The organism is Neobacillus sp. PS2-9, from assembly GCF_030915525.1.
Classification (GTDB): Bacteria; Bacillota; Bacilli; order Bacillales; family Cytobacillaceae; genus Neobacillus.
The window spans coordinates 2,839,388-2,954,730 of the sequence record NZ_CP133269.1 but is presented as its reverse complement, the minus strand read 5'-3'; the positions used below and the strand labels follow the sequence as shown (position 1 = coordinate 2,954,730).

Below are 115,343 nucleotides of genomic sequence, written 5' to 3'. Positions count from 1 at the left end.
TTTTAAGTTTCCACTTTCCGACATAAAAACACTAAAATTGTCTTTTCGTGCGCTTTCCCGAGGAATATTTCCGAACGCTATGTTTACAACTACTGCAGGAAATTGTTATATAATGGATGGGAATGTGTGGGGGAATTCGCGGATTTTAAAGTATATAAAGAATTTAAAGGAAAATTGTCGTAAATTTAGATAGGGGGAAATATTTAAATGAGCAAGCAAGTAATCGTCTATACAACAAACGATTGTATTGAATGTACAATGGTGAAGCAGGTACTAACACAAGAAGGAATTGCATTTGAAGCAAGAAACATTTCTACTCATGCCGAATATCAAAAGGAAGTAGAGAAGTACGGCTATCTGGGCGTTCCAATAACGGTTGTTGAAGGCCGGGCAGTCAAAGGATTTACAAACGAACTAAAAGAACTTATTGATTTAGTGAAAAATAAAGAGGCATAAATCCTTTACTATTTTAAAAAATAGGATTATGATTTATGTAATTTCATAAGTGAATCTACTAGGGGTGCCCAGATTGCGGGCTGAGAGAAAACGGCAACGTTTTTAACCCTTCGGACCTGATCTGGGTAATACCAGCGTAGGAAAGTAGTCGAGTGAATGTTGTATTATTACTCTATCTAACTAACCAGGTCCAAATTATGGATCTGGTTTTTTTATTTTTAAAAAAGGGGAGATTGTTGTGGAAACAAACAGATGGTTTGAGACATTGGAAAAAGTAAGAGAGGGTAGACCGTTAGTACATAACATAACTAACGTCGTTGTCACGAACTTTACAGCAAATGGTTTACTTGCACTAGGAGCATCACCTGTCATGGCATATGCAGCAGAAGAAGTAGCCGATATGGCGAAGATTGCTAGTTCCGTAGTTTTGAATATTGGAACACTAAACGCGCAGACAGTGGAGTCGATGATTATTGCAGGAAAAGCAGCCAATGAAAATAGTGTTCCGGTTATATTTGACCCAGTAGGTGCAGGGGCCACTCCTTACCGTACGGAGACTGCACAAAAAATTATGAAACAGGTGAATGTTTCGGTAATCAGAGGCAATGCAGCCGAAATAGCTAATGTTGTCGGGGAGAACTGGGAAATTAAAGGTGTAGATGCCGGTGACGCAAATGGGAACATTGTTGATCTTGCTATATCAGCTGCACAGAAACTTCATACCGTTGTGGTCATAACCGGAAAAGAAGATATCGTGACAGATGGAGAAACAACCTTTGTGATTGCAAATGGACATCCAATATTGACCAAGGTGACAGGCACTGGCTGTCTATTAACCTCTGTAATTGGTGCGTTTGCTGGTGTGGAAGAAGACTTATTGAAGGCTTCCGTAGCAGCTTTGTCTTTCTATGGAATAGCGGCAGAGAAAGCGGCTGAAAAAACAGTTGAACAAGGACCGGGAAGCTTTCAAATCGAATTTTTAAACCAATTATCACTCACAACATCAAAAGATATGAAGCAGCTCGCGTCCATTAAAAAAATGAATGAGTAAGTGGGGGTTATTTTTATGAAAAAAGCGCTAACGATTGCAGGATCTGATAGCGGTGGCGGAGCTGGAATTCAGGCAGATTTAAAGACGTTTCAGGAATTAGAGGTATTTGGAATGTCTGCATTAACAGCAGTGACTGCTCAGAACACATTGGGTGTTCACGGTGTTTATCCAATGTCAGCGGAGGCTGTTGTCAAACAGATTCAAGCGATTGGGGAGGATATCGGAGCAGATGCCCTAAAAACAGGGATGCTGTTTAACGCAGAAATAATTGAAGCTGTGTCGGAACAAATGAAGATTTTTCAATGGGGAAATGTCGTGGTTGACCCGGTAATGATCGCTAAGGGCGGAGCATCTTTATTGTTAAACGAAGCGATTTCAGCGATGAAAACCTATTTACTGCCTCTAGCAAAGGTCATCACACCGAACATCCCAGAAGCGGAAGTTTTAACGGGAATGACGATTCAAACGGTTGGGGAAAAAAAGGAAGCTGCGAGAAGATTACATGCACTTGGAGTGAAAAATATCGTCATCAAGGGTGGACATGACGAGAATGAAACGGATGCAGTAGATGTATTATTCGATGGCAAGGAATTTTACACGTTCACGAGCCAGCGAATCAATACTAAAAACACGCATGGAACAGGATGCACCTTCTCTGCTGCACTAACTGCAGAGCTGGCAAAAGGAGCTAGTGTGTATGAAGCCGTTTTAACAGCAAAGGATTTTATTCAGGCAGCTATTGAAGAAGATTTAAAGATCGGCCAAGGACATGGCCCCACTAACCATTGGGCATATCGAAAAAGAAAGATCGGAAAAGAGGGTACCCCTTTATGACAAATTTACGAGAAGCATTGAGTGTTTATTTTATCATGGGTAGCAATAACTGCTTGAAGGACCCTGTTGAGGTATTGAAGGAAGCCATTGCTGGGGGCATAACCTTTTTTCAGTTTCGTGAAAAGGGAGAAGGGGCTTTAACCGGCGTTGAAAAATATTCACTCGCTAAAAAACTCCAAACCATCTGTAAAGAGAATCACATCCCTTTCATTGTAAATGATGATCTTGATCTTGCGATTGAATTAAATGCAGACGGTGTCCATATTGGGCAAGAGGATGAATCTGTTAAAACGGTAAGGGGAAAAATTGGCGACAAAATCTTGGGTGTTTCTGTTCATACAAAAGAGGAAGCCATGGCAGCCTTACGGGATGGAGCAGATTATTTTGGTATCGGACCTGTTTTTCCAACCACCACGAAGGCAGACGCCAAACCATCACGGGGAACGACACTTATTGAAGCATTACGAAGTGAAGGATTCACTATCCCCATTGTTGGAATTGGTGGAATCACGAGTGAAAATGCTAGTTCTGTAATGAAAGCTGGGGCAGATGGCGTTTCCGTAATTACTGCGATCAGTCATGCGGAATCACCGCAAGAAGCAGCAAAAGCTTTAAAAAAGAATCTAGGTGCCTTAGCGGGTCAGGAGTGATGAGAGAATGAAGAAAACACACAAGCTTACTTTAACCGCCATGATGATTGCAATTGGAGCCATGTCCAGTAATCTCTTTTATATTCCCATTGGAATTACCAAGGTTTTTCCTATTCAACATTTCTTGAATGTGCTGTCAGCGGTTCTTTTAGGGCCTTATTATGCTGTTGCACAAGCCTTTTGTGTTTCATTATTAAGAAATATTATGGGAACAGGATCCCCGTTTGCCTTCCCAGGTAGTATGGTCGGAGCATTACTCGCATCTCTTTTATTCCTGAAAACTAGAAAAATCTATCTAGCGTTTTTCGGTGAAGTAATCGGGACAGGCATCATTGGTGCTATGCTGTGTTATCCAATTGCCACACTATTGCTTGGACAAAAAGTGACTTTATTTGGATTTATCCCATTGTTTATTTTTAGCTCATTTGCCGGTGCATTGATTGGATTTGTAATCTTAACAGTATTTTTACAGAAAAAAGTGGTGAAGATTGAGGGAACTCAAACCAAAATGTAAGGTGGTAGGCACTATGAGGAATGAATTAGCGGAGAAAATTGAAGTGGAGGTAGAAGCGAGAAAAGGTGAACTTCTTGAATTGCTATCCCAACTGGTTGCTTACCCGACAGTAAGTCCTCCAGCCCGCAATACCAATGACGTCCAGGAATTTATTAAAGGATATATAGAAGATTTGGGATTTCAAACGGATAAATGGGATGTGTATCCTGGAGATCCGAATGTAGTGGGCATTTTGGCGGGTGAGGCTTCTAATCAATATAATAGCTTGATCATAAATGGTCATGTGGACGTTGCTGAGGTGGGAGATGACAAGGAGTGGGACTCTTCTCCATTTAGCGCTAGAATAAATGATTCGTTTATTTATGGTCGTGGTGTCGCTGATATGAAAGGTGGAATGGCGGCTTCACTTATTGCAATTAAACTTTTAAAAGAAATGGGCGTTACTTTGGGGGGAGATCTCCAATTTCAATCCGTCATCGGGGAAGAAGTAGGAGAGGCTGGAACCCAGGCATGTGTAGAAAGGGGGTATACCGCTGATTATGCAGTAGTAGTAGATACGAGTGATTTACATATTCAAGGACAGGGCGGCGTTATTACTGGTTGGATTACGGTTCAAAGCAAAGAAACCTATCATGATGGATTGCGGAGAAAAATGATTCATGCAGGAGGTGGCCTAAAAGGAGCCAGTGCCATTGAGAAAATGATGAAGATTATTGGGGGACTCCAGGAACTGGAGAGACATTGGGCTGTGACGAAAAGCTATGAAGGCTTTCCACCTGGCACCAATACGATTAATCCGGCAGTCATTGAAGGAGGTAGGCATGCAGCTTTCGTGGCTGACCACTGTGCATTATGGGTAACGGTTCATTTTTATCCGAATGAAGACTATGAAGACGTGATCAAGGAAATTGAACAACATATCGGTGCCGTTGCTGCTGCCGATCCTTGGCTTAGAGAGAATCCGCCAATGTTCGTTTGGGGTGGAAAGTCTATGATTGAGGACCGTGGCGAGATTTTTCCTTCATTAGAGTTGGATGCCAACGAATTGGGAACCAAGACTTTAACAACAGTCTTTGAAAAAATGATGAACAGCACGCCAACGATTGGGATGTCTACAACCGTTACAGATGCTGGATGGCTCGGACGGGCAGGTATTCCAACATCCATTTTTGGACCGGGTAAATTGGAAGATGCGCACGCTGTCAATGAGAAGGTAGAAATTCGACAATTGTTAGACTTTACAAAAGTTTTAGCAATGTTTATCGCAGAATGGTGTAACACGAGGAAAGAGGGTCAGCATGAAATTCTCTGAGAGACTTTTTCAAAAAGTACATGAAATTTGGGAGAAAACTCACGAGCATCCATTTGTTGTCGGGATGGGAAAAGGGGACCTTCCAACTGAATCGTTTATTCGTTACATGAAACAGGATTACGTGTTCTTAATTGATTATTCCAAGCTGTTTGCTTTAGCTGCTGTGAAATCAAGAGATATTGAAACGATGGCTGCATTTGCCAAGCTGTTGCATGAGACCTTACATGGGGAAATGGATTTGCACCGGGAATATGCGGCACGATTCGGGATTACGAATCAACAGTTAGAAGAAACGGTGCCAAGTCCGATTAATCTAGCTTACACACGATACATGCTACATGTAGCACAAAATGGTTCACTTGAAGAATTAATTTCGGCTTTATTACCTTGTATGTGGAGCTATTGGGAGGTTTGTAAGATGCTAGCGGAAGAATATCAAGGTGCTAGCGAACACTATCTATATGGTGACTGGGTGAAAATGTATTCATCAAAGGAATTTGGTGAGTTAGCTGAGTGGCTTATTAACTTACTAGATTCATTAGCAGCGGGAAAACCAGAAAGGGAATTAGCCATCTTGGAGCAGCATTTTCTTACAACCTCCCGCTTTGAATATATGTTCTGGGATATGGTTTACCAGGGAGGCGAGTGGCCTGTCTAATCTGTCAATGTTATCGATTAACAAGCTCTCCTACTCATTCGGTGGGGAACGAGCGATATTCGATCAGATTTCACTAGATGTTAACTCGGGAGAATTTGTTTCCGTCATTGGTGCAAGTGGTTCTGGAAAAAGCACACTTTTTAAGTTGATTACTGGTTTACTAGCACCGGAACAGGGCGAGATCCTAATCAAAGGTAAGCAATCTGGGAAAAGAGCAGGAAGTGTAGGGTACATGCCACAAAAGGATTTGCTTTTACCATGGAGAACGGTAGTAGATAATGTCTTGCTTCCAATAGAGATTGCTAATGAAAATAAACAAAGAAAACTACCGGAGGTCCGGGAGTGGCTCGACCGTTTTGGGTTAGCTGCATACGAAAATGCCTACCCAGTTGAATTGTCTGGGGGAATGAGGCAGCGAGTGGCTTTTCTTCGAACGCTTATGACTGGAAAGGATCTTCTATTATTAGATGAACCGTTTGGTGCACTTGATTCACTGACCAGAAGAAAAATGCATAGCTGGTTATTAGGGCTGTGGGGGGAGTTACAAAAAACGGTGTTGTTCATCACTCATGATTTGGAGGAAGCCATTTTATTAAGTGAGAGGATTTATGTTTTGAAAGGTGATAGAAGAGTTCAAGAGGTTAAGGTGAAGCTACCTAGACCAAGAAACGCAGAACTGATTTACGAATCAGAGTTTATACGGATGAGAAAAGAATTGGAGTGGCTGATTCAAGATGAGAGCTAGAGTGAAAAAGTGGTCTGGTGATTACGGGTTGTTTTTACTGGTGGTGATTCTTCTTGTCAGTATTTGGGAGTGGGTAGTGAGACAGGGATTCATACCAGCCTTTATTTTGCCATCTCCATCAGCCATTTGGGCATCGTTGGTCGAAAACCGGGAGCTTTTGTTGGGGGAACATTTGCCGGCAACCTTGAAGGAAGTTTTAATCGGTTTTGGGATATCGGTTGTTGGAGGTGTGCTATTAGGGGTTGGGATGCATTTTTCACGTCCATTAGAGAAAATTCTCTATCCTTTTCTAGTAATCTCGCAAACAGTGCCGTTAATTGCGATATCTCCAATCTTCATTATGTGGTTTGGCTATTCAATTTGGAGCAAGATTGCGGTAACGATCCTAACAGCCTTTTTTCCAATCGTCGTTAGTACGTATGATGGATTGAAATCAGGTGGAAGTGAGTACCGTGAGTTACTTTCAACGATGGGGGCAAACCGCTGGGCCATTTTTCAAAAAGTACAGGTACCGATGGCTTTGCCAGCATTTTTATCAGGGTTGAAATTGTCAATTGTTTACTGTGTCGTTGGAGCAACGATTGGTGAGTGGTTGGGTGCCAGTGCAGGGCTTGGGTACTTTAGCAGACGGATGTCTGGAAACCTTAAGTCAGATGCTGTGTTTGCCGCCATATTCCTTTTATCCTTACTAGGGATTGTCCTGTTTTTATTGATTAGTTTAGTAGAAAGACAAGTATTGAAAAATAATTTTCGCAACTAAGAGAGGTATATATAATGAAGAAAAGTTTTTTGATTGTGCTCAGTTTATTGTTGATGATGTTAAGTGCTTGTGGAAAAAGCAACGAGAAGACTTCTGATTCGAAGGGAGCAAGCGGGAATAAAAAACTCGAGAAAGTTAGCTTAATGCTGGATTGGTATCCAAACGCCGTACACTCGTTTCTATATGCTGCAGAGGAAAAGGGGTATTTTAAAGAGCAAGGCCTGGATATAGATATTCAGATGCCTGCAGATACGAATGATCCGCTTAAATTGGTTGCAGCAAATCAAATCGATATGGCAATTAGCTATCAGCCACAGGTTCTAGTGGCACGTGGGGAGGATATCCCTGTTCAATCGTTCGGTGCTATTGTTCGTCATCCCCTTAATCAATTAATGGTTCCTGCAGATGGTCCTGTTCAATCACCGAAGGATTTAGCCGGAAAAACAATCGCTTATCCATCGATTCCACTTGATGAAGCGATTGTACAATCGATGGTTAAGTCTGATGGCGGCGATGAGAAAAAGGTGAAAATGGTCGATGTAGGCTGGGATTTAATTCCGGCTATTGCGACGAAGAAAACAGATGCTCTTATTGGCGGTTATATCAATCACGAAAAATTATTGCTAGAAAAAGAAGGACATCCAATGCGCACTCTAAATCCAGCTGATTTTGGTGTACCGGATTATTATGAATTAGTATTGGTGGCCAGTGAAAAGGGATTAAAAGCAAAACCAGAAGTGTTTAAGAAGTTTATGACAGCAATAGGCAAAGGGCAAAAGTTTGTAACGGAACATCCAGAAGAGGGATTGGCTATTTTATTAGAGCATGAAGACAAGTCATCCCCACTTGAAAAGGATATTGAAACTAAGAGCTTGGAGATGCTCTTACCGCTAATGGACGCAAAAGACCAACCATTCGGCTATCAAGATCCAGAAACATGGAACAAGGTCGCGGAATGGTTAAAGGATAATAAAGTGATCAAAAAAGATGTAAAAGCAGAGGAATCATTTAAAAATTTATAGGGTGTTAGACACAAAACATAAAGAGGGGAAAATGCTGTGGGATTCGATATCCCCGGCATTTTTTCCTCTTTATTTATCTAGTTATTTGACACGCATAAGTTTTATTTTTATGTAGTATAGTTAGTCAATTGTATTTTAGGTAACTGGTAGTATTTTTAAAAATAAAGTTGAATACTAATGATATGTCATAATCCGGAGGGGAAATCATGAGCAAAGTAGAGAAATTGAAACAGGAATTGCAGGTCTTGACCAGTCGACGTGATCGGATGCAGAAAAACCTTTATGAAGTGGAAAAACGCATTAACGAGATTGTTAGTGAATTGAAACAACAATAATAAAAAGGATATTTATGAGCATAAAAAACTTTCAGTGCTAGTGATGCCACGCTATTTCATCATAGACACTAACGGATCCCTCATATCGGGGGCATTCCTTAAATTGTTGGCTGCTCTATACGGCAGCCTTTTCTTATTGAACTTAGGGGAGCTAAAGGAGGGATGACTCTTGCGGTGATTTAAAATTTGAAATTTCAAACATTTCATAATGACAAGAGCGAACGTTTGAACATTGTACGGTCTTAAATTGTTAAAAGTCATTATCTCAGTTTATTTTGGTAAGTCATTAACTTCATATGCGACTCTTATTCCAGATTCAATAGCTCCTTGAATCCAACCATGGGTTAGGGATGTATGTTCACCAGCAAAATGCACTCTTCCCTCAGATTTTGAAATATAAGGATAAAGCTCCAAATCCTGTCCAGGTTCAAAAGAAGTAAAAGCTCCACAAGAATAAGGATTCTTACTCCAGCTAAAAGAAGTCCCTGAAACAAACTCTGAATAAACCTGAGGTCCATAAATTTCTGATAAATTCATTAAAGCATATTGGATCTGCTCCTTTTCCGGCAGGCTTTCTAATGTTAATGCCTCATCTGCCCATATGTAGCTAGCTATAATTACTGCGGGACCAGGTGTACCAATGCCGTGACTCGGGTAATACGTAAAGCGAATGGGCAGGTCCGTTATCGATTTCCCACCCTTTTGACCTTTTTTTTCCCAAAATCTACTTTTAAACTCGATTCCTATTTTTGTTGATGCCATATAATTAAGTTCGCGGATCGCGGCCCTTTTATAATAAGAAATAGAATCGTATGGCTCAAATTTTACAAATCGTAAGGTCGAAAAAGGTATGGTCACGATTGCAAGATCACCAATTATCCTTGAATTTTCGGCAGTTAGTTGATGTTTACTATGAATGGTAACACTATTTTGATATTGAGATATTTTCATCATCTTTTGGTTGAATACAATATTTTCTTTTAATTGCGGTAAAAAGGCTAGAGGCAAACGGTCCATGCCACCTGTTATTTCATAGAAATCCTTAGCAGAGGTTAGGATGATGAACTCTCGTAATACTTCAACAAAGGTCATCCCCATAAATGCTTCCAAATCAAGAAGTACACCAATCATGTCAATAGCACCGATTGAAAAATATGAACCTAAGAAAGCACCGAACGAAAGACTTCTATATTGTTTTTCTATTAGCGGCCAATTCTTTTCCGGATCTTGATTAATAAAATGAATAATTGGTTTTATGACCGAAAGTAAAAGCTCTTCAGACGATTTTCCTCTTTCACGGGGAGCAACTGGGAATTTTAATACGCTTGGATTACTTTCAAAAACATTCAAACGAGTTTTGATGCCGTTTGCGTAAAGAAGGTCATTTGGAGTCCGGTTAATAAATAGATTGGTAGGTAAATTAAATTTTTTAATATACTCAAAGGTTAAATAATGCATATCAGGAATACGCATCGCTCCGGCATTAAAAAATAAGTTTTCACTATAGGGAGCACGCAAAGTATAAACACGCCCCCCAATTCGATTATTCGCTTCTAGAATGGTGACATTATGTCCGGTTTTCTTTAATAAAGATGCAGCCACGAGCCCAGCCATGCCCGCACCGATAATAATAATATTTTTAGGATATTTTGATGTTGTAAGACCATTTCTAATGATCGTAAGCATTTGTGTATTCGTTAATTGAGAATTCATGTTATAAGGCATCCTCCCTTACTTTCCCATAAAAATGCTTATTGCATTATATACAGTTAAAAGGATGCATATGAGATAATTTTCTGTTTGATAACTCCTCTTAAAATGGTTAGAATACCTTTCCAATTTATGTGGTAATATAACAGGAAGATAAAACCTGTTGCTCTTACTGACAAGGGTGAAAATATTCATTTAAAAACACAAATAATGTTCAAGAGAATCTATTAGAGGTGCTTAATTTGTTTCGATTAATTTATCAAATCATCCTGGTAGGATTATGTTCCATGCTTTTTGGGTTTGCTTATAACACGTTTCTTATCCCGCATAAATTGGCATCCGGGGGCGTTACCGGGATAGCTTTCTTTATTCATCATTATTTACACGTCAATACAGGTTTGATTGTATTGATAATTAATATTCCGCTTTTGATTTTAGGTATTAAATATCTGGGAAAAAGATTTATCCTGTATACCATATATTCAGTTGTTGTTTTGTCAATCAGTTTGAAAGTAATTCCAATTCACGCAATATCTAATGATATTTTACTCTCATCAATAATCGGCGGTGCTCTATATGGAATTGCCGTCGGACTTGTCATCAAGACTGGCGGTTCAACAGGCGGAACGGATATCGTCAGCCTTATTCTTTCTCAAAAAAGAAACATGCAGGTTGGTTTTTTAAGTGCATGTATGAACCTTCTAGTTGTTGGCACTTCAGGCTTTATATTTGGATGGGATATCACTTTATATACAGTGATCGCCATCTATGTAGCAGGTCGAGCAGTCGATATGGTTTACACAAACCAAAACAAATTAACCTTAAGGATTGTCACTGAGAAAGGGGATGAACTAATAGACGCCCTTATCCATTTACACTCTAGGGGGATTACGGTACATAACGCAGAAGGCGCCTACGCCCATAAACCCAAAAAAGTCCTAACAACTGTGATAACAAGATTTGAATTGAATGAAACAAAACATACCATCAAAATCACCGATCCAAATGCGTTTGTAAACATCTCACAAACCCTGGAAGTAATGGGACGGTTCAGAAAAAATTAGGAAAACAATCTAACCGTCCCAACAACTGTCTATGACGGAGGAAATGATTACAGATGATGCCTGACACCATCTTAGCGAAATGATTGATAATAGAGTCGAGTGATAAGTGTCATTAAGTATGCGGAATGTTGGGGATTCGGTTTTCTTTTCTTGTTTAAGAAGTTGATGATGGTGCTTGCATTTCTGATTCCGATTCCATGCCCTTGGTATAGGTCGTCTCCAAAGTAGATGACGTTTTCTGCACGCCAATGGGGTTCTTTTGGGTTAAAATCTGGATTGTTGAAATGGAGTATGTCACCGGGTAAATAGTCGTCCCCAACCTTTTGATACATTTTCATATCCTCATCAAATTGCCAATCCATTAAATAAAGATTGCTAAATAGAATGTCAAACCTTGAGCTACCTATAGAGTAAAGTGTGGCAATGTATAAAACAATAGCAACTGCCGTGGAACATTCGAAGGCATAGAGAGGCCCATTTTTTATGATATCTAAAATAGCTACTGAGGGCCTGATGTTGGGTTTTATGAGAAAGCCTCCATTATTTAGACGATTCCAATACTGTTTATTGCAAAAGGCATACTGAAAAGTAGTAAACTTGGCACCGCTTTTATCTTGTTGACGAGCAGCAGTCATTGTATTCGTTCGGAACATCAATTCAAATTTTAGTTGATCTAGTGTGGCATACTCATAATTCCCACTATATTTCTCCATATATTCAATAATTGTTCTTTGTTCTTTATTTGTAATATGAGGAAATAAATCCTTTGGCCTGACACGATGATGATTAATAAGTATCATCATATTTACCTCCTGTTCTTGTTTCCCGCCAAACTACTTCCTTTTAAAAATATGAATCTTTGTCACTACAAATGACAGCATTAATTGACACAACAAAAAAGGGTTGGATTTTATCCACCCCATATCCTTTAACTAGCTTTTTAGTAGTGCATGCTTTTGGTTTTTCATGAATTTGATGTACATAAGTAAAAATACGAATGCACTGATTAGTCGAAGCATAGTGCTGATTTCCATTGATTTCTGCATGCCGGTTGTTTCTAATAGCCAAATGCCAATTTGAGGGGCGATAAAGGCAACGAATGACAGGAGAACATTATAGGTGGTAATACAGTAGGTTCTTTTTTCCTTTGGCGACTGTTCTAACAAAAGATTGAACAATAAGAGCATCGTGCCTGAAACAAAAAATCCAGATGTCATGGCAACAAAGGTTAAGTAGTAAAGGTTCGTTGACAGTACATTTAAGATAGGTGCGGTTGCCATACCCACTGCTACCCAAACAAGCATAAGTGTATTGGATTTTTGTTCGGCCCATTTTTTCCATAATGGAAACGAAAAGATTTGCACCAATTGGTTCGCAACGGAAAAGATACTGATCCAAAGAATCGTAGCATGAGCGTATTTTACATTATAGATATTGAATAATCCCCAAACCAACTGCCATGTAAAATTAAAGCACAGAGCAGATATTAGAAACCATTTATACCCGTTATCCTTAAAAATCGACCAATCCATAAACGAATTTTGTTCTTTCTTCTTCTTCGGCTCGGCCTTTTCTTTATGCTTTAATAAGAAGAACACTTCAAACAGCCCAAAAACAAAAGCAATGAAGAATAAACATTGATAGGCGAGTGCATTGTCTGTTTGTTTTTTCATGACGATACCGATAATCAGGGTGGTAACCATCCCAACAATGGTTAATAGCCGATTTCTGTCACTAAAAAATGAACCTCTTCGTTCTTCGCTAATCATCCCACTTATTAGGGTTTGCCAACCAATGTTAGAAATTGTTCCTGGAACATTCATTAAAGCAACAATAATTAAAAATGCCCAGGCTTGATAGTTAGAAGCAACGAAAGTCACTCCAATCAACAATAAAAACATGATTCTCGCCCAAAAAACGGACATCGCTACCGTTCTTTTTTGCTGCTCTAGTCGATTTAATACAATCGCAGCAGGAATGGTGGTTAATAGGGCAACCAGTGGGGGAAGTGAACTAATCAACCCAACCTGATAATTAGTAGCACCAAGAATAGAAATTGCAAAAATAGGAAAAAAATTACCCGCAAGATTCACAGCAATGGTTGACACCATTCCATGATAAATACTAATTTTTTCATTATATGTGCGCATGTGTCTTCACCGTTTCATATTTAATTATCTTTGTTATTATACAATCGTTCATGGATATTTTGATGAAAAATAATTTTATATTTTAAAATAATTTTATTTCAAGACGCTGGAAACCTCAAAAGAAATTATTTGTTAGTTTTTTTATCTAATCTCAAAGCACTATAGTAGAAAAAAAGTTGATATTCGTTTGCTTTATCCATTTATTTCTGCTATAGTAAAGAAGAATTATTTTTGTGGATCGGCAAGAGCGTTAAGTGAAATAACTTTCTGTCTTGAAGATTTGAGCAAGGATAGTACTAAAATGTGTGCACAGCACACAGCAGGAGGATACACAAATGGAACAAGGTAAAGTAAAATGGTTTAATGCAGAAAAAGGTTTTGGATTCATCGAGCGCGAAGGTGGAGACGACGTATTCGTACACTTCTCAGCTATCCAAGGCGAAGGCTTCAAATCTCTTGACGAAGGCCAAACAGTAACTTTTGACGTTGAGCAAGGTCAACGTGGACCACAAGCTTCTAACGTTCGTAAAGCTTAATAAAAGCTTTATATAAATGAAAAAACGAAAAAGACTCTCTTGTAGAGTCTTTTTTTTGTATGGCTATGTTAAAGAACATTTTTGATTTTTATACCCTGTTGATTGGAGCGGAAGACGCGAAGACTCCTGTGGGAGTACGGGTCAGGGGAGCCCCCGAAGGCCCGTTTCGCCGAAACGCCCACGAACCACTCGCGTCTGGAGCAATTTTAACAGAGACATTAGTATACATATGAAAGAAGTAGAAATAAATGAAGACAAACAAAAACCCCCGTTCTCATCGAAAGAACAGAGGTCATGAATCAATAAAGAAAATGGTAAAATCAGTATAACATAGAAAATAGAAAAGACCTACTTTTTCTGTGGAAAAATAAATAAAATTCGTTTAAGTCATTTTAAATTATGCCCATATTTGGCATCGCGATTAATGTTTTTCAGATGAAATGATATAATCTACACATATACATAATGGAAGGAAGTGTGGAGTGGTGATCGAGCGGCCGCAAATAGAACAATTTGAACTAACACAATATATTCCGCCAAAGGGTGAATTCGATACTTTTCGGGATGAGGAACATTATAAGGAAAAGCTTAAGGAATGGGGGCTTTCCTCAGCTAAGGAAGCAAAAAGGGAATTTTGGTACAAAGACAGGAACTACCAGCGTCTTGTATCCATTAAAGGCTATGAAACCTATGGGAGTGCGGCTGAATTTAATACGATTGTCATTGAGTTTAACGAAGGGCAGTTGAGCTGTATCCACCCAGCCTATTTGAAGGAAATGCAGCAATCAAGCTTTGGAAAAGAAAGCTTGTTGAATCTTGAGGATAAGGACATACCGACAGTAGAGAGTGGAGACAAAGTAGAAAGCAACAAGGTAGAGGATACATCGCCTGCTGCTGCCAAAGAACTTCCGAAAAAAGAGGACGAGCCAAAGCTGAAGCAAGTAAAAGTGAAAGAAACAAAGCCGAAGAAAGAGAAGGCTCCAAAGCTCGAGTTGCCGGCTGATAAAGTACACTTTGCTGCAACGGTTAAACAGTTTGCCTTGACTTACAATCCGTTCAATGAAGAAAACGATGAAGTAGTTGTCTTAGAGAATGTACAAATCATTCAAGACAATCCACTGGAAATTGGTTTTGCGTGGTGCAGTCACAGTAAAACCCTTAAAAAGTTTGAACTGGCTGTTGGAGATCAACTGGAATTCGACGGAAAAGTAGCGGCTAAGAAGTTAGCAAAGGGAAAAGATGTAGAGGAAGAATTTCTTGTCGATGTGCCAGTACTATACAAAGTGAATAATCCTTCAAAAATTGTAAAGAACTAGGTGGGACCCAAAAGTTCCTTCAGTAAACATAAAGAATGAGACGTGCGAATGGGTGCACGTCTATTTTTTTAATGGTATTTTATCGCTATTGTAGATTTTGGCTCTATGTTGATAGGAGCGGAAGGTGCGAGATCCTTGAAAATACTATCGCATTTTCTTCATGCGGTACTTATGCTTTTAGCCCTATAGGAAAAGTGAAGTATCAATTTCTACGTGCCCGAAGTGGTCGCAGGAAATGGAATTGGGTAACGTAGAACCCGTCTACGCGACCTAAACCTTTCTACACAAGTTAGTTCGGTCGCGTAGAACTCGTCTACACGACCTAAACCCTTCTCCATCAGGTAGTTCGGTCGCGTAGAACCCGTCTACACGACCTAAACTCTTCTCCATCAGGTAGTTCGGGCGCGTAGAACCCGTCTACGCGACCAAACCCTTCTCCATCAGGTAGTTCGGTCGCGTAGAACCCGTCTACGCGACCTTAAACCCTTCTCCATCAGGTAGTTCGGGCGCGTAGAACCCGTCTACGCGACCTTAAACCCTTCTCCATTAGGCAATTCTGGCGCGTAGAACCCGTCTACGCGACCTAAACCTTTCTCCCCAAGTTAGTTCGGGCGCGTAGAACCTGTTTACACGGCCTTAAACCCTTCTCCATCAGCCGCTTCAGGCTCGTACGTGCCCGAAGCGGCTGAAGGGAAGAGGAAAGGGTAACGTAGAAACCGTCAACGTTACCAAAATGTTTCTTGAATGGAGCCCCACGATCCTCATGCGGAAAGCGAAGCTTCTTGAGCGGAAGGAATACCGTTATCTGGGACGAAAACTTCCCGATTATGTACTGGATACGACTTTTTTAATGTATATCGAACCTTAGTCAATTGAACTCAAGGAAAATAAATCTCCAAGCGATCCTCACCATTCCGCAAAATAAAGAAATTCGGAAACTGTGTATTAATGACAGCGGTTTTGTAATCATTTATGGGAACCGATATTGTGCTGTCATTCCCTTTTAAAAATAGCAGCTGCTCAGTTCCAATTTGGATCAATTCAAAGTGAAAGCCATCTCTTTTCCATAAAAAATCTCCATCCTGATAGTAGTTAAGAATCACCTGTCGATTGCGGTAGCTCTCGAAAATAGACAAATCGGACAATTGTTTTTCCATACGCAGAACCCATCTCCCTCTAACTATATTTTAAAAAAAGCAAGAAGAAGAAGGGGTGATGGGTATCACAGGCGGAAACTTATTTAGAGGAAAATAATTCGAAATAGAGTATAATAAAGATTCGGATTTTTATTCTCAAGGAGCACACAGTTATGAATCAGACCTTTACAATCAGGGAAAAAACAAAACAAATAATTGTCTTATTAATTCCCATTTTAATTACACAGCTTGGCATGTTTTCGATGGTATTTTTCAATACGATCATGTCAGGGAAATATCATTCTTCCGATTTAGCAGGAGTGGCGATTGGCTCCTCGGTTTGGAGCCCTATTTTTATGGGGATCAGCGGTATTTTGCTAGCGGTTTCACCCATTGCGGCACAACGATTCGGTGAAAAACGGAATAATGAAGTATCCACTGTTGTGAAACACGGCATGTATCTTTCCTTTTTAATTGCCATCGTGGTCATTATTCTGGGATCCTTTTTAGTAGATCCCATCTTAGACAAAATGAAACTGCCGGAGGACGTTCAAGAAACGGCATTTGATTATTTAGTTGGTCTAAGTTTTGGAATTGTCCCTCTTTTTATTTTTAACGTCCTAAGGTCGTTTATTTACGCTCTAGGGAAAACACGTGTGATTATGGTGATTATGTTAGCATCATTACCTCTTAATTTCTTCTTGAACTATGCGTTTATCTTTGGGCATTTTGGTTTTCCAGAGTTAGGGGGCGCTGGGGCAGGGTATGCGACATCGATCACTTATTGGGCCATCATGGGGATGACCATTTTTATTGTAAAAACACAAGACCCATTCTCATCCTATCCGGTTTTCAGTAACAAGAAGGAATTCTCGTGGGAAGAATGTAAGGAAATTTTAAAGATTGGTGTGCCGATGGGGCTTTCCACCTTTTTCGAGACAAGTATGTTTGCAGTGGTCACGATTTTATTAAGTAAATTTAACGTCACAACGATTGCGGCTTATCAATCGGCTTTAAATATCGTGTCATTCTTGTATATGATTCCCATTAGTATCTCCACGGCGCTGACCGTTCTTGTCGGCTTTGAAGTCGGGTCACGGCGTTATAAAGACGCTAAACAGTACAGCTGGCTTGGTGTATATCTGGCTATTTTCATTGCACTCTTTACGGGATTGTTAGTGGTTGTGTTCCGTTATCAAGTGGCTGGCTTATATTCGAACGAAACGGCTGTTATCAACTTAACAGCGAACTTTTTAATCTTTGCGCTGTTTTTTCAAATATCTGATGCTATCCAGGCGACAGCACAGGCAGCATTAAGAGGATATAAGGATGTCAATCTCGCTTTTATCATGACCTTAATTGCCTATTGGCTTATCTGTCTTCCAGTCGGCTTCGTATTGGCCCATTACACAAGCTTAGAAGCAAGAGGCTATTGGATCGGACTCACTGTAGGATTACTAGCAGCAGGGATTGCCTTATCTCTCAGACTGATCTACATCCAGAAAAAGAAATTCGTGACTGTAGAGGGGTAGAAGGATCCTATTTGGGTGTCAGGCACCATCCGTGGACATTTGTCTTCTTGAGGTGGACATTTTGCCTGTTCTTAATACGATCAAAGATTGGACTGACTTGAGGTTGGTCCATTTTTTGTTTTTGCAAAAGAAATGGTTTACTTAAAATTCCAGTGGTAAAATAAAGGATAATGGGTGATCGAAATCCGCATGTGGGGTGATCTTAGTGGGGAGAAAAGTAAATTTCACCAAGGATGAATTTGTGCTTAGGTTAAATGGTGTACTGAGTGTATTTGCACTCAAATGGCAATTGAGAATTCCTTACAAGGCAATTAAACGTGTCTATATCGATGAATTTGATCCACCGATGTGGATGCTTAAAATGCCTGGCACCGCGATTGCGCCACTGAACATTTTTGAAGGTAGTTTTAAGTTTGGAAATGAGTGGTATTTTATATCATGTGAACACAATGTTCCCCTTGTTCATCTGGAAGTAGACGGTTTTGGAAAATACAAATATATTATTTTTGAAATGGAAAACCCAAGAGCCGTAATGATTGAATTACGGAACAAACTAAGAGAGATAGATGATTAAACGACTTTACGAAAAAGGGGAAGGATCTTGTTAAATATATAAAAAAGTAATGGCCGGAATCCATTACTTTTTTTCAGCTTTCTTTTTCAGTTTGCGGTTTTTTGCCATTCTTCTAATCAAATAGACTCCAGCAATTAAAGCTAATACATTCAATGAATCTCCAAAGTTAATCGTTAAACTGAAGTTGTTATTTACTTTCACGTCATTTTTATTGTTGTTACTTGTTGAACGTGATGGTGTTACTTTATCCTCAATTTCCCTTGCCATACCACACGCACCTCCGTTGGATAATTATACCATATGTTAATAATTCCTTTGCTAGTAATCAACTAAAATAGCAAATAAATGACGCCATTCTAAATAGAATGGCGTCTAGTCATTAAAATAAGTTTTTCATGCCTAACCATTTGGAAAATAGACTTTGTTGTTTATCAGTGATTTTTAATTCGTCCATTATTATTTTTTCACGATTAGTAGAAATCCAGTTCTTCAATTCTTGTTTGTCTTTACAACGCGTATAATATGTTTCCCCACCTTTTCCAAGTGCGTTGACAACATACCTACATGTGTTCCCCATAGTGGCCACCTTTAAATGTAATAATGTATTCTATTTGGATTATATCAGGCTTATAAAAATAGTCCACTATTATTTTTCTGCAAAAATCTCCAATTTTCCGCACGTGAACAAAATGAACAAAATGGTTTATAAGTTTTTAATGCTGTTTAAATACATAACCTTTTCAAGGGCAAAAGATTTTGTAAAATTAAGAAAACGTTTACAAAGGGGGAAACAAAATGTTTTCTATTAAAAGAATTTCAGCAGTCATGTGTGCAGGTGCATTGGCATTAAGCCTTGGTGCTTGCAGCAGTAAAGAAACAGCTAGCTCTGGTAAAAAGGAAGAAGGTACAGGCTATCCTACGAAGGCCATTACCGTTGTAGCTCCATCGGGTGCAGGTGGTGGTTGGGATCTAACCGCACGTTCCTTTACAAAAGTACTTAGCGAGACAAAACTAGTAACGCAGCCATTGACAGTAGAGAATAAGCCAGGTGGCGGTGGAGCTGTATTTATGGCGGAATACGCAACCCAACATGCGGCAAACAACGATATGCTCTTTGTTAGTTCACCGCCGATCATTATTAACAACCTGAAAAAGGAAGGAAACAGCCCTTACGGCTACAAAAACACCACTCCATTAGCGCAGTTGACGAAGGATTTTGGTGCCATTGTCGTAAAAGCCGATTCAAAATATAAGGATCTGAAATCCGTCTTAGAAGACGTGAAAAAGGACCCTACTAAACTAACATTTGCAGGTGGTTCCGCACCAGGTTCGATGGACCACTTGATCTCCATACTTCCAGCGTATAAATACGGTGTGGATCCTACGAAAATTAAATATGTCTCCTATGATGGCGGCGGGGAAGCGATTACTGCACTTCTTGGAGGAAATGCAGATGTGATTGGAACGGATGCTTCTAGTGTAAAGGAATTTTTAAAGGCAGGTAAGATTCGAGTATTGGCTGTCACTTCAACTGATCGATTAACAGGAGATTTTAAAGATGTACCGACCTCAAAGGAACAAGGAGTTGACGCCGAATTTACCATTTGGCGCGGAGTATTCGGTCCTGAAAAGATGTCTAAGGAAGCAAAAACATATTGGGAAAATACGATTGATAAGCTAGTCAAGACACCTGATTGGAAGAAGGAAGTAGAAACTCAAGGCTGGGAGTTACAGTACAAAAACAGTGGCGAATTCAAAAAGTTTTTAGAAGAACAAGATAAACAAGTCCAGCAATTATTAGAAGCATTGGGGATGCAAAAGTAATAGTGTGGGAAGGAGTGGTCTCTCTCCTTCCCCTATTAGTTAAGGAGGGGGTATGAAGATGGATATCAAATTCGATCGTGTCGCATCAGTCATGTTTCTTGCGGTTGGTGTGTTATTTATAGTTGGTAGTAAGCAGCTATCAAGCTCGTCATACGGTAGTGTAGTAGGTCCTGATATTTTTCCATTTATTCTTGGTATTATCCTTGTATTATTAAGTATTCGCTTGTTTTATGAAACCATCATCTCAAAGGGAGAGCATAGACCAAAGGGAAAATTAGAATATAAGCCGTTTTTAATCATTTTCGTTGCTACATTGGCTTATATCTTAACCTTGGAAACAATAGGGTATGTGATTACTACTTTTGTCTTTTTATTTATTTGCTTTCAAACAATGGAACGTTCGAAGTGGGTGTCATCCCTTATCATATCTGCTGCTTTTTCAGGAATCGTATACTTTTTATTTGTTGAAGTGTTAAAGGGAACACTTCCAGGTTGGCCTGTTTGGTTTTAACCACAGTAATAGAAGAAAGGAGGAAAGATCATGAGTACATTAGATTATTTAATTCAAGGTTTTGGAACGGCCCTTATTTGGTATAATATCATTTTTGCTTTTGTTGGGGTTTTAATAGGGACCGCTGTTGGCGTATTGCCAGGTATTGGTCCAATGAGTGGTGTAGCTCTTCTTATTCCGGTAACGGCATCCATTACAGGCGGACTGCCGCCAGAACAGGCTGCAACAAGCGCAATCATTTTATTAGAAGGAGTTTACTATGGAGCAATGTATGGGGGGTCTACCACTTCTATTCTATTAAATACACCAGGAGAATCGTCCTCTGTCGTCACAACATTGGACGGATATCAAATGGCAAAAAAAGGAAGGGCCGGCAGCGCACTATCCATCGCAGCCATTGGATCGTTTGTAGCTGGAATCGTGACACTGATAGCCTTGATTGCCCTAGCAAAGCCGTTATCCGACGTAGCCCTAAAATTTGGTCCGGCAGAATATTTTTCCTTAATGCTATTAGGACTGGGTGCCGTTAGCGGTTTAGCTGGAAAGTCAGTAACAAAAGCCTTAATCATGACTGTTTGTGGGTTGTTACTCGGAACAATTGGAATTGACAGTGTTTCCGGGATTGCTAGATTTACATTCGATGTGCCATGGCTTTTCCAAGGAATTGAGTTTCTAACTTTAGCGGTAGGATTGTTTGCGCTCGGTGAAGTATTCAAGACCATTCTAGAAAAAGAAGAAGAAGAGGTGGATATTGCAAAAATTAATAACTTGCTGCCATCCAAAGAGGAATTAAAAGAATCGGCTGGACCGATTGCCCGCGGAAGTATCCTTGGCTTCTTTGTTGGAATCTTACCGGGAGCTGGGGCAACACTTGCATCCTTCTTCTCTTATATTCTTGAAAAAAAGATTTCCAAAACTCCTTCGAAATTTGGAACAGGAACGATCGCAGGGGTGGCGGCACCAGAATCAGCGAATAATGCGGCATCCGGCGGTGCTATGATTCCATTATTAACATTAGGGATACCAGGTTCTGGCACCACAGCTATCCTAATGGGTGCTCTGATGATGTACAATGTGCAACCAGGTCCATTGTTATTTGAAGATCATCCACAGGTTGCATGGGGATTAATCGCCAGCATGTTCATAGGTAACATCATGCTTTTAGTCTTGAATCTTCCATTAGTGAAGGTATTTGCAAAAATCATTCAAACACCGAAGAAATACTTAATACCGATCATTATTGCCATTTCCATTTTTGGCGTCTATGCTGTTCAAGTATCGACCAACGATCTTCTACTATTATTGGGCTGTGGAGTCCTGGGGTATTTTTTTAATAAAAATGATTACCCCATTGCCCCGATCGTTCTTGGTCTAGTCCTCGGACCGATGATCGAAAATAACTTAAGAAGAGCCCTAACCATATCGAATGGTGATTACAGTGTATTTTTTACACGGCCGATTTCTTTAGCATTCCTTCTTATCACTGTCCTATGGCTGGTAGTTCCATTCATGATGAAACGAAGAGGGAAAGAAGTAATCATCAATGTAGAAGGGTAAGATTCTGAAGATTGAGAAAAAACTCCTTTTTAAAAGGAGTTTTTTTTAATATGATAGAGTTAGAGGTGTTTGAATGCGTCTACATACCAAGCTAATGCTAGGAATTTCCATACTTATTATTGTCCTTGGAACGATTATAGAATTTACCTTTAAAAATATTATGGAATCAAATTTGAAGCATGAAATCGGGTCCAAAGCGTTATCAGTTGCTCAATCAATCGCCAATATGCCGGAGATTCAGGCAGCCTTTCGGACCAATAATCCTTCAACGATTATCCAGCCCATTGCTGAAAATATTAGAAAACAGGTAGGGGCAGAATTTATCGTCATAGGGAACAGAAACGAAATCCGTTACTCGCATCCCAACCCGAATCGTTTGGGTCAAAAAATGGTAGGGGGAGACAATGGTCAAGTATTTAAAGGAGAGTCTGTTATTTCCGAATCGACGGGGACGTTAGGTCCTTCCTTGAGGGGAAAAGCCCCCATTTTTAGTAACGGCGAAGTCATTGGCGTCGTTTCGGTTGGATATCTGCAAACGGATATTGAAAAAGAGATTTCGAAGTTACAGAAGAAAATTTTTGTTGCCACATTAATTATATTAATAGGAGGGTTATTGGCAGCTCTATTAATCTCGTTAAATATAAAAAGAGCTATTTTTGGACTAGAACCAAAAGAAATCGCATGGATGTACCAAGAAAAGCACGCGATCTTGGAATCTATTCATGAAGGAATCATCGCCATCGATACCGATGGGAGAATTACCGTAGTGAATGAAACTGCTCATACGATCTTGAAGGTGCCCAATCATATCTTGCTAAGAGGAAAAAGAATTGAAGAAGTGCTGGTTAATACCCATCTACTTGAAGTGGTGCGGACGGGACAAGCCGAGTATGACCAGGAAATTATCATTATGGACGAGGTCTATTTAGCCAATCGTATTCCTATTTTTAATAATAAAAGGGAAGTGGTTGGCGCTGTTGCCAGTTTTCGAAATAAATCGGAGCTCACCCAGCTACTACAGGAATTATCCCATGTTAAAGCCTATGCAGAGGGATTGCGCGCACAAACCCATGAATATTCAAATCGTCTCTATACATTACTTGGCCTGATTCAACTGGGGTCCTACCAGGAAGCCATTGATTTTATTTCAAAAGAAGTGGATGTTGCCCAGGGGTTCATTCAATTCTTAATGAAAGAAGTACCAGATCCTATTATTGCAGGGTTTATCTTAGGAAAGGTTAGTTTAGCAAGCGAGTTAAAAATACATTTTACAATCGATAGAGAAAGCAGTTTCAATGATATTCTACCTGAGTTAAGCAGAGAGGCATTAGTAACGGTGATAGGAAACCTCATCAATAATGCCTTTGAAGCCGTAAAAGAAAATGAAAAGCAAGAAAAGAATGTTTCCTTATTTCTGACCGATTTGGGTAAAGAACTGATTATTGAAGTAGAAGACAACGGCATTGGGATGAATCCAGACACGAGTGAACAGATTTTTCAGGCAGGTTTTACCACAAAGAATACAGGCAGCAATGCTGGAATCGGACTTAGTTTAGTACAAAAAGCGCTAAATGAATTAGAAGGAACGATTACATTTTCTTCGAATGCGGGAGAAGGCTCCATTTTCACAGTAGCAATACCAAAAAGCAGGGGGAATATGTATGAACAGCGGTCAAACAATCACCGTGTTAATTGTGGAGGATGACTTACGAGTAGCGGAAATCCAAAAGCGGTTTCTTGAACAAATAGAGGGGTTTGAGACAGTTGGGATTGCCGCCAGTTATATTGAGGCAAAAACGTTAATCGAGATCCTCCAGCCAGACTTACTTATATTAGATGTGTATTTTCCAGATATGAATGGATTAGACTTACTAAAGGAAACGAAACAGCAGACCAAACAAATGGATGTCATCATGATAACGGCAACAAAAGAGATTCACAAAGTTCAGGAAGCCATTAGTATTGGTGTATTTGATTATATTATTAAACCCGTCGTGTTTGAACGGTTCAAACAATCATTGTTACGATATAAAGAGTATCATACCAAACTGATCCAGTTAGGCAAAGAAAGTCTTCATGTCACACAGCAGCAGGTGGATAAGCTGTTGCGTAAAGAGAATGAAAATGGAGGGAACGAAAGGGTCTATCTACCTAAAGGAATCGATCCACTGACACTCGAAAAGGTATTGGAGGTCCTTGGCAGGGAAGGTAGGGGGCTAACGGCCGAGCTGGTGGCTAAGGAAATTGGTGTTAGCCGAACGACTGCAAGACGATACTTAGAACATTTGGTGTCAGAAGAAAAAATTGAGGCTGATCTCTCATATGGGACAGTTGGCCGCCCTGAGCGGGTCTACCTAGTACATTAATAAAGGATGGACATGGTTAATTCCAATACGAGCCACATATAGTATCACTAACAAAAAAAATTTTGACCCCGTATCTTTTCACCCTCCTTGAATCGTTTATAGGGTAGAGAGTGCAAAGGAGTGAAATCAATGTCACACAAACTTAGACAGGACAGCGTAGAAAATTCAGAGGACGAAAATAGGTTTGAGGATGCCTTTTGGATGGAGTATTATCCGAAACTTCAGCGATATTGTCACTTTTTAACCCAAAATAAATGGGATGGAGAGGATGTCGCCCAAGACACGTATCTTAAGGCATTAAGATATTCGAATCAACCGCAAAAGATGACTTCGGCTTTGTTAAATAAAATGGCTTACAATCACTGGATTGATTTGCTTCGTAAAAGAAAGAAGGAAACAATGGAATCAGATTTTGATTGTGCAAGTCATGCTATTACTCATCAACTGGATGGTCTAAATGATTCAGTGGAATTGCTTTTGAAAAAATTCACTCCAAAGCAAGCGGTTATCTTTCTTTTAAAAGAGGCTTTTCAATACCAACTGAAGGAAATAGCCGATATCCTTGATGTAACAGAAATAGCGGTGAAGTCCAATCTCCACCGAGCTAAAAAGCGACTGGAAAAAGCAATCGAAGAGGAACAGTCCTTTGATTTAGAATCCTTTTGGGATGTAGAAGAGCAGGAGCAGCTCTCGGAACTTTTTTATGAGGCATTGAAAAATCAAGACCCAACCATCTTAATTGATGTGATTCCTTCGTTAAGAAGTATTCGAACTGAACCTACGCTTATTTCTAGAAGCTTCAAAAAGGTCCGTCCTAACATCTCTCCTTCAAGCACTCTCTGTATGGCTGCATAGCCAATCATCGCTTCAAGGAGGAATAAAGAATGAGTACAATTCCATATGTAATAGAGCAGTCAAATCGAGGAGAACGTTCCTATGATATTTATTCACGATTATTAAAGGATAGAATTATTATCATTGGAGATGAAATAAACGACCATACGGCGAATAGTGTGGTAGCCCAATTATTATTTTTAGCAGCCGATGCACCGGATAAGGAAATCTCTCTTTATATTAATAGCCCCGGTGGTTCTACTTCTGCAGGTTTTGCCATTTTTGATACGATGCAATACATTAAACCTGACATTCGAACCATTTGCACGGGCATGGCGGCCTCATTTGGAGCTATGTTGCTCCTGGCAGGGACCAAGGGAAAACGGTACGCTCTGCCAAACAGTGAAATCATGATCCATCAGCCTCTAGGTGGAGCGAGAGGGCAGGCTACGGAAATAGAAATATCCGCACGGAGAATTTTAAAGCTCAGAGAGCATATCAATGAAATCATTTCAGAACGTACCGGCCAACCGATTGAAAAAGTGGCGAAGGATACAGACCGAGATTATTTTATGAGTGCAGAGGAAGCAAAAGAGTATGGGATTATTGATGAAATACTTTATCCAAAATGAAAATGTGTGTAAAAGAGCAATGTGAGTCCAATCGCATTGTTCTTTTTTTTGCTCAATTGGTGAATTCAATGCGGCTCAAACTCGATCGGATGGAACTACGGACAGAGTTGGTGGAAAAGATGGAAGATTATCCGAATAAGAGATGGATTCGGATAGAGGGCAGTAGAAAAGAAGAAGGATTGTCCGAATAAGAGATGGATTTAGACAAAGGGCCATGAAAAGAAGGAAGGATTGTCCGAATAAGAGATGGATTCGGACAGAGGGAAGAGGAAAAGAAGAAAGATTGTCCGAATAAGAGATGGATTTGGACAAAGGGAAGAGGAAAAGAAGAAAGATTGTCAGAATAAGAGATGAATTTAGACAAAGGGCCATGAAAAGAAGGAAGGATTATCAGAAAATGAGTCAGATTCGGACAAATGGAAGTGAAAAAACAGAAACATTGTCAGAAAGCTGTGCAACTTCGGAAAGCTTTGGCTCAATCTAACGCAATCTAGTCAGTACCAGTAGGACCAAGATAAAAATGATAACAAGACTAGTAATGCATATTTCGAACAATCTTTTAAATTTTCATCTTTGGAATCTTTGTTTTTTTTAGATAATTACCTAGTATTTGACATGCGTCTATATCATATACATAATCTAAAAGAGATAAGTTTATGGTCATCATTGTATCTAGAAGTATCGCCATTAACTGTACAATGCACCTGCTGCAGAGATCCAAAGAAAAACTTGAGAAACAGGAGGGGCTGAGTATGAAATTCACGATACAGTATATACCACTGAACAAAATCAAACCTGATTTATCGCTTAAAATTACGGAGCATATTAAGAAACTCCAAAGATTAATGTGGGATTGCATGTTTGTTTTAGTTGTCAAAAAAAATCGGAAGGATGGCAGCTACATTATTGTAAGTGGGCAGGATCGATTCGAATCCCTTAAAAAACATACAAAAAATATTTATGCCCCATGTATAGTCGATAAAAGTAGTTCAACCGGAATGATATCGTGGTTTCATCGTTTACGGAATAAACAACCCCTTGATGACTTTCCTTTAATGCCACCCAGCTGGTCAATCGTTCGTTCCTTTTTGAAACAAGAACCTCGTTTTAAAAAATTATCCCGATCCGAACAAATTAGAGTGTTGCTTATAGCCGCACGTTACAAGAAAACTGTTATTTATTCCATGAGAACAACCGTGAACGAGCTATTAAGTGGTCAAAATAATTCTTAGAAATATGATAAAGCATAGAAAAATGGCCTGGGGAATCCCAAGCCATTTTTCTATTAGATTGCTTCATGAATGAAGGCGTAGTCTCTTAAATAAACCGGAAGCTGTACAAGGGATTCGAGTTCGGCGAATGTCCCACTTGGTTCAATTTCTAAATCAATGATATTATAACTCCATTCAAAATCGGACGGTATATGAATCGCATTGATGCCTAACTCGATAGCTGGTTTTACATCCGTTTTTAGTGAATTTCCAACCATCCACGTTGATTTTTTTTCACACTCTATTCTATTTAGTACTTTTTTCAACGTAGTAGAATTTTTATGTTCATGGATAAACACGCGGTCTTCAAAGTAGCGATCTAATCCTAACTGATTAATTTTCCTGCTTTGATTTTTCTTATCCCCGCCTGTAAAGAGGTACAATCGATGACCATCCTCTTGCAGACTATCCAAGACATCATATACGTAAGGAAAGGGCTGTACTTCTAGTTCAAACACTTCTTGCCCCATTCTACGTACAAGCTCGATTTCATTTTTCTTTAAGGCTCTACCATATTTGACGCTAAAATATTTGTAGGTTAATACGAATGATTCTGGGTAAAGGGAAGAATGTAAACCGTGTTTATCCACATTTTTAACGTCAATTTCTAATTGTTTTTGTAGGATTTCATCCTTTGAAAGGAAATCGAACCAGTCTTGCATCTGTTCAGCAAATTGGTTTTTTGATCTGATAAAATACTTGCTGCAGTGGATGAGGGTATCATCTAAATCCAATATTAAAGTTTGTTGATTCATATAATCAATTCCCCCTTTAATATGGTGTAAAATAATTATATGGGTAAATACTGTTACAATGCTAAAAAAACAATGTCCATAGGTAAATTACGCCTTAGGTAGTAATCCACTATACTTGTTTCCATGAATAATCGTGCCGTTACACCTAGCAAAAAATAAAAGGCATACAAATGGGGAACTAAATAGTTAATGTACATAATAAAAAGCTCAAGATGGGCTCGACTTTTATTTAGGAAGAAGGAATATCATGAAAAATGCAGGAGCAAAGATAAATGCCATATTAATAGCGGATCAACCAGAATCATTTTTGACAAGAAGGATTGCTAATACCACACTTGAGTTTGGAGGGATAAGAGGGGACCGTCATTTTGGTATGATTGTACCATCCGATTCACGGCAGCCGATGTATCCAAAAGGGACGGAAATTTTTAATCGTCGTCAAATTACAATTGTTTCAGAAGAAGAACTTGTAGAGATAGCGGAAGGCCTCGGAGTAGAATATGTTCTACCGGAATGGTTAGGTGCGAACCTCTTATTGAACGGATATCCTGAACTAACGAAGCTTACGATGGGCTCACGAATTCTCTTCCCAAGTGGAGCAGGGTTGATTTGTATGGGAGAGAATCAACCCTGTATATTTCCTGGTGAGATGATCCAAAAACATTACGAAAACCAACCAAAACTGGCATCGAAATTTGTCAAAGCAGCATACAAGCGCCGTGGAATCGTCTGCGCTGTCGAACGCCCGGGAGAAATGAATGAAGGCGATGAAGTCCAAATCCTCATTAACAACTTCAGCAATCCCATGCAATAAAAATAAAAGTGGTGTCAGGCACCATAAAAAGACAGTGTCCATCTCTGGAGGACACTGTTGTTTTTATGAAAAATATTATTTAGACTAAATAGTCTTTTTTAAGTAGGCCATCTATGTTTTAATTAAAATTAAGAAACTTGTAAATGTTTTCGTTTAATTTTTTTAGAACGGAGGTAAATAAATGCCGCCAATTGTTTCAGACTCACATAAAGAGAAGAAAAAAAAGGAGATTTTGGCCAGTGCTCTAGTTTGTTTTGCAAAGAAGGGTTTCCAAGTGGCTACAATCGATGATATTGTGGGGCATTCAGGTATAAGCAAAGGAGCAATTTATAACTATTTTAAAAGTAAAGATGAGATATACCTAGAATTAATGAATACAGACACAAAAGAAACGTATGAAAGTTTAGTGAAGGATCTTGGAACTTACGATAGTGCTATTGAAAAAATTGATTTTTTATTTAACTTATATTTATTGGTTGACTTTTCTAATAAAGACATTAAGGGGAAATTTATCGTTCATGATGAATTTAAGCTCCATGCCTCAAGACACCCCGAATTAGCAGAAAAATTAACGGACCGTAGAAAACAGTATTTTGTCGACCTGCTTGCTGGGATTATTAAAGAGGGCCAAGAATCAGGTGAAATCAAAAAAGACCTTCATCCAGAAGTGATGGCAGACTTATTTTGGTCAATGATTAATGGAGTCACGGTACAGTCCGTTTATACCGATTACCCTTTTAAACAAGTGTTAACCGAAATGAAACAAATGTTTTTAGAAAAAATAAAAGCATAAAATTAGAAAAGACAAGAAACCTATCTTGTCTTTTCTTCGTCTAAAGCAATGGAATCCCATCATGGGGTTCTAAAATTCAGTCAAATGAATAGTAAAAATATTTTTCAATTGTAGTCTATTAAATTGACAATTATACAAGAAGGTAAATATAATAAAAATAAACTGACTGGTCGTTTTAAAATTGCGACTAAAGACTGAAAAATAAATGGGTCTAAGATTGTAGGGAACTTTCGGCTTGCGTATGATTAAGTTTTTCCAAAGTTTTTCTATACTAAGGACATTAAATAAAAGAATACAATTTTAGAGTAGAGGAGTGGTAGAAATGACCATCAATATTTTATTCCTTTCGATAACCATAAAAAAACGGACGCTCAGTCTACAAGAAGCTTGTCATCAAGAAGAAGTTGAAAAGCTATATGACAAAAATAGAGACCAACAAATTTCCATGCATCGTTTTTTTAGATAAATTGTTACAAAAAGGTCTGGTTTAAATGACCAAATTAAGGTCGAGGTGAGAATACATGAAAAAAAGACAAGAGATCTCTTCCGATAAGAAAAAATCTGTCAGCCTCAACCTTGAGTGTTGGATGTGGGAATTAGTTGAGGAGCTAGAGACCAATAGATCTAAGTTTTTTAGAGATTTACTCCTAGAAAAGATAAAGGTCGAATTGATTAACGAGAAATTAATGTCTGAAACAGATACCGTTTCTGAACTGTTAGGTGAGGTATACCTAAACATCATCCAATACAAGCGAAAATTAATGACAGCTACCACAGACCGAAAACCAATAAGAAGGTTAGGTATGAAGAATGTTCCGGAAGATTTAAGAAAAAAAGCAATCAGTATTCATATGGAGAATTGGTTATGGGACATAGCGGCTAAAATAGCTCCCAATCGTTCGGTCTTTTTTAAAGACATACTTTTACAAAAAATGAAAAAGGACTTACTCATCGCGGGAATGGTAAATGAAAATGTGATTATTGGTCAAGAACATGCTGAACAAATTGTTAAACTCACGGCAGCAAGGAAGATTAATAAGAAGGTTAGTTAATATAAATGTATAGTTCGAAAGGATTAACCAACACTACCTTTTAAAGGATGGTGTTAATATGAATAAGGATGAAAAAATGTTACCACAAGAACTCCATAATAAGGTGAAGGAAAGCACGGCTAGTAAAACGGCCAACAATGTAGAAGCAAACCTGGAAGATAATGATATTCAGACGGAAAGTTCGATTATTGTCGGGAAAGGCGACCCAAATCTTTCGCCAGATGCAGGGAAACCATTGCTTTAATCACCTAGGTCCATTCTCCCGTAAATCACAAAGTGAAAAACTAGTCATTAAGACATTCATAATAAGCGTCCAAAACTGTGTAAGATCGGATTTGGACGCTTATTTTTTTAGTTTTTGACTTCAATTACAAGGGGTAAAAAGGTGCAAAAATAAATATACAAAAAATTAAATTTTTTCATTTACATAAAACCTATAGGTATGGTAGGATTAATTTCAATAAATTATAAAATTATTAAATCAACAGGCAAGTTTAACAGAGCCAATTAATAAAATCTTCCTGGATTGATAAAGGGGGGCGAACCAACTGAAAGAAAACGAAAAGGAAGAACTCTTCGCTCAGCTTGAGAAAATGCTCGAAACCTTACAATTTGGTTCAATTACACTGGTTGTCCAGGATGGCAAGATTGTGCAACTTGAAAAAATTGAAAAGGTTCGTATCCAATCGAATAAAAATCGCTGACTAGACAAACTAGAGGCGGTCTCCACTTTTTCTTAAAAGGAGACCGCCTTTTTCTATTGAAAAAGGCGGAGCAAAAAAGGATCAACTTATTTTTATAAATGAAAAGGAGGCCTGTAGCAATGACGACTACAGTAACTTATCAAAATTGGCGTGAACGATCAGATACATTTTCATGTGAGGATGAAACCAAAGGAGCACGTTCCGTTTTAGAGTGGGCATACAGCAGCTATCCTGAACAAGAACTTGTGTATGCATCAAGCTTTGGGGCAGAAGCCATCGTGTTAATTGACTTAATCCAACAAATTAAGCCCGATGCCCATATTGTTTTTTTAGATACAGGTTTACACTTCCCGGAAACCTATGAAGTCATTGATAAGATAGAAGCCCGATTTCCTACTTTGAAAATTGAGAGAAAACTCCCAAACCTTACGCTTGATGAACAAGCAGACAAATATGGATCAGCCTTATGGAAACGAGATCCCGGCCAATGCTGCAATATTCGGAAGGTCATTCCGTTACGAGAAACATTAACAGCAAAGCAAGCGTGGATATCGGGGCTTCGCAGAGAGCAATCACCAACAAGAGCAAATACAGAGTTTATCAATAAGGATGACAAATTTCAAAATATTAAAATTTGCCCATTAATCCATTGGACTTGGGAGGAAGTTTGGAGCTACATCAAAGAAAAAGACTTGCCGTACAACACCCTGCATGATCATGGATATCCAAGTATCGGATGTTTTCCATGTACACAGCCGACTGGGACGGATGGAGATTCACGTGCTGGCCGCTGGGCGGGAAGCAGCAAGACTGAGTGTGGATTACACACGAAATAGGGAGGGCTTATCATTTGCTCACAATCATTGCCATTACAATCGGATTATTTTTCGCAATTAATATAGGGGCTAGCGGGGCTGCCGCTTCGATGGGAATTGCCTACGGAGCTGGAGTAGTTAAAAAGAGGCTAGCATTACTGCTTTGTGCCATTGCAGTGTTCTTTGGCGCCTGGCTTGGCGGTGGTGAAGTGGTCAAAATGATTGGTAGCGGAATTGTTCCCAATAGTACATTTACGGTTCCGATCGCCTTAATCGTTTTAGCATCAGCTGCCTTGTCATTGTTCTTGGCCAATATATTTGGCATTCCACTTTCTACGAGTGAAGTGGCCGTTGGTTCAGTGGTCGGTGCTGGGATTGTTTATCAATCAGTATTCGTAAGTCACCTTTTCTGGATTATGTTGTTTTGGCTCCTGACACCATTTGCTGCTTTTCTTATCGCCATTATTGCTTCTTACGTGTTGAAAATTAAACAGCTGAAAAAATGGCTGGAAGCATCCAAAGCAGTTCCCGTTCTGTCTGTCCTTGTATTAATCATGGGTATGTTTGAGGCTTTTTCTGCAGGGATGAACAATGTGGCGAATGCGGTTGGACCGCTTGTAGGTGCCAATATCCTTTCAACAGGGGATGGTATTCTCTGGGGTGGCATCTTTGTCGCACTGGGTGCCTTGCTATTAGGTCATCGGGTTCTTGAGACAAACGGAAAAAAAATTACCACACTCAGACTGGAGGAAGGCTGCGTTATCTCTGGTACAGGTGCAACAATTGTGACGATTGCATCCATGTTTGGAATCCCCGTGCCGCTTACGCAAATCACGACCTCTTCCATTATTGGAATTGGCTTTGCAAAACAAGGTAAAGCAGTACTTAAAAAAGATATTGTGGTTCAACTGCTTACAGTCTGGATCGTTTCACCGGTTTTATCAATGGTCCTTTCCTACACGCTGATTCAGTTAATCATTGAACATAATTTTTACCCCATTATCGCCATGGGTGGTGCGTTAATTTCTGTGTTTGGGGTCCTGTCATTAATGAAAAAGCAGAAAACTACTATTCCCGTTAGACATGAAGTTGCTAAAGACTAAGCATTTCTTATTAGAATCTTAGTTTAATAAATAAAAAAATTGTAGCCGAAAAAACGGCTAACTAAAGAAAGGATTTGATTTTGTGTCATTTTTACCAAAACCGCATGGAGGAAAATTAATCCAAGCATACAACCCAAATCTTGACCTATCCCTTATTGAAAAAGAACTAGAAATTGATGCTATTGCCTTGAGTGACCTCGAATTAATAGGTGTTGGACTATTCAGCCCGCTTACTGGGTTCCTTGGAAAAGCAGATTATGAATCAGTCGTTTCGAGCATGCGTCTAGTTGACAATACGATTTGGTCTATTCCTGTCACACTACCTGTTTCCACTGAAACGGCTGCCACATTAAAGGTAGGCGAGGAAATGAAGTTGATTTTTAACAGTGAGGTTTACGGAGTCATTAAGGTATCCGAATGGTATGAACCGGACTTAGATAAAGAAGCACTAAAGGTATATAAAACACTTGAACTGGCTCACCCAGGTGTGAGACGTCTTTATGAAAGAGGTCCCGTTTATGTAGCAGGGGAAGTAACTCTCATTAAAAAACCGGAAAAGGGCGTCTTTACAGATGTATGGTTGGAGCCGAAAGAAACACGGGCCTTGTTTGAAGAAAAAGGCTGGAAAACAGTGGTGGGCTTCCAAACAAGAAATCCGATCCACCGCGCACATGAATACATCCAAAAGGCGGCATTAGAAACAGTTGATGGACTTTTCGTTAATCCATTAGTTGGGGAAACAAAATCTGACGACATTCCTGCAGACGTTCGATTAAAAAGCTATCGTGTGTTACTAGAAAACTACTATCCTACTGAACGGGTCCAGCTAGGTGTGTATCCAGCAGCAATGCGTTACGCAGGACCACGTGAGGCCATTTTTCATGCGATTGCCCGTAAAAACTTTGGTTGCACCCACTTCATCGTCGGACGCGATCATGCAGGTGTAGGCAATTATTATGGAACCTACGATGCCCAACTGATCTTTAGTGAATTTGAAGAAGGAGAACTTGGCATCAAACCACTGTTCTTTGAACATAGCTTTTATTGCAACAAATGTGAAGGTATGGCTTCAGATAAAACATGCCCACACAACAACGAAGACCGTGTCATTCTTTCAGGAACAAAGGTGAGAGAAATGCTGCGCACAGGAACACTTCCACCATCAACATTCAGTCGGAAAGAAGTAGTAGAAGTGTTGATTGAAGGAATGAAAGAAACGACGACGGTCTAAGGAGGCAGAACAATGACGAAAGCAACAAATATTACATGGCATGCAACAACGATTACTAAGGAAGACCGCCGTTTGAAAAAGGGACATGGCAGCTGTGTTCTATGGTTTACGGGTCTCTCAGGTTCTGGGAAATCGACCATTGCTAATGCTGTATCTAGCGAATTGTTTCGTCAAGGAATAACTGAATACGTTTTGGACGGTGATAATATCCGTCATGGTTTAAATAAAGACCTGGGCTTTTCCGACCATGATCGAACAGAGAATATTAGGAGAATTGGAGAAGTGGCGAAATTGTTTGTAGACAGTGGAGCCCTGGTGACAACTGCGTTTATTTCTCCCTTCCGTTCGGACCGTGCTCAGGTTCGCGAACTGTTTCAAGATGGTGAGTTTATTGAGGTATTTATCGATTGCCCTCTTGAAGAATGTGAAAGACGTGACCCTAAACAGTTATATGTGAAGGCGCGTCGTGGTGAAATTAAAGATTTTACAGGGATCAACTCACCATATGAGGCCCCGGAACGTCCAGAAATAACGGTTAGGTCCGATCAATTAACCGTCGAAGAATCAGTAAAACAAATATTTGGATATTTGCAGGATAAGAACATTATTTAACTGGTAATATAGAAAGGATGAATAGCCATGGTTGGAAAGGTGTATTTAGTAGGTGCGGGTCCAGGTGATCCAGAATTAATTACGGTAAAAGGATTAAGGTACCTGCAGCAAGCTGATGTCATCCTTTATGACCGGCTGGTAAATCCTGAACTTTTAAAGTATTCAAAACAAGGTGCCCAACTGATATACTGTGGTAAACTTCCACATTACCATACAATGAAGCAGGAAACGATCAATCATTTTTTAGTTAAATATGCGAAAAAGGGTCTTCAGGTCGTTCGTTTAAAGGGAGGGGATCCCTTTGTGTTCGGCCGTGGGGGAGAAGAAGCCGAGGAATGCTTGAGGAATGAAGTTCCTTTTGAGGTAGTTCCAGGGATCACGGCAGGCATTGCCGCTTCTGCTTATGCCGGAATTCCTGTCACCCATCGCTTTTTGAGCAGGAGTTTTGCCTTTATTACTGGTCATCAAGCAGGGGACCTAGCCGCGGAGCACCAATGGTCACACCTGGCAAAAGGAGTTGACACCCTTTGTGTCTATATGGGAGTTTCACATCTTTCGACGATTATTAATCAACTAATACAACACGGTAAATCACCTCAGACACCTATCGCTTTGATTCAATGGGGAACATTAAGTGACCAAAGAACGGTTGTTGGAACACTTGAAACGATCGAAGAACGGGTGAAGGTAGCAGGTGTGTCAAATCCGAGCATGATTGTGATAGGAGAGGTTGTTCGCCTTCATAAGGAGCTAAATTGGTTCCATGAAGAAATAATGCCTAGTTTACCAATACGGCATGGATAATCTTAGTCACTTGGTGGCAGTCTATGAGCCCGAGTAGAGGAAAAGAAAAAGGGACCGGTCGCATAGAAGCAGTCTATGAGCCCAAACAGAGGAAAAGAAAAAGGGACCGGTCGCGTAGAAGCAGCCTATAATCCCTAACAGAGGAAAAGAAAGAGGAACGGGATGTAAATAAGCTGAAATAAAGTATTCCTATTGGGCTTGTAGTAGTTTAAAATAAATAATAGTAATCCTATTGGATTTAATGATTTGTGTAAAACGATTATTTAAAATAGTTTGAGTTATTGAGTGGTCGAAAGATTTCGATCCCTAAAAGAGAGGAATTCTATGAAAGCAATACTTTACATTGGTCATGGGACACGCTCAAAAAAAGGAGCGGAGGAAGCGAACGATTTTATCCAAAGGGTAATGAAACGAGTGGATATTTCAATTCAGGAAATTAGTTTTCTTGAATTGGCTCCTCCTTTGATTGAGGAAGGCTTTCAGCGTTGTGTGGAAAGGGGAGCGACAGAAATTACTGTTGTCCCTTTGTTCCTTTTAGCGGCAGGACATATAAAGCAGGATATTCCAGAGGCACTTTCTTCATTGAAGGTCAAATACCCACATATTGAGGTAAATGTGAAGGATCCTTTCGGTGTCCAGGGAGCGATTCTAGATGGAATAGCAGAGTTGGTTCATTCTACGGTCGGCGACATAGGACTGGAAGATCGAATATTGATTGTTGGAAGGGGTAGCAGTGATCCGGTTGTTCACGATGATTTTGCACGGATTGCTAAGGGAATCCGTGAGCGGCTGGGAATCAGGCATGTGTCTGTTTGTTATATGGCTGCAGCCGAGCCAAGGCTGAGTGAAGGGTTAGAGATGATTACAGAAGGTACGGCTGGCCGAGTGCTGGTTGTCCCGTATTTATTATTCTCTGGGCTGCTTACTGCTGAAGTGAATCAAGAGGTTCAAAAGCGGCAAAAGGAAGGCCACCAAATCCTTCATACGGGTCCTTTAAGTGGTCATCAGGTGATTGAGGATATTGTTGTAAATCAGGCGACAAGGGAATAAGCTGCAGAGGTGCGGGTTCTAGATGCCTCGTTTTTGTGAAATAAGGGGCCGGGTGGTTTTATAAGAAGGATTCATAAAGCCCGTTCAAAGGGAAAAAGCGGGTGGCCGGTCGATAAGAGGTTTATAACGCCCGGAGAGCTGAAAAAAGTGTGATGTTGGTCGATAAGAGAGGTTTATAACGCCCGGAGAGCTAGAAAAAGCTAGTGGCGGGTCGATAAGAACGATTCATAAAGCCCGTACACCTGAAAAAAAGAGGTAGACGGTCGTTATAAAAGATTCATAGTGCCCGTCCAAGGAAAAAACCGAGGTCCACGGGCATAATAAAGGGCCCATAGTGCCCGTCCAACGAAAAAACCGAGGTCCACGGGCACTAAAAAGGGCCCATAGTGCCCGTCCAACGAAAAAACTGAGGTCCACGGGCACTAAAAAGGGCCCATAGTGCCCGTCCAAGGAAAAAACCGAGGTCCACGGGCACTAAAAAGGGTCTATAATGCCCGTCCAACGAAAAAACTGAGGTCCACGGGCACTAAAAAGGGTCTATAATGCCCGTCCAACGAAAAAACCGAGGCCCACGGGCACAATAAAGTGTCTATAGTTCCCGTCCTAATGAAAAACCGAGGTCCACGAGCAATAAAAGCTCAATTCAAGTCCTACCCAATGAAAAATAACAGATTCATAGTTTAATAACACAAAAACACATAACGGTCGCCAAAAAATACGACCAAAATAACAAAAAGTTTATTCCTTAGTGAGGTGGATATCGTTGCAACTTCAGGTAATCAACAGTCCGTTTAATCAGGAGCAGGCAGAACTACTTAACCGCCTTTTGCCAACCTTAACAGATGCACAAAAAGTTTGGCTGAGCGGCTATCTTGCTGCAACCCCATTTACAGTTCTTGGAGCAGCCAACAACCAGGGGACAGTCCTTCCTGTCCAAAGCAGTAATTCAAAAGCGACAAAAGAAATAACAATCCTTTATGGTTCACAAACGGGCAATGCTCGGGGGCTAGCAAAGAAAACAGGCAAAACATTAGAGGGAAAAGGGTTCCAAGTAACTGTCTCTTCTATGAATGATTTTAAAACAAATAATATAAAAAAAATCCAAAACCTTCTTATTATAGTAAGTACCCATGGTGAAGGTGAGCCACCTGATAGTGCACTCACATTCCATGAGTTTTTACACAGCAAAAGAGCACCAAAGCTGACGGATCTTCATTTCTCCGTACTAGCACTTGGAGACAGCTCATATGAATTCTTCTGTCAAACAGGAAAAGAATTCGATTCTCGCCTCGAAGAACTAGGCGGCACACGACTATATCCACGCTTCGACTGCGATGTGGATTATGATGAGTCAGCATCTGAGTGGCTCGAAGGAATCCTCGGCAGCTTAAGTGCCGAACTAGAAGGAACTTCTGTTAAAAGCGCAAGTCCAGTAGCGGCAGCAGCTCAATCTACTGAATCCGAGTACTCAAAAAGCAATCCATTTAAAGCCGAAGTACTTGAAAATATCAATCTCAACGGACGTGGCTCCAATAAAGAAACACGTCACCTTGAACTATCACTCGAAGGTTCAGGACTGACCTTTGAACCTGGTGATAGTCTAGGAATCTATCCGGAGAACGATCCTGCACTTGTTGAACAACTCCTTGCTGAATTGCCATGGAGTAGTGAAGAAACAGTGATCGTTAATAAACAGGGAGACGTTCTATCCCTACAAAAAGCGCTCACTTCTTATTTTGAGATTACCGTTTTATCAAAACCGTTCCTTGAAAAAGTGGCGAAGCTTTCAAAAAATGAGGAGCTACAAGACCTGATTGCACCGGGTAATGAGGAAAAAATGAAAGCCTACATCCATGGGCGTGACCTGTTTGACCTGGTTCATGACTTTGGTCCTTGGGGAGAATCGGCACAAGAATTTATTTCGGTCCTTCGTAAAATCCCTGCCCGTCTTTACTCGATTGCCAGCAGTTTAGCAGCCAACCCGGATGAAGTCCATTTAACAATCGGTGCTGTACGCTATGATGCCCATGGCCGTGAAAGAAAGGGCGTTTGCTCCATTTTAACAGCTGAACGCTTGCACCTTGGAGATACACTACCTGTATTTATACAGCAAAACGAAAACTTTAAGCTGCCAACAAACCCTGAAACGCCAATTATAATGGTTGGACCTGGTACAGGAGTAGCACCATTCCGTTCGTTCATTCAGGAACGAGAAGAAACAGGTGCAGAAGGGAAATCATGGCTGTTTTTCGGAGATCAGCATTTTGTAACAGATTTCCTTTACCAAACCGAATGGCAAAAATGGTTAAAAGAAGGCGTCTTGACAAAAGTAGATGTGGCCTTTTCACGTGATACAGATGAAAAAGTATATGTTCAACACCGCATGCTTGAGCAAAGCGAAGAATTATTTGAGTGGCTACAAGAAGGAGCACACCTATATATTTGCGGAGACGAGAAACATATGGCACATGACGTCCATCACACGCTTCTTTCTATTATTGAAAAAGAAGGCAATATGAGCCGTGAACAAGCAGAAGCCTATCTTGCCGAAATGCAGCAGCAAAAACGATACCAACGGGATGTATATTGATGGGATGGAAAGGAGTTATTTCAACATGGTGAAACAAATCTTAAAAGCACCGGACGGCCCGCCAAGTGATGTTGAGGGCATAAAAGAACGAAGCAACTATTTGCGTGGTACATTAAAAGAAGTCATGGGCGACAGGATCAGCGCCGGCATTCCTGAGGATGACAACCGTCTCATGAAGCATCATGGTAGCTACCTTCAAGATGACCGTGATCTTCGCAATGAACGACAAAAACAAAAACTTGAGCCAGCGTATCAGTTCATGCTGCGTGTACGATTACCTGGTGGGGTGGCTGCTCCAGCCCAGTGGTTGGTTATGGATGAACTTGCTGATAAATACGGAAATGGCACGTTGAAACTGACAACACGTGAGACGTTCCAAATGCACGGCATTTTAAAATGGAATATGAAAAAGACAATTCAGCAAATCCATGCTTCCCTTTTAGACACTATTGCTGCTTGTGGGGATGTCAATCGTAACGTCATGTGTGCTTCAAACCCATATCAGTCAGAAATTCATGCGGAAGTGTATGAATGGTCTAAAAAATTAAGTGATGACCTGTTGCCACGTACAAGAGCCTATCATGAAGTTTGGCTGGACGAAGAAAAAGTAGCTGGCACACCGGATGTGGAGGAAGTAGAACCAATGTATGGTCCGCTTTATTTACCGCGGAAATTTAAAATTGGAATTGCAGTTCCTCCATCAAATGATATCGATGTCTTTTCACAGGATCTTGGATTTATTGCCATTGTGGAAGATGGAAAGCTAATCGGATTCAATGTAGCAATTGGCGGCGGTATGGGTATGAGTCATGGTGATACAGCAACCTACCCGCAGCTTGCGAAGGTTATCGGCTTCTGTAAGCCAGACCAGTTGTATGAAGTGGCGGAAAAAACAATTACCATTCAACGTGACTATGGAAACCGTTCTGTTCGAAAAAATGCACGTTTTAAATATACGGTTGACCGATTAGGTTTAGAGACAGTTAAGACGGAACTAGAAAACCGTCTTGGCTGGAAATTGAATGAAGCTAAATCCTATCATTTTGACCATAACGGAGATCGGTACGGCTGGGTAAAGGGTATACAAGGTAAATGGAATCTAACCTTATTTATTGAGGGTGGTCGTGTTGCAGATTTTGCGGACTATAAGCTAAAAACAGCTCTTCGCGAAATTGCAAAAATCCATACAGGTGATTTCCATTTAACACCGAATCAAAATGTAATTATCGCCAATGTATCTAGTCAGAAAAAGAAACAAATTAATGCTCTAATGGAACAATACGGTTTGACGGATGGAAGCCATTTTTCAGCTCTCCGTCGTAATTCGATGGCGTGTGTGGCACTGCCAACATGCGGATTAGCGATGGCGGAAGCGGAACGATATTTACCGAATCTAATTGATAAAATTGAAACTATTGTAGATGAGAACGGCCTTCGCAACGAAGAAATCACCATTCGTATGACAGGCTGTCCAAACGGCTGTGCCCGACATGCACTTGGAGAGATTGGCTTCATCGGTAAAGCGCCAGGTAAATACAATATGTATCTTGGTGCAGCACACGACGGCAGCCGTCTAAGCAAAATGTACCGGGAAAATATTGGTGAAAAGGAAATCTTGAAGGAACTAAACGTGGTTCTTTCCCGCTATGCAAAAGAACGCAACGAAGGGGAGCACTTTGGAGATTTCACCATTCGTGCAGGGATTGTCAAGCCAACAACTGATGGAACGAATTTTCACGAATAAAAGGTTTCCATCGCAAATATTAATAGTTAAGAGACTCGCCATAGTAATTGGCGAGTTTCTTTTATTAGGAATACAAAAACCTTATTTATATAAAACCTCATTTACTTATGATACGGTTCACCGTGATGTAACAAAATGAGGTTTTTATTTATGAAGCTTACTTGACTATCATCTCCTTTAAATATATTATCGCACCAGATTCGATCATATACTCAGTAACACACAGGAGATGGGAAATACGAAGCTATTATCTCCGACAACTTTAAAATGTCAAACGCAATTTTTGTGAGATAAATCACAATTGGCTAGCATTATTAATGTTATCATTATTATTGAGGTTAAATAATAATCACCTAGAAGTAGAGGATTTTCCTCACTAATATTCTATTATATTCTTTTCATAAAGAGAGATTGCATAAAGGAGTGTTTTAAATGTCTGAAAATAAATTGTCAGAATTAATTAGTCCTGAAGCTATCATTAATTTTGAAACCGGTGCAATTAAAGCGAGCACTTTGGATTCAATTATCAATCTTTTACCATTTGAAATGGGTTTTTGCGATGCTAACGATATTTTCCGCTGGTATTCAAATAATCCAAACCGTGTCCATGGTCGTCGTAAAGAAGCAATTGGTCGCCATGTGCTTGAGCTTCACCCAAAAGTGGCTCATCACGTTGAAAAATTGTTGAATGATTTTCGTTCAGGAGCACGCGACGAATGGGAATTTTGGTTTCCAAAACGCTCTGGGGAAGAATCTGGTCAAATTTACCAAAAATTTATGGCAGTACGTGATGAAAATGGAAAATACCTTGGTTGTATGGATGTGACCATTAATCTCGACCTTTTCAAAGGAAAAGAAGGTAAACACACCCCTGAAACTATTAACGAATTTATAACTGTTATGCCTGAATAAAATATATCTTTTTGATTTGAGAGGCTGCTGAAAAACACACTGGATCCCCCGATTCAATGTGTTTTTTTTATATTGAGTCTCCCAAACCCCAACTGCAAAATTGAAAATTCTTAATTCTACGAAAGTGATGAGACATTCCATGCTAAAATTTTTAGCGGTTTTAAAGATAGAAAGAATAATTAACAGCGAACCTATTAAGAATTGCAAAATATCACAGATTGGGTCTTATTTAAACTTCAAATTAATATAATTACTTAGTTAGCTTATCCTAGAGGTGAATATTTTGGAGATTTTTGGTTTGTCCTTTACTGTTCTTTTGGAAGTTATTTTAATCAATATTGTTTTAAGTGGGGATAACGCAGTTGTAATCGCAATGGCATCACGGAATGTTCCAAAGAGGCAACAAAAGAAAGCAATCTTTTGGGGAACATTTGGAGCTATTATTTTACGTTTACTATTTGCAATAGCAATTGTTTACCTACTAGATTTACCTTTTGTAACTTTTGTAGGTGGCCTTCTTCTAGTGTATATTGCCATCAAACTTCTACTAGGTGATGATGAGAATTATCATAGAGAAGGGGGTTCAAGTCTAATTTCCGCTGTAAAAACAATTATTATTGCTGATGCTATCATGTCCCTTGATAATGTCCTAGCTATCGCTGGTGCGGTTGAAGGTAATATAGCTGGTATCATTATTGGAGTCATAGTTAGTATTCCTCTAGTTGTTTTTGGGAGCCAATTAATATTAAAAGCAATGGAAAAGTACCCATTAATCTCTTATGCTGGTGCTGGAATATTAGCTTGGACAGCGGGTGAAATGATGGTAGCAGAACCAAAATTCGAGTATATTCTTCCATATGATTTACATTTATTGATTCCTTCTGCTATCACAGTTCTTGTCATTGGTTTGGGATATTTAACGAATAAGATAAAAACAGCTAAAGAAAGTTAAGCAAAATTGAAATGGAATGTATCTATTTCAATTTTGCTTATTTTATAACATATTAGGTTAATTCTATGAATCATGGAACAATTTCAAAAATAGTACCTTGGTTAAAATCAGTCACTTTCATCGAGCTATAAACTCCTAAATATAGTCTGGTTTGATCCAGATTCGTTCCCAAATTAACATAATAAGCGGACTCTGACCCGAAATTATAATCGGTTTCAATCACACTAAAATCATTTAGTTTATCATCTGTTCTTACCTTGGTATAAGCCAAAACCCCTCTAGCCGCAGTTTGCGATTCTTTTTTTCTAGCAAGATCGGTAAACACAACGCTACCCGTTAAATCGGGGATTCCAGTCCCCATAAAGGCTTGCACCCCTGTAAGTGCAGTTCCTCCAAACTTATCGGGCCTTTGGTCTTTATGAAAATAACTAGTTAGGGGCTGAATACGCTTCACTGAAGTTTCTATTGCTTCATCGTAATAAGCAATGGCTTTCTCATCCAAATTCGGATTTGAAGTGCAGCCTTTTATAGTCGGGGTAGGAAAAGCACCTTCCCATCCTCGCCAGCCAAAGTTAATGAATCCTTCTTGGTCAGCTTCAGTGTTGCTTAAAGAAGCTTGAACAAGCAGAGTGACCGGTATGGGTTTATATGAGAGGAAAGAATAAATCGACTCCACCAAATCCTGTCCGACCTGTCCTACATATTTAATATACTGATTATAAAACCTTTGAAATGAAATGCCTGGGATATTTCGAACCCCTTTGGCCAGTACCGTAAGTGTTTCCTGAATAGGTACGGGAAGTTCATTAAAACGTGTGACTACGGGTGGGTTATCGATAAATGTATTCTTAGCTACATCTATTTCAATGATTTTACCGGCGATTTCCAAATCGTCCTGACTTAAATTAAATGGATCATAGCCTGATCCACCGTCTCCTGTTGTTAACACAAGTTTTCCTGTTTCAGGTGAAAAGTTTAAGCTATTGACACCGTTATGATTGAAAAATGGTCTTCTTAAGTTAAGTAATGTCCGTTGTTTTTGAGGTTGACTATTCGATTGTACAATCCATTCTTCCACGGTATCAATATGATCATATTGAGTTTCTCGATTTATCCACCTTAGGTTTAACGTTTTGGGATCACACGGGTTAGGATTGAAAGGTTCAGGAAGAGCACCTAGACCTTGTGTTCCGGCCACTGAATAGTGAAGATAAAACAAGCCGTTATAATAAAATTGGGGATGAAACGCCAGCCCAAGCAATCCCCGTTCATCATATCCACCACCAGGATCACCTAGCTTGATGATTCGCGGGCGAATATCTAAAAAAGTTCGTACAGCTCCGTTTCCTATGTAAAAGATTTCTCCTATCTGGGTTGCGATAAATAATCTTTCTATGGAGTCACCGGGAAGTAAAGCTGTCTTCAAAACAGTGGGCAAATTTATCTTACTTACAATGGGCCGTAAACGAACCTTCACTTTTTTCAAGTAACTTTACACCCCTTCTAATTGTATTCTTTATAAGAATATGATTTGAACTGCTCTATTAGTCCAAATGAGGGTAGGGGAATCCGGCAGTTGATCTTTTCCACACTTAGTTTTTATTTGAACTCATTTTATTGTGATAATCTTTTAGGAGTTGGAAAAGAATAGTACCGAAGAAAGGAGGGATTGCGAATGTTTGTGAAAAAGTGGTTAACTCGATTAGTCGTTGTGCTTGCAATGATTTTGGGTGTGACAAGTACAGGCACACTCAGTGTATTTGCTAAATCCGGAGTCGCACCACAGAATTTTGAGTCAGTGAAAGCGATTGAGGTCAAGTTGTACGATGATGCCTTTAATCCGAAAGTCATCACTATTCCATCTGGAAAAACGACAACATTGAAATTAAAAAACGAAGGTAAGAAAGAGCACACCTTCACTGTGGAAAAGCTCAGTATTGACGTTGAAGTTCAACCTGGGCAAGAAAAATCCATTACCGTTAATCCGAAAAATACCGGTACATATGATCTGATCTGCCGTTACCATTTTCAAGAAGGTATGGTTGGGAAAGTAATAGTCAAATAACAAGCAGTGCCAAGGGGCCTTGCTTGTTAATTAAATCTTGCAAAGCGTACAGTTACAGTTGCGGAATGGGTAAAAAAGCAAATCAATAATAAATAAATGAGTCAATAGGACATTTTTTATTGACTCGTTTATTCACTTGAAAATATATAGACATCTATGTATAATAGAAAACATGATAAAATATAACACAGCATCAAAAGTTGGAAAGATAAGAGACGCAGTAAACAATTTGATTTTGTCAGAGCTTGGAAAACACGGTGTGAATGGAATCGCCCCTTCTCATGGGGATATTTTAGTGTGTCTTTATGAAAAAAATGGCTTATCCGTGAAGGAACTGGCTGAAAAAATCCATCGCACTCAGCCAACAGTAACTGTTTTAATTGATAAGTTACAAAAATTAGGTTTTGTCGAGAGAATAAAGAGTTGGGAGGATAGTAGGGTAACGTTAATCAAACTAACGGAAAAGGGAGTCCAGTTGGAACCAATTTTTTATGAGATTTCAGAAAAATTGAACACTGTCATTTATGGTGGTTTTACGGACACCGAAAAAGAAAAGTTGGAACATTTATTAGAAAAAATCCTAAATAGGTTTTAATTTTTTTTGGCATATTACATAGATGTCTATGTAATGGTAATTTTTATACATTAAAAATAGGGTAAGCTATTATAAAAAAAGGAGAGATAAAATGATTCGATTTGAACAAGTTTCGAAACAATTCCTTAATGGGACCTTTTCCGTTAAGTCTTTAGATTTTGAGATAAAGAAAGGTGAATTTTTTGTTTTAATCGGACCCAGTGGTTCAGGTAAGACAACCACATTAAAAATGATTAATCGCCTCATCGAATTATCAAATGGTTGGGTTTGGATTAATGGGAAGAAAATAAGCGATTATGATATCAATGAACTTCGTTGGGATATAGGGTATGTTCTCCAACAAATTGCTCTTTTTCCACATATGTCAATTGCTGAAAATATTGCGATTGTTCCTGAACTAGTAAATTGGGACAAAGAAAAGATCGCTGCTCGTGTGGATGAATTGCTAAAAATGGTAGGTCTAGATCCAAAAGAATATCGAAATCGTAAACCCAGTGAACTTTCGGGCGGCCAACAGCAACGAGTAGGTGTAATAAGAGCGTTAGCTGCAGATCCTGAAATCATCTTGATGGACGAACCGTTTAGTGCGCTTGATCCATTTAGCCGGGAAAAATTGCAGGATGAACTGCTTGAAATTCAGCGAAAACTGAAAAAAACCATTGTGTTTGTTACTCATGACATGCAAGAAGCTTTGAAGCTAGGGGATCGTATTTGTCTGATGAAAGATGGTGAAATCATTCAAATTGGCACTCCACACGAATTTTTAACCAATCCTGTGAATGATTTTGTGCGTGAATTTGTTGGTAGCCGTAAATTATCGATTAATTTGAATGAACTTATTACATCTATTCCAGTAGGAAAAGAATTTTTATCCAATACTAAAACCATTTCCTTATCGACTCCAGTAGATGAGGTATTAGATCAACTAGCATTGTTCGAACAAATTTTTATAGAAGAAAATGGAAAAGTAATCGGGAATATCAGCCGACAAAATGCAATGAAGGTAATGTCACGATATTTGAGAGAGAGAGGGCAAATTAATGAGTAATTTGATAAGTGTCTTGTCAGATCGGAAATCTCAGCTTTTGAATGCTCTTTTGCAACATCTAGAAATATCGTTAATTGCTCTTTTTTTCTCATTAATTATTGCGATTCCGTTAGGAATTTATTTAACACGAAAACAAAGAATAGCAGAATATATCATTGGCATTACTGGAGTGCTGCAAACCATTCCTTCTTTAGCTTTGTTAGGTCTTTTGATTCCACTTTTTGGAATAGGAACCGTCCCTGCTGTGATAGCGCTAATCGCTTATGCTCTCCTTCCTCTATTACGGAACACCTATACGGGAATTAAAGAGGTAGAACCTTCATTATTGGAAGCCGCTAGTGCCATGGGAATGAACAGAAGAAAAAGACTATTAAAAGTCGAGCTTCCTTTAGCCATGCCTGTAATCATGGCGGGTATCCGGACGGCTACCATTTTTATTATAGGAACGGCCACGATTGCTTCCTTAATCGGAGCAGGTGGATTAGGGGATATTATTCTACTTGGAATATCCCGAAATGATTATTCACTTATTGTCCTGGGAGCTGTGCCATCCGCACTATTAGCGATTATTTTTGACCTTTTTCTCCGAAGGCTGGAGAGAGTTTCCTTTAAAAAGATCATGGTCGCCTCTGGTGCGCTTGCACTGGTTACCGTTCTAATCATTGGTTCTATGGTTGGTCCGACCGTTCTTCAAAATGAGCAAAAGCCGATTGTGATTTCTGGAAAATTTGGTCCAGAGCCGGAAATTTTAGACAATATGTATAAATTACTAATCGTAGAAAATACAGATTTGAAAGTGAAGCTAAGAACCGGATTAGGCGATACGACCTTTGTTTTTAATGCATTAAAATCGAAGGATGTTGATGTTTATCCGGAATTTTCGGGAACTGCCATTGCCAACTTACTAAAAGAGAACCCAGTAAGTACAAACAGTAAGGAAGTGTTTACACAAGCAAAAGAAGGAATGGCTAAAAAATATAATATGGCATTGTTATCTCCAATGCAATTTAATGACACCTATGCGATAGCGGTCCCAGAAGATTTTGCAAAAAAGTATAATCTGAAAAAGATTTCCGACCTCGTAAAGGTCGAGCAGTATGTTACAGCCGGTTTTGATCCTGAGTTTGCCGACATAAAAGATGGATATCCAGGTTTGGCTCAGAAATATGGTTTGAATTTTAAAATTGTTACCATGGACCCGTCTGTAAGGTATCATGCCATTCAAACAGGCAAAGTAAATCTGATGAATGCCTATTCAACGGATGGTGAACTGCAAAAATACCATCTGGTTGTTCTTGAAGATGATAAACATTTCTTCCCGCCATATCAAGGATCACCTTTATTGCGACAAGAAACCATAGAAGAATACCCAGAGATTGTACCAGCATTGAACAAACTTGCCGGAAAGATTACCGATAGCCAAATGCAAAAAATGAACTATGAAGTTGGGGTTAAAGGAAAGAAAGCCGAAGATGTGGCAAGAGACTTCTTAACCAAGGAAGGTCTCCTGATAAAAAAGTAAGGTATAAGGAGGAGTTAAAATGAAGGCAGTTGTTTTGGAAAAACCCTGTAAAGCAGATGAATTAGTTGTACAAGAAGTACCCACCCCTAAAGTGAAGCCGGGGTGGGTACTTGTAAAAATTAAGGCGTTTGGTATCAACCGGTCGGAGATTTTTACTAGACAAGGAGATTCTCCGTCTGTCAAACTCCCTCGAATTATTGGAATTGAATGCGCAGGAGCGATTGAAGATCCTTCAGATAGTTCTTTTCAAAAAGGTCAAAAGGTTGTATCCCTGATGGGAGGGCTTGGGCGTGAGTTTGATGGGAGTTATGCGGAATATGCGCTAATTCCATCCTCACAGGTTTATCCGATTGACAATGATTTGGACTGGGTGGAATTAGCAGCCATCCCTGAAATGTATTACACAGCATATGCCTCCCTTTTTGATACGCTCCGACTTACGAAAGGGGAAACTCTTCTGATCCGCGGCGGCACAAGCTCTGTTGGTCTAGCTGCATTACAACTTGCTAAAAGTGTGGGTGCTACTGTCGTTTCAACTACCCGCACAAAGAAAAGTTGGAATTATTAATGCAAAATGGTGCGGATTTTGTTTTGCTTGATGATGCAAGTTTATCAGAACACCTTTTCTCCATTTTTCCAAATGGTGTTAATAAAGTCTTAGAACTGGTTGGTACAGTCACGTTGAAAAGTTCGTTGAAATTACTCTCAGATCACGGAATTTTATGTATGACAGGTATATTAGGCGGTGAATGGGTGTTGGAGAATTTTGAGCCTATGATGGATATTCCTTCTGGTGCCTATTTTACTCAGTTTGATAGCGGGGTGGATTTTAAAGAGAAATTGCTAGTTGAACTATTTGACCATATTGGACAACATAAAATTAATGTTCCAATTGCAAAAGTTTTCCCACTTGATGAAATCGATAAGGCGCACCGCCTGATGGAAAGCAATACTGCCAATGGGAAAATTGTTGTTGTAATTCTTAATAGAACTAGTGAAGGAGATTACAAGGATCTGATAGGAAATAGGAAAATTAGTGAGACGAAAAACAAATAGTTGTACTTATTAAAATTGAGAGTGGCAAAAATGATTGTGTTTATGTTTTCTTGCAAATCCTTTTATAAAATGTTAAACTAAAAAAGAATTATTTTTGTTCGGTGTAAAGGATAGTATAAGATTAACTTTTCGTCTTGATGATCACTGAGTGCAAGGATAGTAACACATTGTGTGCAAAGCACACAGCAGGAGGAAACAAAATGGAACAAGGTAAAGTAAAATGGTTTAACGCAGAAAAAGGTTTCGGATTCATCGAGCGTGAAGGCGGAGAAGACGTATTCGTTCATTTCTCAGCGATCCAAGGCGAAGGTTTCAAATCTTTAGACGAAGGTCAAACAGTTACTTTCGACGTTGAGCAAGGTCAACGTGGAGCTCAAGCAGCTAACGTGCGTAAAGCTTAATAATAGTAACAAAATAAAGCAGGCTCTTCATAGAGTCTGTTTTTTTTCTTGGCTGTGTTAAAGAACAGTATTGATTTTTACGCCCTGTTGATTGGAGCGGAAGGCACGAAGACTCCTGTGGGAGTATGGTTCAGGGGAGACCCGCAGGCGCATGCGCCGAGGAGGCTCGCCGAAACACCCACGGAAAGCGAAGTGCCAGGAGCGGAAATCAATAGGCAAGTTTAACAAAGCCTTTCTTTTAAAACAAGGAGCCCTACTCACGAATGAATAGGGCACAAGTAAACAAGTAAATCAAATGGTACACAAAGTGTATCACAAGATCAAAATTTCTCCTAATTATCTTTGAATAATAATTTTAAAGTGCTTTTGTAGAGATTGGCTAAAATTGTTACTCTTTTTTGGTGGATGCTGCTTATCCCCAATAAAAATAAGCATCCGATTATTCGGATGCATACTTAATTATTCCATGTAAATAAACTGAGTATTCTCTCTGTACGTATTCTCTTAATTTAATTTTTCCTTCTGTTTCTAAAACTCTAACCAATTCTTGAATCTTATTTTCATCTTCTTTTGTAGTAGGAATCTCTAATGAAAACATATTCCCTCGACTAGCATTTAATAATCTTTTTAATAACTCCACTTTATTCATTGGGTCATCCCCTTTAGCTAATATATTCGACATAAAGTGGACTTTTTCCTTGGAAAATCTTATATTTATTTTAAAATTTTTACCGGGTTTCCACTAAAAGCATTTGATTTCAGGTACCCTGACAGAAACGGGTAGCTTTTTTTATTTGATTTTTTTATATCCACTTTCTACCAATCTAATCATATCTCGCCCTGAGGTCTTTTCTGTTTCATGATAACCTTCCTCATCACGCAAACTCAAATACCAGTTACTATCGCCATCTTCATTTAGCCTATATAACTTATTGGTAATAACATTAGTATAAAAATCTCCATTTCTAAGCCTCATAATATCCCACCTTTAATGTAGATAAACATTATTATGCCCAAGATAATGAACTGGAGTCATTAGACTTATTTAAGGTTAAACTGATTTTGTTTTTCCACGATCGCCAATCTTAAAAAACAATCTAAGCAACGGTGGCACCGCGAAATAAATAAAAAACAACCGAAATAGCTGATACCCCGTTACCATTGATAAATCAGCATGTACCTCATGTGCAAGTATACCCATTTGATCCATACCACCGGGTGCCAAGCTCAAGAAACTAGTGGAAGGCGCAATATGGTAAAACGACACGAGAAGCATGCTTAAACCAATCGACCCCAAAATCATAATCATCCCACTAACAAGGGCTAGTGAAATGATTTTCGCCTTATGTTGTAATTTTTCAGGCTTCAACAACAGTCCAATGTAACCGCCAATCAAAAATTGTGATACATCCAAAACCGCAGGTGATAATGACGGACCGTGGAAACCAGAAATCGTAGCAATAGCTGTTCCAAGAATAGGACCTAACAAAAATGGGGTAGGAAACTTAAGCCTTTTTGCTAAAAAAGCACACACAATACAGAGTACAGCAAACATGATCACTGTTGGAAAAATAGGTCCAGTGAATGTCATCCCTTTTTCAACAAAATCAACCCCTGTATGAGCCGGTGAATGTTTAAAATATGACCCCAGGATAAGAAAGGGAACAAAGAAAATAATCATTAACAATCGTGCTACTTGCAGAAAGGTAACAGTAGTTATATCAATTCCCTTGACCTCTTCGGCGAAAATAATCATCTGTGAAAGGCCTCCGGGAATACTCCCAGTCAACACAGTGGGATAATCCACGCCTGAAAGCTTAGACACCACAAAGGCAATCCCAGCACAAAAAGTAACAAGTAAAACCGTCATTAGTAACATAGAAGGTAATTTAGCTACAATTTGTAAAAGGGCGTCCTTCGTAAACGAAAGACCAATCGAGTAACCAACGATTATTAACCCTGTATCACGAATATAACTCGGCCAAAAGAAGGCTATCTTCCCAAATCTAGCTCCAATTAATACTGCTGTCATCGGTCCAAGCAGCCACGGTATCGGAGTATGAAGAACCGTAAAAAGGAGGCCACCGATGAATGCCACCGCCAAGGTTACGGAAAATCGAAGCATTTTGTTGTCTTTATTCAATAGAAACCCTTCTGTCTAAAAAATTTATTTCCGCCCTTCCATTAAGGAAACACGGTATTTATGTAATTCACAATTCATGACACCTTCAACAACAGCAGGATCATTCTCCATGATCTTCTGCGCAGCATCCCATGATTCTGAACGTAAAATACAAATTCCCATGGCGCCATCCAGGCATGGACCTGCAAGGATTAGTTTTTCCTGTGCTAAAAGATCCTTTAAATAATCAAAATGCTTCCCCATAATAGCATTTTCCTCATCAGTCATTGTCTCAATAAAATGTTCCCGCTTCGGTCTTATTACATAAACAAACTCTTCCATATAATCCCCCTGTTAATATTAAGATTCCCTAATTTTAACATGCGCGGTCCGTAATGTTCAAAAAACTGATTCAGTAATAGCAGGAAAACAGGAAATAAACTAGAAAAATAATAAGATAGCAGCACGAAGGGGAGTGCAAGAGATGAAAGTAGAATATTTAGGCCCTGGGAGAGTGGCAGATTTTGTTGCGTATTGTAAGAAACACAAAGTGGACTTAGATGATTCGTTTTTGTATGACGACCATCTAGAAAAATTTCAACCCAATGAAGAAAATCCGACCTACATCCTAACTAATCAGGAGGGAGAATTAATCGCTGCTGCCTCACTGATGATAAATGAATATCATCGTCGTGGTAGGAAAGCACGTTTCAGGATTTTTCATTCAGAAGCGGACAATATCGAGAGCTATAACCTATTAATGCAGGAAATGGTAAAGAAGACAAGCGGCTTGGATGAAGTCTTTTTGTTCGTCCCATTTGCAAATGAAAAATTGGCTAAGTTTATGGAACAATTGAAATTTACGGCGGAACGATACACCTTTTTACTTGTAAGAGGTGATGAGGTGATTCCGGACTTCACCGTGCCTGAGGGGTATGAAATTCGACCCTACCGATTAGGAGTGGATGAAGAAGCTTGGTGTACGGTTCGAAACGCTGGCTTCGCCAATCTAAAGGGGAGTGAAACACCACAAACTCCAGATATGGTGGCGAAAATGATGGCAAAGAATGATTATATTGAAGGGGCTTCCTTAATCCTTTATCACAAAGATCGACCTGTAGGAGTCATTCGCGGGGCTGTCGATGAATATGAGGATGCACCGATTATGAATATTGGTCCGATTGCGATTGTGCCAGAATACCAAGGAAAAGGCTTGGGAAGGATCCTCCTCCGATATTTATTGCATTTTGCCAAACAAATTTCATATGACAGGACAATCCTGTGTGTGAACGCCGAAAATGAAAGGGCCAAAGCATTATATATTCAAGAGGGTTTTAAACAAGTCGATGGAGTAACCTGTTATACCTTTCAATTGTAATAAAGCAAAATAAAACAAGAGCAGTTGAAAAAGAGTTACTGCTCTTGCTTGAGAATATATTTTTAAAAATCACAGGTATTAATGGTCACTGCTTTCCATTTGGTCATGGCCATGATCATGATCACGTTCGTCCTCAAATTCCTCTTGATTAAAGCCAAAAGGACCTCTTCTTTGCATGTGTTCTACACGGAAGAGAGCAACAATGGTTTCAATGCGAATTGCCACTAACGTGGAACGCATCCGGCCTCTTGTCTCCAACACAATAACATCTTTACCAACTTCAAGCAATCTTCCAGTATAAGTCCCTTGAAGCGTAACTACCTCAACTTCTCTTTTTAATAGTTCTTGGGCAAGTTGATGGAAATTTATCTCTGCCATACCTCATCATCTCCTTCATTTACATTAAATGCAACTTCCATAAAAAAGCCTCAATTTTTTTAAAAATTTTTAGGTGTTTATCTACAATCTTTAGAATGAAGGTTTGTCCAAACCTTGGAAATTCACTATAATAATGGAAAATACTATTAAACTTGGAGAATTAAAAATTGTGAATAACCAACTTTCTTTAATATATGTCTTCTTTAGCCTGAGTGTCTTTTTCATCCTTTTATTTCTATATTCATTACCTAAGAAGAACCATCCGTATCTCTTGTACTTCGGATTGTTCCTTGCAACAATGTCGATTAACTTATTAGGTGTATGGCAACTAAATAAAGCCTTAGGATATTTAACCTTATTAAAATATGCCTCCTATGGTGCTGGAACTTTTTTCTTGCTTTTTTACGAACAAATTTTTGGTCAAGGACTTCATAAAATCAATCAGAAATTATGGCAACTACATTTGTTATGCTGGGGGATGATCATCTTGCTATCCCTTTCATCCATAGTTCGTCTCGAAGCAAGCTTTTTTCCATACAGCATTCTAAACATTGCAACCGTAATTTATATTGCTATTATCACCATCTCAAAGGCCCATTCTGGTAATAACGATGCGAAAATCTTCACTCTCGGGCTGCTCAGTTTGATTCTTACACTTATCATCGATATCTCTTTAGCTATCAAAATATCAAACTATGCTCCATCGCAGACTACCACTTGGGGATTACTTGTATTTACTTGTTGCCTTACCGCCATTTTACTTAAACGCTACATAGCAAGGGGATCAGAATTTATTTATGAGACATTTACTTTCCATCAAGACCCCATTGAACTAAAAATGAAAGCCGACTCCATGGTTTTGCATACGTTAAAAAATGAAATTAACCGTCTTTTTTATCTAAATGAACGCAGCAAACGGATTGTTTCCTCGAAAGACGATTCGATAAGAGAGCTCCTCGTGAAAAATTTCGAGGCGATGGATGAATCATTATCCCATATGAATGAAATGATTTTAGCAGTGAAAAAAACCGATAATGTGGTCTTGAATCTTCGTAATCACTCATTTAATGAGGTTGTTTTTGAAGCAGTATCCAACTTTCAAGCAGGAATAGATAATTCAATTGAGCTGGAAGTGAAGGCAGATGATTCCATCAACTTAGAGATTGACCCATTACATGTAAAAGAATGCGTTTTGAACCTCTTATCCAATAGTTTAGAGGCTATTGAACACTCAAATGGAAAAATACGAATCTCCCTTTACCGTCAAGGGCATGAGGCTGTGTTACAAGTATCTGATAATGGAAAAGGAATTCATCCGGATCATATACAGGATGTAATTACTCCATTATTTACAACGAAGAAAACAGTTTCTCATCATGGTGTGGGCCTTTACTATGTGTATTATGTTGTCAATAAACACGGGGGAACACTTTCAATTCCATACTCAGAATTGAGGAAGGGCACAACCATTCAGGTTCGAATGCCGCTTAAGAAAACCACCACAAGAATACGGAGAGTGAATACATTTGAAAAAAATAAAAGTCATGCTGGTTGAAGATGACCCAAGATGGCAAAGGGATATTGTTGATGACCTTGAAAAGGAATCCGATTTGGAAGTGGTTAGAGTTGTTTCATCAAAAGAAGAGGCCCTTGAAACAGCGAAAGATATTGAAATGGATGTCATTCTCATGGATATCAATCTGACGGAAAATAATCTGGATGGGATCGAGGCAACACTCGAGATCTTCAGCTTGGGAAAAGAAATTAAAATTATTATGTTAACAGCCTTAGGGGATCGGGATACGATTGTGAAAGCAATCGAGTACGGGGCTGTCAATTATGTGAATAAGTCTAGTTTTCTAGATATCCTGGAATGTATCCGGGAGGCTTATCGTAACGAGGTGTCCTTGCATCCCGATGCAACCGGGGCGATACTTCGTGAAATTCGCTTAAAATCACTCACGCCGATGGAGAAAAATATATATACGCTAAAGGAAGAAGGGTACACACGCCCACAGATGGCACAGTATTTTCATACCACATTAGATACAATTGGAACACATATGAAAAATATTTCGCGAAAACTAAAACGTCGGAAGTAGGGGAGGGGAGAAAAAATCACCCTCCTTTTTTTCATGGATTCTCATTACACTAAAGTAAGAAATTAACAATGAGGAGCATGAGTGATGAGAAAAATGATTACTTTAGTTTTATGTATTTGGTTTTCAATATTTCCAGTTGTAACAGGGCAGGCAGCGGTAAATGAGGAAGTGGATAAAATGAAACAAATAGATCAGTATGTTCGAACGGAAATGAAAGCCGCCCATATACCAGGTCTTTCACTAGGAGTGGTCAAAGGTGATCAAATCGTCCATCTTAAGGGATATGGTGAAGAAGGAACTACCACGCCACAAACACCTTTTATTCTAGGTTCAACTACGAAATCATTTACGGCAATGGCGGCGATGAAGCTAGTGGAAGAGGGAAAGCTGGATTTAGATGCACCAATTCAAAAATATTTACCTGAGTTAGAGGTACCTGCTTCAATTACTGTAGAAAATCTTCTTAACCAAACAAGCGGTATTTCCGGTGCCCACAAGAATGCGGCAAACACGTTGACAGTGAACCGAGAACATATCGGGAAAGTTTTTGAGTATTCAAATGAAAATTACAAACTACTAGGTGAGATTATTGAAGCGGTGACGAATCGCCCTTACGATGAGTTTATTAAGAAGAATATCTTTTCTCCGCTTCAAATGGATCATAGCTTTACATCACAAACACAGGCTGAACAGAGTGGCTTAGCGGAAGGCTGCCGAACCTGGTTTGGTTTTAATATTCGAAACAAGCTACCATTTGACAAGGAATATGTCTCAGCTGGATATCTAATTTCCAGTGCAGAGGATATGACACATTTTTTGATTGCCCAAATGAATAACGGTAGCTACTTGAATCAAACAGTTGTCTCAAAATCAAGCATTGATAGGATGCATCAACCAAGTGTGAAAGCACCGATAATGGGTAAGGACAGTTTTTACGGAATGGGCTGGTTCCAATCACCAATCGATGGTTTACCATCCATTAGACATTCAGGCGAAGTGCCAAATTATCATTCAACGATGATTATTATGCCGAATGAAAAATACGGTATTGTCCTGTTAGCTAATATAAATAATTCACTTATTATTTCAGCTATGATTGAAAAAATCGGTGAAGGGGTGGTGAATATTCTAGTTGGGAAGGAGCCAACACATATTTCACCAACAAGGTATTATCAGACATATATGATTATGGATGCTGTTGTGTTAATTATTGTAGCAATGCTCTATTTTCATATTAAAAATATCAAGAAATGGCAGGTCGGTGTTAGTAGCGGTAAATTTGGCATGTTTAAAAAATGGATATTCCCACTAATGGTTAATATTATTTTTCCAATCTTTATTTTAGCGCAATTCCCGCAGATGCTAGGCTTTACCTGGTCTTTCTTATTCAATTTTGTTCCAGATGCTACGAGTGTAGTAATAGGTCTTGCGGTTATTCTTCTGCTTGTGGGATGTGTAAAAGTCTGTATCGTGTTGGTTGTTTTGAACAAAAGAAGAGAGAAATCATTTACTTTGAAGGAAATTCCTCAAAAGTAAGAATGTGTACGCAACCGAAAAGGTTTAGAAATCGAACAAACGGTCTCATAAAAGTGTGTTATGCGACCGAATGAATTGAAAAATCAATCAAACGGTCTCGTAGGAACAGTCTATGAGACCAATAGGATTGAAATATCGAACAAACGGTCTCGTAGGAAGGGTCTACGCGACCAAACAGATTAAGTAATTGACCAAACGGTCTCATAGGAAGGGTCTATGCGACCAAACAGATTAAGTAATCGAACAAACGGTCTCATAGGAAGGATCTACGCGACCAAACAGATTAAGTAATCGAACAAACGGTCTCATAGGAAGGGTCTACGCGACCAAACAGATTAAATAATCGAACAAACGGTCTCATAGCAAGGGTCTATGACACCAAACAGACTGAGAATAAGACCAAACAGTTTCATAGACAGGCTCTACGTGCCCGAACGGATTGAGAATTTGACCAAACGGTCTCATAGAAAGGGTCTACGCACCCAGACGGAACAATTACACTCGTACAAGGGCTAACCGCAACAAACCGAATACGCAGACTCGAAATTTAAATCCGCACAACCCGTCCTTTAAAGGCATTTTTCCAATATCCTTGTGTCATATCAGCGATGGCAACACCGGTTGAGGTTTGCGAACCGATAAACTTGCCATCGCCGATATAGATACCGACATGTCCGTCTTTTTTATACGTATCAAAAAAAACGAGATCACCTGGCTGCATTTCCTGAGGGGAAATCTGCCTGCCGTCATTTCTAATTGCGGATGTAGTACTGCCAATATTAACACCAGCCTGCGCAAAAGCCCAATGTACAAAGCCAGAGCAATCAAATCTACCCCGAGCAATATCACTTGCACTTCTACCGCCGCCAAAAACATAATTCGAGTTCCCAATGTACTTCTTGCCTGCATTAATGACCGTACTTATGTAATCATTTGATTTGCTTGGAAAAACATTTATGTAGGTTTGAGCAGCTTCCTTTTTTCTCGATTCCTCTTTAACTTGTTTATTTAACAAAACGTATTCGTTCTTTTGTTTGACCAGGTGAGCCTTTAACGTCTCTAAGTTGTTTTTTATATTGGCCAGTTCAGTAAGTTTTTTTTCTAGAGAAATTTTTTTGTTATCCAATTCCTGCTGTTCCTTTTCCTGCTGCTCCAAAAGAGTTCGGTCGGCTTCTGCAATAGCTGCGACTGCACCAACCCGTTCCACAAAATCACTTAAACTCGTAGAACCAAGCAGCACGTCAAGGTAGGAGACATGCATATCAGTATGTTGATAGGAAAGAGCACGGTCCCTTAAAATATCCTTCCGTTTTTCCATACTTTCCTTTAAAGCCTTCGTTTCATTTTCAAGTTTTTCCACTTCTGCCTTTGCTAGTTTACTATAGTTTTCGTTCTTGAGGATCTCTACATTATTGGCCTGGATTGCCTCATAAACGCGCTTCATATGTTCCTGTGCATTGACTAAGTTTCCTTGAAAGTTGGGAATTTCTGTTTCAACTGTTGTTGGGCTTATAGGAGGAGTTGACTGCGATGGAATGGTTTGACTTTGTAAATTAGTTATCGATTCGGCATGAACTGTATGTATGGAAAATTCGTTACCAGTTGCTATTAGCACAATGGCAAAGCTCAGTGTGATTAACATCTTTCTGATCAACAAACATCACCACTTTCATTTAATTACTTTATTTTTATATAATATTCTAAATGTTCGTACTATTTAATGTATCAATATTTTAACAAATCATTCTATCAACTGTGTTATAAGAATATTACATTTTGTTAACAGAGGATTTTAGAAGAATAGAATATTTGAATAATTGAAAGATAAAAATGGCGGGAAATGTTGCAAAAATATAGGCAATTTTAGAAGGATGAACAGTATGTTTGTCCGTTTCCAAATGGTTTATTTTACATACAATAACTTGATTTTATAATGAAAGGAGTGAGAATAATGGGTTTTAAGAAAGCAAAGTTGAAAGATATTTTTTCATATACTAAACGACTTCAAAGGGCTTTTAAAATTCGTAATGAAACAGCTTTATACTATAAAAAGCTTTCTAAAGTGGAACATCCTAGTAACGGGGATGAAAGGAGATACCCAAATAAAATTGCGAGTTATATTAAAGCATTCCCGCAGAATATGCTCGGTGAAGTGGACCTCTGTGCATATGATAAATATCTAGAAGCAATTGAGACAGGAGAACCTGAAGATTTTGAAAAGATCCCACTTGGAGGTGAAAGAAAGCTAGTTGATCCCCAATCTGCTTATTCATTTGATTTAGTCGGACCAGATAGTCACCAAATGGTTTGCCCACCACCACCAGCCTTTCACAGTGAAGAGTTTGCATCTGAAATGGTTGAGTTATACTGGCAAGCACTAACACGTGATATCCCCTTTAATGACTATCATTCCAATCCTCTTACTATTGCCGCTGCAGAAGAACTTTCTACATTGACAAAATTTCATGGGCCAAAAATTAATGGACAAGTCACTCCTAAGACTCTTTTTAGACAAGATTTCCCTGGAGCTTTAGAGGGGCCATATATTTCGCAGTTTCTATGGAAGGAATTTCCTTTTATTGCCACAAAGATTGTCCAAAAGTATAAAACAACACTAGTAGGGGATGACCATTTAACGAACTATGAGGATTGGCTAGCTGTTCAAACGGGCAAACCACTCCCTAGCAGTAACACTTATGATTCCACCCCAAGATATATTCGAAATGGCCGAGACTTAGGAGAGTTTGTACACAAAGATTATTCGTTAGAAAGTGGACTAGCTCCTTGTTTAATTCTTCTTAGTTACGGACCTGGGGCATTGGATATGTGTAATCCATACCTCAAATCTAAAACTCAAGTTGGATTTTCCAGCTTTGGTTCAGCTCATGTTTTAGATTTTGTTCTAAGAGCTGTTCGACCTGCATTAGATGCCGCTTGGTGCCAAAAATGGCTTGTCCACCGGCGGATTCGTCCGGAGGAGTTCGGTGGCCGAATTCACCACAAATTGACGGGTGACGCTAACTATCCCATTCATCCAGTAGTACTCAATTCAAACGCATTATCAAAAACCTATGAAAAATATAAAACTTACCTGCTGCCTCAAGCTTTTGCTGAGGCCTGTCCTACACATCCGGAATATCCTTCTGGTCATGCCACATTTATTGGGGCGATGGTGACTATGTTAAAAGCATTCTTTAACGAATCATTTGTTATTACTGATCCGGTTGTTGCGAGCAGTGACGGCCTCTCGTTAGAATCGTATGATGGAACACTTACAGTTGGCGGGGAATTGAACAAACTTGCCTATAATATTGCGATTGGTCGAAATACAGCTGGGGTTCACTTCCGGAGTAGCGCGATCAATGGGATGTTGCTTGGAGAAGAGGTAGCAATTGGAATTCTTCGTGACTACCAAACAACATATAATGAGGAATTCGAAGGATTTAAACTCACGAAATTTGATGGGACAAAGATTACTATTTAATCCTTTGGTATCAAAATATCTAGAAGAGACCCATTCGTATAAGAATAGGTCTCTTCATTTATTTCCGTCGAATTATACAGAGCTTTTTCTAACTTGATGTTTCAGCTGATACAAAATTTGTTCGGAAATCGCGGTATATCCAGCAACATTTGGATGGACACCATCTGAGGAGAGGTTTTGTAAATGGTCTCCATTAATAACTTTTGTTGTTTCAATAACGATGGATCCTGGAATATTGTTAGCTACTTCATAGATATGAAGATTCCATTTTGGCAGCAATTTATCCGCAAGAGAATACATTTGATCATCAGGGGAGATGGGATTATACAATTCTAAAAATACAATGGTAGCTTTCGGATTCAAAGTAGAAATCCGATCAGAAAGATCACTCAAATTTTTTGAAAAAGAGGCTTGTAGCTGGTCATAGTCTTGAATAACCGTTCGAAAATTTTGCCCCTTGGCCATTCTGAGAATATCATTGCCGCCAATATTGATGGTGATAATATCAGATTGTTTAATCGATTCGTCAAATCGGCCTTCCTGGACAAGTTGGTTTAATTCACCACTCGTAATTCCATTAATTCCTTGATTTTCAAAGGTAATCTCTTTGTTTGTCTGTTGAGCTAATTTGGTAGAAAATTGACTGACAAAGTTTTCATCCTGTCCAGCGCCGACTCCGCGAATAATCGAATCCCCGATGGCCAGTTGGTGCAGACCAGGTGTTTTAGCATTTTGAAAATAATGGAGATAGGTGAGTTGGTTGGCTTTATGACTAACCGCAACTGTAGTTTGTTTTTTCATTTTGTATATTTGGTACTGAGGGTAATAGACCCATGCAGAAATGCCAAGACCAATAATTAAAACTGATATAAAAAGATATTTTACTATTTTCATAAGATACACTCCTTGATTAACACTATTATAACAAGGTTAAAAGGAGATTGGTTTAGGTGGTGATTTCCAAAAGTTAAAAACCACCTTCCTTTGAAAATGATCTGAACCCGAAAAGTTGGACAAATAAATTTAGGCAGCTACTTGGGCATGAGTTCGGTATTGGACTGGACTCATGCCCTCTAGTTTTACCTTAATTCGTTTGTGATTATAGTAATAAATATATTTCTCTAATTCTACTTTAAAATGCTCCATACTTTCAAAATCTTTTAAATAGAGTAGTTCAGACTTTAATAGGCCAAAGAAATTCTCCATGACCGCATTATCTAAATAATTCCCCTTACGTGACATACTTTGAGTAATACCATGTTCTTTTAATGCATGTTGGTAATGCTTCATTTGATAGTGCCAACCTTGGTCAGAATGGAGAATGGGGGCGTCTCCCTCTGCTAAACGCTCAAAAGCTTTGTCCAACATTTTTGAAACAAGTAGATAAACAGGACGTTTTTCTATGTTATAAGCGATGATTTCTCCGTTGTATAAATCTAAAACGGGGGATAAATATAGCTTTTCTCCGTGTAAATGGAATTCTGTTACATCTGTTACCCACTTCTCATTTGGCTTTGACGCTTTAAAATTGCGCTCCAAAATATTAGGGGCAATTTTCCCTACATTTCCACGATAAGAACGATATTTTTTCATGCGTACAAGACATTTTATCCCCATTTCATTCATCATATGTCGGACTGTTTTATGATTAATTTTTAAGTCCCGTTTACGCAATTCTAATGTGATTCGACGATATCCATAACGTCCTTGATGTTCATCAAAGATCTCCTGAATCAATTCTTTGACCTCCTTATACTTATCTGGACGATCCATTTGTTTAACCCAATAGTAATACGTACTACGCGCCATACCAGCGACCTTTACTAGATCGATTACTTTAAATTCATGCCTTAATTCATAGATTATTTGCGCTTTGTCCTGTTCTGTAATTTTTCCTTTTCTTGAATTAAGGCTTGTAACTTTTTTAAGTAAGCAATCTCCATACGTAAACGCTCATTTTCAGCTCTTAGTGCTTCGTCAGATCCTTCCACTGGTTGAGGTTTGTTTGTTTCCTTTTTCATAGGTGAACGCCCCTTTTGTGTTGTTTTTAGGGCATCTATTCCATTTGATTCGAAACCTTTTAACCATTTTTGAATGGTGCTATGTGTTGCAATATTAAAAATTGCAGCAGTTTCCCTTATAGACGTCCCTGTCTCTTTTATATAATTTAGTACGTCTAGTTTAAACTCTGTTGTGTAGGATGTATAGGGATTTTTAAAGGCATCTTCACCGTGGTGTTCATATTGTTTTATCCAATTTAGTAAGACAGTATGATGTACTCCTATGGATTTAGCTATAAATTTTACCCCTTCCGATCCCTGGTGATATCGAATAACTGCTTCTAGTTTTTCCTCAATAGTAAATTTAGACATATAAAAACTGCACCTCCAATTGTTAGCTGTGTGTCTAACAATTCGGGTGCAGTTCAAAAAAGAAGGTGGTTTTGATAGAATGCTATTTTGCTAAGGATTGATCTGCATTTACAGATGTTGATTCTTTGTCGTCTTTCATTCGGCTGAAGATAGTTGCTAAGATTGGCCCTGAGATATTATGCCAAACACTGAAAATGGCACTTGGTACAGCTGCTAGTGGAGAGAAGTGTGTAGCTGCTATGGCTGCACCTAAACCAGAATTTTGCATCCCAACCTCTATTGCCACCGCTTTTTTCTTTGATAAATCCATCTTGAACATTTTTCCGAAAGCATAGCCTAATAAATAACCAAGGCAATTATGTAGAACAACTACTGCAAAAATGATTAAGCCTGTCTTAGCAATGGCCTGCTGGCTAACTGATACTACAGCTGTGACAATCGCAACGATTGCAATTATCGAAACAAGCGGTAGAACCTTTACGCTAGCTTGGGCTTGTTTATTGAATAACCTCTTTACCACAACACCAAGGATAATCGGGAATAACACGATTTTTACAATTGATAAGAATAGGCCGCCGGGATCGACAGGAATCCATTCGCTTGCTAGTAATAAAATTAGTGCAGGTGTTACAAGTGGAGCAAGAAGGGTGGTGATCGATGTAATGGTAACGCTTAAGGCAACATCACCCTTAGAGAGAAAGGTCATGACGTTTGAAGCGGTTCCGCCAGGACAGCAGCCGACTAAAATTACTCCAACAGCAATTTCAGGGGATAAATTCAGGCCCTTTGCTAATAAAAAAGCAAGGAGTGGCATGATTAAAAATTGACCCAATACGCCAATGGCAACATCTTTTGGACGCTTAAATACTTCTTTAAAGTCGTTGCCAGATAGGGTTAAACCCATTCCAAACATGATGATTCCTAATAATAACGAGATGTGTGGAGCGATCCACGTAAAGGCCGCGGGCGAAAAAAATGCTAGTGCAGCAAATAATAGCACCCAGATGGCAAAAGTATTGCCGACAAACTGACTGATCTTTTCTAACGTTTTCATTGTGCTCACCTCTGTATAATATTTCGTAATGCAAAGTATTATAGAATATTATTCCAATAAACACAATAGTTTGAATATTATTTTATTTTTTAAATTTAAAGCGTTAGTGAATGAAAGCGTTTGCTTGCAGATGAAGGACAAAAGTGGTTGGGTCAGCATTAAGAATGTATTTCATTTGTTTGATGAAAGACAAAAGCATGTGGGTAATCTTAGAAACTGTCTTTCATACAGGTGATGAAGGACAAAATTAGCAGGAGAAAGATGAAGACTGTCTTTCATACAGGTGATGAAGGACAAAAGCAGCTAGAGAATTACGAAAACAGTCTTTCATAAAAACTATGCCAGACCTCCAACTATATTTTTATATAAATAGCATTAACACCTTCATTTGTTATTGAATATGAATAATGGAATGGGAAGGGTACCGGAATGAAAAATAACTATTGAATGGAGGAGGACCAATGAACATCACATACGAGCATCGTTTTGGTTTGCCGAGGAACGTTGTTTGGAAGTTAATAAAAAATGAAAAGGTTTTACGAAATGCTTTGCCGGGCTGTAAGTCGTTTGCCGAAACATCAAAAGGAGTGTACCGTGCAGAGTTGGATGTAAACATCGGACCGCTCCAGGATGTAATGATACTTGATATTTGGCTACATGAAAACATGCCTTCAACCTATCAACTCAAAGTAAATGGAAAAGGAAACGTTGGAGAGATTGTAGGTAAAGCTGATCTTGTGATTAGTGATGTTGATGGAGGCTCAAAAATCACCTGTAAGGCTGATGCGGAGGTAACAGGTGCCTTGGCATTAGCGGGTAAACGTATATTAGATTCTGGAGCCAACAAGGGGTTAGACACTTTTTTTCAAAAAGTCGAGAAACAGATTAAACGAAGCATTTATGAAATGAGAAGAAGTCGAAAATGACAATGATGTGCCACTTAAAATAATTCAAAAATTAAAAAAGAACGCAGTGGATGCATACCAGATCCACTGCTTTTTGCTTTTACAACGGTAATCCGTATGTATTTTTAAAATTTAGCTATGTTAAAGGATAGTGTTGATTTTTGTCCCTTGTTCCATTAAAGCTCTTTTTTAATAGTGTAAATCAATTTATTAATGTCAGTAAAAAAATTGAATACGGCGTAACTAATAGTATTGCAGTATATAAACCCGGTGTATAAGTTCTTAGCATTATCGTCTGTAAAATATGTAGGACATTGTGAAATAAAATGAATACTAAGAAAGAAGTGTATAAGGGAATACTCCAAGTTTGGTGTAAATTAAAAATTGTAATTACTGTGATAATTGACATAACCATAAAGATAACTACGTCTCTCTTTGCAAATGAATATGAATTAACGTTCCAAAAACTCCAAATCCTTTGATTAATCCAAGTGTTTCTTTCATTTAATTTACTTTTGGTGTTATTTGCCCAATGCTCAACAGAAATAATTTCCTCAAAATCGTGGAGCATAAATATAATCACAAATAACCATATTGCATTGGTAACATCTAAAAATACCATATAATTTCTCCTATCTATTTAGAAGGCTTCATCTTCAAATATCCTGCCCTTTAATGGAATCCACTTTGTTACTTATTCAAAAAATTATGATAACACTTTGCAATGGATCAAGGATGTCGATTTTTTTTGGTTTATCTGCAACAACTTCTATATAATTTTTCCGGAAATTCAACGTCCTAAAAAAAACACGCTTTTATTTAAAAGCGTGTTTTTTACAGATTTCAACCATAATTTTACAATTTTTCGAAATATAAGTCTACTATTTTTTTGTTTTTTCCTTAAAATCAAGATACATAGGGTCTTTATTGAATAAGTTGAAAGGGTGGTCTTATGTTTTTTGATCAATCTCCATATGAATGTAGAGTGGAGTGGGGACGGCGTGGGGCGAGAGAGGCAGCTGAAAGAGGGGATATAATTATCATTGTTGATGTCCTAAGTTTTTCATCCACAGTGATCACTGCTTTAAGATACGGGGCAATCATCTATCCATATCCTCGCACATTAGATGGGAAAAAATTTGCAGAAAAAATTGGTGGTGAGTTTATCTTAGGTAGAGCAGAGGCTGCACAAATAGGAGCTCCCACTTTATCACCGGTATCTTTTGGCCAAAATCATAATAATAAAAAATATGTTTTAACCTCACTTAATGGGGCTTATTGCACTTGGATTGCCTCCCAAGTTCCTGCCCTTTTAATTGGCTCCTTACTTAATGCGAAATCAGTGGCAGCTGCTGCTAATCAATTACGAAAACAAACAAAAGCAAATATCACTGTGATACCTTGTGGTGAGCAATGGGAAGGCAGTAGAGAATACGAAGATACTCTGCGCCCAGCAATTGAAGACTATTTAGGTGCTGGCGCCATTCTTAGTTATATAGAAGGAAAAAAGTCTCCAGAGGCAGAATTTTGTATGACTTCTTTTCTTCATTCTAAAGATAAACTTAATAATTTTATCTGGGATTGTGGAAGTGGACGTGAACTTCGAAAAAGGGGATATGAAGCTGACGTAAACCACTGTAGCCGATTAAATGTATATCCAACAGTTCCATTATTGAATAAAGATCATTTTATCGAATATGTGTAAAAGCTTTTGTAGACCATCAACACCATTTGGGAGATGGTCTACAACTTCAAGTAAAATACCTATTAAACTTAAAATCTAGTGAAAGTAATGGTTTTATTGGTACTGTTAATTTCTACTTCTCCGCCAATTGGAAAGGTGAAAATAGGTTGGGTGTGCCCTAAATTGACATCATATAAAACAGGAATTTCCTTTAATATTGGATGTTTATCTAATATAAAAAGCAATTGTTCTTCAGTCACCTTTGATGCTAGTTGGAATCTACCAACTACCAAAGCTTTTATGTTCCCAGCAACTTGTAAAAGGGAGGTCAGGTCACGTGCGAACGTCTCAGGAATAGTTAATTCGTCATCTTCAATAAAGAGGACACAATCCTTTAGGGGAGGCATATAAGGTGTCCCTTGCAATAAATTCAGTGTACTTAAATTACCTCCATATAATGCACCCTTCGTGGAACCTTCACTATATGTTTTCCAGTTTGCTTCCTCAAATTGTCGGTTTTCCTGATCAATATACCAAGCATCATCACTCCAAATAGGTGACTCCTCAACTGAATATGCCTCAGATTGCATCAGACATTTCTTAAAGAAAGTGGTTTGATATTCCTGTGCTTTTTCCATTTGAAAACTTGAAAAATGAGGCCCTGAATATGTAATAAACCCTGATTGTGTTGTAATTGCAGTCCCAATCGCTGTAATATCACTATACCCACAAAAAACTTTAGGATTATTTTTGATTAACTCGTAATCTAGGTACGGTAACAATTCATTACTATTAAACCCGCCAATTACAGTTAAAATGCCTTTTACGTTTGGGTCTTGAAAGGCTTCGTGAATATCCTGAACTCTTTGTTCAATAGATGAAGAGTTTTGTAGATCCGATTCCAAAATGTTTTTTCCAAAGGTTACTTTTAAACCTAAATCCTCTAATCGTTTCTTAGCTTGGTCGAATCCTTCCTTTGATAAAACTCCTGCACTTCTGCTTGGTGCAACAATCCTGATTTCATCGCCAACATCTAATTTCGATGGGATATGCATTTGCCCCACTCCCTTAACATATTTATTTTTTCTAATATATTCCACTAATGCTAGAATTGGCAAGTGAATATTTTGGGTTTTTTTGCTAATAAAAAAACATCCCTAATCGAATTAGAGATGCTTTTCATAGTTATTTTCTTTTAGTGGTGAGAGGTAGTGATTATGAAAATTATGATATAGGTGATGAATCATCCCAAAAAATACGGTAATCCATGCTGCTATCGCAATATATACCATTATTCTTGGAATTAGGGTTAAAAACGATAAATCTAGAGCTGTTGCCAATTGATAGGTACTCGTTGTATACATCGCAAGTTGGAATGCCATACCCCATGCGGGTCATACGTAAGCGGATAGCGATGATAAAGATGGCGCCAAACCATAAGTATAAATAACAACGGAATCCACCAAGTCCCGGTTATCCAGAAAAATAAAGTAAAACCCTTTAAGAAGGGTGTAATTTCAGTCAGTAAGGACCAGGATTTCGCATGTAAAATTAATGTGGAACCTGACAAAGTAGTAATAGCGACAGCTCCCATATTAATCCAATAAGGTGGTGTAAGAGCTGAATGATCCAGCCTTAAAAAGGTAAATCGGTAAAAAATGAGTGTAATGATATTTAGATATAACATACAACCAAGGAAATACATGCACAAAGTAAAAAACAAAATGATTTCTTTTCCAGAGTGTACTTGTGGGGAAAGAAGGGTACCAAGAATGGAAATGGAATGGGTTGCGACTGCTGCAATCAACCAAGCCCCATTAATTCCTTCCCCCATTGTCGGTTTATCCTTCCTTATGGTAACTGCTGAAAAGAAGGTATACATGATTATTAGCCATAGTAGAATGGCCAGTGCCCATAACCAAATGGCAATCGAGTAGTTGTCACCAACAATAATTAGTTGGCTACCAAATACACAGGTCCCAGCGACTAATGTGAAAAATCCTGGTCCAATTGTATGGCTTGTCAAATCAGCTAACATTCTAGGAAAATAGTAGAAAATACGTGTAAGAGTCAGTACCCATAAAGAAATATAGGCAATGATATTAATATATAATAATATCTTAGAAATGATTTCCATTCCGAGCAGGTGTGTTCCTATTGATAATGCCCCAGTAGCCATGACTAAGGCAAAATAGCCAGGAAAAAGATTACCTGCTTTTTGTTTTAATAAGGAAAACAATTGCTCACCCCCAAAAATCTATAAATTTACACCTTTCTTATTTTATTATAATAATAATATTAAAAAATTATTGATTAAAGGGATGGATTTTCAAAGAAGGAGAATGACTCCTATCGTTGAATATAACAAAGATGTATCAAACTAAGGAGAAGTGTATGACTCAAAATGGAATCGTTTTAGTAGTTAGTGTATCGATTATTCAAGATAATGAAGTGCTGATAATAAAAGAAAATAAACCAACTGCACAGAATAAGTGGAATTTTCCATCGGGAAGAATAGAACAAGGTGAAGATATTCTGTTTGCTGCCCGTCGTGAAGTGAAGGAAGAAACAGGATTTGATGTTAAGTTAGTAAATTCAACCGGGGTATACAATTTTACTAGTAATACCAGTCATCAAGTTATTTTATTCCATTTTATCGGAGAAATTACCGGGGGATCATTAACGATTGACGAGGCTGAAATTATAGACAGCAAATGGATTTCCTTGGATGAATTAAAGGATTTAGATAATGAGAAATTGCGCGATGCATCCGGTATCAAGCAAATAACGGATGCCTTGATAAATGAGAGAATCTATCCAATATCTCTCTTTAAGGAGCAATTAATTTAAATATAGGAGATTATCATGAAGGGTTTGGAAGGGGGGGCATCTAAATCACCCTCTTTTTAATATAGGTACATACTTACAAAATTATCTTGCTTTTCGGTATTATTTTGCTATTCCGCCTTTTGTGTAAGCGCTTTTATGTGAAGTGATTCACATGTATAATAAGAGTATAACTTGTTCAACAACCATACATGGGAGGAACTAACGATGCTTACTGAATTTTTGTTTGAATTAAAAAACTGGTGGTTTGGAGAAACGATTGACGAGTTTGATGAATTTGAACGGATTGAATCCAAGCATACAAGAGTACACCATGATGAAGATATTTACGAAATCATTCGTGTCCATTAATCGGTCATTAAAGAATAAAGATAAGAAAGCCCTAGAGGAATTCTCTAGGGCATTATTTGTGAAATTATCTTTCTACTTCAATGTGTTGATAACCGATTTGGGTTGCGTACACCTCATACCATTTATAAGTTGGCGTTTTGAACCACTCCAACTGTGGCAAATAAACCAAGTATCTGACATTGCCTTCAGCATCAACGATTGATTTAAATACTTTAACCGTTCCAAATCCAAACGTTTGATCCAGGTAACCTTCCATTCCATCTTTTACTGCACTCTTTTTTTCTTCCATTTCTTTTTTATGTAGATCCATTAGCCCTCCAATAAAAATACTTACCAGAACCAAAGTAATTGCGATTAAAACGAAAATCAATAAATTTAACAAAATATTAACCTCCTTTCTTTCAACGAGTTCATATAGATTTTACAATCGTTAGGGAAAGTAAGGTGTGATGCAAATAACAAGTGCACGTATCTTTTTGAACATTTAGTGAAGATTCGGTGGGGAAGAAGATTTTTCCTTCACGCTTCTCATTTAGTCCCATATTATAGGACGGTCTATATGTAACATTCTTAAATATTGTAAAAGTTGTCCTGTATGAACGGCATCATGATATGATTTCCGCTCTAATGTATCTCCCAGAGTTCTACTAATTGGTTTATGAGGCCAGTTAATATATTTTGTTCCAAGATCATTAATATTTAAAGAAGATACATAATTTATAAACTCATCATAATATACCGAAGCTCTGTCTACTTCATTTTGAAGATTCGTATAAGGTTCTTCCCATAAATCACTTTGTTCTTCGTCGGTTGGTAATCTATTATCCTTTAAGATCCTTAACCAGGAAAAATCATGTAGCAACACATGACGAATGGTTTCCCCAACGGATAAAGCGTCTTTATCAGGTCTCCATGTTAATAATTCATCCGGAAAAGCAGCAGCAGTGAGTAAGAAACGACGTCTGCATTCTTTATAGTCTAGTAAAAATAATTCAAGTGAATTCATCATAATTCCCCCTGTGGTAAGATTCCCCTTTATTGTAAATTATGAATGAAACGATTATCATCGAAGTATGGATTACATATTTGGAGGTATAGACATGAATTTTGATCCACTAGTGTCAGAAGTAGCCACAATAATTAGTGAGCAATCACGTTCAACGATGTTATTAACTTTATTGGATGGAAGAAAATATACAGTTTCAGAATTAGCATTGGCTTCAAAAATAACTCCTCAAACAGCAAGTTTCCATTTGTCTAAAATGATGGACAAAGGGATTGTAAAATCAGAAAAATTGGGACGGCATAAATACCTTTCACTTTCCAATGCTGAAGTAGCTAAAGTATTGGAATCTTTACTGTGTTTATCACCAGAAAGAAAACCTAACTCATTTAGAGAAGTATCACGAAATAAAGAAATACACCTTGCAAGAACTTGTTATGATCATCTCGCCGGTTCGTTAGGGGTTGGAGTGACTAATTCACTATTAAATAATAACTTTTTATGTGATACGGGTGAGCAGGATTTCGAGTTAACTGCAACAGGGGAAAGTTTTTTAACTACAATCGGAATAGATATTCAACACATTAGGAAAAAAAGGCGTTCGTTTTCATGTAAGTGTCTAGATTGGAGTGAAAGAAGATTTCATTTAGCAGGCTCTCTAGGAAATGCAATTTTATTATTCACACTTGAAAATAATTGGATTGAGCGAATGCCTTCAACTCGAGCACTTAAAATAACAAATAAGGGAAGAGAAGGGTTTGAGGAAGTATTTGGATTTAGTATTAATCAAAATCGTCAGGTGTCAGAAGAATAATGGATATTAAACACTATTTAAATACTACTTTTCATGGAGTGAGTACAATGAAATTCCTATTTAAGAATAGAATTAAACAAATAGTAATTATTCAGTTTCTTTTGTTAATCCCAATGTTTATCATTGGTTTCCTTGTTTTTAGAGCTAAAGAAGGAGTCGATTTTTTCTATTTAGGAATTTTTCAAGGTATTGTTGCATTATATTGGCTTGTAGCTGGAATTGAAAATTTTATTCTAAAAAAGAGAGGTTATTCACTAATTTACTTTATTTTAACTGTCATGTTTATTCTATTATCCATAGAAACTTTTCATATATTAAACATAAAAAAATAGTTATAGAATTTACAAATAAAAGAAGAACGGACAATAATAATGACTCAAAAACAAGCAAACCTAATTCTCGCCTCTGTTTCTATGGGGTGGGGAACATCTTATATCTTCATGAAGCTATGTGTGGATACCATTTCTCCATTAACAATTATAGCTTTGCGATTTGGTATTGCATTTATCGTAATGCTGGCGATTTTCTATAAAAAAGTTATTCGAACAGAAGCTAAAACATTGAAATACAGTGCAATTGTTGGAGCTGTCCTAGCCAGTATTTTTATCGCTTTGTTGTATGGAATGAAAAATACCACTGCCTCATCAGCTGGTTTTTTGACTAGCACAACTGTTATCTTAGTGCCGATTCTTCAGATATTCATTACACGAAAATTACCCAATAAGAAAATTTTTCTTGGAGTTTTGGTTGTTACAAGTGGCTTAGCACTCCTTACTATTAGGGATGATTTTACTTTTGCGTTTCGCTCGCTATTTTGTTTAATTGCCGCCTTTCTTTATGCGGTTCACATTATAATCACAAACTACTTTGCTCGAGAGGTAAATACCTTGCAACTTGGGATTTATCAACTTGGATTTGCTGCGCTATATGGAACAATTGGCACCTTTATTTTTGAAATACCTGTTTTACCAGAAGGAATGATTCATTGGTCTGCGATACTTGGTTTAGCACTTATTAGCTCTGCATATGGCTTTGTCATGCAGCCAATTGCACAAAAGTACACGACACCAGAAAGCACTGGTTTTCTCTTTTCACTGGAACCTATTTTTGCAGCTATATTTGCATTCATCTTTCTACATGAAAATATGGGGCTACAAGGCTATATTGGTGCTTTGCTTATTTTAGCAGGCGTATTCATAGCAAACGCTAGAATTAAGAAATACGGTAAAGTTAGGATTAGTAAAGGGAAGGGCAGATTTACGGAAGGATGATTTTAAAATTTTTGTAAAAACAGCGGTTCCCTCAGCTGAATAAAGTTAACTCATTGTGAATATTACATTACAATGAGTCATTCAAAAGAAAGAGGGATTTATTTGAAAATATTAATAACAGGTTCAACAGGTATGTTGGGTACTGCTTTAATAAATCAATTAACAAGTCTTAATTATGATGTAAAACTAACATCGAGAAGAAAACCTGAACTCACCAGACATTTTGAGTGGGTTTATAGCGATCTTTTGACTGGGGATGGATTAGAAGAAGCAGTAAAAGATGTAGAGATAGTTATTCACGCAGCAACAAGTCCCTTGAAAAAATCAAGACTCATAGATGTATCAGGATTAGAAAGAATTTTGACTAAGCTTGAGCACATCAAACATTTTATTTATCCCTCAATTGTTGGTATTTAAGATATACCATTTAAATATTACATATTGAAATGCGAAGCGGAAGATCTGTTAAAGAACAGTTCGATTCCTTATACAATTGTAAGGGCCACACAATTTCACGATTTTGTTGATCATTTGCTTTTATCGAAGCCTCTATTTAAACGATATATCATACCAGGAAGCATTAAATTTCAAAGTATGGATGTAGGTGATTTCGCTAAACATTTATTAGGATTATTTTAGTTTTCTCTAACTACTTTCCCTTCGTATTAACCACTGATAAAATTTTACGTGAAGAATTAAAAATAGGTAAAAAATAATTGGATATATAATAAAGGAATATAATAAGTTCCAATGGATATGCCAAAGAATACCTAATTTCATTGTCACCCATTCAAAGGCAGTAGAAAAAATGGACCATCCCATAATATAATAAAATTTCTTCGTCATTGATGATTTAAAAGGATACCAATTTATAATTATAACTATTGCTGCCGGATAGATTCCCCATTTAACTAATAATGAAGGGAAATCTGCCGTATCCACTGAAAAAAATCCCCATGCCTTAAAAAAGAACGATGCATAAGAATCAAAATATTGTTGAATACACAACGCAAAAAAAGTTGTTGAATAGATAACAGTAATTGGTAACCTTTTTCTCGTTTTTAATGCAACTATATTAAAAATCAAAATTGAAATGATTAGAAAAATCCATTTCCAATATTTAAAATCAAGGGACATTTTGATCTCCTCTTGTCTCGTTTGGTCGGCTTATACCAAAGTATTCCTTTCATATCTTTCGATTTTAATAAAAAATTATACAAAATAGTTCAATTAGTTCAGAGTGCTATACTCATGACAAATAGAAAAAGTGAATTAATATGTTTCGTTCCTCGGAGTGAAGGGTAGTTAGATAAGGACTACTCATTTAAAGGAGGAATTTCAATGTACGAACATGAAAAGCACTTGGTGGGAGTTTATGATACGGAACATGAGGCTATTAAGGCAGTTGAAGACTTAAAACGACAGGGATACGCTGCAGAAGATATCTCGGTTATAGGAGCAAACAATGACAAAGTACACGAGATAAATGATGCGACTGGTACGAAGACGGAGGATGATCTACTTGCAGGAGCAGCAACAGGCGGGGCGCTTGGTGGACTTGTCGGATTGCTTGCTGGTGTGGGTGCACTCGCGATACCAGGTATTGGACCATTCGTTGCGGCTGGACCAATAGCAGCTACATTGACAGGTGCAGCAGTCGGCGCAGGAGTTGGTGGGTTGGCTGGAGCATTAGTTGGTATGGGCTTCGAAGAGGATGATGCGGACCGTTATGAAGGGTATGTTAAAGACGGAAAAATTCTGGTCCTTGTAGAACGCCGAATAACCAGTGTTGGAGATGGCCAGTTAGATACGATTGATGACGATAACCTAACAGGCAGGTCAATGACAACAAATGAACCGTCCAACGCTGCGCTCACTTCTGGAAATCCAAATGATCCACGCTTAAGATAACAAATTAAACATTTTAAGGAAAGGGTATCTGTCCACAATTGGACGGATACCCTTTTTAATCACTTCATATCAACAAAAATAGAAGCATTTGATAGTAAATAGATGTATCGAAAATAGATTCACGCCGAAGGCTAACAGCACCTTGACACTTTGCCACCCTTCCCATTGTAACGTGCTTCCTGTGCTTCGCAGAAGAACTCCTTCTGCGACTTAATCGGTTCGTTTGGATGATGAACCTTCATGTGCTCTACATACTTTTCATAACTTGGCACACCCACGAGGAGTGAAATGAACTGTTTACGGTATACGAGAATGTCTCTAATTTTTTTAAGCATAATGTTTGACGTCTCCATCATCCCTAGGAACATAAGGGGATTCATGTAAATCCACTTTGTGGTTATTCAAGACCTTAATCCAGATTCGGAAAGAGGAAATCAGCACGAATATGACCACTACCATAAAAAATCCACACAAGGCAGCATCGATATAGTCATTCAGCAAAACCTGCTTCATTTGCTCTTTATTTGCCGCTGGTGCCAGCACCTTACCAGCATCTAACGCTTCCTTGAAAACCTTTGAGTGAGCTAAAAAGCCGATTTTTGGATTTTCATGGAATAGCTTTTGCCAACCAGCGGCCATCGTAACAGTCAAAATCCAGGTGGTTGGAACGAGCGTTACCCATACATATGCTTTCTTGCCCATTTTTAAAAGAACAGTCGTTCCAAGGAGCAAAGCGATTGCTGCGAGCATTTGGTTTGCAATTCCAAAGAGCGGCCATAACGTATTGATTCCTCCAAGTGGATCAATAACACCCTGGTAAAGAAAATATCCCCAGCCGAGAACACAGAGAGTTGTAGCAAAAATATTTGGTAGAAGGGCCTCTGTTTTTGCGAAAGGTTTGTAGATAGTACCAAGAATATCCTGAATCATAAAGCGTCCTACTCTTGTTCCAGCATCAATAGTAGTTAAAATAAACAACGCTTCAAATAAAATGGCAAAATGGTACCAGAAAGCCATCAGTGTCTTCCCGCCAATTACATTTGAAAAAATAACGGCCATTCCGATTGCAAGGGTAGGTGCACCGCCGGTCCGTGAAAGAACGGTTTGTTCTCCAACATCATTGGCCAGTTTGGTCAAATCATCAGGTGTAATGGTGAATCCCCAGCTAGAAACAGTCTGAGCAGCCTGGACGGCATCCGCACCAATAACAGCAGGAGGGCTGTTGATTGCAAAGTAAATACCAGGGGTCAACACACAGGCAGCAATCATTGCCATTACAGCAACGAACGATTCTGTCAACATGGCTCCGTAGCCGATTGGCTGGGCGTGTGACTCTCGCTCGATCATTTTTGGTGTTGTACCTGAAGATACAAGGGCATGGAATCCTGAAACAGCTCCACATGCGATCGTGATAAATAGGAAAGGAAAAAGATTTCCTGCAAATACAGGGCCAGTACCATCAACAAACTTTGTAATACCGGGCATTTGCAAATCAGGAGCAACTATGAAAATTCCTAATGCGAGCCCAACAATGGTACCGACTTTTAAAAATGTGCTCAAATAGTCACGCGGTGCAAGAAGCATCCAAACGGGAAGAACGGAAGCAATGAACCCATAAATAATCATCATGATGGCAATGGTTTCACCTGAAAAGGTAAACATGTTTGCTAACTCGGCGTGTTGAGAAACATATTGTCCGCTATAAATAGATAGAAGAAGAAGGACTACGCCGATGAGTGAGGCCTCACCGACACGACCGGGACGTATATAACGCATATAAAATCCCATTAGAATCGCAATCGGAATGGTTGCAGCAATCGTAAACATTCCCCACGGACTTCCAGTAAGCGCTTTCACTACAACGAGTGCTAAAACGGTCAATAAAATAATCATAATTCCTAATATGCCAATCATTGAAATCAAACCAGTAATAGGGCCAATTTCTTCCTTAATCATTTCTCCTAGCGATTTTCCATTCCGGCGCATGGATCCGAATAGAATGATAAAGTCCTGAACAGCGCCGGCAAGAACTACACCAACTACAATCCAGATTGTTCCCGGTAAATAACCCATTTGTGCTGCAAGAATTGGTCCGACTAACGGCCCTGCCCCCGCAATAGCTGCAAAGTGATGTCCGAAAAGAATCCATTTGTTAGTAGGAACATAGTCTTTACCGTCATTGTTGATTTCTGCTGGTGTTTTTCGGTGGTCATCCAGCTCAAATACCTTCTTAGCCATAAACTTGCTGTAAAACCGATAGGCAATAGCATAAACACTGATAGCGGCAGTAACGAGCCAGATGGCATTAATGCTTTCTCCGTTGTTCAAGGCCATGACACCAAAACCAGCAGCGCCGAGTGCTGAAACAATCCCCCAAATAATGATAGATTTTAATGCTTTCATATAAACTATCCACCTTTCAAAATTTTTGTATTTCTCTAGAATTATATTTTATTAGTCACATGATTTGTATATAGGGTTATCCAATTTTTCTGAAAAAACAAAAAATGATTCTTTTTACATATATTTCGAAATGGAAAAAAGAGTCTTTTAGAGTGGTTGGGAAATTTATGTAGATCATAGTGGAGTTTCTAACCGGAATAAAGTATCCTATTTTGGTGTCAACTTTTTCCAAAGGGGGAATTGGAATGATCGTGAATCCAAAAGAATTTGATGTTAATAATTTACGTTATATTGTGAGATCTGCAGAAGAGAGGGATGCCAAAAACCTATCTGAAGTAAGATTACAGATTGATGGGGAAACGGAAAACCTAGAGAGAGAAAGAGGAGAGGCATACATTGATGAGGCAGGTTTTCAACAAATCATAAAAAATGATACAGAGAGTAAAAATAACCTGTTTTTAGTTGCTGTGTCTGATGGTAAAATTGTTGGTTTTTCAAGGTGTGTAGGAAGCATTTTGAAAAGGAATGCTCATAAAGCAGAATTTGGCGTCTGTGTGTTAAAAGAGTATTGGAGCTACGGGATTGGAAGAAATTTCTTAAATGAATCAATTGAATGGGCAGACTCAAATGGTATAAAGAAAATAACCTTGAATGTTCTTGAAACGAATGAGAAAGCCATCAAGTTATATGAAAGGTATGGATTTGAAGTGGAAGGAGTTTTAAAGAAAGACAAACTTCTGTCAGACGGAAATTACTATAATATGATATTGATGGGACGGTTTAATGATTTAAACTAAGCTTAATAATTATCGGCTACCCAAACAAGAAAACCGGGTAGCCAATCAGTCTCTCAATTGAAAAAGTAGAGGAAATTTAGCCAAACAAGAAATCCAATCAATACCAATACGAAAAAGACATGTAAAAACATACTTATAAACCTACTTGAATTTGTTTCCTCACCAATTACACGAAACAGGACTATGTTCACCAATAAATACACTACAACAATAAAGCATATAATGACCTCGGTATGATTGGGCGGTATCATGACCCCTAACATCGCACCCATCATTCCCCCCATGATTCCAGCAGTTATTCCCTCTAACGAAGCAATAAGAGAAACGGGTCTTCCCGTGATATACCCTATAAACATTCCAATGGATACAGCTATAATCGTAGGAAGGGTTAAATCCTTTTCAAGTATAAAAATTCCTAAGAATGTCCCTAACGCTACACTCGTCATCATTGAGTTAGTCATACTGATGATCATCGCAACCATAGGACTTAGGTGTTTTCTTTTAATATATGTATAGTAAACAACCAAACTAGTACTTAGAAAAATGAACATTATACTAACACAAAGTAACATTATTGCTCCGCCTTCCTACTTCATTCCCTTATGTAAAAAGAACCCAATTCAAAGTAATACTTTTAGCAATATATGAAAAGAGGAGCCTGTCTCATACTACTACGTGTTAATTTTTGAGGAAAACTGTGAAAATAATAAATAAATTCACAAGTAATTCACATTTGTATCTTGTTTATGTAGTTTAAATATCTTAATGTATTCTTGTGAAGGGATTTTTAAGAAAGAAGGGGAGGTCCTAATTTGCTTCCAATTGAAAGACAGAATCAAATAGTAACCTGGCTGAACGAAGAAGGAACACTTTCAATTGCTGAAATTAGTAAGCGTTTGAATGTATCCGAAATGACAGTGTACCGGGATATTAAGCCCTTATTAGAGGAAAATAAGATAAACAAGACATCTGGCGGCGTATCGTTAGTTAGCATGACGAATGTCTCACCAAATGCTTGTACCTACTGTTTAAAAGAAATGAACAACCGACACCCAATGCAAATCATCACTAATTATCAAATGGTCGAGCAATTTTGCTGCCCACACTGTGGGTTGTTACGATACAAGGATATTGAAAAAAATGTGTCTCAAATCATATGTCGTGACTTCCTTCAAAATACAACAATTAGTGCAAAATTGGCTTATTTTCTACTTGACGCAGATTTTAATTTGAACTGCTGCCAACCACAGGTCCTCACCTTTGATTCATTAAAATATGCTCAGCAATTTCAAAAAGGTTTTGGGGGGACAATATTTCGGTTTGAGCAAGCAGTCGAAGAGATTTCAAAAAGAATGAGTGGAGATTTTGGCTGTGGGTGCAACAAATAGAGAGGACGTGCTAGATTGAGTTTTAAAAAAAGTGGCATTGTTTTTGCTCTCATATTTTATCTTTTTCTATTTTTGTACCCTTCATTTCCTTCCGCACATGCTTACATAAAAAAATCAACACCTTCTGAAAATGAGACACTTTCAAAACTGCCTGAGAACGTAACGATTGAATTTGATGAACCGATTCAGCCATCATTTCATTCAATTGAAGTGTTTGATTCAAAAGGGAATCGTGTAGATCAAAAAAACGGGCATATTGATACGAAAAATTCATCTGTTATCGAATGTGACCTTAACGATCATCTTCCAAACGGTACGTACCGGATACAATGGAGAGTTGTTTCTAGTGATGGTCATCCTGTTCAAGGGGTGATTCCCTTTCAGATAGGGGGCTTAGAAAGCAATCCAAAGAGCTCCAATAACAATCAAGAGTCAAAGGGTTATACGCCTGAATGGGACCTTCTCAGCATTCGCTGGCTTCAATATGTAAGTAATGCATGTTTAGTTGGAGCACTCTTTTTTTACTTGTTTGTTTTACATAAAGATTTAGTAACCAATTTATGGGTGATGGATGCGGTTAAAAAAATAGTAACGTTTTCGTTTCTGACCTTAAGTTTAAGTATGCTTTTAAGTTTACCATTACAAGCCACAATAGAATCAGGTTTACCCTGGAGTGAGGTTCTTAGTATTCGAGTGTTAAGGGAAATGTTAGAGAACACTCTCTTTGGAAAAACGTGGATCATCCAAATCGATGGGTTGTTTTTGCTTTGTATATCCACCTATCTGGTTATAAAGAAACGATTGGATAAGCCTATATTACTTTGGATGACTCTTATTCTTGGAGTAGGACTTTTATTGTCGAAGTCCTTTACCAGTCATGCGGCAGCATCAACAAATAGGTTTTATAGTATTTCCTTGGACTTCCTTCATTTATTATCCGCCTCCATCTGGATTGGAAGTTTACTGTCTTTAGCAACTTTGATCCCCCTAAGCAAAAAGAAGGAATCAAAGACTGTGTTTATAGAAACTATAAAAAGGTTTTCCAAATGGGGAATAGTGCTTGTAATTATTCTAGCAGCAACAGGCTTTATGAGTAGTCTTTCATACATTCCTAATTTTAGAACGCTTGTCTCTACTGATTACGGAAGAGTATTGACAGGAAAAATCCTTCTATTTCTTTTGATGATCATTTTTGCAATGGCTAATTTTGTAAAAGGTAGAAGGCGTAGAGAAACAGGATGGAGATCAACCTTATGGGGTGAGTTAATACTTGGACTAATTGTTTTGGGACTTTCTGTTTTATTAACAAATCTACCAACTGCTATGGCATCTCCTGGACCATTTAAGGAAACAAAGACGATTCAACATGGAACTAGAATTACATTTGAAGCGACTCCAAACGTTATTGGAGAAAACACTTTCGAATTATGGTTGAAGGACGAAAAGGGAAGGCCCATTACGAATATTGAACAAATAACACTTACTTTTACTTCATTAGAAATGGATATGGGTAAAGATTCTACGATATTAGAGAAGATCAAGGATGGAAAATATGGAACAAGAGGGTTGGATTTTAACATGTCCGGTCAATGGAACGTCCAAGTTCATGTCCTTACCAAAGACTTAGAAACACTCGATACTCATTTCAATGTCCTAGTAGGAAGTAAATAAAAAACAACAACATAGAGGAGATAATCTGATGAGAAAAACAATGAAAAAGATTTCAAAAGTATTTCTACCAACGATTTTAGGCTTATTTTTGTTCACGAGCGTGGCCAGTGCACATGTCACGGTGACACCAAAAACATCAACAACAGGGGCGTGGGAAACCTATACGGTTAAGGTCCCAGTTGAAAAAGATATTCCAACAACTAAATTTACTTTAAAAGCACCTGAAGGGGTAGAAATTATGTCCTATCAGCCAGTACCTGATTGGACCTATACTGCTGACAAGGATGCCAATGGAAAAGTTAAATCGATCACATTTGAGTCAACTGGTGAAGGAATACTACCAGGACAATTTCAACAGTTTACCTTTGTTGCGAAAAACCCAGAAAAGGCAACAAAGGCTGCATGGGATGCGTTTCAATACTATAAAGATGGTAGTATCGTTGAATGGACAGGGGATGAAGGGGCAGATACCCCACATTCTATTACAGATATTGTTGTAGGGACATCAACAGCTGATCATCATCAAGCTACACCAAAAGTCACTCACAAAGACAACACAAAAACAACGGATGTTGAGACTACGTCCACTAATCTACCTCTTGTTTTATCGATCATATCAGTTCTTCTATCACTAGCTGCCTTTGTATTAACATTACGTAAAAAGAAATAAATTGAAAAAAGAAGCACTGCTCATTGTGAGGTAGTGCTTCTTTTTATGTCTGCTGGTTTCGTTCAAAATCAGAAAGAACGTTTAATTGTATTCGTAATGTCGTTCCAAAGTCCGTCCCTATTACGAGCATTACCTGTGTCGGTTGTGTAGTCTGTTAGTCGATTAAAGAAGTCTACATCATATGTTACATATACATTGTTAACATTTTTTTCCGCTGTATGAACTTGTTTCGCAATTTCTTTTTCAAGGCGGTTCGATGCCTTTCTGAAGTTTGCCCCACCATTTATTCCAGTGTCTCGAACACCGGTCGTACCGCCGATGTTGGTCCCATTAGTAGTGCCGGGATTTAGAGCATTGCCAGTATTATCAGTACTAGTCACGCCTGTTGTACTTGGATAATTACCATTTCTACCTGTACCTGCCCCACGAGCGTTGATATCATTTGCACGAGTCGTATCAACAGTGCTCATACTGGTGCCGCGTGTAGTGCCCATACCCATATTTGTTTGGTTCGTTCGATTGTGTAGTTTCACCGCAACATATGCATCATGATTGCGGATGATGACATGTGCCAAATCAACGGCCTGCAATTTCTCTACACTTTTTCCTGCACGATTAGAAACACGGAAGCTTTTATTGGAAACATTCATTAAATCAAGACCATCATTGTTATTGTACCTAACATTGTTAGCATTTAAATTGTTTCTAGTTACATTATCTGTTCGATCGTTCATTCCACAGCCTGTTAAACCTAATAAGGTAGTTGCTAAAACGAAAGTAGCTAAACCTTTTTTCGTCAAAATTTCCACTCCCTTATAAAACATTGTCTTACATACATATAGTTGCCTTTTTAAGTTGAACTATTCGAGATCTTGGACAGGTAAAATATGTTCCATCTGGCGCGAAAGAGAATATGCATCTTATGTGGTGTTAAGCTAAAAACAAATAAAACAGGGATTGTAAGGTGGGCTGTAGCATGGCAATATTAACAACAGTTGGGAACGGCCTTTATTACAGTGAAAAGGGTGAAGGAACATCGATTATGTTTGTTCATCCACCTCTTCTCACAAGTGCTAATTTTACGTATCAAGTAGAAGAGTTATCACGTGATTTTAAGGTGATAACATTTGATATAAGAGGTCACGGTCGGAGTCCTTATTCTGAGCAGACCTTAACCTATCAGCTCATTGCAGATGATATGGTGCATCTTCTGAATCATCTAGGCATTGAAAAAACGTATCTTTGTGGCTATTCCACGGGTGGGGCGATTGTATTGGAATTTTTGCTGCAACATCCTAATCGTGCTTTAGGAGGCGTTATTGTAAGTGGAATGTCAGAAGTGAGGGATAGTTATAACAAAAGAAGAATTTCAATTGCAAAGTTCCTGACAAAAACAGGGGGACTTCCTTTATTAGGTCTTTCTGTTTCATGGAGTAACTCAGATTCAATTAGTAATTTCAAGAAAATCTATCGCGAAGCACTTAAGGGGAGTAGAAAAAACATCGAGCAGTATTATCATGCTTGTTTAGAATATAACTGCACAAATCAATTGCAAACCATTGATAAACCAGTCTTACTTGTTTATGGAGAGAAGGATAAACACTTTCATCCCTATGCAAGATTATTACATGAAAAGCTGCAGGATAATGAATTAAAGTTTATTGATGAAAAACATAGAATTCCGACGAAATCAACTGAGGAGTTAAATCAATTCATTCGGGAGTTTATCAATGCTAAGCAAGTAAAACAAAATTCGCTCATTAAAGGGAAGATTCGCTCATAAAAATCGATATTCGCTCATAAAACTAGGCTATGTTAAAGAACATTGTTGATATTTTTATACTGTTGATTGGAGTGGTAGGAGCGAAGACTCCTGTGGGAGTATGGTTCAGGGGAGACCCCTCAGGCGCTAGCGCCGAGGAGGCTCGCCGAAACACCCACGGAAAGCGAAGCTCCTGGAGCGGAAATCAACAAACAAATTTATCAAAGCCTAAAACTAAAAAATTCACTCATAAGAAGTTAATCCGACAAATAAAACTGGGGATCACCCAATTTTAATGGATGTCCCCAGTTTAGTACATGACTGTTTCCCCAATTAATAACACCTTTAGTTGTTCCTCAGGAAGCTGTTGCTTTTTCCATTCCTTCAAGAGACGTTCTAATGCTTCCGGCCCCGTGTCATCCGCTAAACGATACGCTCCATAATGCATCGGGACAAAGGTTTTTGCTTTTAATTCAACAAAAGCTTTCACACTGTCTTCAGGTGAGATATGTGAGTCCGCCATAAACCATTCTGGCTCATATGCGCCGATTGGCATAAAAACCGTGTCAATTGCAAATCGGTCCGCAATTTGTTTAAACCCATCAAAATAACCGGTATCCCCTACAAAATAAAACGTATCTTGCTCTGTTTGGAAGATCCATCCGCCCCAATGGGAGGTGTTCATATCCATCAAGGACCTTCTTGTCCAATGCTGGGCGGGAACGAAATGGATGGTTAATCCATCATGTGCGGAACTTTCCCACCAATTCATTTCCGTTACTTTTTGATAGCCTTTTCTGTTAAAAAGGGGCTTTAAGCCGGCAGGGACATAATAGTGAGGGCTCCCTTTTAATTTTTTCAACGTAGGGAAGTCCAAATGATCATAATGACCATGAGAAATCACAACGATATCAATCTCTGGAAGCTCTGAAAAAGAAAGACCTGGTGCTGTTAATCGTTTTTGAAATCCCATTCGCTTGGCCCAAACAGGGTCAGTTAAAATATTGATTCCATTTAGCTGAATCAAAAAAGTAGAATGGCCAATCCAAGTATAAGAAGTATGGCTTCTGTTGGCGTTAATTTCTTTTATTTTTTTTGCAGGAAATTGTTCTATATTTACAGATAAATCCTTTACTTTACTTCGTCTTTCTTTCTGCCATTTCCTCATATCATTGAACGATTTGTTGTTTGTGACATTATTCAAGTTTACGTATCTTTTCATATTCACCTTGTTCTCCTCAAATACACTCTATTCTAATGCTGAGTATAGCATTTAAACCGATTATCCAGCAAAAATGTGGAAATGATTCCCGGTTTAATCTTTAATTTGTCGGGAAGAAGGACTGAAATGAGTATAGGAGCGAAGGGTCCTTTCAAGAAATGGCCTCCAATACTTTTCAGTAATCTTGACCACAAATGCGGTAAGATTTCCAAGGATGGCGCTCCCTACAATATCAGAAGGATAATGCTGACCCATCCAAATACGAGAAATGCCAACTAAAAGGGATAACAACCACAGAACCAAGCCCCAAGTCCGATGATAAACAAAAACAAAAGCGGAAACTGCAAATGCAAGAGCAGTATGTTTACTTGGAAACGAAGAATCCTTTCCAGAAGGTACTGGTGGTAATAAATGAACTGCTTGCTTCAAGAAAGGCCTAGGTCTATAAAAAAATCTCTTCATTAACATGCTAAGTAGATAGGTTACACTTATGGTTACCCCAGCAATTAGAGTTTTTCTTTTATTAAATTTAGCTTGGAATAATAGTAAGATTAATACATAAAGATAGACATAGCGCGTTCTCGTGGAAAGGGTAACCATGATGAAATCTACCAGTCGAGAATACCCGGACCATCTGTTAATGGACTTGAAAATCCGATCATTCATAAAAATACTCCTTTATTTGACCTATATAGTAATGCTATTTTTCTCCTCTAGAAACCTAAATATGTACTCGATAAAGCCACTTTATTCCCTGTCATCCAATACAGAATCATTTTGTAAAGCTTAGTAAATAATAATTTAACAAAATAAATGGTATTGGAGATTACGTGTAATGGAGAAATCAAGCAAAGGGCTGTCAGCGTGGCAGCTTACAATGATGGCCTTGGGAAGTGTGATAGGGGGTTCCTTTTTTCTAGGGTCGTCCATCGCGATTCATGCTGCAGGGCCGTCAATTTTACTATCCTATGTGATCGCGGGTGTACTTGTTTTTTTCATTCTTTATGCACTGTCAGAAATGACCGTAGGAAATCCTACTGTTGGTTCCTTTAGTACTTACGCAGCACAAGAGCTAGGTGAAGGAACGGGATTTGTTGTTGGTTGGCTCTATTGGACAGGGATCGTTCTTTCCATGTGAGTGAAGCAACCGCCATTTCTATCCTATTTCAAGAATGGTATCCGAATGAATCAATAGCCATATTGGGAAGCGCCATTCTCATTGGAGTGACGTTGCTAAATCTTTTGGGAGCGGATAAGTTAGGCAAGTTGGAAAGCGGTCTTTCAGCCGTTAAAATTTTTGCGATAATCTTTTTTATCCTAACGGCTATCGTGCTTATTTTCGGAATTATGCCAGGAAAGCCTGCCATCGGGTTAGTTGAATTAGCAAGAGAGCCCTTAATGCCTGGAGGAATAAAAGGGATAGCGGGAAGTATGTTAATTGTTATTTTTGCCTACGCAGGATTTGAGATTATTGGATTAGCGGCTTCTGAAGGCAGTAATCCTACAGAAACCATACCTAAAGCGATTCGCTACACGGTCATATCACTCGTAGGCTTGTATATCTTATATGCGTTAGTATTACTTCCGCTAATTCCAACTTCAACACTGAATGAAAACATAAGTCCGATGGTGGCATCTCTCTTGATCGCTGGGGGATAGGTTGGGCTGGTACGGCTCTAAACATCGTGTTAATTTCGGCCATTCTTTCTGCCATGCTGGCTGCTATCTTTGGGCTGGGAAGGATTATTCGATCTCTTGCAGATGAAGGGCATGCGCCAGGATGGTTGAAGGATTCAAAGGATGTTCCGTATCGCGGAATCTTATTTTCGGGGTTTGCCATGCTCGTGGGGCTTGGTTTTGGTCTATTGTTCCCGAGGGTGTACCTGGTTTTGATCACGTCGGGTGGTTTTGCCTTGATCTTTACCTATGCCGTGATAATGGCTAGTCACATCCGGTTTCGAAAAAGAAATGGGTGTCCGCCAGGGGGAATCTGTCAAATGCCCGGCTTTCCGTATACTTCTTGGATTACCTTAATCAGCATGATTATTGTTTTGGTAAGTATGCCATTCATTCCAGGCCAAGGAACAGGGCTTGTTGCTGGAATAGGGATGGTTGTCGTTTATTCACTTTGTTATTTTGCGATGAGATACCGGACTCGTGCGCGTTCGCAAGCGAGTAATAGTGGCTCATCAACAATTGATTATCGAACTGGGATGTTAACCGAATTCTCAGAAGAGCTGACAGAAAAGGTGAATGATGAGGAAAAATAAGATAGTCCCCATCGAGTTACGGTGGGGGCTCGTTTTTTTTACGCGAAGAGAACATCTCCTAAAGTTTATCTTTAATCGGAACTCCTAACTCGCCTTCCATAATTTTCTCTATTTTTAAACCAATCTGCTGTACATGCATTTTCTCCACCTCAGGTAAAGTATGAATGCATTACTCAAAACTGTACATTCTTACGTAATCATTTTTGTACATAATTAAATTAGCATTTCTACTACATCCACTTTTTTGTTAAGAAAGAAGGCAAAAGTCGAAGTAGAAGGGTTCTACGTCTATTTTTCTAATAAAAAAGTAGGTAAAAGTCGAAGTAGGAGGGTTCTAGGTCTACTTTTCTGTTAAGAAGGTAGGTAAAAGTCGAAGTAGGAATGCTTGCTTGTTTGCAACTGGAGAAATCATCAGTGGATTAGGATTCTTTATGTTAGAACTATTGTGGCTTGTGACAACCGGAATTGCCTTACGAAAGGTACTACAAAAAAATTTCGCCGCACACCGCCACTTGATGATTCGTAGCTATGCAGTAACTTTTGCATTTGTTACGTTCCGTTTATATTTGCTCCCATTTACCTTACACTTAACCTCTCGATCCAAACGGCCATTCAAATGTCATCGTGGCTTTGTTGGAAATGACCAATTTATTAGATGATTGAACTATTTTTAAGAAGAAAAATGTAAAAGCGAAAACGAATCTATACAATAGCCGCACCCATTAAATTTTTACAAGAAAAGAAGGGATTCTATAATGTTGAAACGAAAAGATAATTACCTGACTCTTTTCATTAACGGATTAGTCCCGGGGGTCTTTATCTCATTTTATCCAAACATATGAACAGTGTGGCTGCGCTTTCAATCGCCACCCTTGCCACGTTAGCAGAAATCTTTATTTTCTCATAAAAAGGAAAAAGTTAGATGTATTTGGACTACTCATGCGGTTTACTTTTTTACTAGCCACCATTAGGGTTACCCTGTTGTTCACTTTATCTACAGGCACGTATCTAGCCGTTTCGAACATCGTGTTATACGGTTTAATTGGTGGAGCGATTTTGTGGACCGTTTTTTACCGCCGTATTTTTGCACAGAAATTAAAAATCATCAGAAATAATAAAGTTTGCTAGTCTATCCAGGTGCTCAAAATGAATATATCTACATTAAAAAGAACTTTATTTTTGTTAAAGGAAAGAAGGAAAAAGCAATGGTAGTTTTCTATATTGTATCAGCGATTGGTCTCTGTTTGATTCTTGGCATCCTTTATCAATGGCTGGCTACTAAATTTGACGAAAGGCAATACCCAGCGCCTGGCAAGTTTGTGGAAATTGACGGACGAAGGCTTCATTATCAAAGTTTTGGTGTGGAAAAGGGACCAATTGTTATCTTTGATCATGGATGTGGAATCGGTTCATCTTCGCTCATTTGGAAACTGGTTGCGGATAAAGTTTCACAGTTTGCGAGAGTCATTAGCTATGATCGAGCAGGTTATGGATGGAGTGACTCGGGGTCCTACCCGAGGACAAACGAAGCTGCGGTTGAAGATCTTCGGATTCTTATTGAAAAGGTCAATATGATAGGGCCAATTGTATTAGTCGGTCACTCGTATGGCGGGCTAAACGTTCGCTTATTTGCAAAAGAATATCCCAACCTGGTAGCGGGAATCGTCCTGGTGGATGCCACCCACGAAGACGAACGAACAAGTCGATTTCCAGCTAAATATGTTGAGGGGCAAATGATGGGACGGAAAGCATTTAAGATGCTAAAGTATCTGTGTTATTTCGGTATTCTAAGAATTCTGGGTAAACTGCATGTATTTTCACAGATAGAAGAAATTCTCAAGAAGTTTCCAAAGAAACAACTGCCAATCTATCAATCTACACTCTTTTTAAATAAAACCGCAAAGGCTGTAGCAAGCGAGTTTTCACATTTAGATGCTGGATATAACGCGGTAAGAGGTTCATCTCTTGGCCATGTTCCGTTAGTGGTGATAAAAAGTGAGATTGTCGAAAACCTAAATGGATTTTCAGAGATAGAAGTGGTAGAAACGAAAAAATCCTTGCATGAAGTAGCAGTTGAAATGTCTAAGTTATCAACAAATGGAGAGTTATGGGTTGCCGGGAATAGCGGCCACAATATTCATGTCGAGGATCCAGATCTAGTGGTTAAAGCAATAGATAAAGTTTGCCAAAATAAAGTTGGTGCCTTCCCCTATGTACGTTAAAGGGGGGCGGGTGCCTTTTTGTTTTCAAAAAATCCAGCTTTTTAAAAGGTTATTACCATTTAATAGAGAATAATTTTAATTGGAAATTGATTACAGTAAAGGATGATGATAATGACTATTTCAAAGGTAACACCAATTATAAACGAAATGGGAACTGTTTTTGTACACGTAAAAGATTTGAAAAAATCGGTTGAATGGTACAGCAGGATTTTAGGCTTTGAAGTTGATTTAAGTGAGTTGAATTCTCCTGTATATGATATTCCTATTCAAGGTACAACAGGATTAACCTTAGATGATCATGCGTTTGATAACAATTTTAGGCATCAACCAAGTTCGAATCCCATATTTAATCTTCTTGTTGATGATATTGATAGTGCGTACCGTTTTATTAAAGAAAGTGGGGCAGAAATCGTAAGGGAAATTGAAAGAATTGGAGAGCACTTCGCATGGTTTAACTTTGTTGACCCAGACCGTAATGTGCTAATGGCATGTACTTGTTAAACAAATAAAGAAAATATTTTTTTAAAATATATGTTTATTTCTCAAAATAGTGGGTATTAACAAAGTGGGATTATAAATTTTATGAAGCTTTGAATAAATAATTTACATAGGGGAGGAACAATCTTTGAGTACCTTTTATGACACAAGAAATATTTCGGAATATCTTATCAACAACAATGGGGATTTTCAGAAGAAACTTTTATCCGAGGCAGTCAATGTTGCATCTAATATCGAGAGTATTTTAAAAGCTGGAAATATTGATCTATTAAAAAATGCTCAAAGGCTAGCACTTTATGTTGTGGAAAATACTAAAGATGAACTCATTATTTTTGCTAATGAAGAGGGAGTCGCTTGGGCGAAACATTCTTTAACTCTTTCTTTTAAACTAGAATGGGTACATGCCATAAGACGTGCCTTATGGCATTTCATAAAACTATATGATGAATTAGATGAAAATGATAGGTATATTGATGATTTTTACGAAATGGAAAAGAAGGTTAATGACGGGATAGATGAATTTTTAAATACCTTTTTTATTAGCTATTCAGAGTATAAAGATGAATTAATACGTTCCCAAAGGAAACTAGTTGAACATCTTTCGGTGCCCATCATACCGGTTAGTGAAACGGTAGCTGTCTTGCCATTAATTGGATCGTTCGATCCGTATCGAATGGAGATTATTGAAGAGAAAGTATTAACAGATATTTCAAGGCTAAGAATACTAACATTGATTATTGACCTTTCTGGAATATCGGACATGGATGAATTAACTATTAATCATTTTCAAAAGGTTTTGATTGGCATTACGTTAATGGGGGCAAAATCAATCATAACTGGATTACGTCCAGAACTTGTTAGAAAAATGGTTCATTTAGGAATTGATCTTCACACTTATACAGAAACAAAAGCAACGTTACAGCAAACATTAAATACGTACCTTGTGTAAGTACAATAGAGGAATTCTTTCAATTTAGTACTGATAAATAGGTTATTCAATCTTTACTCCTGCATCAAATACATAAGGTTGCTGAGGAATATCAATTTTAGAAATCTGATTTATTTTTATCATAGGAATAGTACTCCCATCATATTGGGTTTCCTCAATTGTTCCAGTTACTTGGACCCAATTATCTTTTTGTAGGGTGGTTACATCTCCTGTAGACAGCATTCCAAATACAGAAGCATCCGCAGCGCAGCAAGTAATTCCAAAACGAGCAACGATGATTTGATTTTGCATGAAATCCTTTTCCCTATAAACAAACCCTTTCGTAGTAACGGTTTTTCCAATCATATTAGGGAGATTCTCTTGTATGATATTCATCATGGGGACATATAGATCATCTGTAATGTTTATAAGTTTTGTTTGCGCCATTTTCTCTTTTAATTTGGAGTATTCCCTCTGAGTTAATGGTTCAGGTTGACCGTTAAGAATATTGGACGTGGAATTGATTTTACTGTTATCAGAAGGAGAGTTAGATTTTGTTTTGTTATTACCATTCTTGATTTGAACATCGGCTGGACTTGCTCCAAGATTAATGGTGCGGTTCATTGCTACAGAACTGCCGAGCACATTGCTCGAAAAAAGAAATCCAGTGGTTATAGGAATAATAAACAATAAATAAAGAAACAGACTTTTACTAATAGAACTTGGGTAGGAATGTTCACCGTCACAATCACAATGATAAGGATGTTTCTGCCCCATAGTTCCTCTTATGATCAATAGAACTCCTAAAATGAGTAACACAAAAACTGTAAAATAAATAAAACGAAGCATTTTAGGTGCGATTAGAAGCGAAATATTATTTGTAAGAAGTAATTTAAATAAGAGTAACATAAACCCTATTAGAATGATTCCCCTTAATAGATAATGGAAGGAGAAATCTCTTTCCTTCTTCATAAAGCACCTCCTAAATAATGAATTCCTGTAGGATAAAGACAACTAAATAAACAACAATGGGTGTTATAAATAGTAAAAATAGAACAAATCTTTTCTTAAAATAGGCGAATAACATTAAGGTGTTTTTTATGTCAATCATTGGGCCAAAGACTAGAAAGGCAAGTAATGATCCTGCTGTAAATGTAGAACCGAAGGAGGAAGCAACGAAAGCATCTGCTGAAGAACACACCGAAAGAACATAAGCAAACCCCATCATAACCCCGGGTGCCAAAGTTGTGCTTGTCCCTATGGATAACAAAGCATTTCGATCAAGGAATGCTTGAAACAGACTTGCTAAAAAAGCTCCTATGAATAAATATTTTCCAGTATCAAATAACTCATCACTAGCGTGGTATAACGTTTCTAGAAATTTATTTTCTTTTGGATGATGGTGATGGTGTTCTTCATGGTGATCACCATTCTTTGTTTTTAAGATATTTTCCCTCTTAAATTGTCGGTAAATAATAAATCCTATTAAAATGGAGCTAATAAATCCTACAAGCATTCTACTATTTGCCATATAGGGTGTGCTTCTAAAAGCGTAATAGGTGGAAGCATAGACGACAGGGTTAATGATAGGAGCGCTTAGCATAAAGACAACGCCAACGTGCGAAGGCATTCCCTTCTTAATTAATCTACGAACAACAGGGATGATGGCACACTCACAAATGGGGAAGATAATCCCTAACAGTGCAGCGGGAATGACAGCTAAATAGGCATTACGAGGTAGTACACGCCGAATGGCATTTTCAGATACAAAGGCTTGAATGAGCGCTGATACAAACACTCCTAATAAAATAAATGGAATCGCCTCTAAAATAATACTGAGGAAAATGGTATTTACATTAATAAAAGAACTTGGAATTCTATTTAATAGAGAAGTGGTTTTAAATACCTCGGCAAAGAGAAAGAGAAACATGAATAAGCAAAATAATAGAAGAATAATACTATCTTTTAGTAGCTTATTTACATAGGTCACAATTATAACTACCTCCTCAAATCTATCATTCCTATCATATGGATATGCTATATTATTGAGAAAATGTCAGTAAAAATGGGTTGACTAAATTAGAATTTCATTATAAGATACAATTCGTAATAATTACGATTTAATAAACTAAAAAAATGAAAAAATACAAAATTATTATTTTCTTTAAATCGGAATAATTCCTAATTAAAATTAATAAATGATTTATGGAGGTAAACGAACATGAAGAGACTTCTAGGTATGGTCCTTATTTTTCTGTTAGTTTTGAGCGGTTGCTCTAATGCTGCTTCGACGAAAAGTGAAAAAACTAGTGATGGGTCAAAAAAACTGCAAATTGTCACTACTTTTTATCCTATGTATTTCTTTGCCCAAAAAGTGGCTGGAAATTCATCAAACGTTGAACTATTAGTACCGAACGGTGTAGAACCACATGATTGGGAGCCTACAGCAAAGGATATGGCACGGATTCAAGACGCCGATGTCTTTATCTATAATAGCCATTACTTTGAATCCTGGACCGATAAAGTATTAAAGAGTATTAATGATCCAAACTTAAACGTTGTTGAAGCATCCAAAGGAATTGAATTGATGGATGCACTTGAGTCTGAGGAAGGAGAAGAGGGTCATAATCATTCTTCCAAGGATCCGCATGTTTGGTTATCTCCCGTGTTAGCGCAGCAAGAGGTAGATACGATTGCTGAAGCTTTAGAACAGGCAGATCCAAAAAATAAGGAACAATATAAAAAAAATGCAGAAGCATTAAATTCGGAACTAGCAGATTTAGACGGTTTATACAAAGAGACCATTGATAATGCTAAGAAAAAAGAATTTGTTACACAGCATGCTGCTTTTGGTTATTTGGCTAAACAATATGGATTAACTCAAATCCCTATCGCAGGTTTATCACCTGATGTGGAACCTACGCTTGGGAAATTAGCGGAACTAACAGAACTAACAAAAAAGAAAAATGTAAAAATTATTTACTTTGAGGAAATGACTTCTTCAAAAGTGGCGCAAACATTAGCTAAAGAAATAGGGGCTAAAACAGAAGTATTAAATCCATTAGAAGGACTAACTAAGGAAGAACAAAAAAAAGGTCTAGATTATATTGATGTTATGAAGAAAAATCTAGAAGCATTAAAGCTAACAATTTTAGAGTAATATTCGACGGAGGCTAGGATAATGTATCCTAGCCTTTTTTAATGCAAAAAGTGTAAAGATTTATCGGTAAATACATAAAAAAGAATGGTTGGAAAATAATAAATATAGTTCGGAAAAAGTATTTAAAGTAATCCGTATTTGTGCTTTAACAAAAACGGAGTAAGATTAACGAGGGATTTAGATGGATTGGAATGGTGTATTAAAAAGGTTAGACCCATTTGCTAAAGGTTCGTGGTTTATTTACCTTTCAGGTTCGATATTGCTCTTTTTTTCTGCTAAATTAACAGAAAATATATCACGGAGAGAATGGTTTCTCCTTTTTGGTATGGTTGGGTTTTATGGTTGGATGGCTAATGTTATCTTATTTTTCATACTTGATTTTATGGATTCGGGGGATTCCTCTATAGGAGGATTACCTGATATTTTTATGTTTGTGATCGGACCTGTTTCAATCGCAATTTTATTTTTAAATCGTTACAATACGCCAACCAAGTTAATTAGGGTACTGCTCTTTTCTTTATTATCTCTCTTAATTGAATATATTTTAGGGAAATTAGGTTTCTTAAAGTTAAAAAATTGGAAACCATATTATTCCATTCCTTTTTATTTGATTTTATTTGCTATTATTCTACCCTGGACGCTTAAGCTTATTAGAAAATAAAGACTCTTAATGCAATAAAGAATATGTAAACACGAAAAAAGACATCCCTAAAACAGGAATGTCTTTTTCGTGTTCTTATTTTTTTGTATTGTTTAGTTGTTCCTTCTCCATAATCCCGTTTACAACATCTGCAATACTCACATGTGCTAATGACTTTTCTAATGCTAGTTGAGCAGCTGAAAACAGTGGAACGATTGTGTCTTGAATGTTCCTGCCAACCGGACAGGCTGGATTTGGATTATCGTGCACACTAAATAATTCTTTATCTTGTACAACATTTACCGCTTTATAAACGTCAAGTAATGTAATTTCAGATAATTCTTTTGCAAGTTCAGCACCTGCAATCCCAGGGCGAACGTTAATTAACTCAGCATTTTTTAGCATCCCCATAATTTTTCTAATAACAGCAGGATTTGTATTTACGCTTCCAGCTAAAAATTCTGAAGAGCTTACTCCATCTTTATTAAACTCAATAAGAGATAATATATGAATTCCTACAGCAAAGCGACTGCTGATGGACATCGTTGATCACCTTCCTTATGTCTTACCCAGGCTAATGATGTAATTAAAATGATTACAACCTTATTATACCTAAAAATTTGATAAAAATATCAAAATAAATTTGGTTTTAATTGATTGACAAAAACATTAGAAGTAACTATTATGGTTACAGGTAATCAAATTAGTTACAGCGAAATTAAATTTAAAAAATAATTTGGGGGAATATATTATGAAAATGTTAGTAACAGGCGCCACAGGGAAATTAGGAACGAAAGTTGTTGAAGCATTATTGAAAACTGTGCCTGCGAGTCAACTGGCAGTCAGTGTCCGCAATCCAGAGAAAGCGGAAGGATTTAAAGCTAAAGGTGTAGAAGTTCGACAAGGAGATTTTGATCTTCCGGAAACCTTAGATTCGGCTTTTGCTGGTATCGACCGTTTATTGATTATTTCTGCAGATGGGGACAACGAAACTAGAATTCGTCAGCATACTGCTGCAGTAGAAGCGGCAGAGCGTGCTCAAGTTAAATTCATTGCTTATACAAGTTTAGCGAATGCAAGTGAAACTACGATGTTCCTTGCACCACCACATCGTGCTACTGAAGAAGCCATTTTGAAAACAGGTATTCCTTACTCATTTTTACGTAACAATTGGTATTTGGAAAATGAAGTTAGTGGTATTCAAGGTGTATTGGCAGGAGCTCCTTGGGTCACTTCTGCGGGTGCAGGAAAAGTAGGTTGGGCATTACAACAAGATTATGCTGAGGCAGCGGCAGCTGTTTTGGCTGGTAATGGACATGAAAATACAATCTATGAGCTTTCTGGTAAACTACTATCTCAAGATGAACTAGTTTCTGCACTTGCAACAGTATTAGGTAAAGAAGTAGCGGTACAGCATGTAGATGACGCAACATATACAGACATCATGAAAGGTGCTGGTGTACCAGAATTTATCATTCCGTTTCTGGTAGACATCCAGAGTGGAATTCGGGATGGTGCATTGGAGATTGAAAGTAACGATTTCGAAAAACTTCTCGGTCGTCCTGTCACACCAATCAACGAGGCATTGAATCAGATTTTTAGTGGAATCACCAAAGAATAGAATATGTAAAATAGTAAAAACAGCTCAAGTAACTTCCTTGAGCTGTTTTTTTGTAAAGCTTTTAGTCTACATTCCCCAAATTCGCATGCGACGAAGATCCATCGAGACATTCTTTTTTACTTTCAGTATTCTTCAGTAATTTTAGTAGGTAAATATTGGTGCAATAAACTAACAAATATACTGGAATGGAGTAATATACTTTCCATCCATTATATTCATAAACGTTAAACAGAACTGCTACGTATTCAAAAACCGTATTTAGGATAGCTATGAATAATAGATATAAGTACTTTTTTGAATTTGAATTTAGGTACCCCCACTTGTCGTAAATGTAAATAAAGGTATAGGTGGCAGGTCCATAGATAAATATATATAGAAATAAATCGAATAACTCGAATTCCTTTGTATCCATGACATCATATAAATCAAGTGGAGGGCCTGCAAGGAAATGATCAACGGTTATTCCAATTGAAATATTAAACAAAAATAATATAATGCTGGTTGAATAAGTAAATCGTTTATGAAGTAATGTTACAAAGACAAAGGAATAAAGAACACAAAGGATGAGTATAAAAATTTCATTTTCATCAAATTTATTTGGTAGGGGCATTGTTTAAACTACTCCTTATTAGCTTATCAAATGAATATGACATGATAAGGGACAAAATAATAATGGAGCCCCCCATATATACTGCTTTATAAAGAGTCCAATTATTTAGCTTTACTATATTAAACTGTTCATTTACGGTTTCAAGATAATAACAGAGAAATATCCAACCAATTGATAACAACATTTTCAAGAAAACTGTCCGATAAATCTTCTGTGAAAAAAATAATGATAAGGGTAAAAGAAAACTTCGATCAATAATTTTATGTATAAGATTTCCCGACGAATCCGTAAATGTAATTATTTTTTGATTAAGTGCGAAAATATCATAAAATAAAGTAACAATAAAAAGGATGAAAAAAAAGTTACCTAGAGTTTGAATTAAGTCCTTTTTACAAGCTCTAAGCCAAAATAACATTAGGATAGTACATATAAGAATTTTAATAAATAAAAACATACGTGGCTCCTTAACCAAAGGATTATAACATGATTATTTCCTAATCTATTAAGAATTATCCTTTACGATCTTATTGATGAATCCATCAAGTGGATGGTCGTTTTTTAGTTGAATTGGATGGTTAATTATCAATAAGAAGTCCTGCTTCTGTATCCACTGAAGGAAGGGAATTCATATACAATGGCGAATTATCTTATAGAAGCTGGAGGAGGAAACTGAAAAAAATACTGTTTGGGGAATGAGGAAACTATTTTGTTGAAAAAGGAGGTTTCTTTTATGAACCCTATTAGTTCTTTCTCATAATGGATTTCCAGATGAGGAATCTAAGAATCAACACGAAAAAGCTTGGCAGTTTGTGCTTGAGCATCTTGATAAGAAAATGATGAATGATTTTGAAAGGAGAAATCATGGAAGAAATCAAAAAGAAGTTTAATTCAATTGACGAATACATATTACAATTTCCTCTTGAGCTTCAGGAAAAACTGCAAGCCTTAAGAAAGGTGATAAAGGAGTCTGCACCAGATGCAAAAGAAAAGATAAGCTATCAAATGCCAACTTTTGTTTTACATAGAAATCTAGTACATTTCGCTGCCTATAAAAATCATATTGGCTTTTATCCAACTTCAAGAGGAATCGAGGCTTTTAAACATAAAATTTCTGATTATAAAAGTTCAAAAGGAGCGGTACAATTTCCTTTAGATCAGCCACTACCATATGAATTAATAAGTGAAATCGTAAAATTTAGCGTTGCTGAAGAGTTAAAGAAAGAATCAGCAAGGAAATTGAAAAAGAAAAAAGTAGATTGAAGTAAGGGGTTTAATTTTTTAATATGAGAATTTTATTGGTAACATAAGTATGAATAACAACAATCTTTGCGAAAACAGATTTTATTAAAAGTGGGAAATGATGGATTAAGAAATCAAAATATGAGATAATATACTTAATTGAGTATTAATTCATTTGTTTGACTCCAAATTTCTGGCCTGGCCGGGAGTTACTTGCAAGATATATCAAAAAACTTAATCTAAATTTTCTCAAGGACTAATCTTATAGGTTAGTCCTTTGTTGTTCTTGCCCTTATTTTTAGAATGAAATTAGAGGGGGAACATATTTCATTTGGCACCACAAATAGAAGGAGGATATGATAATGAAAAAAAGATCGATTGGTTTTAATGGTCCATTGGTTTCTGAGATTGGTCTCGGTTGTATGGGGATGTCGTGGCTTTATGGCAAGGCGGAACGGGGCGAAAGTATGGCTACCATTCACGAGGCACTTGAGGTAGGCATTACACTTTTTGATACCGGCGACCTTTATGGTGATGGCCATAATGAATTACTTTTACGGGAAGCTTTACAAGGAACACAAAGAGACAATGCTTTCATTGCAGTAAAATTTGATGGAAAGTTTCACTCGCCTGAAAAAAATTATGAGGAAGTTGATCACCGACCAAGTACAGTGAAAAATTTTCTTAAGGATAGTCTGTTGCGCCTAGGTGTAGAGTATATTGATCTTTATCAGCCTGCTCGTGTAAATCCTACTATACCTATAGAGGAAACTGTTGGTGCTATTTCTGATTTGGTAAAGGAGGGATATGTTCGACACATTGGCCTTTCAGAAGTAGGGGTGGATACCATTCGACGGGCTCATGCTGTCCATCCGATAAGTTGGTTGCAAATAGAATATTCTCTTTTTAATAGAGGAATTGAATTAAAGATTCTTCCTACATTACGGGAATTAGGCATTTCCCTTTCGGCTTATGGTGTACTTTCAAGAGGGCTGCTAAGTGGTAATTGGTCAAAAGAGCGTGTAGTAAGTTCCGAAGATGTACGTGGTAAAGCACCGCGGTTTACCAGGGGGAATATTGAAAGGAACTTAGCCCTTGTAGAGGAATTGCGTAAAATTGCAGAAGAAAAGCAGGCAACTGTTGCCCAGATGGCCATTGCATGGGCTTTATCACAGGGGGATGATGTGATCCCATTAATTGGTGCGAGAAGGAGGTCACAACTTTCTGAGTCACTAGGTGCAGTGAACCTGAAGTTAAGTTTTAACGACCTTTCACGTATAGAAGAAGCAGTTCCTTCAGAATTAGTCTCAGGTGAATACTACGCTAAACCACGAAAAAAGTGGTTCATTTAATGGATTAAAAAGTGGATGGTCTATTTTTAGATGAATTGGATGGTTAATAATCTATAAAGGTAGGTTATTATTAAGTTAATTAATAGACAATAAGAATGCAAGAGGTGTAGTATGAATATCATGTTTGGGTTGGTTATTTTGATCTTAATTATTTCTGTGGTTTCCACCTTGTTGTTAACGAAAAAGCCGGATGAAAACTATAGTAGTTCTACGAAAAGAAATACAACAAATTTAACACTAATATACGTAGTTATTATTTTTATAGCGTTAACTTCACTTGGAATTTATATTTGGCTAAATTAGTAGGTACTCGTCGTCATTGGTCAGTGCCGACTTTTTTACAGCTATGATGATAACGGAGATGATGAATGATGATGTGGACTATAAGTTCAATCATTGTAATAAGCTTGCTTAAAATCTTAATGACCTGTTTGCCAACTGGTACAGTGGAATGGATTATCAAAAAATTTGATGTGCATTCTAAACTGATTGATCAGGAGGTAACGGTAACCCTTGACGGAAACCTGATAGAAGGGGAAGAAAAGAAACAGATTATTAATGATTTTAATGAAGCTGTTTTCTTAGATAAGAAGTATATATACCCAGGAACAGAGGAGTTTTATTTACATCCCGAGAACAGTGGACCTCCAATAGTCATTGATTCGCAGAAAGGTAAACATGCCATTAGGTTGTTTGTGTTCCGTTACGAAGATCATGTGGATGTAGTGAAACAGTACAAGAAGAAAGTGGCGGCATATAGTTTATCTTCAGACAGCCTCCAAAAATGTTCTTTTTCAATAGCGAGTGATGCAGTTTAAAGAAGACCGTAAAAGTAACGGGTTCCGTTAGCTATCGCAAACATAAAAATGTAAATAATAATGAGTGCCAAATTGTATATGAATTTGACACTCATTTTTATTGATGTAAAGCCCGATGAAATAAAGTTTGTTAAAAATTGTACTAAAGCAAACGAAGCAGGTTAGTTCAATAGGAGGACTTTAAGAATGCAAAATCGAATATAGAAAAATAGGAATTTATATCGAGTTCAATATTAGTTGTTTGGGAATTATTTTAGTATGTTTAATATTGGAAATTTTTTTGTTTAAATAATAAAAACAGAGTGATTTTGGAGCAATTTGATGAAGTTAACTACTTTTTTTGAGCCAGTTTCTAATCTTTCTAGAAAGCAGAAAGTGTTACGGTTGTTTTTGTTTCTCCTATTTTTTGCTGAAATTATGATGCGTACTTTAAACTTTGATTCAATTTTGGTTGAAAGAATAATTGATTCATTAATGGGTTTATGCTTAATTGCTTTTGTCTTTGAATTGTTTTTCTTAAAAGGCAAATAGTTATAATTTTATTAAGCAACGGTGCTCTACTTCAAAAGGAGTAGAGCTTTTTTTGTTGTTCTACTAACGGGGCAGGGAAGAAGAGTTGCTTTATATTCATTTATATCGTAATATAAGATATAATCTTAAAATACGATGTAAGGATTGGTAATATGGATAAGGAAATCATACTTTTAAATCATCTTTGGACGGACATTTACTATCAGTTACGTTATAACCACCAAGAAAAAATTACTCATCAAGGTATTCGTATTCTACAAGTTATTGAAAAAGAGGACGAAGTAGGAATAAAAGAAATTGCTAATGCGATTCAGGTGTCTCATAACACAGCTTCAGAGCATATTAAACGCTTATTGGAAAAAAATTATGTATTTAAAACTCGTAGTAGCAAGGATGAGCGAAAGGTTATTCTAAGGCTTTCCGAATTAGGAATCAATGTACTACATCGTCATTCAAGTTTAGATGAAGAAAAACTAAAACAAATTCTATTCGAACAAATGAGCGATGAAGAAAGGAAACTTATCTTAGAGGCATTTACATTACTAAAGGAGAGAGCAAAAGATGTTCGCAATAGTTAAAATTCTTATCTCAGCCATTATAATTGGCGTTATTACAGAATTTTCGCGGAGGTATCCCCAACAAGGTGGAATCATTGCAGCTTTACCAATTGTCAGCCTTTTAAGTATCTTATGGTTATATACTCAAGGCGAACAGATAGACAAAATAAGTAAGTTTGCTATGGGTGTTGTTTGGGGGCTTCCTGGAACAGTAGTTATGTTGTTAATAATAGGAATAACACTGAAATATTCCATTCATTTATTTGCTTCATTAGGTCTTGGAATCGCTGGTTGGCTAATCTTCTATTTTGCTCAAGACTTCATAGTGAAACATCTTATTAACTAATTTGAGAAGTTTGTGAAAGAGTGTACCTAAACTAAACGGGTGCAAGAGTTTAAGATTAGGCTGCTATTTCGGCGGCTTTTCTTATTGAAGTAGATGGGGTTAGGTGAAGAACGATATTTTCTGTTTTAAGCGAAATTAGAATTTCAAACACACCTTACACGAACACAGGTATTGAAAATAACAGGAACATAGGAGGTATGAGATATGAAGATTAATAGTATAGATCATGTGAGTATAAACGTAAATGATCTTTCAGAGGCTAAAGCGTTTTTTGTTGATTTAGGACTTGAAGTGCAAGCGGAATGGGAATTGGATGGAAAAGTTGGACAGAATAGTTGGGCTTAATGATGTTAAAACGGCATGTGTTGGATTGGGGATGCCAGATGGCCAGGCATGGATAGTGCTAGTCAAATTTTATACGCCGTCAGATGAAAAAGATATTCAGCAACCTTTTGCAAATAAGCTGGGTATCCGACATATTTGCTTTGCTGTTGAAGATATTGAAACTATTGTTGCAAAATTGAAAAAGAGGGGCACGGAAATCTTTAGTGAGATACAGCAATATGAAGAAAGTTATAAGTTATGCTACGTTCGTGGTCCAGAGGGAATTATTTTAGAGTTGGCGGAGAAACTCAGATAAATATTGATTGGGACTTTAAATAATTTAGATCTCCAACTTTAAAGATTTCTTCTTATACGATCGGGTGCGTAACTTAAAGAAGAAAATGAAATTAGATATAGGAAATGGCTCAGCATAATAAACTGAGCCATTTTATTTTTATTAACAATCTCTAAACAAAACACGGTACAAATTCGGTTGCATTTACGGGTATTGCAAGAGGTAACCGAACCGTAACGAAAAAACACGGTCTTTTTACTTATTTTTTTGAAAATTAGTTTGTAACAGCATTAAGAGCTTCAGCAAACCGTTTGATTCCTTCATGAATATTATCTTCTTTTTCCCTTGAAAAAGTAAAACGGACGAATCCTTTCTCAGAGCCCATGGTTGAGCCAGGTACAAAAATAACTCCTCTTTTGATCGATTCTTCAAGCAATTGATTTTCATTGAATTCTTTTTTTATCCTGCACCATAAATGGATACCGCCTTCAGGAACATGAAAATCAACCTGTTCTTTTAAAAAGGACTGAAGGCTGAAAACTATTTGATCTTTACGACTCTCTAATTGCTTAACTAAGTCATTAAGATGGTTTTCAAAATCTCTAGATTCTAAAAAATCATTTGCTATCCATTGAGAATAGCTTGCATGCCCAAAATCGACTTGCTGCTTGGCATCAGATAATCTCTCAATCACTGCTTTTGGTCCTATAATCCAACCAATTCTTAGACCTGAAGCAATAATTTTTGTTAGAGAACTAATATACAAAACATTTCCATAACGATCTAATGATTTAAGAGTTTGCATCTTTTCCCCTGAAAATGAGGTTAAACTATACGGGTCATCCTCCACAACTGGAATTCCATATTCTGATGATATCTCAAGCACCTTTTTTCGATTGTTTTCTGACATTAAAGTGCCTGTAGGGTTTTGATAAATCGGATTTAAAAAAATCATCCGTATTCTATGTTTTTTATATAAATCGGTTATGTCATGGGGGTTAATTCCGTCCTTATTCACTTTTAAAAAGTAGGTTTTGATACCTGCTGATTTGAATACAGGCAGATTGTAATGATACGAAGGATCTTCAATCGCTACTGCATCACCAGGTTTTAACAAACATTGAACAACTAGATGCAATGCTTGCTGTGCCCCTGAGGTAATTAAAATCGATGATGGGTCCGTATCTATGCTGCGAAACTGTTTAACATGTTTCGCAAGTGTTTCTCGCAGAATTGGATTTCCTTGAGGATGGTCATACCCCAAGGTTCCAATAAAGGATCGGTTAGAGGTTATCACTCTAAGTGAGCTCAATGGAAAAAGATCTTGTGATAATTCTCCACTGGCCAAATTGATTAGATTTTGCTCTGCCGTCTCTTTATGTAATCTTTGTGTTACAGGCAAATTGGGCAAAAACGGACCTGCCTCAATATACCTGTTCCAACTAGGAATACGTTTCTTGGTAATGCCCCAAATATCTTTGCTAATTGTCGTTCCACTGCCTCTATTTCGATCAATAAGTCCATTTGATTCCAATAGGTCATAGGCAGAAATCACTGTGCTTCTATTGACACCAAGTTCTTTGGCCAAGCCTCTTTCAGAAGGTAAGGGTTTATCAGGCGGAAAAGAGCCATCTGCGATACCTTGTTCAATATACTCTGCAAGCTGTTTATAAATGGGATTTTTAGATTCTCTATCTGGTTTCCATTCCATTTGTTACATCCTTTGAATGAATTTAAGTTTCTACAAAGTATTGTATCCTTTTTATATTTAATATTCATTACATAGGTCTTAGTTAGTAGAAGGGAATTAATATATTTTAGCGAATTAACATTATATTCGATATCGATTAAAAGGAGATCATTTATGAACCCCATCTTAAATCAAATTGGAACTGTATTTATTCCCGTGAGTAATATTGAAGCTGCACGTAATTGGTATTGTGACATATTAGGATTACCAGAAGAAGGGGAAATTCTATTTGGTCATTTATTCATCATCCCCATGAATGGAACAGGGATGGTATTAGATAGCAAGATTAATTCAAAGGAAAATAGTATTAAAACTCCACTTTTTCACCTAAACACTAATAATATAGAACAAGCTTATGAATTTATGAGAAGTAAGAATGTAGAGTTAACAACTGAAATAATGCATAATCATTGGTTTAATTTTAAAGACCCAGATGGGAACCATTTAATGGTATGCAAATGTTGAGTTTGCTTTCAATACTGGCTAAAGGAGGTTGGTTGCTTTGAACTTTCGGACCATTGATATTGAAAAAGATAAGAATCTGATTATTAAATAAACAAAATGATCGAAGTATCAAATACTATTAAATAGAATTGAATCCTAAAGGGAGGGGAAGGTTTTGTAACACGAATTAAAAGAGGTAATCAAAAAGTGTGACTTGGCGATTAAGAAGGAAGATTTTGATACACTTATGAATTACTACACTGATGATGCCATTTTGGTTGTAAAGCCTGGAATGATTGCTCGAGGTAAAGACGAAATTAGAAAAGCATTTATTGCCATAGCAAAATATTTTAATAACAGTATTGTCAAAACACAGGGGGAAATGATTATTTTAGAAGCAGGGGACACGGCGTTAGTGATTTCTCAAACGCTCCTTGAAGCTGATAACAAAAAGGATTCTGAGTTTTCTATGGAAAGAAAGGCAACCTATGTGTTTAAGAAAAATGCACAAGGTGAATGGCTTTGTGTCATTGATAATTCATATGGTACGGATTTATAAGGCTCTGTTAAACTAAAATGTTGATAATCGGTCAATATTAAGGGAAACCCTAAGTATTGGGTTCCCCCTTAGTTTAATAGGTGAAACTACTGTTGAGAAGATATTTTAGTTACCATTCCAATGATAGATTATTTGCACAACACCAGAGGAGAATGTTCTTGTATTAACCGTTTTTAAATTTAACCTCTGTCTTAAATCAATAAACAATGGTTTTCCTTCACCCAAAACAACAGGGTGAATAGATAATCTAAATTCATCAACAAGCCCCAAATTTATAAAAGTTGTAATGAGACTTGCTCCACCATATAGCCAGATGTCTTTACCAGACCTTTTCTTCAATTTATTTACTTCTTCAAGAATATTATCATTTATAAATATTGCTTGATTATCAGTTTCTTTTTGTGTTTTGGAAAAAACATATTTCTTTTTACTATGAACCAATTTCCAAATTTCCTTTTCAGTATCAGAGTCTTCATTTTTAGGAATATATTGTCCCCATAAATCGTAGCTTTTTCTACCATATAAAATAGTATCAATTTGATTTAAGAAATCAGTGAACCCCATATCAGAGTCCATAATGCACCAATCAACTTCTCCATTTTTCCCTTCAATAAAACCATCTAATGTAACTGCTAAATCTAAAATTATTTTTCTCTGTTTTGCGTTATTTGTCATAAACCTTCATCCTTTTATCATTAATATGGTGGCGGTTAGCAAGATGTATATATAAATTATTGATTCAGCTTATGAATTTCACGGGCCATAGACTCCAGAATATAAACAACAGGTACTTGTGTCGTAATATTGGCTTCTTCTACAAATTCTTCAGTTACATAATAAGGAATATTGATATCCGAGATTTTTGCAATGGTTGAGAGTTTATTGTTTGTGATACTGATAATTTTACTACCTTCTTGTTTCAATTGATTTAAATGCGTGACGGTGAAATGATTCTCTCCAGAGACTGACAACGCAATGGTCACACTGTTATTGCGTAGTTTCGTGTGAATCGGAAAGTGAGGATCTTTAATGTACAACGAAAACTTCCCTAAGCTCGAGAAATACCTCGCCCCATATTCCGCAAGAATGCCTGAGCTTCCTATTCCAATAAAAATAACATTTTCTGCTGTGTGAACTAGACTGGCAGCCATTTTGATTTTTTCTTCTAGATTACCTTTTAGCGTCCGCTCAAAAAACTCGACGACTGAATGATGGACACTTTTTATATCCGTCTTTTTATTTCCTGCTACATGCATTTTGAGCTTCACTTTAAATTCGGAGAAACCCTCACAATTTACTTTTCTACAAAAACGTAAAATCGTTGCTGTTGATACATGTGTTTCATCGGCCAGCTCACGTATTCGCATATAAGCAACTTTATCACCATTTTGGCAAATATAATTGTATAAAGAAGTCTCTAATTCATTGAAAGAAGCGATAACTTCATTTGAAAACATGTTTTGTAATTCTCCTTAATCTTCATTAACAATCTATACCCCATTTTAGCACAAGAAAACACAGTGTTACATTCATGAAACAAATGACTACCATTGATATTAATAACTAGATACTCCTTCATTATTTACTATCTAAATAAAGGTAGTTATTATTCCTTTATAGTTAATTATAGAATTTAACCAACTAACAAATAGTAATGATTATGGAAAAAATTTCAGGAGGTTTCTCTTATGAATAAATATCATTTTCCCGAAGGCTTTTTATGGGGCGGTGCAACGGCTGCCAATCAAATGGAAGGCGGATTTGATGAAGGCAATAAGGGATTAAATATTGCTGATGTTCTTCCTGGCGGAAAAGAAAGACTTAACATTCTACAGTCCCCAGGCTTTAATTTTGAAATCGATCGCGAGAAATACAGCTATCCGAACCATGAAGGAATTGACTTCTACCATCGATATAAGGAAGATATAGCTTTATTTGCAGAAATGGGTTTCAAAGTGTTCCGTATGTCTATTGCGTGGACAAGAATTTTTCCAAATGGAAATGAACTAGAAGCGAATGAAGAAGGCCTAGCATTTTATGACCGTGTCTTTGACGAATTGCACAAACATGGAATTGAGCCTGTTGTGACGATTTCTCACTATGAAATGCCTGTAAATCTGGTAAAGGAATATGGCGGCTGGAGAAATCGTGAAGTAGTTACTTTCTTTGAAAGATATGTAAATGCCATTTTTAATCGCTATAAGAACAAAGTGAAATACTGGATGACATTTAATGAAATTAATAGTGGATTAATTATGCCAATCATGGGGCTTGGCTTCGCAATTCATAAAGAAGAAGACAAATACCAGCCAACTTTCCAGGCATACCACTATCAATTCGTTGCAAGTGCGATTGCTGTAAAGGCATGTCATGAAATCATTCCAGATGCTCAAATTGGCTGTATGATTTTATATGCACCAGTTTATTCGTACGATTCCAATCCGGAAAATATCATGTATGCCCTTCAAGAAGAACGCTTTTTCAACTATTTTTGTGCGGACGTTCAGGTTCGTGGGGAATACCCTGCATTCGTAAAGCGCTATTTCAAAGAGCATAATATTGAATTAGACATTCGGGAGGGCGATCTGGAATTAATTAAGGAAGGTACTGTCGATTATATTGGACTTAGTTACTATATGTCCCGTACCGAGAAGAAAGAGAAGTCAGATTTAGAGAATGCACAAGGAAATCTTATCGGCGGAGTGAAGAATCCTTTCCTAAAGGCAAGTGATTGGGGCTGGGAAATCGACCCTGTCGGTTTGCGGATTGGATTAAACCAATTGTACGACCGCTACCAAGTACCGCTCTTCGTTGTCGAAAATGGATTAGGAGCCTATGACAAGGTGGAAGAGGATGGCTCAATCAATGATGATTATCGAATTGATTATCTTCGTGATCACATTAGAGCAATGGGTGAATCTATTGAAGATGGGGTTGAACTAATGGGCTATACAACGTGGGGATGTATTGACATGGTGAGTATGTCTTCAGGCGAGTACTCTAAACGGTATGGATTCATCTATGTTGACAAACATGATGATGGAAGCGGTACATTAGCACGGAAAAAGAAAAAGTCCTTCTTTTGGTATAAAAACGTTATTGAAACGAATGGTGAAAAACTATAAAAATTCTTGATTGCGTCTCTGTTTATACAGGGGCGCATTTTTCTTTTGTAAAAATGATGAGACTAGTGCCCGTGCAGGAGGGAGAAGAGAAGGAGCGATACTAGTCAAGGGGCTAATGCCCGTGCAGGAGGAAAAAGAGAAGAAACGGTAACTAGTCGAGGGGAATAGTGCCCGTGCAGGAGGAAAAAGAGAAGGAACGGTAACTAGTCGGTGTGACTAGTGCCCGTGCAGGAGGAAAAAATGAACCCCCGGTAACTAGTCAATGCGACTAGTACCCGTTAAAGAGAAAAAAAGTTTACCAGCGGTAACTAGTCATAGAAAGAGGGATATTTAGTGGAAACCTAGAAATCTAAGTTAATAAGAGAACAAGGAGTGCTTTTAGGTGTTAAACATCGTAATAAGAAGACCGAGAATAGAGGACACAAATGAGTTAAATCTATTCTTTGAAAAAGTCATAATTGATACGTTTACTAAAGAAGGTATTAGAGAGAAATTCGAGGATATCGAAGCTGAAATTGAAAGTAAGAAAAAATACTTAGTAAGTGATTTTGCTAGCAATGGTGCAAATCGATATTTTTTGATTGCGTTGCATTCCGACAAAATTGTGGGCTCCATCGAATATGGTCCTGCTAGCGATCTCATATGTAAATGTACAAAAAATGCTTATAAAGAGCTACCTGAAGTAGGGACTGTATTTGTCCTGCCAGAATATCAAAGAATGGGAATTGGAAGACTATTATTGAATTCTATGTATTCCAAATTACAAAATAAAGGTATAGAAGAATTTTGCTTAGATAGCGGATATGCACGAGCACAACATATCTGGAAAAAGAAATTTGGGGAACCTGATTACTTGTTAAAAGATTATTGGGGCGAAGGCTTTGACCACATGATTTGGAAAATTAAAATCAGCGATATAAAGTAATGAATTATCAAATTTCAGGAAATAAAAAACAACTCCAAATTGAAGTTGTTTTTTGTTTTTTTACAATTATATTGCTAGTTTCATATCTTTTTTATCATTTTTCTTTGCTGTGTTTTTAAGTTGTGATTGCAATTCTGCTAAGTCAAGTTGATCCTTTTCTTTTAGTCCATTAATAATAACGGTTGTTGCATAGATACACACTAAAAATAAACCAATGGTAATTAACCAAGCTACTATCATTTTAAATCCCCCTTAGAATTAACTTGAAATTAGTTTAATTGATTGTAAATCAAGTAAATGTGACATACATCACGAAAAAGGGAAATGGATTTTATAGATTGTGAACATTTTTTGTATTTTAAAAGTGAATATAGTGAAAACTGAATTTTTAGGAGGAGAACCCTTGGACGTAAAACAAAAAGAGATCAAACTAGTGATTGGTGCAGGTGAATATAATAATAATCCTGGTTGGCTTCATACCCAGGAAGAGGAACTCAGTTTATTAGATGAAACTACCTGGACAACTAGGTTTAGTATCACTTCGATAACAGCCATTTTAGCTGAACACGTTTGGGAACACCTTACATGTGAAGAGGGAGTAAAAGCGGCAAAGCTTTGTTACAGATATCTAAAGCCATCTGGATACATAGGGTGTGCGGTTCCAGATGCATTTTTTCCAGATTAAAGTTATCAAAACATCGTAAAAGTAGGAGGACCTGGACCAAAGGACCATCCAGCAGCCAGTCATAAAATTGTTCATAATTATAAAACCTTGACGAAAATGTTCCAAACAGCTGGATTTGAAGTTCATTTACTGGAGTATTGTGATGAAAAAGGAGAATTTCATTCCAATGAATGGGACGAAACAAAAGGTGTAATCTTTCGGTCAAAAAAATATGATCCAAGAAATCAAGGGGATAAGCTTGTCTTCCCATCCTTAATTATAGACGCAATAAAATACTAAAATGGGGACAGTCCCTCACTGCTTTAAAGCTGTGGGGGACTGTCCCCATTTTTATGTAGTAATTCTGTTAAAACTGGAACAAAATAAAACAGATAGGAATTGAGGTTCGTTCAACTGGAGGTACATCATGACAAACATTGGGAAAATCGTTGTAACATCACTGTTAGTTCTTATGATATTGAATGGAATGTTCATAATGAAGGGCAATTCGGCGGAGGGTGAGATATATTCCTCACCACCTCCAGAAATTGAAGGTGAGTATGGAGTCACCATAGATGCCAAGACCGGAGAGATTATTTATGACAAAAATGCTCATTTTAAAGCGTATCCTGCAAGTATGACCAAAGTGTTAACCGCCACCATTTTAGATGAACGAATGAAGGATGGAGAATGGTTAACGGTTAGTCCGCATGCTGCAAATCAAGAATGTCTCTGTTTGGGTCTTCGAGCAGGTGAGAGAATGACGAAACAGGATGCAATGAAAGCTTTGTTATTGCTGAGTGCGAATGACGTCGCCGTTGTTATTGCTGAAAACGTCGCAGGAAGCGAGAAAGGTTTCGCAGATCTCATGAACCAAAAAGTGCAACAATGGAATCTCAAAGACACATATTTTGTCACCTCTAACGGTCTTCATCATCCTAACCATTTTACAACGCCTTATGACATGGCGATCATTACGAAAGAAGCGATTAAACACCCGATGGTACTCAAAGTCATGTCGACCCAAACCACCGACATTAAAACGAGCAGACAAGAAAAAATCATCCGGAATTTAGTCAATATTGGTGCTATGCCTAACGTAGTCGCGGGTAAACCTGGATATACAAGTGCCGCTCAACATACACTAGTGGAATATTTAAAAAAGGGAGACATGGAAATTATCTCGGTAGTCATGAGATCAAAAAACAAAAGATCAAAATACAATGATATACAAACGATGGCAAACTATTCATTTAATCAAATAGAAAATTTAACTCACTACCAATAATAAAGAAGCGTTTCTGTTCAAAGAGCAGAAACGCTTTTTTGCTTGTTCCTTTGTGTATTTTTTAGGTATGACCCTCTTTTAGGGAGTCATGATATGGTAATATGATTTTATCGTTCATAGAAACATTGATTTAAATAGATAAGAGGTTGTTAAAGGAAGTGTGAGTATTGTCAAAACAAATAATGTCCAAGGATGTTTTAAATAGATTACGACCTGACTGCGATAACTGTTTTGGTTTATGTTGCGTTGCTTTACCCTATGCCAAATCGGCTGATTTTGCCTTTGACAAGGATGGTGGGACACCTTGTAAAAACTTGCAGCGTGATTATCGTTGCAGCATACATAGTAATTTACGAAACAAGGGCTTTAAAGGGTGTACAGTATTTGAGTGCTTTGGTGCGGGCCAGAAAGTATCCCAAGTCACGTTTAATGGCAAGGATTGGCGTGGAAATCCAGAGGTAGCAAAAGAAATGTTTGATGTGTTTCCTCTCATGCAGCAGATCCATGAAATGCTGCTTTACCTAAATGAGGCACTGGACATAGAAGAAACACGTCCAATTTATGAGGAATTGCAACAAGCAATAGAGGATACCGAACGCCTAACCAATCTTAGTCCAAACGAAATCTTAGTCCTTGATATACCGAGCCATAGAGCGGTGGTAAATAACTTGTTGCTTCAAACAAGTGAATTTGTGCGAGCTAAAGTGAAAAAAGAAAAAAATCAATCTAGCAAGTTTAAAAAGGGAATCGGTTTAATCGGTGCCAATTTAAGCGGGAGAGATCTTAAAGCAAGTAATTTTAGAGGAGCACTTCTAATTGCTACTAATCTACGAAGAGCTGATATGAGATTTTCTGACTTTATTGGTGCAGATTTGAGGGATGCAGACCTCAGAGGGGCAAATTTACAAGGAAGTATATTCCTGACCCAAGCACAAGTAAATGCGGCGAAAGGTGATCAAGATACTAAGTTACCTGCTACCTTAACCGTTCCTAAGCATTGGTTATGAGAGAAGAAAAAAATGAATAACAATATCTGTATGTCAACTTTTAAAAGTTATTGACTGTTTGATTGAAATCATTCAATAAGTCCTTGTTATACAAAGTAATCGTTTGGAAAATATTTAAAAACCTAATCATTTTTTCCTTACGAAAATTAAAGTGATATACTAAAGTAAAATATTCATAGAGGTGAATTACGTCATGAATACAGCAAAAGAACGCTTGCTTGCTTAGGATTATTGAAGAAATACCTGACAATGAAGTAATAAAAATTTTAGATTTCGCTGAGTTTTTAAAAGCAAAAAAGAAAAAAATTTAAACGAGGACCTAATAAAGGAAAGTGAAAGTAGTCTCGATTTTTGGGATAATGAAATAGATGATGAGATATGGAATAATGTATAGTCAGTGCGACATTGTTTTAAAAATTAATGCACTTATATAATTAGTCCTTCTCAATTTGGGGAGGCTTTTTTCTTTTGGTTTTAATAGTAATTAAATAATTCCTTGAATAAATGAAACTTTTATAATTTTGTTACGTAAAATGAAATAAGGGAAATTTTTCTTGCGAAGAGGGGAGATGAAAAAATGGGTCTTTATGCAACTTTAGGAATAATAGGTGCATACCTCATGTTATCGCTCATTCTTTTACCCGTGCAATATAGGTATGTTAAACATCTAAAAGAAGAGAATAAAAAACGAAAAGAACTTGGACTCAGCCAAGGGGAATATTATGATAAAATGAGTTTCGAAAATCAAGAGCTGCATTATAATGCACAAGGTAATATCCTATTAATCGGCGCTAACCTTTTGGCTACTCTTTTGTATAAATGGAAACATAAAAAGCTGGAATACTAAGAAAGGTGCCTCACTCGAATTGGAATGAGGCATCTTTTTCATTTTATACAGAAATGACCACTTTCCCTTGCGCATGGCCTTCTGCAAAATAGTTGAAGGCTTCTTTCACTTCACTTAATTTGTAACGTCGATCAATCACAGGTTTTACTTTGCCCTCTTCAATTAGTTCTTTCATAAAAATCAGGTCCGTTTGGTTAGCTCTTTGTAAAAATGTACCCATTTTCTTTTTTTCAGTCAGAGAAATCCAAGGACCTAAGGCCATCGCTTGGAACATTTGAGAGCCAGAACCACCAACGTGAACAAAAGTTCCATTGTGATTTAACAACCGTTTGTAATCTGAAATGGAGTGATGTCCGTTAACACCAACAATCAGGTCAAACGTCTTCGTCTTTTTCGTAACATCTTCTTTAGTATAGTCAATGACATCATCGGCCCCAATGGATTGTAAAATATCTATGTTTCTAGTACTACACACACCTGTTACCTCAGCCCCGAAAGACTTGGCTATTTGAACAGCAAAAGTTCCCAAACCACCAGATGCGCCATTGATTAACACCTTTTGGCCAGATTGAATTTTGCCTTTATCCCGTAGCCCCTGTAGAGCAGTGACCCCCGCCATTGGTACAGCGGCAGCTTCCTCAAATGATAGATTAGCAGGTTTTAATGCTAATGCATGTTCAGGAACCGCTACATATTCTGCAAAACCACTCCAACCGCACACGGATAGGTCTCCGAACACTTCATCGCCTGGTTGAAATTGTTTGACATCCTTCCCTACTGCTTCCACCCGACCTGAGATGTCACCTCCGGGTATACGGTATTTTGGTTTTGTAAGTCCGAAAGCAAAACGGGCTATGAATGGTTCTCCCTTCAAAAGAACTAGGTTACCAAAATTCAAGGATGATGCATGAATTTTTACCAGTACTTGATTGTCTTTAGGTATGGGTTTTTCTACTTCTGTTAATTGAAGTACATCGGGTGGACCGTATTTGTTAGTAACGATAGCTTTCATATAATTCCTCCTACAAATCCCAAAATTTTTATAAAAACAAGGATGAATGGGTGAACTAGTACAAATGACTCAAAAAACTCTAATTAATACATATTCCAATTAAAAGGCATTCAAAACCAAAATCCATTGGCATTACCCAAAATTAACATTGGATATTGAAGGTTTAAAAATAATGTAGGTCTCATTCTTAAAAAGGAATAATGATTTGGATGTAGAAATATAAAGAGTAATTAATCAAACCGGAGGGATCCTGTGCACTATAAACATGCTGATTTAATTATTCGTCCAATTGTTGAAAAAGATTTGCCCAAACTATGGGAGTTGATTTATAAAGAGGAATTACCTGAATGGAAAAAATGGGATGCTCCTTACTTTGAACATAAGCATGTTCCATATGAGGAGTTTTTAAATGAAAAAGGAACTTATATCGAACAGGATAGTCGATGGGCTATTGAAGTGGCAGGTGAGCTGATCGGAACAATAGGTTATTATTGGGAGCATAAACCTTCTAATTGGCTGGAGATGGGGATTGTCATTTATAATTCGGAATTTTGGAGTGGAGGATATGGTACACAAGCACTCCGTCTTTTGATCAATCATCTATTTAATACCTTACCACTTGTTCGAGTTGGATACACTACTTGGTCAGGAAATGAACGGATGATAAAGGTGGGGAAAAGGCTCGGGATGACCATGGAAGCGAGGATAAGAAAGGTTCGTTACTATAACGGAACATATTATGATTCTATTAGAATGGGACTACTACGCGAAGAATGGGAAACAAATAAGTTACGCAACTAGCATCTGAATTTGAGGAAATCATACGTGATTGCTACATTAAATCAAAACTTGTCGTAAAAAGGGATAGCAATAAAGTATTAGGGGGAATTAAGAAATGAGTGGAATGGCAAAAACTCCTAAACCACCCTATTATGCTGTGATATTTGCTTCACAGCGAACAGAAGGTGACAGAGGATATGAGAAAATGGCAGAAAAAATGGTAGAATTAGCCTCTAAACAGACCGGTTTCTTAGGCGTAGAAAGTGCTCGTGATAATGAATTGGGAATTACAGTCTCATACTGGGATTCCTTAGATTCAATTAAGAATTGGAAGGAAAATTCAGTTCATAAAGTGGCACAAGAACGAGGAAAGCAAGAATGGTACAAAAATTTTTCACTGAGAGTATGTAAGGTAGAAAGAGATAATTTTTATGAAAT

The 115,343-nt window shown here is 37.8% G+C and carries 128 protein-coding genes, 3 pseudogenes and 1 riboswitch (1 of these 132 cut by a window edge); of the genes and pseudogenes, 93 read left to right on the top strand and 38 right to left on the bottom strand.

Annotated features, from left to right (window positions below; genetic code table 11):
* The first annotated feature begins 207 nt into the window (after positions 1-207).
* The 11 genes from RCG25_RS14960 (at position 208) to RCG25_RS14910 (ending at position 8,337) form a co-directional block, all read left to right on the top strand.
* Entirely contained in the window at positions 208-456 is a 249-nt protein-coding gene (locus RCG25_RS14960) for a glutaredoxin family protein (RefSeq protein WP_308079615.1), read from the top strand.
* A gap of 50 nt (positions 457-506) precedes the next feature.
* Positions 507-616, top strand: a riboswitch (TPP riboswitch).
* A gap of 78 nt (positions 617-694) precedes the next feature.
* On the top strand, positions 695-1,507 hold the full coding sequence (thiM, locus tag RCG25_RS14955) for a hydroxyethylthiazole kinase (protein ID WP_308079614.1): 813 nt from the start codon (positions 695-697) through the stop codon (positions 1,505-1,507).
* 15 nt (positions 1,508-1,522) lie between these two features.
* Positions 1,523-2,341, top strand: coding sequence for a bifunctional hydroxymethylpyrimidine kinase/phosphomethylpyrimidine kinase (gene thiD / locus RCG25_RS14950; protein WP_308079613.1), 819 nt, complete (start codon positions 1,523-1,525; stop codon positions 2,339-2,341).
* Positions 2,338-2,991 (top strand): thiamine phosphate synthase, encoded by a 654-nt coding sequence (gene thiE, locus RCG25_RS14945; RefSeq protein WP_308079612.1) that lies wholly within the window; start codon positions 2,338-2,340, stop codon positions 2,989-2,991. The genes thiD and thiE overlap by 4 nt, the downstream gene beginning before the upstream one ends.
* A 7-nt stretch (positions 2,992-2,998) precedes the next feature.
* Positions 2,999-3,505, top strand: coding sequence for an energy coupling factor transporter S component ThiW (gene thiW, locus RCG25_RS14940; protein WP_308079611.1), 507 nt, complete (start codon positions 2,999-3,001; stop codon positions 3,503-3,505).
* A gap of 13 nt (positions 3,506-3,518) precedes the next feature.
* A complete protein-coding gene (locus RCG25_RS14935) occupies positions 3,519-4,817 on the top strand; it encodes an acetylornithine deacetylase (RefSeq protein ID WP_308079610.1) in 1,299 nt (432 codons plus the stop codon).
* On the top strand, positions 4,804-5,475 hold the full coding sequence (gene tenA / locus RCG25_RS14930) for a thiaminase II (RefSeq protein WP_308079608.1): 672 nt from the start codon (positions 4,804-4,806) through the stop codon (positions 5,473-5,475). The genes RCG25_RS14935 and tenA overlap by 14 nt, the downstream gene beginning before the upstream one ends.
* Before the next feature lie 7 nt (positions 5,476-5,482).
* The gene (locus RCG25_RS14925; protein WP_308079606.1) at positions 5,483-6,220 is read left to right on the top strand and encodes an ABC transporter ATP-binding protein; all 738 of its coding nucleotides are present in this window, start codon (positions 5,483-5,485) and stop codon (positions 6,218-6,220) included.
* A complete protein-coding gene (locus RCG25_RS14920; RefSeq protein WP_308079605.1) occupies positions 6,210-6,980 on the top strand; it encodes an ABC transporter permease in 771 nt (256 codons plus the stop codon). The genes RCG25_RS14925 and RCG25_RS14920 overlap by 11 nt, the downstream gene beginning before the upstream one ends.
* Positions 6,981-6,994: 14 nt before the next feature.
* Positions 6,995-8,002: an ABC transporter substrate-binding protein gene (locus tag RCG25_RS14915; RefSeq protein ID WP_308079604.1), complete on the top strand. Its 1,008-nt coding sequence runs from the start codon at positions 6,995-6,997 to the stop codon at positions 8,000-8,002.
* 206 nt (positions 8,003-8,208) lie between these two features.
* Positions 8,209-8,337 carry a hypothetical protein gene (locus RCG25_RS14910; RefSeq protein ID WP_308079603.1) on the top strand — a complete coding sequence of 43 codons (129 nt, stop codon included), beginning with the start codon at positions 8,209-8,211 and terminating at the stop codon, positions 8,335-8,337.
* Between the two features lie 270 nt (positions 8,338-8,607).
* Here the strand turns inward: RCG25_RS14910 and RCG25_RS14905 are convergent, their stop codons facing one another.
* A complete protein-coding gene (locus tag RCG25_RS14905) occupies positions 8,608-10,050 on the bottom strand; it encodes a flavin monoamine oxidase family protein (RefSeq protein ID WP_308079602.1) in 1,443 nt (480 codons plus the stop codon).
* 239 nt (positions 10,051-10,289) lie between these two features.
* On the opposite strand from RCG25_RS14905, the gene RCG25_RS14900 reads away from it, so the two are divergent.
* Complete coding sequence (locus RCG25_RS14900; RefSeq protein WP_308079601.1) at positions 10,290-11,111, top strand: YitT family protein; 822 nt, start codon at positions 10,290-10,292, stop codon at positions 11,109-11,111.
* Positions 11,112-11,182: 71 nt separating this feature from the next.
* Here the strand turns inward: RCG25_RS14900 and RCG25_RS14895 are convergent, their stop codons facing one another.
* Positions 11,183-11,914, bottom strand: coding sequence for a protein-glutamine gamma-glutamyltransferase (locus RCG25_RS14895; RefSeq protein ID WP_308079600.1), 732 nt, complete (start codon positions 11,912-11,914; stop codon positions 11,183-11,185).
* A 129-nt stretch (positions 11,915-12,043) separates the two neighbouring features.
* A complete protein-coding gene (locus tag RCG25_RS14890) occupies positions 12,044-13,261 on the bottom strand; it encodes an MFS transporter (protein ID WP_308079598.1) in 1,218 nt (405 codons plus the stop codon).
* A 335-nt stretch (positions 13,262-13,596) separates the two neighbouring features.
* Here RCG25_RS14890 and RCG25_RS14885 point away from each other — a divergent pair, with 335 nt between their 5' ends.
* Together RCG25_RS14885 and RCG25_RS14880 are read left to right on the top strand one after the other, a co-directional pair.
* Complete coding sequence (locus RCG25_RS14885; RefSeq protein ID WP_308079596.1) at positions 13,597-13,797, top strand: cold-shock protein; 201 nt, start codon at positions 13,597-13,599, stop codon at positions 13,795-13,797.
* A 482-nt stretch (positions 13,798-14,279) separates the two neighbouring features.
* The gene (locus RCG25_RS14880; RefSeq protein ID WP_308079595.1) at positions 14,280-15,113 is read left to right on the top strand and encodes a hypothetical protein; all 834 of its coding nucleotides are present in this window, start codon (positions 14,280-14,282) and stop codon (positions 15,111-15,113) included.
* Positions 15,114-15,991: 878 nt separating this feature from the next.
* Here RCG25_RS14880 and RCG25_RS14875 read toward each other — a convergent pair.
* Positions 15,992-16,270: a hypothetical protein gene (locus tag RCG25_RS14875; protein WP_308079594.1), complete on the bottom strand. Its 279-nt coding sequence runs from the start codon at positions 16,268-16,270 to the stop codon at positions 15,992-15,994.
* 152 nt (positions 16,271-16,422) lie between these two features.
* On the opposite strand from RCG25_RS14875, the gene RCG25_RS14870 reads away from it, so the two are divergent.
* Together RCG25_RS14870 and RCG25_RS14865 are read left to right on the top strand one after the other, a co-directional pair.
* Complete coding sequence (locus RCG25_RS14870; protein ID WP_374120997.1) at positions 16,423-17,781, top strand: MATE family efflux transporter; 1,359 nt, start codon at positions 16,423-16,425, stop codon at positions 17,779-17,781.
* A gap of 205 nt (positions 17,782-17,986) precedes the next feature.
* Positions 17,987-18,355: a hypothetical protein gene (locus RCG25_RS14865; protein ID WP_308079593.1), complete on the top strand. Its 369-nt coding sequence runs from the start codon at positions 17,987-17,989 to the stop codon at positions 18,353-18,355.
* Between the two features lie 63 nt (positions 18,356-18,418).
* Here the strand turns inward: RCG25_RS14865 and RCG25_RS14860 are convergent, their stop codons facing one another.
* Positions 18,419-18,622: a hypothetical protein gene (locus tag RCG25_RS14860; protein WP_308079592.1), complete on the bottom strand. Its 204-nt coding sequence runs from the start codon at positions 18,620-18,622 to the stop codon at positions 18,419-18,421.
* A gap of 112 nt (positions 18,623-18,734) precedes the next feature.
* Positions 18,735-18,932, bottom strand: coding sequence for a hypothetical protein (locus RCG25_RS14855; RefSeq protein WP_308079591.1), 198 nt, complete (start codon positions 18,930-18,932; stop codon positions 18,735-18,737).
* Between the two features lie 218 nt (positions 18,933-19,150).
* On the opposite strand from RCG25_RS14855, the gene RCG25_RS14850 reads away from it, so the two are divergent.
* The 8 genes from RCG25_RS14850 to RCG25_RS14815 all read left to right on the top strand — a co-directional run bounded on the left by RCG25_RS14850 (position 19,151) and on the right by RCG25_RS14815 (position 27,311).
* Positions 19,151-20,179, top strand: a complete 1,029-nt coding sequence (locus tag RCG25_RS14850; protein ID WP_308079590.1) for a Bug family tripartite tricarboxylate transporter substrate binding protein — start codon at positions 19,151-19,153, stop codon at positions 20,177-20,179.
* Between the two features lie 58 nt (positions 20,180-20,237).
* Positions 20,238-20,690: a tripartite tricarboxylate transporter TctB family protein gene (locus tag RCG25_RS14845; RefSeq protein ID WP_308079589.1), complete on the top strand. Its 453-nt coding sequence runs from the start codon at positions 20,238-20,240 to the stop codon at positions 20,688-20,690.
* Between the two features lie 30 nt (positions 20,691-20,720).
* Positions 20,721-22,247, top strand: a complete 1,527-nt coding sequence (locus RCG25_RS14840; RefSeq protein WP_308079587.1) for a tripartite tricarboxylate transporter permease — start codon at positions 20,721-20,723, stop codon at positions 22,245-22,247.
* Positions 22,248-22,320: 73 nt separating this feature from the next.
* Positions 22,321-23,952, top strand: a complete 1,632-nt coding sequence (locus RCG25_RS14835; RefSeq protein ID WP_308079586.1) for a sensor histidine kinase — start codon at positions 22,321-22,323, stop codon at positions 23,950-23,952.
* On the top strand, positions 23,909-24,613 hold the full coding sequence (locus RCG25_RS14830; RefSeq protein WP_308079585.1) for a response regulator: 705 nt from the start codon (positions 23,909-23,911) through the stop codon (positions 24,611-24,613). The genes RCG25_RS14835 and RCG25_RS14830 overlap by 44 nt, the downstream gene beginning before the upstream one ends.
* Before the next feature lie 129 nt (positions 24,614-24,742).
* Positions 24,743-25,468, top strand: coding sequence for a sigma-70 family RNA polymerase sigma factor (locus RCG25_RS14825; RefSeq protein ID WP_308079584.1), 726 nt, complete (start codon positions 24,743-24,745; stop codon positions 25,466-25,468).
* A 29-nt stretch (positions 25,469-25,497) separates the two neighbouring features.
* Positions 25,498-26,079 carry an ATP-dependent Clp endopeptidase proteolytic subunit ClpP gene (gene clpP, locus RCG25_RS14820; protein ID WP_308079583.1) on the top strand — a complete coding sequence of 194 codons (582 nt, stop codon included), beginning with the start codon at positions 25,498-25,500 and terminating at the stop codon, positions 26,077-26,079.
* A 752-nt stretch (positions 26,080-26,831) separates the two neighbouring features.
* A complete protein-coding gene (locus RCG25_RS14815; protein WP_308079582.1) occupies positions 26,832-27,311 on the top strand; it encodes a hypothetical protein in 480 nt (159 codons plus the stop codon).
* 53 nt (positions 27,312-27,364) lie between these two features.
* On the opposite strand, the gene RCG25_RS14810 is transcribed toward RCG25_RS14815, so the two are convergent.
* Positions 27,365-28,105 (bottom strand): HAD family hydrolase, encoded by a 741-nt coding sequence (locus tag RCG25_RS14810; protein ID WP_308079581.1) that lies wholly within the window; start codon positions 28,103-28,105, stop codon positions 27,365-27,367.
* 244 nt (positions 28,106-28,349) lie between these two features.
* On the opposite strand from RCG25_RS14810, the gene RCG25_RS14805 reads away from it, so the two are divergent.
* The 16 genes from RCG25_RS14805 to RCG25_RS14730 all read left to right on the top strand — a co-directional run bounded on the left by RCG25_RS14805 (position 28,350) and on the right by RCG25_RS14730 (position 43,281).
* Positions 28,350-28,919, top strand: a complete 570-nt coding sequence (locus RCG25_RS14805; RefSeq protein ID WP_374121080.1) for an MOSC domain-containing protein — start codon at positions 28,350-28,352, stop codon at positions 28,917-28,919.
* A 181-nt stretch (positions 28,920-29,100) separates the two neighbouring features.
* On the top strand, positions 29,101-29,712 hold the full coding sequence (locus RCG25_RS14800) for a TetR/AcrR family transcriptional regulator (protein ID WP_308079579.1): 612 nt from the start codon (positions 29,101-29,103) through the stop codon (positions 29,710-29,712).
* Between the two features lie 322 nt (positions 29,713-30,034).
* Positions 30,035-30,178, top strand: coding sequence for a YrzI family small protein (locus tag RCG25_RS14795; RefSeq protein WP_308079578.1), 144 nt, complete (start codon positions 30,035-30,037; stop codon positions 30,176-30,178).
* Positions 30,179-30,233: 55 nt separating this feature from the next.
* The gene (locus tag RCG25_RS14790; RefSeq protein WP_308079577.1) at positions 30,234-30,764 is read left to right on the top strand and encodes a hypothetical protein; all 531 of its coding nucleotides are present in this window, start codon (positions 30,234-30,236) and stop codon (positions 30,762-30,764) included.
* Positions 30,765-30,822: 58 nt separating this feature from the next.
* On the top strand, positions 30,823-31,008 hold the full coding sequence (locus RCG25_RS14785; RefSeq protein ID WP_308079576.1) for a hypothetical protein: 186 nt from the start codon (positions 30,823-30,825) through the stop codon (positions 31,006-31,008).
* Between the two features lie 304 nt (positions 31,009-31,312).
* Positions 31,313-31,468 carry a YezD family protein gene (locus tag RCG25_RS14780; protein ID WP_308084189.1) on the top strand — a complete coding sequence of 52 codons (156 nt, stop codon included), beginning with the start codon at positions 31,313-31,315 and terminating at the stop codon, positions 31,466-31,468.
* Between the two features lie 119 nt (positions 31,469-31,587).
* Positions 31,588-32,304 carry a phosphoadenylyl-sulfate reductase gene (locus RCG25_RS14775; RefSeq protein ID WP_308079575.1) on the top strand — a complete coding sequence of 239 codons (717 nt, stop codon included), beginning with the start codon at positions 31,588-31,590 and terminating at the stop codon, positions 32,302-32,304.
* Between the two features lie 14 nt (positions 32,305-32,318).
* Positions 32,319-33,386, top strand: a complete 1,068-nt coding sequence (locus RCG25_RS14770) for a sulfate permease (protein ID WP_308079574.1) — start codon at positions 32,319-32,321, stop codon at positions 33,384-33,386.
* An 82-nt stretch (positions 33,387-33,468) separates the two neighbouring features.
* Positions 33,469-34,617, top strand: a complete 1,149-nt coding sequence (gene sat / locus RCG25_RS14765) for a sulfate adenylyltransferase (protein WP_308079573.1) — start codon at positions 33,469-33,471, stop codon at positions 34,615-34,617.
* A gap of 12 nt (positions 34,618-34,629) precedes the next feature.
* Positions 34,630-35,229: an adenylyl-sulfate kinase gene (gene cysC / locus RCG25_RS14760; protein WP_308079572.1), complete on the top strand. Its 600-nt coding sequence runs from the start codon at positions 34,630-34,632 to the stop codon at positions 35,227-35,229.
* Between the two features lie 27 nt (positions 35,230-35,256).
* The gene (cobA, locus tag RCG25_RS14755) at positions 35,257-36,033 is read left to right on the top strand and encodes a uroporphyrinogen-III C-methyltransferase (protein ID WP_308079571.1); all 777 of its coding nucleotides are present in this window, start codon (positions 35,257-35,259) and stop codon (positions 36,031-36,033) included.
* A 285-nt stretch (positions 36,034-36,318) separates the two neighbouring features.
* A complete protein-coding gene (locus RCG25_RS14750) occupies positions 36,319-37,083 on the top strand; it encodes a sirohydrochlorin chelatase (protein WP_308079570.1) in 765 nt (254 codons plus the stop codon).
* A 763-nt stretch (positions 37,084-37,846) separates the two neighbouring features.
* A complete protein-coding gene (locus tag RCG25_RS14745) occupies positions 37,847-39,673 on the top strand; it encodes an assimilatory sulfite reductase (NADPH) flavoprotein subunit (protein WP_308079569.1) in 1,827 nt (608 codons plus the stop codon).
* A 25-nt stretch (positions 39,674-39,698) separates the two neighbouring features.
* Positions 39,699-41,417: an assimilatory sulfite reductase (NADPH) hemoprotein subunit gene (gene cysI / locus RCG25_RS14740; RefSeq protein ID WP_308079568.1), complete on the top strand. Its 1,719-nt coding sequence runs from the start codon at positions 39,699-39,701 to the stop codon at positions 41,415-41,417.
* A gap of 432 nt (positions 41,418-41,849) precedes the next feature.
* Positions 41,850-42,329: a PAS domain-containing protein gene (locus tag RCG25_RS14735; protein WP_308079567.1), complete on the top strand. Its 480-nt coding sequence runs from the start codon at positions 41,850-41,852 to the stop codon at positions 42,327-42,329.
* Positions 42,330-42,603: 274 nt separating this feature from the next.
* Positions 42,604-43,281 (top strand): TerC family protein, encoded by a 678-nt coding sequence (locus tag RCG25_RS14730; RefSeq protein ID WP_308079566.1) that lies wholly within the window; start codon positions 42,604-42,606, stop codon positions 43,279-43,281.
* Positions 43,282-43,351: 70 nt separating this feature from the next.
* Here RCG25_RS14730 and RCG25_RS14725 read toward each other — a convergent pair whose 3' ends face one another.
* Positions 43,352-44,767: a PQQ-dependent sugar dehydrogenase gene (locus RCG25_RS14725; RefSeq protein WP_308079565.1), complete on the bottom strand. Its 1,416-nt coding sequence runs from the start codon at positions 44,765-44,767 to the stop codon at positions 43,352-43,354.
* Positions 44,768-44,956: 189 nt separating this feature from the next.
* On the opposite strand from RCG25_RS14725, the gene RCG25_RS14720 reads away from it, so the two are divergent.
* The 7 genes from RCG25_RS14720 (at position 44,957) to RCG25_RS14690 (ending at position 49,968) form a co-directional block, all read left to right on the top strand.
* A complete protein-coding gene (locus RCG25_RS14720) occupies positions 44,957-45,346 on the top strand; it encodes a cupredoxin domain-containing protein (RefSeq protein WP_308079564.1) in 390 nt (129 codons plus the stop codon).
* 172 nt (positions 45,347-45,518) lie between these two features.
* Entirely contained in the window at positions 45,519-45,941 is a 423-nt protein-coding gene (locus tag RCG25_RS14715; protein ID WP_308079563.1) for a MarR family winged helix-turn-helix transcriptional regulator, read from the top strand.
* Between the two features lie 91 nt (positions 45,942-46,032).
* Positions 46,033-46,989 (top strand): osmoprotectant update ABC transporter ATP-binding subunit OpuFA, encoded by a 957-nt coding sequence (gene opuFA / locus RCG25_RS14710; protein WP_308079562.1) that lies wholly within the window; start codon positions 46,033-46,035, stop codon positions 46,987-46,989.
* Positions 46,982-48,511, top strand: coding sequence for an osmoprotectant update ABC transporter permease/substrate-binding subunit OpuFB (gene opuFB, locus RCG25_RS14705; protein WP_308079561.1), 1,530 nt, complete (start codon positions 46,982-46,984; stop codon positions 48,509-48,511). The genes opuFA and opuFB overlap by 8 nt, the downstream gene beginning before the upstream one ends.
* Positions 48,512-48,530: 19 nt before the next feature.
* A complete protein-coding gene (locus tag RCG25_RS14700) occupies positions 48,531-49,079 on the top strand; it encodes an alcohol dehydrogenase catalytic domain-containing protein (protein ID WP_308079560.1) in 549 nt (182 codons plus the stop codon).
* Positions 49,079-49,567, top strand: a complete 489-nt coding sequence (locus RCG25_RS14695; protein WP_308079559.1) for a zinc-binding dehydrogenase — start codon at positions 49,079-49,081, stop codon at positions 49,565-49,567. The genes RCG25_RS14700 and RCG25_RS14695 overlap by 1 nt, the downstream gene beginning before the upstream one ends.
* Before the next feature lie 200 nt (positions 49,568-49,767).
* The gene (locus RCG25_RS14690) at positions 49,768-49,968 is read left to right on the top strand and encodes a cold-shock protein (protein ID WP_042463323.1); all 201 of its coding nucleotides are present in this window, start codon (positions 49,768-49,770) and stop codon (positions 49,966-49,968) included.
* 439 nt (positions 49,969-50,407) lie between these two features.
* On the opposite strand, the gene RCG25_RS14685 is transcribed toward RCG25_RS14690, so the two are convergent.
* The 4 genes from RCG25_RS14685 to RCG25_RS14670 all read right to left on the bottom strand — a co-directional run bounded on the left by RCG25_RS14685 (position 50,408) and on the right by RCG25_RS14670 (position 52,432).
* Positions 50,408-50,617: a hypothetical protein gene (locus tag RCG25_RS14685; protein ID WP_308079558.1), complete on the bottom strand. Its 210-nt coding sequence runs from the start codon at positions 50,615-50,617 to the stop codon at positions 50,408-50,410.
* Between the two features lie 141 nt (positions 50,618-50,758).
* Positions 50,759-50,944, bottom strand: a complete 186-nt coding sequence (locus RCG25_RS14680) for a hypothetical protein (protein WP_308079557.1) — start codon at positions 50,942-50,944, stop codon at positions 50,759-50,761.
* Positions 50,945-51,019: 75 nt separating this feature from the next.
* A complete protein-coding gene (locus tag RCG25_RS14675; RefSeq protein ID WP_308079556.1) occupies positions 51,020-52,111 on the bottom strand; it encodes an AbrB family transcriptional regulator in 1,092 nt (363 codons plus the stop codon).
* A gap of 24 nt (positions 52,112-52,135) precedes the next feature.
* Positions 52,136-52,432, bottom strand: coding sequence for a YciI family protein (locus RCG25_RS14670; protein ID WP_308079555.1), 297 nt, complete (start codon positions 52,430-52,432; stop codon positions 52,136-52,138).
* Positions 52,433-52,574: 142 nt separating this feature from the next.
* Here RCG25_RS14670 and RCG25_RS14665 point away from each other — a divergent pair, with 142 nt between their 5' ends.
* Positions 52,575-53,468 carry a GNAT family N-acetyltransferase gene (locus RCG25_RS14665; RefSeq protein WP_308079554.1) on the top strand — a complete coding sequence of 298 codons (894 nt, stop codon included), beginning with the start codon at positions 52,575-52,577 and terminating at the stop codon, positions 53,466-53,468.
* 78 nt (positions 53,469-53,546) lie between these two features.
* Here RCG25_RS14665 and RCG25_RS14660 read toward each other — a convergent pair whose 3' ends face one another.
* The gene (locus RCG25_RS14660) at positions 53,547-53,846 is read right to left on the bottom strand and encodes a hypothetical protein (RefSeq protein ID WP_308079553.1); all 300 of its coding nucleotides are present in this window, start codon (positions 53,844-53,846) and stop codon (positions 53,547-53,549) included.
* Between the two features lie 169 nt (positions 53,847-54,015).
* Between RCG25_RS14660 and RCG25_RS14655 the strand changes: the two genes are divergently transcribed.
* The 3 genes from RCG25_RS14655 to RCG25_RS14645 all read left to right on the top strand — a co-directional run bounded on the left by RCG25_RS14655 (position 54,016) and on the right by RCG25_RS14645 (position 57,484).
* On the top strand, positions 54,016-55,401 hold the full coding sequence (locus RCG25_RS14655; RefSeq protein WP_308079552.1) for an ATP-binding protein: 1,386 nt from the start codon (positions 54,016-54,018) through the stop codon (positions 55,399-55,401).
* Positions 55,373-55,948, top strand: a complete 576-nt coding sequence (locus RCG25_RS14650; protein WP_308079551.1) for a response regulator transcription factor — start codon at positions 55,373-55,375, stop codon at positions 55,946-55,948. Before RCG25_RS14655 ends, RCG25_RS14650 begins: the two co-directional genes overlap by 29 nt.
* Before the next feature lie 84 nt (positions 55,949-56,032).
* On the top strand, positions 56,033-57,484 hold the full coding sequence (locus tag RCG25_RS14645) for a serine hydrolase domain-containing protein (protein WP_308079550.1): 1,452 nt from the start codon (positions 56,033-56,035) through the stop codon (positions 57,482-57,484).
* A gap of 547 nt (positions 57,485-58,031) precedes the next feature.
* Here the strand turns inward: RCG25_RS14645 and RCG25_RS14640 are convergent.
* On the bottom strand, positions 58,032-59,138 hold the full coding sequence (locus RCG25_RS14640) for a C40 family peptidase (RefSeq protein ID WP_308079549.1): 1,107 nt from the start codon (positions 59,136-59,138) through the stop codon (positions 58,032-58,034).
* 297 nt (positions 59,139-59,435) lie between these two features.
* Between RCG25_RS14640 and RCG25_RS14635 the strand changes: the two genes are divergently transcribed.
* Entirely contained in the window at positions 59,436-60,968 is a 1,533-nt protein-coding gene (locus tag RCG25_RS14635) for a vanadium-dependent haloperoxidase (RefSeq protein ID WP_308079548.1), read from the top strand.
* A gap of 72 nt (positions 60,969-61,040) precedes the next feature.
* On the opposite strand, the gene RCG25_RS14630 is transcribed toward RCG25_RS14635, so the two are convergent.
* From RCG25_RS14630 to RCG25_RS14620, 3 genes are all read right to left on the bottom strand, one after another.
* On the bottom strand, positions 61,041-61,862 hold the full coding sequence (locus RCG25_RS14630) for a GDSL-type esterase/lipase family protein (protein WP_308079547.1): 822 nt from the start codon (positions 61,860-61,862) through the stop codon (positions 61,041-61,043).
* Positions 61,863-61,991: 129 nt separating this feature from the next.
* Positions 61,992-63,340 (bottom strand): IS3 family transposase gene (locus RCG25_RS14625; protein ID WP_308079546.1). Its coding sequence is split into 2 segments (ribosomal slippage): positions 61,992-62,881 and positions 62,881-63,340, totalling 1,350 coding nucleotides; the frame shifts between segments, so codons are not numbered across the junction.
* An 82-nt stretch (positions 63,341-63,422) separates the two neighbouring features.
* Positions 63,423-64,394, bottom strand: coding sequence for a bile acid:sodium symporter family protein (locus RCG25_RS14620; protein ID WP_308079545.1), 972 nt, complete (start codon positions 64,392-64,394; stop codon positions 63,423-63,425).
* Positions 64,395-64,855: 461 nt separating this feature from the next.
* Here RCG25_RS14620 and RCG25_RS14615 point away from each other — a divergent pair, with 461 nt between their 5' ends.
* Positions 64,856-65,320 (top strand): SRPBCC family protein, encoded by a 465-nt coding sequence (locus RCG25_RS14615; protein ID WP_308079544.1) that lies wholly within the window; start codon positions 64,856-64,858, stop codon positions 65,318-65,320.
* Positions 65,321-65,501: 181 nt separating this feature from the next.
* Here the strand turns inward: RCG25_RS14615 and RCG25_RS14610 are convergent, their stop codons facing one another.
* Entirely contained in the window at positions 65,502-65,921 is a 420-nt protein-coding gene (locus RCG25_RS14610) for an HXXEE domain-containing protein (protein ID WP_308079543.1), read from the bottom strand.
* 330 nt (positions 65,922-66,251) lie between these two features.
* Between RCG25_RS14610 and RCG25_RS14605 the strand changes: the two genes are divergently transcribed.
* Positions 66,252-67,004 carry a 2-phosphosulfolactate phosphatase gene (locus RCG25_RS14605; RefSeq protein WP_308079542.1) on the top strand — a complete coding sequence of 251 codons (753 nt, stop codon included), beginning with the start codon at positions 66,252-66,254 and terminating at the stop codon, positions 67,002-67,004.
* Positions 67,005-67,072: 68 nt separating this feature from the next.
* On the opposite strand, the gene RCG25_RS14600 is transcribed toward RCG25_RS14605, so the two are convergent.
* Both RCG25_RS14600 and RCG25_RS14595 read right to left on the bottom strand, forming a co-directional pair.
* The gene (locus tag RCG25_RS14600) at positions 67,073-68,038 is read right to left on the bottom strand and encodes a S66 family peptidase (protein WP_308079541.1); all 966 of its coding nucleotides are present in this window, start codon (positions 68,036-68,038) and stop codon (positions 67,073-67,075) included.
* Positions 68,039-68,307: 269 nt separating this feature from the next.
* Positions 68,308-69,222 carry a tellurite resistance/C4-dicarboxylate transporter family protein gene (locus RCG25_RS14595; protein WP_308079540.1) on the bottom strand — a complete coding sequence of 305 codons (915 nt, stop codon included), beginning with the start codon at positions 69,220-69,222 and terminating at the stop codon, positions 68,308-68,310.
* 155 nt (positions 69,223-69,377) lie between these two features.
* Here RCG25_RS14595 and RCG25_RS14590 point away from each other — a divergent pair, with 155 nt between their 5' ends.
* Both RCG25_RS14590 and RCG25_RS14585 read left to right on the top strand, forming a co-directional pair.
* A complete protein-coding gene (locus tag RCG25_RS14590; RefSeq protein WP_308079539.1) occupies positions 69,378-69,833 on the top strand; it encodes an NUDIX hydrolase in 456 nt (151 codons plus the stop codon).
* Between the two features lie 204 nt (positions 69,834-70,037).
* Positions 70,038-70,181 carry a hypothetical protein gene (locus RCG25_RS14585; RefSeq protein WP_308079538.1) on the top strand — a complete coding sequence of 48 codons (144 nt, stop codon included), beginning with the start codon at positions 70,038-70,040 and terminating at the stop codon, positions 70,179-70,181.
* Between the two features lie 64 nt (positions 70,182-70,245).
* Here RCG25_RS14585 and RCG25_RS14580 read toward each other — a convergent pair whose 3' ends face one another.
* Complete coding sequence (locus RCG25_RS14580; RefSeq protein ID WP_308079537.1) at positions 70,246-70,563, bottom strand: hypothetical protein; 318 nt, start codon at positions 70,561-70,563, stop codon at positions 70,246-70,248.
* 150 nt (positions 70,564-70,713) lie between these two features.
* The gene (locus RCG25_RS14575; RefSeq protein ID WP_308079536.1) at positions 70,714-71,190 is read right to left on the bottom strand and encodes a DinB family protein; all 477 of its coding nucleotides are present in this window, start codon (positions 71,188-71,190) and stop codon (positions 70,714-70,716) included.
* A 91-nt stretch (positions 71,191-71,281) separates the two neighbouring features.
* Between RCG25_RS14575 and RCG25_RS14570 the strand changes: the two genes are divergently transcribed.
* The 4 genes from RCG25_RS14570 to RCG25_RS14555 all read left to right on the top strand — a co-directional run bounded on the left by RCG25_RS14570 (position 71,282) and on the right by RCG25_RS14555 (position 73,686).
* Positions 71,282-71,998 carry a helix-turn-helix domain-containing protein gene (locus RCG25_RS14570; RefSeq protein ID WP_308079535.1) on the top strand — a complete coding sequence of 239 codons (717 nt, stop codon included), beginning with the start codon at positions 71,282-71,284 and terminating at the stop codon, positions 71,996-71,998.
* On the top strand, positions 71,998-72,330 hold the full coding sequence (locus RCG25_RS14565; protein WP_308079534.1) for a hypothetical protein: 333 nt from the start codon (positions 71,998-72,000) through the stop codon (positions 72,328-72,330). Before RCG25_RS14570 ends, RCG25_RS14565 begins: the two co-directional genes overlap by 1 nt.
* Positions 72,331-72,369: 39 nt before the next feature.
* Positions 72,370-73,269 (top strand): DMT family transporter, encoded by a 900-nt coding sequence (locus RCG25_RS14560; protein WP_308079533.1) that lies wholly within the window; start codon positions 72,370-72,372, stop codon positions 73,267-73,269.
* A gap of 102 nt (positions 73,270-73,371) precedes the next feature.
* Positions 73,372-73,686, top strand: a complete 315-nt coding sequence (locus tag RCG25_RS14555) for an SDR family oxidoreductase (protein ID WP_308079532.1) — start codon at positions 73,372-73,374, stop codon at positions 73,684-73,686.
* Between the two features lie 228 nt (positions 73,687-73,914).
* Here RCG25_RS14555 and RCG25_RS14550 read toward each other — a convergent pair whose 3' ends face one another.
* On the bottom strand, positions 73,915-74,406 hold the full coding sequence (locus RCG25_RS14550) for a CBO0543 family protein (RefSeq protein WP_308079531.1): 492 nt from the start codon (positions 74,404-74,406) through the stop codon (positions 73,915-73,917).
* A gap of 204 nt (positions 74,407-74,610) precedes the next feature.
* Here RCG25_RS14550 and RCG25_RS14545 point away from each other — a divergent pair, with 204 nt between their 5' ends.
* Positions 74,611-75,180 carry a general stress protein gene (locus RCG25_RS14545; protein WP_308079530.1) on the top strand — a complete coding sequence of 190 codons (570 nt, stop codon included), beginning with the start codon at positions 74,611-74,613 and terminating at the stop codon, positions 75,178-75,180.
* A gap of 131 nt (positions 75,181-75,311) precedes the next feature.
* On the opposite strand, the gene RCG25_RS14540 is transcribed toward RCG25_RS14545, so the two are convergent.
* Positions 75,312-75,515 (bottom strand): YbdD/YjiX family protein, encoded by a 204-nt coding sequence (locus RCG25_RS14540; protein WP_308079529.1) that lies wholly within the window; start codon positions 75,513-75,515, stop codon positions 75,312-75,314.
* Positions 75,508-77,583: a carbon starvation CstA family protein gene (locus tag RCG25_RS14535; RefSeq protein WP_308079527.1), complete on the bottom strand. Its 2,076-nt coding sequence runs from the start codon at positions 77,581-77,583 to the stop codon at positions 75,508-75,510. The genes RCG25_RS14540 and RCG25_RS14535 overlap by 8 nt, the downstream gene beginning before the upstream one ends.
* 245 nt (positions 77,584-77,828) lie before the next feature.
* Between RCG25_RS14535 and RCG25_RS14530 the strand changes: the two genes are divergently transcribed.
* Entirely contained in the window at positions 77,829-78,380 is a 552-nt protein-coding gene (locus tag RCG25_RS14530) for a GNAT family N-acetyltransferase (protein ID WP_308079526.1), read from the top strand.
* A gap of 53 nt (positions 78,381-78,433) precedes the next feature.
* Here the strand turns inward: RCG25_RS14530 and RCG25_RS14525 are convergent, their stop codons facing one another.
* Entirely contained in the window at positions 78,434-78,952 is a 519-nt protein-coding gene (locus RCG25_RS14525) for a hypothetical protein (RefSeq protein ID WP_308079525.1), read from the bottom strand.
* Positions 78,953-79,192: 240 nt separating this feature from the next.
* On the opposite strand from RCG25_RS14525, the gene RCG25_RS14520 reads away from it, so the two are divergent.
* Genes RCG25_RS14520 through RCG25_RS14510 form a run of 3 tightly spaced genes read left to right on the top strand, consistent with a single transcriptional unit; the run spans position 79,193 to position 82,109 of the window.
* A complete protein-coding gene (locus tag RCG25_RS14520; RefSeq protein WP_308079523.1) occupies positions 79,193-79,768 on the top strand; it encodes a DeoR family transcriptional regulator in 576 nt (191 codons plus the stop codon).
* Positions 79,769-79,783: 15 nt separating this feature from the next.
* A complete protein-coding gene (locus RCG25_RS14515; RefSeq protein ID WP_308079522.1) occupies positions 79,784-81,439 on the top strand; it encodes a copper resistance CopC/CopD family protein in 1,656 nt (551 codons plus the stop codon).
* Between the two features lie 28 nt (positions 81,440-81,467).
* Positions 81,468-82,109: a YcnI family copper-binding membrane protein gene (locus tag RCG25_RS14510; RefSeq protein WP_308079521.1), complete on the top strand. Its 642-nt coding sequence runs from the start codon at positions 81,468-81,470 to the stop codon at positions 82,107-82,109.
* Between the two features lie 68 nt (positions 82,110-82,177).
* On the opposite strand, the gene RCG25_RS14505 is transcribed toward RCG25_RS14510, so the two are convergent.
* Entirely contained in the window at positions 82,178-82,909 is a 732-nt protein-coding gene (locus RCG25_RS14505; RefSeq protein ID WP_308079520.1) for a YhcN/YlaJ family sporulation lipoprotein, read from the bottom strand.
* Positions 82,910-83,085: 176 nt separating this feature from the next.
* On the opposite strand from RCG25_RS14505, the gene RCG25_RS14500 reads away from it, so the two are divergent.
* Positions 83,086-83,892: an alpha/beta fold hydrolase gene (locus RCG25_RS14500; RefSeq protein WP_308079519.1), complete on the top strand. Its 807-nt coding sequence runs from the start codon at positions 83,086-83,088 to the stop codon at positions 83,890-83,892.
* Between the two features lie 289 nt (positions 83,893-84,181).
* Here RCG25_RS14500 and RCG25_RS14495 read toward each other — a convergent pair whose 3' ends face one another.
* Both RCG25_RS14495 and RCG25_RS14490 read right to left on the bottom strand, forming a co-directional pair.
* Entirely contained in the window at positions 84,182-85,093 is a 912-nt protein-coding gene (locus RCG25_RS14495; protein WP_308079518.1) for an MBL fold metallo-hydrolase, read from the bottom strand.
* 93 nt (positions 85,094-85,186) lie between these two features.
* Positions 85,187-85,759 carry a phosphatase PAP2 family protein gene (locus RCG25_RS14490; protein WP_308079517.1) on the bottom strand — a complete coding sequence of 191 codons (573 nt, stop codon included), beginning with the start codon at positions 85,757-85,759 and terminating at the stop codon, positions 85,187-85,189.
* 169 nt (positions 85,760-85,928) lie between these two features.
* On the opposite strand from RCG25_RS14490, the gene RCG25_RS14485 reads away from it, so the two are divergent.
* The 6 genes and pseudogenes from RCG25_RS14485 to RCG25_RS14455 all read left to right on the top strand — a co-directional run bounded on the left by RCG25_RS14485 (position 85,929) and on the right by RCG25_RS14455 (position 91,032).
* Positions 85,929-86,231: an amino acid permease gene (locus RCG25_RS14485; protein ID WP_308079516.1), complete on the top strand. Its 303-nt coding sequence runs from the start codon at positions 85,929-85,931 to the stop codon at positions 86,229-86,231.
* A 59-nt stretch (positions 86,232-86,290) separates the two neighbouring features.
* Positions 86,291-87,363 (top strand): annotated as a pseudogene (locus RCG25_RS26100) (amino acid permease); the annotation flags it as partial.
* Between the two features lie 389 nt (positions 87,364-87,752).
* A complete protein-coding gene (locus RCG25_RS14470; protein ID WP_308079512.1) occupies positions 87,753-88,022 on the top strand; it encodes a DUF2306 domain-containing protein in 270 nt (89 codons plus the stop codon).
* Between the two features lie 546 nt (positions 88,023-88,568).
* Complete coding sequence (locus RCG25_RS14465; protein ID WP_308079511.1) at positions 88,569-89,585, top strand: alpha/beta hydrolase; 1,017 nt, start codon at positions 88,569-88,571, stop codon at positions 89,583-89,585.
* Positions 89,586-89,696: 111 nt separating this feature from the next.
* Positions 89,697-90,086 carry a VOC family protein gene (locus RCG25_RS14460; protein ID WP_308079510.1) on the top strand — a complete coding sequence of 130 codons (390 nt, stop codon included), beginning with the start codon at positions 89,697-89,699 and terminating at the stop codon, positions 90,084-90,086.
* Between the two features lie 124 nt (positions 90,087-90,210).
* The gene (locus tag RCG25_RS14455; protein ID WP_308079509.1) at positions 90,211-91,032 is read left to right on the top strand and encodes an STAS domain-containing protein; all 822 of its coding nucleotides are present in this window, start codon (positions 90,211-90,213) and stop codon (positions 91,030-91,032) included.
* A 42-nt stretch (positions 91,033-91,074) separates the two neighbouring features.
* On the opposite strand, the gene RCG25_RS14450 is transcribed toward RCG25_RS14455, so the two are convergent.
* Entirely contained in the window at positions 91,075-91,983 is a 909-nt protein-coding gene (locus tag RCG25_RS14450; RefSeq protein WP_308079508.1) for a TIGR03943 family putative permease subunit, read from the bottom strand.
* Between the two features lie 10 nt (positions 91,984-91,993).
* A complete protein-coding gene (locus tag RCG25_RS14445) occupies positions 91,994-93,001 on the bottom strand; it encodes a permease (protein ID WP_308079507.1) in 1,008 nt (335 codons plus the stop codon).
* Positions 93,002-93,232: 231 nt separating this feature from the next.
* Between RCG25_RS14445 and RCG25_RS14440 the strand changes: the two genes are divergently transcribed.
* Positions 93,233-94,171, top strand: a complete 939-nt coding sequence (locus RCG25_RS14440) for a metal ABC transporter substrate-binding protein (protein ID WP_308079506.1) — start codon at positions 93,233-93,235, stop codon at positions 94,169-94,171.
* A 181-nt stretch (positions 94,172-94,352) separates the two neighbouring features.
* Positions 94,353-94,832, top strand: coding sequence for a hypothetical protein (locus RCG25_RS14435; RefSeq protein ID WP_308079505.1), 480 nt, complete (start codon positions 94,353-94,355; stop codon positions 94,830-94,832).
* Between the two features lie 75 nt (positions 94,833-94,907).
* Here the strand turns inward: RCG25_RS14435 and RCG25_RS14430 are convergent, their stop codons facing one another.
* Positions 94,908-95,354, bottom strand: a complete 447-nt coding sequence (locus RCG25_RS14430) for an Rrf2 family transcriptional regulator (protein ID WP_308079504.1) — start codon at positions 95,352-95,354, stop codon at positions 94,908-94,910.
* A 208-nt stretch (positions 95,355-95,562) separates the two neighbouring features.
* Between RCG25_RS14430 and RCG25_RS14425 the strand changes: the two genes are divergently transcribed.
* The gene (locus RCG25_RS14425; RefSeq protein WP_308079503.1) at positions 95,563-96,432 is read left to right on the top strand and encodes an SDR family oxidoreductase; all 870 of its coding nucleotides are present in this window, start codon (positions 95,563-95,565) and stop codon (positions 96,430-96,432) included.
* 61 nt (positions 96,433-96,493) lie between these two features.
* On the opposite strand, the gene RCG25_RS14420 is transcribed toward RCG25_RS14425, so the two are convergent.
* Positions 96,494-97,042 (bottom strand): MATE family efflux transporter, encoded by a 549-nt coding sequence (locus RCG25_RS14420; RefSeq protein WP_308079502.1) that lies wholly within the window; start codon positions 97,040-97,042, stop codon positions 96,494-96,496.
* Between the two features lie 861 nt (positions 97,043-97,903).
* Between RCG25_RS14420 and RCG25_RS14415 the strand changes: the two genes are divergently transcribed.
* From RCG25_RS14415 to RCG25_RS14380, 7 genes and pseudogenes are all read left to right on the top strand, one after another.
* Complete coding sequence (locus RCG25_RS14415) at positions 97,904-98,302, top strand: iron chaperone (protein WP_308079501.1); 399 nt, start codon at positions 97,904-97,906, stop codon at positions 98,300-98,302.
* Positions 98,303-98,643: 341 nt separating this feature from the next.
* Positions 98,644-99,633, top strand: coding sequence for an aldo/keto reductase (locus RCG25_RS14410; protein WP_308079500.1), 990 nt, complete (start codon positions 98,644-98,646; stop codon positions 99,631-99,633).
* A gap of 111 nt (positions 99,634-99,744) precedes the next feature.
* Entirely contained in the window at positions 99,745-99,936 is a 192-nt protein-coding gene (locus tag RCG25_RS14405; RefSeq protein ID WP_308079499.1) for a hypothetical protein, read from the top strand.
* A 68-nt stretch (positions 99,937-100,004) separates the two neighbouring features.
* On the top strand, positions 100,005-100,451 hold the full coding sequence (locus RCG25_RS14400) for a YfmQ family protein (protein ID WP_308084188.1): 447 nt from the start codon (positions 100,005-100,007) through the stop codon (positions 100,449-100,451).
* Between the two features lie 683 nt (positions 100,452-101,134).
* Positions 101,135-101,560, top strand: a complete 426-nt coding sequence (locus RCG25_RS14395; RefSeq protein WP_308079498.1) for a MarR family winged helix-turn-helix transcriptional regulator — start codon at positions 101,135-101,137, stop codon at positions 101,558-101,560.
* Entirely contained in the window at positions 101,544-101,885 is a 342-nt protein-coding gene (locus RCG25_RS14390; protein ID WP_308079497.1) for a DUF3147 family protein, read from the top strand. The genes RCG25_RS14395 and RCG25_RS14390 overlap by 17 nt, the downstream gene beginning before the upstream one ends.
* A gap of 204 nt (positions 101,886-102,089) precedes the next feature.
* Positions 102,090-102,525: pseudogene (locus tag RCG25_RS14380) on the top strand (VOC family protein).
* Positions 102,526-102,778: 253 nt separating this feature from the next.
* Here the strand turns inward: RCG25_RS14380 and RCG25_RS14375 are convergent.
* A complete protein-coding gene (locus RCG25_RS14375) occupies positions 102,779-104,215 on the bottom strand; it encodes a MocR-like pyridoxine biosynthesis transcription factor PdxR (protein WP_308079494.1) in 1,437 nt (478 codons plus the stop codon).
* Positions 104,216-104,368: 153 nt separating this feature from the next.
* Between RCG25_RS14375 and RCG25_RS14370 the strand changes: the two genes are divergently transcribed.
* On the top strand, positions 104,369-104,719 hold the full coding sequence (locus RCG25_RS14370; RefSeq protein ID WP_308079493.1) for a VOC family protein: 351 nt from the start codon (positions 104,369-104,371) through the stop codon (positions 104,717-104,719).
* Between the two features lie 178 nt (positions 104,720-104,897).
* Entirely contained in the window at positions 104,898-105,257 is a 360-nt protein-coding gene (locus RCG25_RS14365; RefSeq protein WP_308084187.1) for a YybH family protein, read from the top strand.
* A 105-nt stretch (positions 105,258-105,362) separates the two neighbouring features.
* On the opposite strand, the gene RCG25_RS14360 is transcribed toward RCG25_RS14365, so the two are convergent.
* Together RCG25_RS14360 and RCG25_RS14355 are read right to left on the bottom strand one after the other, a co-directional pair.
* Entirely contained in the window at positions 105,363-105,932 is a 570-nt protein-coding gene (locus tag RCG25_RS14360; protein WP_308079492.1) for a dihydrofolate reductase family protein, read from the bottom strand.
* 56 nt (positions 105,933-105,988) lie between these two features.
* Positions 105,989-106,714: a MurR/RpiR family transcriptional regulator gene (locus tag RCG25_RS14355; RefSeq protein ID WP_308079491.1), complete on the bottom strand. Its 726-nt coding sequence runs from the start codon at positions 106,712-106,714 to the stop codon at positions 105,989-105,991.
* 231 nt (positions 106,715-106,945) lie between these two features.
* On the opposite strand from RCG25_RS14355, the gene RCG25_RS14350 reads away from it, so the two are divergent.
* Together RCG25_RS14350 and RCG25_RS14345 are read left to right on the top strand one after the other, a co-directional pair.
* Positions 106,946-108,382, top strand: a complete 1,437-nt coding sequence (locus RCG25_RS14350) for a glycoside hydrolase family 1 protein (protein ID WP_308079490.1) — start codon at positions 106,946-106,948, stop codon at positions 108,380-108,382.
* A gap of 382 nt (positions 108,383-108,764) precedes the next feature.
* Complete coding sequence (locus RCG25_RS14345) at positions 108,765-109,307, top strand: GNAT family N-acetyltransferase (protein ID WP_308079489.1); 543 nt, start codon at positions 108,765-108,767, stop codon at positions 109,305-109,307.
* A gap of 66 nt (positions 109,308-109,373) precedes the next feature.
* Here the strand turns inward: RCG25_RS14345 and RCG25_RS14340 are convergent, their stop codons facing one another.
* A complete protein-coding gene (locus tag RCG25_RS14340; protein WP_308079488.1) occupies positions 109,374-109,547 on the bottom strand; it encodes a hypothetical protein in 174 nt (57 codons plus the stop codon).
* Positions 109,548-109,710: 163 nt separating this feature from the next.
* Between RCG25_RS14340 and RCG25_RS14335 the strand changes: the two are divergent.
* From RCG25_RS14335 to RCG25_RS14320, 5 genes and pseudogenes are all read left to right on the top strand, one after another.
* Positions 109,711-110,271: pseudogene (locus tag RCG25_RS14335) on the top strand (SAM-dependent methyltransferase).
* A gap of 127 nt (positions 110,272-110,398) precedes the next feature.
* Positions 110,399-111,259: a D-alanyl-D-alanine carboxypeptidase family protein gene (locus RCG25_RS14330; RefSeq protein ID WP_308079487.1), complete on the top strand. Its 861-nt coding sequence runs from the start codon at positions 110,399-110,401 to the stop codon at positions 111,257-111,259.
* Positions 111,260-111,426: 167 nt separating this feature from the next.
* Positions 111,427-112,266 carry a pentapeptide repeat-containing protein gene (locus tag RCG25_RS14325; RefSeq protein ID WP_374120995.1) on the top strand — a complete coding sequence of 280 codons (840 nt, stop codon included), beginning with the start codon at positions 111,427-111,429 and terminating at the stop codon, positions 112,264-112,266.
* 218 nt (positions 112,267-112,484) lie between these two features.
* Positions 112,485-112,577: a DUF2281 domain-containing protein gene (locus tag RCG25_RS26095; protein ID WP_374120994.1), complete on the top strand. Its 93-nt coding sequence runs from the start codon at positions 112,485-112,487 to the stop codon at positions 112,575-112,577.
* A 266-nt stretch (positions 112,578-112,843) separates the two neighbouring features.
* A complete protein-coding gene (locus RCG25_RS14320; protein ID WP_308079486.1) occupies positions 112,844-113,113 on the top strand; it encodes a DUF3949 domain-containing protein in 270 nt (89 codons plus the stop codon).
* Positions 113,114-113,156: 43 nt separating this feature from the next.
* Here the strand turns inward: RCG25_RS14320 and RCG25_RS14315 are convergent, their stop codons facing one another.
* Positions 113,157-114,125 (bottom strand): NAD(P)-dependent alcohol dehydrogenase, encoded by a 969-nt coding sequence (locus tag RCG25_RS14315; protein WP_308079485.1) that lies wholly within the window; start codon positions 114,123-114,125, stop codon positions 113,157-113,159.
* A gap of 252 nt (positions 114,126-114,377) precedes the next feature.
* On the opposite strand from RCG25_RS14315, the gene RCG25_RS14310 reads away from it, so the two are divergent.
* Positions 114,378-114,926, top strand: a complete 549-nt coding sequence (locus RCG25_RS14310; protein WP_308079484.1) for a GNAT family N-acetyltransferase — start codon at positions 114,378-114,380, stop codon at positions 114,924-114,926.
* Between the two features lie 94 nt (positions 114,927-115,020).
* A protein-coding gene (locus RCG25_RS14305) for an antibiotic biosynthesis monooxygenase family protein (protein ID WP_308079483.1) crosses the window boundary here: on the top strand, positions 115,021-115,343 show its 5' portion. Its footprint extends 4 nt past the window's final position; only the first 323 of its 327 coding nucleotides appear in the window; it begins with the start codon at positions 115,021-115,023; its stop codon lies off the right edge, out of view.

Coding starts and splice junctions, on each gene's coding strand:
- RCG25_RS14585 (WP_308079538.1), top strand. CDS start 70,038: ATGCTTACTGAATTTTTGTTTGAATTAAAAAACTGGTGGTTTGGAGAA.
- RCG25_RS14350 (WP_308079490.1), top strand. CDS start 106,946: ATGAATAAATATCATTTTCCCGAAGGCTTTTTATGGGGCGGTGCAACG.
- RCG25_RS14670 (WP_308079555.1), bottom strand. CDS start 52,432: ATGGAAGAGTTTGTTTATGTAATAAGACCGAAGCGGGAACATTTTATT.
- RCG25_RS14590 (WP_308079539.1), top strand. CDS start 69,378: ATGACTCAAAATGGAATCGTTTTAGTAGTTAGTGTATCGATTATTCAA.
- RCG25_RS14615 (WP_308079544.1), top strand. CDS start 64,856: ATGAACATCACATACGAGCATCGTTTTGGTTTGCCGAGGAACGTTGTT.
- RCG25_RS14430 (WP_308079504.1), bottom strand. CDS start 95,354: ATGTCCATCAGCAGTCGCTTTGCTGTAGGAATTCATATATTATCTCTT.
- RCG25_RS14370 (WP_308079493.1), top strand. CDS start 104,369: ATGAACCCCATCTTAAATCAAATTGGAACTGTATTTATTCCCGTGAGT.
- RCG25_RS14785 (WP_308079576.1), top strand. CDS start 30,823: ATGAATAAGGATGAAAAAATGTTACCACAAGAACTCCATAATAAGGTG.
- RCG25_RS14660 (WP_308079553.1), bottom strand. CDS start 53,846: ATGGCAGAGATAAATTTCCATCAACTTGCCCAAGAACTATTAAAAAGA.
- RCG25_RS14550 (WP_308079531.1), bottom strand. CDS start 74,406: ATGTCCCTTGATTTTAAATATTGGAAATGGATTTTTCTAATCATTTCA.
- cobA (WP_308079571.1), top strand. CDS start 35,257: ATGGTTGGAAAGGTGTATTTAGTAGGTGCGGGTCCAGGTGATCCAGAA.
- RCG25_RS14490 (WP_308079517.1), bottom strand. CDS start 85,759: ATGAATGATCGGATTTTCAAGTCCATTAACAGATGGTCCGGGTATTCT.
- RCG25_RS14715 (WP_308079563.1), top strand. CDS start 45,519: ATGATAAAATATAACACAGCATCAAAAGTTGGAAAGATAAGAGACGCA.
- RCG25_RS14870 (WP_374120997.1), top strand. CDS start 16,423: ATGAATCAGACCTTTACAATCAGGGAAAAAACAAAACAAATAATTGTC.
- RCG25_RS14450 (WP_308079508.1), bottom strand. CDS start 91,983: ATGAAGAAGGAAAGAGATTTCTCCTTCCATTATCTATTAAGGGGAATC.
- RCG25_RS14890 (WP_308079598.1), bottom strand. CDS start 13,261: ATGCGCACATATAATGAAAAAATTAGTATTTATCATGGAATGGTGTCA.
- RCG25_RS14410 (WP_308079500.1), top strand. CDS start 98,644: ATGAAAAAAAGATCGATTGGTTTTAATGGTCCATTGGTTTCTGAGATT.
- RCG25_RS14910 (WP_308079603.1), top strand. CDS start 8,209: ATGAGCAAAGTAGAGAAATTGAAACAGGAATTGCAGGTCTTGACCAGT.
- RCG25_RS14375 (WP_308079494.1), bottom strand. CDS start 104,215: ATGGAATGGAAACCAGATAGAGAATCTAAAAATCCCATTTATAAACAG.
- RCG25_RS14635 (WP_308079548.1), top strand. CDS start 59,436: ATGGGTTTTAAGAAAGCAAAGTTGAAAGATATTTTTTCATATACTAAA.
- RCG25_RS14875 (WP_308079594.1), bottom strand. CDS start 16,270: ATGGAAAAACAATTGTCCGATTTGTCTATTTTCGAGAGCTACCGCAAT.
- RCG25_RS14570 (WP_308079535.1), top strand. CDS start 71,282: ATGAATTTTGATCCACTAGTGTCAGAAGTAGCCACAATAATTAGTGAG.
- RCG25_RS14685 (WP_308079558.1), bottom strand. CDS start 50,617: ATGAATAAAGTGGAGTTATTAAAAAGATTATTAAATGCTAGTCGAGGG.
- RCG25_RS14810 (WP_308079581.1), bottom strand. CDS start 28,105: ATGAATCAACAAACTTTAATATTGGATTTAGATGATACCCTCATCCAC.
- RCG25_RS14960 (WP_308079615.1), top strand. CDS start 208: ATGAGCAAGCAAGTAATCGTCTATACAACAAACGATTGTATTGAATGT.
- RCG25_RS14915 (WP_308079604.1), top strand. CDS start 6,995: ATGAAGAAAAGTTTTTTGATTGTGCTCAGTTTATTGTTGATGATGTTA.
- RCG25_RS14895 (WP_308079600.1), bottom strand. CDS start 11,914: ATGATGATACTTATTAATCATCATCGTGTCAGGCCAAAGGATTTATTT.
- RCG25_RS14435 (WP_308079505.1), top strand. CDS start 94,353: ATGGATTGGAATGGTGTATTAAAAAGGTTAGACCCATTTGCTAAAGGT.
- RCG25_RS14720 (WP_308079564.1), top strand. CDS start 44,957: ATGTTTGTGAAAAAGTGGTTAACTCGATTAGTCGTTGTGCTTGCAATG.
- thiD (WP_308079613.1), top strand. CDS start 1,523: ATGAAAAAAGCGCTAACGATTGCAGGATCTGATAGCGGTGGCGGAGCT.
- RCG25_RS14845 (WP_308079589.1), top strand. CDS start 20,238: ATGGATATCAAATTCGATCGTGTCGCATCAGTCATGTTTCTTGCGGTT.
- RCG25_RS14855 (WP_308079591.1), bottom strand. CDS start 18,932: ATGGGGAACACATGTAGGTATGTTGTCAACGCACTTGGAAAAGGTGGG.
- RCG25_RS14330 (WP_308079487.1), top strand. CDS start 110,399: ATGACAAACATTGGGAAAATCGTTGTAACATCACTGTTAGTTCTTATG.
- RCG25_RS14800 (WP_308079579.1), top strand. CDS start 29,101: ATGCCGCCAATTGTTTCAGACTCACATAAAGAGAAGAAAAAAAAGGAG.
- RCG25_RS14575 (WP_308079536.1), bottom strand. CDS start 71,190: ATGATGAATTCACTTGAATTATTTTTACTAGACTATAAAGAATGCAGA.
- RCG25_RS14620 (WP_308079545.1), bottom strand. CDS start 64,394: ATGAAAACGTTAGAAAAGATCAGTCAGTTTGTCGGCAATACTTTTGCC.
- RCG25_RS14665 (WP_308079554.1), top strand. CDS start 52,575: ATGAAAGTAGAATATTTAGGCCCTGGGAGAGTGGCAGATTTTGTTGCG.
- opuFB (WP_308079561.1), top strand. CDS start 46,982: ATGAGTAATTTGATAAGTGTCTTGTCAGATCGGAAATCTCAGCTTTTG.
- RCG25_RS14835 (WP_308079586.1), top strand. CDS start 22,321: ATGCGTCTACATACCAAGCTAATGCTAGGAATTTCCATACTTATTATT.
- RCG25_RS14495 (WP_308079518.1), bottom strand. CDS start 85,093: ATGAAAAGATACGTAAACTTGAATAATGTCACAAACAACAAATCGTTC.
- RCG25_RS14795 (WP_308079578.1), top strand. CDS start 30,035: ATGACCATCAATATTTTATTCCTTTCGATAACCATAAAAAAACGGACG.
- RCG25_RS14525 (WP_308079525.1), bottom strand. CDS start 78,952: ATGTTACTTTGTGTTAGTATAATGTTCATTTTTCTAAGTACTAGTTTG.
- RCG25_RS14360 (WP_308079492.1), bottom strand. CDS start 105,932: ATGACAAATAACGCAAAACAGAGAAAAATAATTTTAGATTTAGCAGTT.
- RCG25_RS14690 (WP_042463323.1), top strand. CDS start 49,768: ATGGAACAAGGTAAAGTAAAATGGTTTAACGCAGAAAAAGGTTTCGGA.
- RCG25_RS14465 (WP_308079511.1), top strand. CDS start 88,569: ATGGTAGTTTTCTATATTGTATCAGCGATTGGTCTCTGTTTGATTCTT.
- RCG25_RS14600 (WP_308079541.1), bottom strand. CDS start 68,038: ATGCATATCCCATCGAAATTAGATGTTGGCGATGAAATCAGGATTGTT.
- RCG25_RS14680 (WP_308079557.1), bottom strand. CDS start 50,944: ATGAGGCTTAGAAATGGAGATTTTTATACTAATGTTATTACCAATAAG.
- RCG25_RS14395 (WP_308079498.1), top strand. CDS start 101,135: ATGGATAAGGAAATCATACTTTTAAATCATCTTTGGACGGACATTTAC.
- cysC (WP_308079572.1), top strand. CDS start 34,630: ATGACGAAAGCAACAAATATTACATGGCATGCAACAACGATTACTAAG.
- RCG25_RS14390 (WP_308079497.1), top strand. CDS start 101,544: ATGTTCGCAATAGTTAAAATTCTTATCTCAGCCATTATAATTGGCGTT.
- thiE (WP_308079612.1), top strand. CDS start 2,338: ATGACAAATTTACGAGAAGCATTGAGTGTTTATTTTATCATGGGTAGC.
- RCG25_RS14535 (WP_308079527.1), bottom strand. CDS start 77,583: ATGAAAGCATTAAAATCTATCATTATTTGGGGGATTGTTTCAGCACTC.
- RCG25_RS14460 (WP_308079510.1), top strand. CDS start 89,697: ATGACTATTTCAAAGGTAACACCAATTATAAACGAAATGGGAACTGTT.
- RCG25_RS14630 (WP_308079547.1), bottom strand. CDS start 61,862: ATGAAAATAGTAAAATATCTTTTTATATCAGTTTTAATTATTGGTCTT.
- RCG25_RS14510 (WP_308079521.1), top strand. CDS start 81,468: ATGAGAAAAACAATGAAAAAGATTTCAAAAGTATTTCTACCAACGATT.
- thiW (WP_308079611.1), top strand. CDS start 2,999: ATGAAGAAAACACACAAGCTTACTTTAACCGCCATGATGATTGCAATT.
- RCG25_RS14560 (WP_308079533.1), top strand. CDS start 72,370: ATGACTCAAAAACAAGCAAACCTAATTCTCGCCTCTGTTTCTATGGGG.
- RCG25_RS14315 (WP_308079485.1), bottom strand. CDS start 114,125: ATGAAAGCTATCGTTACTAACAAATACGGTCCACCCGATGTACTTCAA.
- RCG25_RS14775 (WP_308079575.1), top strand. CDS start 31,588: ATGACGACTACAGTAACTTATCAAAATTGGCGTGAACGATCAGATACA.
- RCG25_RS14355 (WP_308079491.1), bottom strand. CDS start 106,714: ATGTTTTCAAATGAAGTTATCGCTTCTTTCAATGAATTAGAGACTTCT.
- RCG25_RS14500 (WP_308079519.1), top strand. CDS start 83,086: ATGGCAATATTAACAACAGTTGGGAACGGCCTTTATTACAGTGAAAAG.
- RCG25_RS14440 (WP_308079506.1), top strand. CDS start 93,233: ATGAAGAGACTTCTAGGTATGGTCCTTATTTTTCTGTTAGTTTTGAGC.
- RCG25_RS14905 (WP_308079602.1), bottom strand. CDS start 10,050: ATGAATTCTCAATTAACGAATACACAAATGCTTACGATCATTAGAAAT.
- RCG25_RS14695 (WP_308079559.1), top strand. CDS start 49,079: ATGCAAAATGGTGCGGATTTTGTTTTGCTTGATGATGCAAGTTTATCA.
- RCG25_RS14545 (WP_308079530.1), top strand. CDS start 74,611: ATGTACGAACATGAAAAGCACTTGGTGGGAGTTTATGATACGGAACAT.
- RCG25_RS14645 (WP_308079550.1), top strand. CDS start 56,033: ATGAGAAAAATGATTACTTTAGTTTTATGTATTTGGTTTTCAATATTT.
- RCG25_RS14920 (WP_308079605.1), top strand. CDS start 6,210: ATGAGAGCTAGAGTGAAAAAGTGGTCTGGTGATTACGGGTTGTTTTTA.
- RCG25_RS14610 (WP_308079543.1), bottom strand. CDS start 65,921: ATGGTATTTTTAGATGTTACCAATGCAATATGGTTATTTGTGATTATA.
- cysI (WP_308079568.1), top strand. CDS start 39,699: ATGGTGAAACAAATCTTAAAAGCACCGGACGGCCCGCCAAGTGATGTT.
- RCG25_RS14605 (WP_308079542.1), top strand. CDS start 66,252: ATGTTTTTTGATCAATCTCCATATGAATGTAGAGTGGAGTGGGGACGG.
- RCG25_RS14565 (WP_308079534.1), top strand. CDS start 71,998: ATGGATATTAAACACTATTTAAATACTACTTTTCATGGAGTGAGTACA.
- RCG25_RS14925 (WP_308079606.1), top strand. CDS start 5,483: ATGTTATCGATTAACAAGCTCTCCTACTCATTCGGTGGGGAACGAGCG.
- RCG25_RS14340 (WP_308079488.1), bottom strand. CDS start 109,547: ATGATAGTAGCTTGGTTAATTACCATTGGTTTATTTTTAGTGTGTATC.
- RCG25_RS14850 (WP_308079590.1), top strand. CDS start 19,151: ATGTTTTCTATTAAAAGAATTTCAGCAGTCATGTGTGCAGGTGCATTG.
- RCG25_RS14425 (WP_308079503.1), top strand. CDS start 95,563: ATGAAAATGTTAGTAACAGGCGCCACAGGGAAATTAGGAACGAAAGTT.
- RCG25_RS14815 (WP_308079582.1), top strand. CDS start 26,832: ATGAAATTCACGATACAGTATATACCACTGAACAAAATCAAACCTGAT.
- RCG25_RS14935 (WP_308079610.1), top strand. CDS start 3,519: ATGAGGAATGAATTAGCGGAGAAAATTGAAGTGGAGGTAGAAGCGAGA.
- RCG25_RS14790 (WP_308079577.1), top strand. CDS start 30,234: ATGAAAAAAAGACAAGAGATCTCTTCCGATAAGAAAAAATCTGTCAGC.
- RCG25_RS14400 (WP_308084188.1), top strand. CDS start 100,005: ATGATGTGGACTATAAGTTCAATCATTGTAATAAGCTTGCTTAAAATC.
- RCG25_RS14530 (WP_308079526.1), top strand. CDS start 77,829: ATGATCGTGAATCCAAAAGAATTTGATGTTAATAATTTACGTTATATT.
- RCG25_RS14485 (WP_308079516.1), top strand. CDS start 85,929: ATGGAGAAATCAAGCAAAGGGCTGTCAGCGTGGCAGCTTACAATGATG.
- RCG25_RS14540 (WP_308079529.1), bottom strand. CDS start 75,515: ATGCTTAAAAAAATTAGAGACATTCTCGTATACCGTAAACAGTTCATT.
- RCG25_RS14825 (WP_308079584.1), top strand. CDS start 24,743: ATGTCACACAAACTTAGACAGGACAGCGTAGAAAATTCAGAGGACGAA.
- RCG25_RS14420 (WP_308079502.1), bottom strand. CDS start 97,042: ATGCCCCTACCAAATAAATTTGATGAAAATGAAATTTTTATACTCATC.
- RCG25_RS14700 (WP_308079560.1), top strand. CDS start 48,531: ATGAAGGCAGTTGTTTTGGAAAAACCCTGTAAAGCAGATGAATTAGTT.
- RCG25_RS14860 (WP_308079592.1), bottom strand. CDS start 18,622: ATGGCAAGGGAAATTGAGGATAAAGTAACACCATCACGTTCAACAAGT.
- opuFA (WP_308079562.1), top strand. CDS start 46,033: ATGATTCGATTTGAACAAGTTTCGAAACAATTCCTTAATGGGACCTTT.
- RCG25_RS14840 (WP_308079587.1), top strand. CDS start 20,721: ATGAGTACATTAGATTATTTAATTCAAGGTTTTGGAACGGCCCTTATT.
- clpP (WP_308079583.1), top strand. CDS start 25,498: ATGAGTACAATTCCATATGTAATAGAGCAGTCAAATCGAGGAGAACGT.
- RCG25_RS14320 (WP_308079486.1), top strand. CDS start 112,844: ATGGGTCTTTATGCAACTTTAGGAATAATAGGTGCATACCTCATGTTA.
- RCG25_RS14415 (WP_308079501.1), top strand. CDS start 97,904: ATGGAAGAAATCAAAAAGAAGTTTAATTCAATTGACGAATACATATTA.
- RCG25_RS14885 (WP_308079596.1), top strand. CDS start 13,597: ATGGAACAAGGTAAAGTAAAATGGTTTAATGCAGAAAAAGGTTTTGGA.
- RCG25_RS14830 (WP_308079585.1), top strand. CDS start 23,909: ATGAACAGCGGTCAAACAATCACCGTGTTAATTGTGGAGGATGACTTA.
- tenA (WP_308079608.1), top strand. CDS start 4,804: ATGAAATTCTCTGAGAGACTTTTTCAAAAAGTACATGAAATTTGGGAG.
- RCG25_RS14405 (WP_308079499.1), top strand. CDS start 99,745: ATGAATATCATGTTTGGGTTGGTTATTTTGATCTTAATTATTTCTGTG.
- RCG25_RS14735 (WP_308079567.1), top strand. CDS start 41,850: ATGTCTGAAAATAAATTGTCAGAATTAATTAGTCCTGAAGCTATCATT.